Raw genomic sequence first — 115,343 nt, forward strand, 5'->3', positions numbered from 1 at the left:
ATACACTCTGCCAGCTTTCAAATATTTCATACGGCTGATAGTAAATTCCGTATGCATAGATGGGATTCTGAATTATGGTACTGATATCGTTTATGCTGAATATACCGGTATCCTTATAGCCAAATTGCTCTCCCGGATATGCGTCTTCGCCGGCATTTAAGCGCAGTTTCCTGCCCCCTTCCATTAACAGATAAAAATCATCCCCCTCAGGCTCAGGCAAGACTCCAATAATTCTTCTTCCTTTTAGTTCGTTCAGAAGAAAAGATTTTATCATCACCTGTTTGCCATACAGACAGGGCGCTTCACGGCTCAGCCATATCTGTACTGCCCTCTCCATCCAGGGCAATCTTGCATCTGCATATTCGATTCCCATCCCCAGACAGCAAACAGAAAGGCTCTGATTCCCTCTTTGAAATTCAAACTGCTGAGGCGAGTATAAATGCCCAAGACAAAATGTATGGTAAGCGATTAACCATGCCATATGAACAGCAATTGTTTGATTTTTCTTTTGCTCATCCAATTTGTATAAAATAGCCGATTGAAAGTCAAACTCAGGATTTTCAAGAATTTGTTGAAAAATATCCCTCTGTACTATCCTGATTTGTTCCATGATATCCCCGGTCTGCTGCTGCGTTCCCAGGATACAGTAAATTTCCAGCATATCTTCCAGGTCAAGATCACCGGCATCTTCTTTTAGCGCTGCGATACCCTCAGGAAAATCTTTCAAATAGTCTTTTAAACTATGAACGGCCCTGACACTAATCAGGCCCGTTTCTTCATCCTTCAATGCCATTAAGTAAACCAATAGAACTCCGGCATTTGCCAGCATAGCATGCTCCCCTCTTTTACCGTTGGCTGTACATCATGATCGCTTAAACCCCAGCGCTCGTTTCGCTTTATCAGGCAAACCATTTCCAAGTACAGCGACACCGTAATCTTTATCGCATAAAAAACTGTCGATTAATACCATATTAGACTATGAAATGCCATCCATGCAACATTCTTGCGTCATTTACTGCATAAGTTATTATAGAGAGGTCATTTCAATATATCCTCTCAAAGGAGGGATTTCAGTGTATTTTAATAATGATTGTGACAACTTTCCAGATAAATATGATATAAATTGCAGCTGTAATAATACTTGTCAGCCCCCTCAGCCGGACTGCTGTCCGCCGTGTTGCCCCGGAGTACCAGGACCTCAAGGTGTACCAGGCCCCGCGGGTCCCCAGGGTATACCAGGCGCTCCTGGGCCTCAGGGTGAACCTGGTCCCGCCGGTGCTCAGGGTGAAGCCGGCCCTGCTGGGCCTCAGGGTATGCAAGGTGTCGCAGGGCCTCAAGGGGAACCGGGCCCCGCGGGACCTCAAGGCGTTGCTGGCCCTGCTGGGCCGCAGGGGGATGCTGGTCCTACAGGGGCTCAAGGGGTTACCGGGCCCACAGGGCCTCAGGGCGTGACCGGTTCTACCGGGGCACAGGGAGATACTGGTCCTACAGGACCGCAGGGTGTGACCGGCCCTACAGGACTCCAAGGTGCGACTGGGCCTACCGGAGCACAGGGAGATACTGGCCCTACAGGACCTCAGGGCGTGACCGGCCCTACAGGACTCCAAGGTATTACTGGACCCACAGGGCCTCAGGGGCCAATCGCCGCCACTATACCATTCTCTTACTCCAACCAGAGTTCATCCGGTGTTTCGCTCAGTACTGACGATACAGGTGCTCCGTCCCTGATTGCCTACGCCGGCTTTGGGGGCGACAGCGGATATTATTCCGCTCTGGAGCCCGGTGAATGGGCATCAGGGGTCATAGTTATCAACACAAGTGAATCCTATCCCTCTTCCTTCGTCATGCCTTATGACGGTACTGTACGTAATTTTTATGGTGTATTTACCAACCGGCAAGAACTATCTTTGGCGGAAGGCGTGACCCTGCGGCCGTTTATGTGTCTGGGCATAGGAGAAACCGACAGACTTGCATTTCGGATACTGCCGGAAAGTTTTGTATACTTCCCACCTTATACAGGGGGAGAGTCAATTCCCAAATATACTATCCGCAGCGCCAGCCAAACCGGGCTGAATATTGCGCTGCCGGCCGGAACACTTGTCACGATTATCTTTGGAATAACTGCGACAGGCTCGGCTTCAGCACAATATATTACCGCTTCTATCAGCGGGGGTATTTATATCGAGTAACGATAGGTAAAAAGGCCCCGGGTTGGCTGCGGTCAATCCCGGGGATTACTTTTGTCCAATTTAAAGGAGCATCTGACATGTCGGTAAAAGAAACCATATTGCAGCTTATCAATCAGGAATCCTTAGTTTCTAACCCTATTACAGAAACAACGGATCTGTATAAAGACCTGTATTTTGACTCACTTTCCTTTGTATGCCTGCTGATAAATATAGAAGAACAGTGCCATGTTACGATTGAGCTGTCAGAAATGGCGGACTGCCGCATGGTTGGGCAGCTCATTAAGATAGTAGAAAATAAAAGAGTGGAGGAAAACAATGATTAGAGACGCATTACTGGCAAGATGGGGAGAAAATCGTCCGGCTATACTTGACAAGGGAAGTCCCGTTTCCTATGCACAGCTGGCGCAGAGGGCGCTTGCGCTTCAGGCCGCGCTGCCGCAGGTGAGCGATCATCCCATTGCAGCAATCCTTCTTCCCGATGGAAGTGACTTTCTTTCGGCTCTGTTCGCTATCCTGCAGGCTGGGTGGACGGCTTTTCCTCTGAGCTTACATCTGTCCGCAGCAGAGCTCACCAGCCTGCTGAACCGTGCGCCGGTTTGTGCGGTCATTACCTGCCCTTCCTTGCGGCCGCTATGCGAGGACGCAGTCAGAACGTGTTCCCCCGCACCCGATATCTTAAACGTTGACATGTTACAGGTCACTCACCAGCAGCCTGACATACCAAAAACAGATCCCGAAGCCCCCATGCTCCTGCTCCCATCCTCCGGCACCACGGGAAATCCAAAATTAGTTAAACTTTCAGAAAGCAATATGGCGTTTAGTGCCGCAGCCTACTTAAGGCACATAGGGTATGAACGATATCGCGATCCTTCTCCCAGGTATGCACTTGGCACACCCTTTTCAGGAATATACGGTTTACTCGTTATCTTCTCTTGTGTTTTGCGCGGCTTCCCAATACTGGCTATGGCAGAAGGATTTACGCTGGATGCCCTGTTTAAGGCCGCACAGGAACAAAAGATCAGTCATTATGACGGCGGAGCCGTCACCGCTGTCCTGCTGGAGCGCACACTCGGCCGTTTAATCCCCTATGATATCTCTTCTCTGCGCTATTTCGGTTTTGGTGGAAGCAAAGCTCCGGAAGGTACATTAAGGCGCTTGTCTGCCGCCTATCCACACATACGGTTCTGGTCAGGTTACGGCATGACCGAGGCTTCTCCCCTCATTGCGCAGCCATACAGGGAACTTCCCTCAGATAAGATGGATTCCGTGGGAGTACCGCTGCCAGGTGTAAAGGTCTGCCTGGAAACAGAGACCGGTATAACAAATAAGCCAAATAAACCCGGAGAAATCCTAGCCCAGGGGCCTAATGTTATGCTCGGTTATTATGAAGATGAGAATGCTACAAGGGAAATCCTTAGAAATGGCTGGCTCCACACAGGGGATATTGGATACTTTGACGGCGATGGATACCTCTATATCTGCGGTCGAAAGAAAAACATGCTTCTGGTGCGGGGTTTTAATGTATATCCGGAGGAAGTAGAAACGTGTCTGCAGAGCTGTCCTCTGGTGAAGGATTGTATCGTGTATGGCAAAACAGACGTGCCCGGTACCGAATGTGTCTGTGCCGATATCGTTCCTGCGGCAGACGATGTCTCACTTAGCTCCATCCAAAACTGGTGCGCCGAACACCTGGCAGATTACAAGTGCCCGCATCATATCCGCTTCGTCGGTCAGCTTCATAAAACAACGACAGGGAAAAACCGGCGCACACAGGAGGAAGCATCCAAGTGAAACTCATCCACTTTCAGGGCCTCAACTGCTATCACGACTGTCTCATTACCTTAGCAAATGATTTCGGCCTGGATTATTCCGCTGTTTTTTCCGGACTTTGGTCAGAAAGCCATCTGCGCTACGACCCAATCTGCAATGTATTTTTATCTTGCAGATTGGAAAAGGCAATGGAATCCATGGGTATGAAACTGGGTACACCCTGGGTTTCAAGGGAAGAGTGGGAAAAAGGGTGGGCTGACACTCCTGCCGGAAGCTATCTCATCGTTGGCATGGATGCCTGCCTCATTCCGTGGAATCCTCTTTATCAGCTCATGTCAGGGCCACACTATTTTATCGTCCAAAAGGGAAAATCAGACTCTCACGACTGTTTCGATCCAACATACAACTTAATTGGACAAAGACAAACTACAGAAAAACTAATTGCCGGCGCTTACGCCCTTATCGCCATCCAAATGAACCCTGCAGCCTCACCCCTTATAAAGGATACAGAAGATCCATTTCTAGCTCAGGCCCGGGAAGTGCTGAAAATCCATCCAGAAACATTACATCATTTTCTTGAGCAGTCCGATGTCTGGATGCAGGAATCTAAGGAAACTATTTTGCTCCCTGGAAAATATGTGGATGCACTGCTGACAGGACGTTATTTATACCGGTATTTTCTAGGCCAGCTGGGCATAGACGCAAATAGGGCACCCCTTTTTTTCTCACAACAATACTATAAAAGATGGATCAATGTGAAAAATGGCTTTTACAAAGCGGCACTCGCTAAACATAATTCCGCCGTATATTATGAAACATGCCGTCTTCTCACCGATCTGTTTGAACAGGAACTTCAGCTGGCCGGTCAGGTCAGCTCCGGAAAATGAAACTGCCGTTAGTCTGCCCCATAACGAAGTATCATGACATGGGTTCCTTCTCTTTTCGATATTTCATAATCCTTTAAGATAGAGAACCGTGTCCGGTATGTCAGCCGCAGGATAGCCTGCTGGTTATGCGTATACAAAATCAATACCGCACCGTCCTTTAATAGGCTTGGAATTCTTTTAAAAAACCTATTATAAATATCTAACACATCAGCTTCCGTGAACTGGCCGATTTGAAACGGCATATTAGTAATTACCTCATCAAAAAGATAATCGTGATTAAACTGGAAGAAATCCCGGTTGACAAAGTGAATCACCTGCTTGGCTGTCTCTGCGTTTTTCCGGGCCTTTATGATGGCAGCTTCCTGAATATCAATTCCATAGGAAGTATTCGCCCTCACCGCTTTATGCCGCTCGATCAGCATCGTTCCCACGCCGCAGAAAGGGTCCAGCACCTGCCCGTCTTCCTTCATGTATTCCTTTGCAAGCGCGGCGGTCAATGCTGCATTGACCGGTTTAATACTAGTTGGAATTACTTCTTTGCGGTAGGTAAACCTGGTGTCCTTCAAGGTAAACAGCTTGATCATAATATTACAGTTTCCCAGTTTATTCTCGATCAGCCGTAATTCAAATTCGTAATTGTCTGTTGTATTGATCAGTTTTCGGTCCGATAATGATTCAATCTCAGCGGACAATTTTTTCAGAAACACACTCTTTTGCCCCAGATCCCTTTTACTTTTCATCTCAAGCCGGAAATAATAAGGTGCCTTCCCCTCATGTCGTTCCGCCATAAAAGCCAGCAGCGGGGAATTAACAATCGTCTGGGCAATCTTATTTGGCTCCATCTCACAGGGTCCCATCTCCCGCACCACAAATAACAGTTCCTGGTATGTACGGATATCCCTGAGCCAGCGAAGATTCGTAACGCTCGCCATAACACCCGCACCTAACAGCTTTGTCTTAGCATTTGGCTCCAGGGCCAGCAGCTCATCTCTGGTCAGTTCCCGAAAATTCCGATTGGTAAGCAGAAAAATATCCGCCGGTTCATCCCAGCCGGTAAATGAATGGATAACGCTCCCTTCGGCCCGGGTAACCAAGGCAGATAATTCCCTCATTTCCTCCATGACATGTTTCTGATTTTCCTCTGTCATGGGTTCTTTTTTCAATGCAGTCAGCCGATCTTTTATAGCATCCAAATACTCTCCGTAGTCAAAATGACCCAGAGCTGCTAAATAGGAACTTTTAACAAATCTCTGCTGCTCCTCCTGGTATGCTTTCCAGACAGGCGCCAGGAACATCTGATTTCCCAAATCCCCCATCAGCAATGCCGCATTCTTTCTGGTCTTCGCATCCTCTGACTGCAGGAGACCGATCAGAATAGACTCGTCGCCTTCGATGAGCAGTGAAAGTTTTGCCCGCTCCCCATCATTTTTTATTTCCTGTCTGATCTTGCTGAGACTCTGTCTCACTTCCTGATCATTTTGAATTTGATTCCATAATTCTTTAATCATGATACGCTCCGATTTTGTTGTATTATTGTAGGAATGATTGTAGATAACGGTTGAATCTGTCACACTATTGTTATTCAAACGGATGATTGAGGCTTGTTCCGAAATTATATGTGACAGGCACAGTTAATACTTGTTAGTGTTTTCAGTCAATGTTATGTTCAGCTACACCAAATGTTTTCAATTCATGGGCCCGGGTGAGCACGACTCCTCACGAGTCCACAGGTATGTACAGCAGAAGTAATTTCAATCCACGGGCTCATACGAGCCCGACTCATCTGAAAGGTTATGCCATCATCAATTGGATCAGTTTAGCCACGTCTGCTACACTGACATTCTTACCTTTTATTGTCGCATCCAAATCCATCGTAGAACAGGCATCCACTCCAACCATTGTGGACACCAACATACCTCCCTTTAAAATAAAACTGTTCCGATGCTCAGAAAGAGAAATGCATTCCAGCAAGCGCTCCATCATATAGTTTCGCATTAGGATTTGTGCATCAGCGGATTTCTCTTTCGACAGATTTCGGATTAAATCTTCAATAGCTCTGCCGTTTTAATCATAGCAACACGTCCAAATATTGCCTCAAAATCTTTTCTACATGAAACACTCCCGCATAATTCATCAGTACACGCAGATTTTTGTCTTTCCGAAGCATATATTGCCTTAAAGCACCCTGCAAGGTCTGGTTTCTATACTGCTCCTGCAGCGAATTAGATCGGAAATTGTACGTTCCATGTCGTAGATAGGCACAGTATGTTCAAATGGTGTTTGTAAATTGTCAATACCAATTTCATACAGCTCTGATTTAATTGTATAGACTATAATTCCATCTGCCTTCAGCCGCGAAGGACTGTATCCGCATTTTACCGTAACGGAGTAGGGAGACGCCTCACGATCTGTCAAGTCATGAAAAAACAAAGCTGTTTCATGGGAAAAAATATTGTTTGACCACCTGTTCTAAATCAGACTGATACAATTATTGAGTCGTAGCGATTAGATTTTAATTCGAACAACCGTGTCTCTTTTTCCGACAAATCTTTCAAATAAATTTGCTGCCCGAAAGCTCAGTTCACAATTGAACATAAAACATATCTCCGCAATTTAAATTTTAGGCAAACAAAAAATGCCGTTGTTTTGTCAACGACACTTTTGTTATAAGCTTATATAAACTTCAACAATCAGATCTCCTCAACCGTTTCTATGAACAGAATAGCACGTCAACTTGCGATAGGTCAAAGCCTGTTCGTATGTAAGTTTTTTATAAAAGCCTAGGTAAGAGTGGAGTTGCTGGTCTAGCAGCTGCCTATGCCGCTGTTAATAAATATAATCAACTTCGCTTTTGTAAAATCATTATTGTTTCTTTATTTATAGTCTTAAAACCTTGAATGGATGTATCAACATAATTTTTATTTTTAATAATATTTCTCCTAAAGTCATATTTCATATCCATCCCATAATAATCGGCCAACTCTTTTAGAACTAAATGCAATGGAAATTCCATTTTATTTACATGACGATTGCCAACTGTAACAACAAGCAACTTCCCCGGTTTTATAATCGGTTCTAGATTTTTAACTACATCAGAAAAATCAGAAATAAAACTTGCAACTTTTCTCGCTTTATCAATCTTGCCTTCGACTAGTAAAGATTGGACAAATTTATTTAACTCAACTGATATATTCAAAATACCACTTTGGAGAATATCCTCTATAGGATAATTAATTCCCCCAAGACTATCACGGTCAATTCTAGTTAAACTTGACACAGTTTCTTTGCTAACTAATTCATGAATATCTACTAATGGTATCCACCTTAACGGAAGCACTGAATACTGTCCATAAGTTATTGTTGTTGCATTATCTCCATATGGGGGTGACGTAATAACTAAATCCACACTGTTTTCAGCAAAACGTCTTCTATCTCTGAGAAGTTCTTTTGAATCGCCCAAATAAAGCCTTGCTGATTCATGCTGTCTCAGACTTTTAAATTCCAGAACCGCCTTCACATTGGATTGCAACTTTTCCTTAAAGTTTTGCACACAATCATACTCTGTTTCTTTTATAGTTTCTGCACTTTTAATATGTAATTTAAAAGTACTGGTGCGGGCATTATCAGCTTGCTTTGCGATTTCCGCAAAGGTTATCCAAAACAATCTTCTATATTTTATATCAGGCTCTTGTATTATGCAAAGTCTAATTTTACTTAACATTTGTATTATTTCAGGTTTATACCACTTTTCAATTCCATTAAAAGAATAATTTTCGCTTTTTTGATTAACCAAAACTTGAATTCTTTGTAACAACTGATTGGTTTTTTTATACAAAGTATTTGTTACATAATTCTGCATTTTCGACAAAACCACTAAATATGATAGTGGATTAATGTCAATGCCAACAACATTTAACTTTCGAATCAAGCCTTCCACTAGAATAGTTCCTGATCCCATAAATGGGTCAAGTACATTATGAATATCAGGGTCATTTTTTAATACTAAATCAAAAATCTCCCCCTGCATATTTGGCACCATTACAGCAGGATATTTAATCATCGAATGAACATGCTCACGTCGGTCATTTTTTCTAAAATCCCAATACTCTTCGACAGCTTCTTTTGACTTTAAGTCTGTAATCAATTCTGCTATAGCCATCCATACTCCTCCTTTCCTCAAATGTGTATATGATTAGTTAGGCTGGAAAACAATTTTTAATAAACTCGCATTTTATGTCTTGGCAATATGCTTTCCCTTTTGACGAATCAGTCGTTATAATTTTGTCAAAAGTTGCATTACGAATAATGCTATGACAATTTTCTAGTTTCTTCTTAAAACTGTCTTTATCTGATTGTACAATGGGTATTCTTGTAGGATTATTATTATTAAAGTCATACGATTCAATAAAATCAACCCTATCACCTGTTAAATTTTCATAACCAAGAACATAAACCATAAGTTGGTTTTTTATCTGCTCTTTTGAGAGAACTTCTGAGCTCGACTTGAAATCCACTATTGTTATTGTATTATTTAAACTATCCTTTACTAAATCTATTCTACCATCTATAAAAAGATATTCACTAATACTATAATCTATAGTTTTTTCTGAAAACAAGATATTCGGAAAGTTTGATTCATTATTAATAATATAGCTGCGTAAATGCTGAAATGCTTTTTTTTGCATTGCATCTACAAGCAATTTTGAACCATACGGCAAATATAAATATCTTTCAACTATATTTTGTATAGCCGTATCATCAAATCTTTCTATTTCTTTGTAATGCTTATGTACGAAATCTAACATATTGTGTACTGAACGACCGTACCCCATTCTAATATTGAGTGGAGAATGAAAACCGAAAACATTTAACATTTCAAATTTAAATGGGCAATCAAATAAATCTTTCAACAAAGAAAAATTAAGTGTTATTACCTCATCTGATGAAAACTTTTTTTCACTCGACATCGAATACACTATATCAAAACACATATCTTGATACGCATATTGAGAATTTTTTGCCTCAATAAATGGTTGTGCAGACTTTTTGTATAGTTTCGTTCCATTTCCATACGATTGTGGAGATCTCGTCATAAAAAGAAATTTTTCACTTCTTGTTATTCCTACATAAAATAATCTTCGAAAACTCTCTTCATCATTCTCATATGAATTTTTGATTGAGGAATCATTAAATATCCCCCAGGCACTTGTTCCACCCGGCTTTCTTAGCGGAAATATACTATTTTGTGTGAGAAATGGTAAAAAAACCACCGGAAATTCTAATCCTTTTGATTGATGGTATGTCATTATTCGCAAACTTCTAATCGTTTTGAAATTAGGCGATAACCATCCTTCAGGATAAATAGTCGGTGCATCATCCCTGAGGAATGTTTGAAAGGCTTTAAGCTTATATAAAGGACTCATATCCAAATATATTTTTTCAAAATCATTTATAATCTCTGTAAATTTCCCCAAATTATAAAATGTCTTTTCATCTTGCACTTGATTTATGAGTTGAAGGTCTGCAAAAAGGTTCTTAAGATTTTCCTGAATCGTGTATTCATAATCATCTACTCTATGAAAGAAGAATACGAATTCTAAAAGAGCTTGTTTAATATCATAGTCACTTAAGTGGGAATATTTTACCCACTTTTTAATAAGTGCTGTATCTATTTGTATTGACGATTTGGTAAAAGTAGCCTTATTGTATGTCGCTATCAATTCAAAAAGGACATTAAACGTCTCACAAAGAGTTTTTACTTCATCTGTCTCAAAGAGCTTTTGAGTTCCTTCAACAATAAAATCAATTCCACTAATTTGTAAAGCTTGGATTAACTCTGGAATCTTTTTTACTGAGCTAACAAGGATTACCATATCATCATAATCTAGCCCATACGTTTTTCCATCTTTTGTATACTCAGCACCAATCAATTGCTTGATTTTTTTTACAATAAAGTTAATCTCCGAAGCACGTTCATCAAAATCATATGCAATAATATCTCCTTTCTCATAATGTTGAGTATTATTACTATTCATCTGTTTACTCAATCGATTTTTATTGTTAATTATAACTTGTCTTGCTACATCAGTAATTCCTTGACTACTACGGAAATTAATGTCTAAATCTTCCCTTTTTACATTATTATATCTTTTTTGAAAATCTCGTATATATGTTAAATTGCTTCCTCGCCAGTGATATATTGTTTGGTCGTCATCTCCAACAACACATACTAAAACATTTTTATTGTAAAAATAACTAATAATTCTTTCTTGTGCGTCATTTACGTCCTGATACTCATCCACTATCAGATGTTTGATCGTAGACGTAATATAATGATCAAAATAACCGTTCTCAAGCAAGGTTAGCGTCTTTACAATGATAGACGTATAATCGAATTTGCTTCTTGAATCTAAACATTCTTCATATTTTGCTATATGTGATTGTAATGAAGTATCAAGTTTTTCCACACCATATTCTCGGGCAATATCCAAAAATGTTTTATAAGCACTTATAGCTTCTTGAAATTTGCTATTAGTCATTCCTTGATAAGCTAGGGGATATGGTTCACCGTTTTTTTGATGATACAACACATCATAAATTCCAATTTCAGACCGGAATCGCTTCATAAAGAGTCTCGTTTGAACTTCTTCAAGAAGTTCATAATTTTTATAATCATCATTATAGTTTTGAAGCAAATAATAGCAATAACCGTGAATAGTTCCAACATACATATCTGCGAGCCCTTCAAGACTTCCATGTTCTTTTTCAAATTCTTTATAAATTTTTTGTTTGAGTGAAGCTGCTGCCTTTTTTGAATATGTAACTGCCACAATATTCTCTGGCTTAACATTTGGTTGTTTTAACAGATTTAAAATTCTCGCAACCATAGTAGTCGTTTTACCTGACCCCGCACAGGCAACCATCTGAAGATTTGAATCAACTGTATTAACAGCATTAATCTGACTGGTTGTTAAAGCCATATGAATACCTCCTATAAACGGATAATTAAAATATTTCCTTTAATTATAACATTTTTTGATATCGTTTTCAATCAAAGCATCTATACATAATTATCAGGTATTGTAGGATTACAATACAGGTGTTTTAATTAAATATTTTAAGAGCAGAGATACTTCCTTTTGAGTTATATTTTAAGTCTACCACAACTAAAAATACTAAAAGGAGCTCTCTGCTACGACTACTATAACACACGATATGAGGTATCGTCTATCTCTCGTTCACTACACCGAAAAATTTGGGGGTACTAAAGCTTCTATTCGCTATAAGACCAATCGTCAGTATATCTACCACTGGAAGCGCCTCTTTGTTGGCTCGATCGACTTCATTCGTGATCGTTCCAGACGCCCTTATTTTCATCCTGACCAGCATACTCTTCAGAAAATTAAACACAGTTCTAACATGCGCAGACGTACCCTGATGCCGGTCTGGTCGTTTTTTTGTGAAACTTATGTAGCACGGCTATTCTCGTTCCTTTCCCGGCTTCTACTGCATCCTATAAAAAACAGGGCATTATAGCTGTCCATCCGTCTAATCAAAAGTATGTCTCCATGACCTATGAGCAAATGTAGCCTCTTGACCATCGCATTCAGATTGATGTCAAGTTAGTCCCTTCTGTCTGATCGTCAATGAAGCTAAAGGGGGCAGGAATTTACCAAACGGTTCAGCCCTCATGGAGTTTAAGATAATCCACCCCTCTTTCAGGTCAGTCTCATTGATCATGGTATCGTGCATAAACTGATATGTCCAGCTACTCCAAGACACAATAGGAAAGTGGAAAGAATACACCGCAAGGATATGCCACACACAGCTTCTCCTTTGAGGATATCTGTGGACAACTCAAAGTCTATAACCAGGGGGGATTAAAACATTTTCCGATGCGTCCTTTAGGCTGGATATCTTCTAAACAGCTGTTGGACGATTATCTGCTGTCATTTATTAAATTTTGATAACCTTACATCTTTATTCAATCGTTTATAAATATACTTCATTTATCCAAACCCATCCATATAATAAGGAGAAATTTTCGATTCTGAAATGAGTACCTTACTGTATGTAATTTTGACACAAAGTATATCTTTTGCCAAATAGTAAGGATTTTGCCGTAGTGTGCCTTTTGTCCAGCAAGACCTTCATTTTGGTACTATACAACGTTATCCCTGTCCGCCTTATCGTCAGAAACTTATCCATTCTATCTTCCGTACCCCCCATTTCCTCCTAACAATCGCGCATGCCCACCTAAAATCATTATCACAATTCTAATGCTTGATACCCTCTGGAATACCTGCAACAACTCTTCTTCGCTCGTTCGATATAACTTAGTTCTGTGAAACTTTTATTCAAACTTAGTTAATATATTCTAATTAACAATACTACTCTGAAATATTACACCTTTTTCTATGCTCTTTTAAAGCCTCACGATCTGGTTCAACATAACCTTTGGTTATCGGTAAACCAATAAATCTAGAAATGTATTCTTTGAATATTTGACTATGGTCAATATTTCTTTCTACAATTACTCTAAAATTGTCATCCAGCGAAAAGTATCCTAATTCAAATGCTTTATCATGAATAGGGCAAAAGCATAGTCCATTTGAAGTATTTCCACGCTTCTCGCTGTTATCAGCCCACCTTGCAATATGAGAAGCAACCAAAAACTCTTTGTCAGCGATCTTACATCCCGGAAAACAGCACTGATTATTATAATTATTTTTCACATTTGTTGCAAAGCGCTCATGCCCTACCCGTACTTTAATTTGTTTTAAGGTTGTAGATGCCGAAACAGACACACCAATGGGCACAGACTCATTATTAAACTTTTCTGTACCATCTAATATTATTTCCAATAAAGCTTCATCAACTTCTGAAAGATATCCACCATTTAAGCATTGCAATCTACCCGATTGTATAGTAAAAAATAAATTCTTAGGTTTGCTTTTTTTCTCGTAGTAATCTTTCAACTCTAATTCTTTATCAAAAAACAACCTGTAAAGATTAATAGAGTTTTCAAATTTCAAATAATCAGTTAGAATTGCTCTATAAAAACTATTGCAATAAGCCCATTCACCAGCAATAGGCGGGCATTCTTCAGTCCTATAGCCATCTGTTTTGGCAATAGAATACCCGACAATTTTTGCCTCTTTTCCTTTACCTCTAAGATGAAGAATAAAGTCACCCGATTTCACCTTATTTACATTATCCCAAAATAGCCACGACTTATTTATGCTTTTACCCTTCTTGTACGTCGGCGCCCATATACATCGAGTAAATCCCCATGCATCGCCACCATGTTCTATATCCCGACTCATCTCAAGCCAGACTTTCATATATTTCTCCACTTTCTTCCTAAATTAAAATAAAGTACATATGTAGGAAATCACAATAATACTTAATTAATAATCTTGTTTTGCCAAAAAGTATGGGGTTTGCCATATAGTTCATTTTTACAAAACAAACCCCATCTTTTATACTCTCCGGCGATATCCCCATCCCCACTTAGATGGAAACTTATCCATATCTATTCCTTTAAAAACACAACTCCATTTCCCGCTAAAAACCCTGCACCCCCGCCTGGAATCAAGGTTTCCGCACCAGAAGCGTAACCGTCTCCACATGTCCCGTCCCCGGGAACATGTCCACGCAGCACACCTTCTCCACCCGATACCCCTGGTCCTGCAGCACCACCAGATCCCTTGCCAGGCTGGTCGGTTTGCAGGAAATATACACCAGCCGGTCCACGCCGTAGTCGATGATCTTGCCCAGCGCCTTGGGGTGGATACCATCCCTGGGCGGATCTAACACGATCATATCCGGCTTCTCTTCGATGGAATCAATCACCTTTAACACATCCCCGGCAATGAATTCACAGTTGGTAAGGCCATTTAAGGCCGCGTTTTCTCTGGCCGCCTCCACTGCTTCCTCCACGATCTCCACGCCGATCACTTTCTTTGCCACCGGCGCCAGCAGCTGTGCAATCGTGCCGGTCCCGCTGTACAGATCAAAGATCAGCTTGTCCTTTGTCTCCCCCACGTAGTCTCTGGCCTTCGAGTAAAGCACCTCGGCTCCCAGGGAATTAGTCTGGAAGAATGAGAAGGGGGAAATCTTGAATTTCAGGCCCAGCACTTCCTCATAGAAATAATCCTGCCCGTACAGAACTTCGATGCTGTCGCATTTTACCACATCGGCCGCGCTGTCATTGATGGTATGCAGAAAACCGGTGATCCGCCCTTCCAGAGGCAAGGCAAGCAGCTGATCCGTAAGATCACGCAGATCCATTTGCTCCTGGGAAGTGGTCACCAGATTCACCAGCAGTTCCCCGGTTCTGGCGCCCCGTCGGATGACCAGATGGCGCAGAAAACCGGTGTGGGATAATTTATGGTAGAAATCGGTACCTTTTTTCTGAAAATAGGAAAGGGTACTGGACAATATCTGGTTAAAATCCGGGTGGACCAGCTTACAGCAATCCGCTGTAATGATATCATGAAAACTGCCTTTTTTGTGCAGTCCGAGGGACAGCGGCCCGTCCTTTACCTCATCCCCGAAGGAAAACTCCATCTTATTCCGGTAACCATATTCCAGCGGGCTTCTCAGGATACCCTCAAATTCATAAGAATCACAAACCTGATTCAGCAGTTTGCGCACCTGCTCCACTTTCATAGAGAGCTGATAATCATAGGGCAGAGACTGATAGCTGCACCCGCCGCAGATGCCGAACTTCGGGCAGATGTCTTTTGTTTCCTCAAGCGGTGACTTCTCCAGAACCTCCAGCAGCCGTCCCTCATAACGGCGGTTTTTTACTTTATTAACCGCAAAACGGATCTTCTGGCCCGGGATGCAGTTTTTCACAGTTACCTTTTCATTTTCTATATAAATGATTCCCTTGTTGGGGAAATCCACATGGTCTACAATTCCTTCATAAACCTGGCCTTTTTTTACTTTCTTTTCTTCGTTCATGCTGTCCTCCATGTATGCTTTCAATGTCTTCTGATGAAATATAATACAATATTACGATAATTCACAAAACGGGCCGGAACAATGCAGATGGATTCTGTTCTCCGGCCCGTTACGTGATTTGTATTTATTTTATCATAGATTTCAGAAATAGCAAAAAAATGTTTCTATCCGACAGCATTTTTGATTTGCTTCGTTTCTATTCCCACCGGAAAAACCGGATGGCAAGCCCGATACAGAGGACAGACAGGAAACAAAGTATAACAATCGGTATCAGGACGCCTTCCATGGGAAGTCCCAGGGAAGAAGCCTTCAGCAGTTTTATTCCCTGGGTCAGGGGCAGTACATCCGCGGCCCGCTGCAGCGCCGCGGGCATTACTTCATAGGGCAGGGTTGCTCCGGAGAGCACCAGCATGGGAAAATACAGGATACTGGCTATCATACTGGCGGTTTTCTGATCCTTCGCCAGTCCTCCCACCACGGTTCCGATGCTGAACATGGACAGCATAACCAGCAGAAAACTGCCCAGGAATAAGGGTAAGTTTCCTTCAAACCGGCATTGAAATAGAAATCTTGCTGTGAAGTAGACCAGCACCAGGGAAACCACGGAATAAAGTCCGTAGATCACCAAGTGTACGCCCAGAATCATAGAAGGGCTCACCGGAGTGACTTTGAACCGTTTCAGAATCTTTTTATGCCGGTAATCGGATATAAGCAGGGGCAGCCCCATCGCTCCGCCGGCGCAGATCGCAATGGTAGAGATTGCTCCAAAGGATTGCTCCAGAAAAGAGTAGCCTGCTCCGTCGAAGGCCGGTTTACTGCCGTACAGACAGCCCAGAATCACAACCATGACTACCGGAAGACAGATAGCAAAGATCACCATATCCATCCCCCGCAGAGATAATTTTCCTTCTATTTTCAGCATTGTTTTAAATGTTTTCAATCGTGTTCTCTCCTTCCGTAAACCAAAGATACGCTTCCTCCAGGTTGTCGCATCCGCTCCTGCTGACTGCCTCCTGCGGGCGCCCCTCAAAGATCAGGACGCCTTCTTTCAGGATACCGATCCGGTCACACAGGATTGCCACCTCGTCCATGTAGTGGGACGTAAGGAACAGGGTAATCCCCTTTTTCTTAAGTTCCAGGAGATAGTTCCACACATCCCGCCTGGCTCTGGCGTCAAGCCCTGTGGTCAGTTCATCTAGGAATACCATCTCCGGTCCCGGAATCAGGGCAAGGAGGACAAACAGTCGCTGGCGTTCCCCGCCGGACAGCTCCGCTACCAGGCTTTTTTTCTTTTCCTCCAGCCCGAATTGCTTTATCAGGGGCTGATAATCCAGGGGCTTGCGGTACAGGGACGCCGTTTCCTCACACAGTTCACTGACCAATATTTTATCCGGATAGCGGGCCTCCTGAAACTGTACCCCGATCCGCTCGAATATTGTCTTTCTTCTCTTATCCGGGGATTCTCCCAAGAGCAGGGCCGCTCCCCGGTCCGCCTTTCTGGTGCCCAGCATACATTCAATCGCTGTACTTTTTCCCGCGCCATTGGCCCCCAGAAGCCCGTAGACCTCCCCCCGGCTGATCTTAAGATTCAGATCATGTAACACTTCTTTCTGTCCATAGGACTTGTACAAGTGACTTACTGAAATAACGGTTTCATTTTGCACTCTTTTTTATCCTCCTTTTTATGTCGCTGTATAGGACAAAGAACCCCGCTTGCGGGATTCTCCGCCTGCGTCGGGTTGCTCTGGCAACACGATTCCTTTCCGCCGCAGTGCGTTCCCCGAGGGTTTTATCCTATAGCATAAAAATAACACCAGGCCTAAGTCTGGTGTTAAAGTGGAGGGTTTATGTAATTACGATTCATTATTATTCCAGATATCATCAAGCGATTTTGCAGCTGCAATCGTATTATAAGAAGTATATCTGGGGGCCTGAGGGGCCTGTCCTTTCTTTGATCCAAGACCTATTTTATTAATCTTCTTCAAAGATCCATGTTTAAACAGTACCATATATTTATTCGTATCTTTATATTTCATGATCCGGTCGACCTCTGCAATATAAGTAATTCCAGATACAGGCGCTACCTGATAAGCAGCAATATATTTAATTTTGTCGATCATTGCACTGGAAATACGTATGGCAAACCATCTGTCATTCTTTAAAAATTCCTCATTAAATCCCTCTTCTCTGGCAGGAACAACGATTGTATCTAATTCGTCTGCATCTTCTGCAGCGGGCAGATCAGTCAGAATATCGTCCTTAAATGGAATAAACCGATGTAATTTTTTATCTCCGCAAATATAGGTCTGCGCCTCAATAATTTCAGTAGACATAGTCAGCTGACTCATGACATGGTGTAACTCATCAGTTGCCTCATCTATGACAATAATTGATGCCGGTTTCTTATCAAAAATGACGGTATCTAATAGTTCATTTATATTTTTTACTGTTGATTTCAGAAAATAAGCATGAAGAACGGACTGCTTATCTTTACTGCTATTGATTTCATTTAACAGCAGATTCTTCATCTTATACTTATCTGTCTCTGAGGAAATTCCAAAGCGCAGAATTTGCTCGCCGATATGCCCATAGACGTCATGGCTATTTAATTCAACTTCCACAAGATAAAGCCGCGGATCATTGTGGAAGGTTAAATCCAAATAATAGCCATCCGGAATGGCGGCTCCTTTTTTCGGTATTCCGATTAATTTCTTGATGTCAAAATAGATTCCGTCCTTCCCGAATATCGCCCCTGCATTTTCAACGATCATTCGTTCAAAATCTTTCTCGTATTCATACGTATAGCTTGTGTATATTCGGCCATCTTCGTCAATAATCTTATACATTGTTCCTGCCCCTTTATACAAATAGGATTCGGGTGTCCAAGCACCGTTGGTGCTAACTCATACCATCTATCGGCATCTTACCATAAATACTGGTTTAATACCATATGTTGGAGTATAAAATGCCAGTTCAGAAGGGCAAAACACTCATATTAACTTCTTCGGTCCAAATTCCCGTTTCATCTTTTTCAGCTGCTCTTCCATCTCCACAGCGTCCTCTGCCGCTGACTCCAGGGAAGTGATAAGCCGGTCGCAGACAGAGACAATATCTTCCTGCTGCCCAGGGGTATCCAGCGCCGTCTGTATTTCTTCCGGATCATTTCCGGTGCCCTCCCACCCGCGCAGCATGCGCAGGATTGCCATCAGGGAATAGTTGGCGCATCGCAGACACCGGATTACCCTCAGCCGGTCCAGGTCTTCTCCATTATAAACCCGGTAGCCGTTTGCCTTTCTCTTCACCTCGATCAGACCGTTTAATTCCCAGTTGCGCAGGGTATCAATCGTCACATCCAGGCAGTCCGCCGCCTCCTGTCTGGTCCATATGGCATCCTCCTGTTTTTCTTTTCCGCCGTCCATAATCGCAGCCGCGATCCGAATGGCTTCCCGGGCATAATTCTGTTCCGCACGGATGAGCTTCTGATACCTTCCCGTTTCTTCCAGGGCCTTTTCATAGTCTCCCCGGGCAGAAATTTTAATGATCTTTCTCGCCAATCTGCGCAGCCCGTTTTGAAGGACCTCAGCGCGCAGGGCAATTCTGACAAGCTTTATCTGCTCCAGGTGGACTGCTGTAAAGATCCGGTAGCCGTTTGCCTCCCGCTCTGCCCGAGGGATCATCCCCCATTCTTCATAGAGACGGACCGTATTAGGATGTATGCCAATCAGTGCCGCGATCTCGGATGTCCGGTATGTTTTCTTCTGCTTCTCTTCCAACAGGTCCGCCCCCTTTCTTTCCTAATGTTTGTTTAGTCTGTTTTATCCCGCACGTCCAGGTAGTAATGCTCCGTATTCAGATCCAGCGTTACTTTCTCAATTCCATTTTCCAGATCAAACCCAAAAGTCTGCGCTGTAATCTCCACATTTTCACTGTGTCGTATTTCTGCTGTCTGGTTGGTAAAATCAAGTCTGGAACCCAGAGTTGTTACCATATCAAAGCCCCGGACTCCTATCTTGTCGGAACCGCTGCCTCCGAAATCAAAGCTGGGCTCCTTCTTAAGCTCTGCCTTCACCTCAACACTTTCTCCGGCTGGTATGGTGATATCCAGCGTCAGATAGCAGATCCGCTTATGAATACTGGTTTCCGCTATAATATCCTCCAACATTCCTGTCTGGTACCGCTCAGCCTCCCGTTCTCCGCCGGTGCCGTACATGGCAAAGAAACGGCATACTTCTCCATAATACAGCTCAAAAGGCACCGAGCCGCCGCCTTCGTACTGTTCCAGGTATTCCCCGGTAAGATTCCGCAGCAATTCTCCCAGTGTGGTTTCATACCTGGCTACGTCGGCGGATACTCCTTCCATCTCTTCTCCCTTTTCACAGCCGCCGTCCTGATAACCCTGCAGCTTATAGTCTCCGATATCCTCCCCCAGGACGACCAGATAGCGGTCCCGGCCATAGTCGCTGCGTCCCGGCTCTGCTATAAAATAACTTCGTCTGGCAAACTGACTCTCTTCATCCCACTCTGCCCCGTTAAATCCATAGGTAAGAATCTTGGTTTTATCATAATCCATGGAAAATTCTATGGCAAGGGTAGGGGCCTCACCGGAATCCATGCCGGCAGACGTATCCGACAGCCGGTATACGATCACCTTCTGATCCAGTACCGGCGGATCTGAAAATGCAGTCCGCTCATACTCACCATTTTCCAGCAGGGCCTTATAATCCTCCCAGGAACCGGGCATCTCAAGATTCAGTGAACTGCCCTCATCCTCCGGCTCTCCCGTCCCGGTAAACCCTCCGCTGTAAGGACCTGCATATAGAACAGTATCCTGTACCTTCCCGTCAACAGAAATAACAGGCTTATTCATTTCTCTGAAATTTCCGGCAAAAGGATAGAGTAACGTTACCGTTTTATCTTCCTCCGTCTCATTTGTCAAACTATAATCGTCAGACACCGGTATCTTCCACAGCCGTTGTTCCTCCCCTGACTTTGACTGCGTGAAATCAAAAACCAGATTTCGTTCTGCTGTAATCCCATCTGTCTGCTTCGTAAGGGTTAATGGAAATACCGGCCCGGCATAGGACATAAATCCTGTATTGCCATTGCTCCCGCCTCCCTCGGCTCCGTCCTGGGCAGGCGGATTACCCGCTCCGTTTCGGCTGAGCAGATGCAGCCCTGTACCCGCCGCCGTAACCACTAGCGCAAATACAGCCGCAATCACGGCCCATTTCCTCCACATGGTTTGAAAGGGCTGCAGCTTTGTAGTCAATGCCTCTTCAATCAAATCCTCCCGAACGTCCGTTATCGCATCATATATTTTTTCCTGCTGCCTCATAGAGTTATCCCCTCCTGTTCCAGGGCTGTGCGAAGGCTGTTCCTGAGCCGGTATAACTTCTGCGCCATTTTACCCGGCGTCACGGAACACTCTGCCGCCAGATCTTTCACTGCGTCTCCATTCCAGTAACGTCTTAAAAACAATACTCTCTCCTGCACCGTAAGGCCGTCCAGCCAGCTGTTAATCAGCTTTGCCAGTTCTTTCACTTCAACCGCCTGCTCCACATTCTGCCCTGAGGGAATACAATCACCCAATTCAGACATCAGCTCCGTCATACCGTCAAAGCGTTTTTTCGCTCGGTTCATCCGAAAACGGCTGATAGAGAGATTGCGCACAATTCTTCCCAGATACGCTCTCAAGGAATCCGGTTTCTTCGGCGGCATGGTATTCCATGCCCTGTGCCAGGTATCGTTGATACATTCCTCACTGTCCTCATGGCTGGAAAGAATGTTGAATGCAAGCTTTCGTAAGAAGCCGCCGTATTTTAAGTTCGACTGTGCTATCGCTTCCTCGTTTCGTTCCCAATACAGCGCTATAATCAAGCCATCTTCCACATCTTCTCCCCCTTTCTCGCAAATTCATTTACTCCTTCATCTATATAGACGCAAATGGAACAGAGATATCTGCTCTAAGTAAAATATTTTTCCGAGAATCCATCCACAGCAGAAAAAAACAAGGCGGTACAGCAAAATCCGCTGCACCAGCCACATTTCATTCCAACAGTTAAGCTGCCTTTATTCTAAAATATAGTTAAGGAGAATGTCAAACCAGAAAAGGGAGGACTGATTACAGTCCTCCGATCAGATAGGAAAGCACTCTTGTATTCTGAAGAAGAAAAGCCGCTGCAGCCGCTGCGCCGGCCGTAATCCCCAGCCGCTTCCACCCTCTGCAGGTGACAGCAAGAACAGCAACGGCACAAATCAATTCCGTAGGATAGCTGGGATACAAATACCAGAAGCCAAAGGACAGCCCCTGCTGCAAAAGCAAACCGGCGGGAAGGGCCGCCGCCAAAACAGAAAACCACCCTTCTCCCCTTCCAAACCACGCAAACCAGGCAAGTGCCGGAGATGCAAGCGCAATCATTCCCCAGTGCAGGAAATAATATCTTGGGAAAAATCCGAATAACTTCGTAGTATAAAAATAGTAGGCAAGGAGCATCCCTGCAAAAAACAGAAACACATAGAGTGCCGCTCTCCCCGGCGATTTCGAATAAAGAGCAATCAGTTCTGCCAGCAATACCCAGACCCCAATCCGGGAAAACACATTGCCAAGCCAGGCCAGAGCATAATTCAAAATAGAACCATCATAAGAAACTGTGTCCAGGAACTTGGCGGCAAGGCCCAGCAGAACACCAATGACAAAAAACAAAACGCTCATCCCGATCAGCCCCGGGAAACCACCCCGGGCCGGCTCCCTCCGCCGGAACCCAGAAAGCCACTCAGCCATCCAAAACACCCCTTCATTTCTATTTTTCACCTGCGGCTTCACTGCAATTATCACTACCCATCCATTCTTCCTTTTCGTTCTTCATTATTCCCTCTTCACTTTTCATTGCCTCTCACAAACTCCATCGTCCCCATCCGTCCATAGTTCCCCTGGGACGTGCGGAATGTCCATTTCACGCCTCCAAGCGTTCCGCTCTTTTTTGTCATGGAGGTGTCAAGGTCCAATAGGAATTTCCCGGCATCTGCCTCATCCACGCCCCAGTCTTTCAGGAAATTAGCTATAGTGGGGATTTCTCTCTCCCGGAACAGCTTTCTGGGTTCAGTGTCGGCATAAGAATTCATGCTGAAGAAATTCAGGTTGATCTGTCTCATTTCCCCGTTCTGATAATATATTTTAGCCTGCTTCGCTATTTCATTGCTTAAATATCCGTTTGTCGGGCCCTGCAGTTCCAGGCAGTCATAGATTCCGCCCGCCTGACTGGTGTATACAAGCCAGCCATCCTCTATCTTTTCCGGAATGATGTGCGCGTATTCCGCTCTCATCCAGCAGTCCGGATTGTAAAATCGGATCGAAAATTCCTGTTCATTGTAGATAAACAACACCTCGTTGATCACAATGGCATCCGATAACCGGTAATAGTAGTTTTTATTTTCAGATGGATAGTCCCTGTATTCATCTGATTTTTCCACCTTCTGCATCCACTCTTTCAGTCCCTGAAAACCAGCCTTATCCAGGCGGTCAACCAGATCAGAATCCGCTATGGTCAGCTTCCGGTCATAATTTATGAACTGTCCGTGGATATCGCACGCAGCTACCTCCGCATATTCATTATACGGTTCAAAGGAAACATGCTCATAATCTCCCCAGTTGTAATGCTCACATAGTTCTTTGTTCTCAAAGGTACTCTCTTCTTCTCCATTGATAGCGCCTATAAAATTATCCACATAGCAGCTGAAATCAAGACCCGATACATAGTTTCCGACCATAGTCTCCGCCGTTGTGAGCCCGCCTTCCACTACAGTTGTCTCTGCTTCACTTTCCTCTGGTTCTCTTGGAAGTTCCTGAGCTTCCCCCTCCGGTACCGTGATTGCCGCGGCATCCCAGGTTGTGCCGGTTACATCTGTGGGCTCACCCGTCTGGATCGGATCATAATTAAAATTGGGTCTTGGCATAATCATTTCCAGTATAGTGCTGCCCTTACCGTTCTGGATTAACTGCTGTATTTCTTTTAAGATCTCATCCCTTTCGCCGGTGGACAGATCAATATATCCGGCCGGGTAATTCATATAGGGTGCTTCCTTAGAACCCAGCACGGCCTCATAGACCGCCGCCAGCTGTTCTGCCATCTTGTCGTTGAGCACCATGTTATCATAGATATCCTGGACTGGATTGCTGTACTCTTTCTCCCGTATCGAATCTATCTGGCTTTCATCGGCCAGAAATCCGCTGCCCTTTTTTTCATCGGAGGCAGAGGCAGAGAATACTTTGCTTCCATTGACCACGGAGCCGGAAAAATACCGTGCAAAGAAGATCAGTAAAATCACACCGGCGCCCAGCAGCCCAATCAGAAATTTCCTATATTTTTCCATTCTCTTTTCTCCTCCTTCCCATTCCGATAAAACGGTTCAAACAGGCGTATATACACAGAGAAACCAACACCACACCGCACATAAGCGGCCAAAATCCATATCTTCCGCTGTTATAAACCCGGGTTACAAACAGTCCGCAGGAGACGCTGAATATAAGCTGAAATGCCCGGTTCAGCCACTTCTTCCGGAAAATACCTTCGGAGGAAGCGTAGGTTTTTTCATAGAAGAGACGGCTCAGTGCCCAGCATACCACAATTAAAATAATCAGCATTAAAAATTTCGGGACCATATCCGTCAGGCTCCAGAATGCGATATACTTCTGGGAGGCAGAATCTGTTATATGGGTGCAGTCCCAGGCAAAGAATTTGGTGGGATTCATAAGCTTATTAATCACCTTTTCATACAAAGGGAAGACAAAACCGCCAAATCGTATACAGAGATTATTTATCGTATTGCCCAGAAACAGCGGGAACCAAAATACCAGAAAACTGACCGCTGCCGCCACAGGCATACTGTTGCTCATTGTCTGAAACAGCAGACAGATAAAATATACTGTTACGATAACCAGAAAGCACAGAAGCAGGGCGGCCGCCGTTGTCCGCATATTCTCATTTGCCGAGAATTCTTTAAAATACCCGGTCGTCAGGTTCAGCTTATTGATCCAGTTTGCATTCCGGTGCTGAACGAGCAGGACTCCCAGGGAATACAGGCCAAAGGCCGCTCCCAGCGTCAGAAGGCTGAACCGGATGCGGTTTTTAATCAGCATTTTCCTGGTCACTGGCAGTGAATATAGAAAGTCCTCCCCGCTGGGCAGTTTTTCCTCTGCGAATTCCACCGCCGCCAGCAGGAACGCCCCCAGCACAAAAAACATAGTGGTCATATAGAGGCTGCTGTAGAAGGCAATTCCGAAGATAGATCCACGTTCGCTGGTATTATAACTGTTGCTTAATAATCCATTAAAAGATATGAAATGATCGTTATACGGCCCGTAAGCATCCACCGGATTGAAGATTTCCTGAAAGTCGGACTCATAGTTGTTTCTCATCTGTTCCATTTTTACATCCAGTGCAAGCCAGGCAATCAGCCCGCAGCAGAGCAGCGCGAATGCCAGAATCTTCACTTTTTTCCACTCGTAGCGGACCAGACCTTTATTTTTTATCATCCTATTCCCCTCCTTCCATCTCCGCCATCTTTTTCCACAGGAGTAAACTTCCGGTACCCAGCGCGCCGGAAATAAGCAGTATCACGCAGGCCCTGACCGGGTGGCTTTTAACCGGCCCCAAGTCAGTTGTGGTATAGTACAGAGAAATCTCCTCCCGGTACATTCCGGTGCAGATCGTCCCCCGGTTTACAAAACGGCGGCTCGTGGATTTATCGCTGGAATAATTCATAGCATCTTTGTTATTTATTACAAAATCCAGGTATTCCTGGGATGTGACGTCCGCTTCCTTTCCGAAGCTTTCCCGGTACTCGGTGAGATAATCGTATTCATGGATCGAATAATACTCTTCAAACCGGTTTGAGATATAAGTGCTCTCATCGCTAATGAATATAACCAGGGCAAATAAAATACTAAGAACCGTGATGATAAACGGAACCGGCAGCCTGTGCTGCAAAATGCGTTTTTTTCCCGCTAGTTCATTCTTCCCGATGCTGCCTGCCCCGACCCTTTGGAAGAACCAAATCAGGAAAATACAGCAAACCGCTGTGACGAGATAGAACAGCCAGTAATGGCTGCTTAATATTCCCAGATCCGCATACCCAAAGGAGGCCGCATTGCCTCTGATGACAGAAGGAAAATTCCGAAGCAGGGCAATCATGTTGGATAACCCCGAATAAAATCCCTGATACCCGCGATAGCCAAAATAAGCATAGAGGACCCGGTCCGCCTCTTTTAGCAGCGGGTTTGCCACGAAAAGCAGAACAGCAAAAGCACCTGCTGCCGCAACAAAATGATTGATCAGCGCAAAGAGCATAAACATGAAGGAAAAGAGCACCATCTGCCAGAGCATTCTGCCAGCCATCGCAGCCAGGATTTCCGGAAATCCCACGGTTCCCCCAAGCAGCTGCAGGGATGCCAGCCCCGTATAGATGGCGTATACAGCCCCGAGCATTGTCAGTCCCGCTGTAAAGTAAGACCGGTATATCTCCTTCTTTGTTACAGGAAGGGAACACATAAATTCCCCCTCCGCTTTTCTACGGAACATCTGGAAAAAGAAAATTGTATAAAGCAGCATGGCAACTGTAACAATCCGGTCTGTCCGGTTTAAATTCGCTATAATCACATAACTTGATCCCTGCGCCAGATATTCTGGTTCCAGATGCATCCAAAATACTGCCACTGCCGCAACAAGGAGAATAAAATAGGAATACTGATGCAGCGCGGACCGTATCAACCCCTTTTTCATAGCTATTCCTCCTTATTGGTGTAGATAAACATTTCTTCCAGCGTGATCGGTATTTCTTCCACCAGCACAGCCCCGTCTTCCTTCATCCGCGCCACCGCCGCATCATTCACCGATGGCAGCACCACCTGATAGATGCTTCCGCTGTTGCTGCAGTCGATCACATTATAATTTTTCATAAAGCCCGCGGGCATCCCCTCCGGAAATACAACCTGCAGCTTTCGGATTTTCGTCTTTATTTCATCAATATCATCCTGATATTTTATTTTCCCGTTGTGTATAATCGAAACTGTGTCACAGATCTTTTCCAGCTCTGCCAGATGATGGGAGGAAATAAATACCGTCAGATTCCGCTCCTCTACTTCTGATACAATCAGATCCAGCACTTCCTTCTTGGCAATAGCGTCCAGGCCGGAGGTCGGTTCATCCAGGATCAGTATCTCCGGCCGCATGGCCAGATTCAGCATGATCGCCAGCCTCATCTTCTGTCCCTTGGACAGCTGGGCAATCCTCTTATCCACATCCAGATGGAATACCTTGTTGTAGTCATAAAACGCGTCTTCCTCAAATTTTGGATACATATCCTGATAAAAGCGGATCATCTGGTCTACCCGGTATGTGGGAAAATACTGATTGTAATCCGCCACATATCCGATCTTTTGCTTTACCTCCGGATTTTCAAAAACAGGCTCCCCTGCCATCCTTATTTCACCCTTATCCGCCTTATATATCCCTGTCATACACTTGATCAGTGTCGTTTTCCCTGAGCCATTCTCCCCGATTAATCCGTGCACAGTGCCTTTTTCCACTGTAATGCTCACATCATCCACCGCCAGAAAATCATCATAGCTTTTTGAAACATTTTCAATCTGTATCATAGATAAACCCCATCCTTTCTATTTCCCATACTTCGGTTTTATTCCAGGCTGTCGTACAGCTCCCTCACAATTTCCATCACATCTTCTCTGGATAAATCCATAAATTTCATAGCGATGACCTGTGCTTTCAGGATCTCCCTGACCGTATTCATCTTATCTTCATCTACCTTGCCCTGGGGCTTGCTGCTGATAAAGGTTCCCTTGCCCCGAATGGTCACAATGATCTTCTGACGTTCCAGTTCCTGATAGGCCTTTGCCACCGTTCCCGGCGTGATCGACAGTGACAGGGCCAGTTTGCGTACTGAGGGTATCGCATCACCCTCTTTCAAGTATCCTTTCAGCACATCTTCCTTGATATTGTCGATAATCTGTTCATAGATCGGCTTCCCTCCGGAAGCGTCAATGCGAATCACGGTCCTCACCATCCTTTCAGCTGGATTTTTGCAGCGATCATATTTTTTATAAGTGTACTATCTGTATCAACTGTATCACTCTATATAATACACTTTGACTATAACATTTGTGCGGGATTATGTCAACAGCATTGAGACTCAAATAAAAAAACGTTATACTGGAACTGATTCTTTTTCACAGTTTGAAAATAATGATGGGCAAGCTCTCATTTTATATAAAACTACGGCGAGGAAATTCTATTCGCTGCAACCTATAATCAAAGGAGACGAATGATGGAAGGGATAGAACGTATGAACCGGGCGGTCGCTTTTATTGAAGAACATTTGACAGAAAAAATAGACTATGAGCAGCTGTCGGAAATTGCCGGCTGTCCGGTCTATTATTTTCAAAAGATTTTCTATTATCTGGCAGGGCTCCCTCTCACGGAGTATATTCGCCGCAGGCGGATGTCCATGGCTGCGGTGGATTTAAAGAATCCGGATTCGAAGGTTCTGGATATCGCTCTGAAATATGGATACGAATCACCCACCGCATTTAACCGGGCCTTTCAGGGAATCCACGGGATTGCGCCCTCAGAGGTAAAAAAACCGGACGCAAGACTGACTGCTTACCCGGCCGTTTCCTTTGCCTCCTGTGCCCGCGGCACAAGAGAACTGAAGTTTACGATTGAAACGAAGGAACCCTTCCGCCTGCTGGGAGTATCCTGCCCTCTGCACAGGGATCTGGAAGTAAATTTCAGCAGGATACCTGGCGAATGGGATCAGGCTGCTGCCGACGGTACCCTGTCCAGGCTTCGGATGCTGAACGATCAGCATCCGAACGGACTCTTAGGGGTATGTATCCATCACGCGGACGACTGGCGCTATATGATTGCCGTCAGTTCCGGACAGGCTGGAAACAACTGGGAGGAATGTCGGATTCCCTCTGCTGTCTGGGCCGTTTTTTCCGGTACCGGCACCAACCGTACTCTCCAGGAGCTGGAACAGCGTGTGATTACGGAATGGCTCCCCTCATCCGGTTATCAGTATGCAGATATACCGGATATCGAGGTCTATCTCCAGGCCGACCCGTCCGAAACCGTCTATGAATACTGGCTTCCGGTTCAAAAAAAGTGATCCGGATTGGCACGGATGAAAGGATGTTAGAAGAAAAATGACAAAATCAACTGTTCACGCAGAATTTAAGAGTGACATCAGACAGGTATGGGATATTGTTACCTCTCTGGAACAATATGGCTGGCGCAGTGACTTGAGTAAAATCGAGGTTCTGGAGCCGGGGAAGACATTCGTGGAATATACGAAAGACCACTTTCCTACCAGATTTACCATAACGGCATTTGAACCCTGCAGCCGCTATGAATTTGACATGGAAAATGAAAACATGTCCGGCCATTGGTCCGGATTGTTTTCCCAGTCAAACGGCAGGACCTGTATCGAATTTACCGAAAATGTCACGGCGAAAAAAATGCTCATGAAACCGTTTGTAAAAGGGTTTCTGCAAAAACAGCAGGCCTGTTATATCGAGGATCTGAAACGGGTTTTAAAAGAATTATAATCCGGAAGGGAGAGAGTTTCATTGATCACTGCAATTGAAACCAGAAGAAGCATACGAAAGTATAGCAACAGACCTGTGGAAAAAGAAAAAATAGAAGAAATTCTGAGGGCCGGTACGCTTGCCCCTTCCTCCAAGAACCGCCAGCCATGGAAATTCATCGTGGTGACCGGGGACTCCAAGGAGGAACTGACAGGTGCGATGGAGCAGGGGCTTGAACGGGAACGCAGCGCGCCTCTCCTTCCGGAAAATGAGCCCTATCTGAGCGCCGCAAGACACACGGCGAATATTATGAAGCAGGCGCCGGTTATCATTCTCATCGTCAATTCCCTGGGGATTGATCTGCACGCGGATTTGATGCCGGAGGACCGTATCTACGAAATCTGCAATGTCCAGTCCATCGGGGCCGCCATTGAGAATATGACTCTTACCGCCGCTGATCTGGGTCTTGGCAGCCTGTGGATCTGTGACACCTATTTTGCCTATCAGGAATTAACAGACTGGCTGCATACGGACGGAGAACTGATGGCTGCTCTTGCTATAGGCTGGCCGGAGGAAACACCTTCAGCCAGGCCAAGGCATACGATAGAACAGGTTGCGGAATGGCGCGGTTAGCCCGCAACAAACGCCGGCACGTTTCGCGTACCGGCTTATCATAAAATAATGTAGGTCCTTTCCGCTTATTCCCGGAGAGGACCTGACTTTATTACAATGCTTTTTCATTTCCGATGATCTCATCGTACAAGGTATTTTTCCCGTTCAAAAATTCCATGACACGTTCCAGTTCTTTTTTGTTTCCGGCGCCGGTTCCCTGTTTGACCGCCCGAATCAGGATGTTTTTCGGCGTATGCTCCATGTCAATAAATTCCAGAATCTGGGTCCTGTACCCGGCATATTCCAGAACCTGCGCCCGAATGGCGTCCGTAAAGAGGGCCGCCGTCCGTTCCTGAATGAGACCATATTGAAACAGAGGCTCTAAAACTTCATTTTTCATCACCTGGTGAAGCTCATGCTGACAGCAGGGGACGGATAAGATCACCTCTGCCTGCCAGCGGATTGCTTTGATCAGAGCATAATCGGTGGCCGTATCACAGGCATGCAGGTTCACCACCATATCCGCTTTCGTTACTCCTTCATACTCCGCAATATCACCGTGAATAAACCGAAGCTTCTCAAATCCGTACCGCCTGGCCAAGCTGCCGCAGTTCTCTATCACTTCCTCTTTTAAATCCAGCCCTATAATCCGCAGATCGTACTTCCTCAACTCGTGCAGATAGTAATAAAGGGCAAAGGTCAGGTATGATTTTCCACAGCCAAAGTCGATGATCGTTATCTCCCGGTTTCTGGGAAGCTGGGGCAGGATATCTTCCACAAATTCCAGAAACCGGTTGATCTGACGGAATTTATCGTATCGTGAGGCCACTACCTTCCCCTCTGCCGTCATCACACCCAGATCCACTAAAAACGGCACCGCTCTGCCCTCTTCCAGAAGATAGCTTTTCTTTCTGTCATGCTGAATCATGACGGGCTTGCCGCTGTTATCCGCGGCCCTCCGTTTTATTGTTGCTTTTCCCTTTTTGCTGACCAGTATGGTCCCATTCCAGTTTCTGGACTGAAGCTCTCCCTGGCGAAAGGTATCTTCCAGCAAAGCCAGGATTCTGCTCTTTGCTTCCTCCGGAGTAAGATTGCTGTGAAAGATCTGCTTCCCCCGGTAGGCAGACTCCTGGATATAAAATATTCCCTTTAACCGCACGGGCCGGTATTTACATTTACTGAACACCCCTTTGTCCCTGGAATTACTTAAGATCCCCTCAATCAGCGAATCATTCATAAAATCTTCCAGAAATGCTGCCGCTGCCTCTCTATTTTCCAACATGCCCGCTCCTTATATCTGATTTCAAGTCTGTACAGGCCGCCTAAGGACAGCCTGGTTCCAGCTTTTTCTATCTTACTACAGCAGGCCCTAAGAATCAATCTGCTCTGTCCTATTCCCTACGGATTGTTCCGGTTAAGCTGCGCACAGTGATGCCTTCGCTCTGATTGCCCAGATAGATATAATAAACTCCGTCCTGCTTAATTAACAGTTCTTCATTCAAAAAGGTATCCGCTGTGCCCGAATGAATCAGGCTCTGATGGGTTTCCTGCTCCGAGGCCACACTCAGATATACATTGCCGCCCGTATTTTCCCAGGTGAAATCTCCTTTTATCCGTGTCCCCTGTTTTAAAGAGTACGGCCCGTAGCTCACATAATCTCCCGCCTCAAGTTCATCGAGTTCAATTGAAATTATCTTATCCATCGTATTCGTTTTATCAGCATCTCTATTCTTACAGGAAACCAGAATCAGACAGAACAAAAGAAATATGCAGATTATCTCCGTTCGTTTCATATTTCACCGTCCTTTCTAATAACGTGACTGAACAATTGGTATCCGCTACTACATTTATCACGGTATCTCCGGTCTTTTTTACATCATAGCCCTAATTTCTAAAGAAAGGCTTTAGATGGAACGAAATATTTACTAAATAAACGATGAAAGTTTTATGACTGCATTATGGGAACCATGACCTTCTGCAGCACATATAATAACGAGACAAGTTATATTTGAAGGAGGTATTAGAATGGAATTTTATGATTATGAGTCCGTTTATTCTGACAGCTGTCCATGCCCATCACCCTGCCAGCCGTCCTGTGCATGTCCGTGCCCGGGTCCCGCGGGACCAACTGGGCCGACCGGGCCGATGGGGCCTGCCGGACCGATGGGACCTGCCGGCGTTGCTGGTCCTACTGGAGCTGCCGGCGCTACAGGACCCACCGGGCCGGTTGGCATTCCTGGTGTTACCGGACCTGCCGGTCCTGCTGGCGTAACCGGGCCAACTGGGGCTGCCGGCGCTACCGGACCTGCTGGCGCCACTGGGGTTACCGGGCCTGCTGGCGCTACTGGCGCTACCGGACCTGCTGGCGCCACTGGTGCTTCCGGACCTGCTGGCGCTACCGGAGCTACTGGCGCTACCGGACCCACTGGCGCTACCGGACCTGCCACGAACAGCACAGAGTGTGCCTGCGTAGCACAAATGAGGAACATTCTCCAACAGATTATTCAGCTCTATCCAACCAGTAATGTAGTAGTAGCGATGGAGAGTGGGAATAATGCAAGCGGACGGCCTGGAAGTCTGCTTCCTGCTCCTAATACCAATCCCGATGCTGGGCTTTTCCAACTTGTCAATGCCCAGGGTGTGCCACAGGAAGCAGTCTCTGTCTGCAGAATCGCATCGGTCAGAATTACAAGTGCTACCTACAATAATGCAATCACCTATCTTCCGGCGCCATCACCGGCCCCCACTGGCTGCGGTGCAAATTGCGAGGCGGCTGTTCGTTCCTATCTTCCCGTTGGTACGACTGGCGTAGACATTAATGCAGGAGGGCAGACGGTTGGTCAGGGTACTGTATTAAGAAACGAATTCGGAATGTTGGTTTTGGTGGGCGCTAACAATAGTGACCCTACCTTTATTTCCTCTTGTGAGGCTGAGGTTCTTACAAAATAGCCTTCGGTATAGTTTAAGAACAAAAAGCCGGAATTGCCATCAGGCAATCCCGGCTTTCTTCATTCATAATGATCTCTTATTTCTGATTTTTGTGCAGCGCAATCTCTCCGGTAGGCATAGAGTTGATTCCCAGTCTGTCCATCTCGGAATCCAGCAGCGCCATCTCCTCTGCTGTCAGTTCCCAGTTAAATGCAGAGCAGTTCTCTTCCGCTTCTTGCGCATTGCGGACACCGCACAGAGCGGTTCCCACGAATTCCTTCTGGGTGCTCCAATTAATTGCCACCTGTGCAACCGGAACCTTGTGTGCTTCCGCAATTTTATCCATTACCTGCAATAATTCCATGATTTTGGAAAATTTCGGTTCTTTGTAGAAATCATAGAAAGTATATCTTAAATCATTCTCATCAAAATGAGGCAGCTCACGCACCGCACCGGTGAGGATTCCGGCGCCCAGAGAGCCATAGGTAAAGGAATCAATGCCCTTCTCATGTCCCCATTTCATCAGCTCCACAAACTCCTGGTTAACCATGGAGAACGGAGGCTGCTGAACATCAATCTGTCCGTACTGCTGTGCTTCCTCGATCTGCTCCTTCGAGAAATTGGAAACACCAATATAACGGATGTAACCTTCTTTTTTCAGCCAGTTTAACGCAGACATTGTCTCAGCGATAGGTGTCTTTATATCCGGCCAGTGGATAAAGTAGAAATCAATGTAATCGGTCCTCAGATTCATCAGAGAACTCTGGATTTCTCTCATCACATTTTTGTAGCTGGTATCCCTGCCGTATCTGCCGCAGTAGATATCCGTAACAAGGCCGAATTTTGTAGAAAGAATCACTTTATCCCGAATTCCTTCAATCGCCTCTCCTACTACCTTCTCTGACATGCCGTTGCCATAGCAGGGCGCGGTATCAATTAAGTTCACTCCGCAATCCACCATTTTGCGGATTGCCGCAACACTGTCGTCATGATTGACAGCACCGTAGCTATCCCCTCCGATCGCCCATGTACCCACAGCAAGTGCGGATACATCCACGTTTGCGTTTGTCAAATGTTTATATCTCATTCTTCTTCCCATGCATTTTGCAGGATATTTCCTGCAAACTACTGCCCTGCTTATTTTTTTGAAGATTGAAACGGGCAGTCTGCACCTATCTCCTTTTCCAGTTTTTTCAATCTTCAGCACTTTTATTACTGTTGTATCACTCTATTTCTTTTCCTGGAAAAGAAATAGTAAGCAACCGCTAATAGCAGAGTCAGAGTCAGCACACAACCGGAAATGGTTAAATATGCTGTTTTCAGACCCAGGTTGTCCACCACAAATCCACCCAGGATACTGCCCAGGATCGCGCCGGCTCCCATCTGGAGCATCGCCAGCATACTCTGGCCCTGGGATACTCTGCCCTCCAGCACATTGTCGTAAATCCATGCCACACAGCAGAAATGGACGGTCATATAAGTCAGTCCCTGCATCGCCTGAGCCAGCATAAAAGCCGGCAGCACGCCCAGCGTCACCAGAAAGATCCGCAGGGAAAGCATGATACAGGCAAAGATCAGAATCCGGATCGCCCCGAATTTCTTTGACATTTTATTGATACAGATTAAGATCGGAATTTCACTTAATGCGGATATACTGTTCAATATACCGATGGTACTTTGCGGCTGCCCGATGCTGACCACATACATGCCCAGATAGCCGGTATTAAACTGCAGTCCCACCTGATTAATAAAGGCCAGTGCCAGAACAAACATGCACTCCGGTGTCTTAAACACACCCAGGAACCCCTTTTCTTTCGGCTTGTCCGTGGCTCCGCCTGCGTCTTTTACAGCCGGTTCTGATTGGTAAACCGCCGGATGCTTCTGCTCATTTACTGCTGCCGGCAGCCATCTGGCCAGCAGAAACATAGCCAGATAACCCATACTTCCCATAATAAACAAGAAGGATGGCTGTACATTTAGAATCAGGCCGCCCAGATATACGGTAATAGACCAGCCAATCGTCCCTCCCATCCTGAGCTTGGCGTAATCCAGATGGTACTTGTGGGCCTGCTGGACGATAATGGCGTCGCTCAATGGAATAATAGCCATGGTAAAGGACGAAAACAGAAAGGTGGAAATAAAATAGACCCCAAAGGAATGCCCCAGATAAGGGGTAAGTATGGCAATCGCCGCTCCCAGAGCCACCAGGGAGAAGATATCCTTTCGTCTGCCCGTCCTGTCGCTGATCCTGGCCCATATCGGCTGGATCAGGATAGAGACAATCGGCCCGATTGCCAGAATGATGCCGATCTCCGATGCTGTCAGGCCTTCCGACGTGTAATATGCACTCAGATACGGCTGATAAACCGAGAGCGCCACATACACAAAAGCATTGATCATTAACAGGTTAATCCCGACGGATTTTACAGAACGCTGCTTTCCCTTATCCATTTTCCCTTAACTCCCACTCATTTTCTTTCGCAAGAAAAGGGCTCTCCGACATGCAACCAGCCGAAAATGCCGGAATCCGGCCTGCCCCAAGAAACCGGCAGAAGCTGCGTGCCCCTGCCGGAATTATTTTTTCAAGGGAAACGGCCAACCGAAAAACCAGAAGATGTCGTAGGGGATTAGCAGTTGTCTTTCGATTGACTCGTTCCAGGATCTAGCATAATACTTAAAGTAAACTTGAAGTCAATAGTTTTCTACTAAAAAAGTGAAAACTTTTCAGAAATTTCTTGCAAACATATCGCTTTTCTCCAGGAATTCTTCGACTGTATGAAATCCCAGCCTTTTGAGCAGTTCCAGTACATATGGATTGTCCAGCGGCGTGGGATATGCCGCTTCATCTCCATATCGGTCTACGTTTTCTTTTCCTTCTGCTCTGTTTAAAATTGCTTTTGGCCCGCCCACGCAGCCGCCGACACAGCCCATACCCTCAAAGAAATTGGCGTCTATATGCCCCTTGCTGATCCCGTCAATCATCTCTCTGCATGCAGCCACGCCGTCTGCCTTCTGCGTTCTGACCTGTATTTTACGGTCTGGATGCAGGCGCGCCACCGTTGTCTGCACCGCTTCGCTCACGCCGCCGGTGCGGGCATAAATCCTGCCGGCTCTGGAAGAATGATCTTTCTCACTCTCGTCCATCTCTTCCGGCCTGATCCCTGCCGCCTGAAAGATGTCCTGGACCTCCTGAAAGGTCAGTACATAATCAACCGCTCCCGCAATATCTTTCTCCCGGGCCTCCGCCTTCTTGGCTATACAGGGCCCGATAAAGATCGTCAGGGCATCCGGATGGAGATATTTCACGGTCCGGCCCGCCGCAATCATCGGAGACACCGCACCCGGCACGTGAGGCATCAATTCATGGTAGATCTTGCGGATCATGGCGATCCACATAGGACAGCAGCAGCTGGTCAGCTGGAAATCCTGGTCTGTGTTGATATTCTGGTCAAATTCCAGCGCTTCTTTCAATGTGAGGATATCTGCAAAAAGCGCTACTTCAATCATCCCGTCAAAGCCCAGAGCCTTAAAGGCGCTGCGCAGTTTGCCGGGCGTTACATCCACAGAAAACTGTCCGTGAAAAGCCGGCGCCACTAACACATAGGCCGGCCCCTTTGCATGCTTTAACGCATTCAGCGCGGGCAGAATATCCCGGCTGGCGGTCAGGTTTCCCGATTTGCATGCCTCAATGCAGGCTCCGCAGCCCGCACAGGCGTCAGGGTCAATCACCAGCTTCCCCGCCTCGTCCTTCACAATCGCCTGCAGAAGACAGGCGGCGCTGCAGGCCGGGTCATCTTCTTTACAGCTGCACTCCCCCGTCATCCATACCGGCGCGTGGCGATCCGGATGAAGCAGACAGTCCAGGTGATTCGGATCATAGGAAATTCCTCTTAAGTCCGGTGTCTCCCCTCTTGCCGCCTGCTCCGCCACCTTTTTATATAATTCTTCAAATGAAAGCATTGTCATCCTCCTTTACCGGCCGGCTTAATCTTATGCATAACAATATCCGGCCTCATAGTGTCCTATTGACATTTTACCCGATTCTTGATGTTAAAACCAACAAATTCACTTCATTTTACCACTTTTCTCCTGAAAGTAATCTCATAAATAAAACTCATACAAAAAAACAGAGGATACCGCACAGCCAAATATACTGCACAACATCCCCTGTTTTATAATGTATACTGAATTATTTATTTGTCCAGGCCAAGTCTTGCCATCTCGGAATCCAGAAGGGCCATTTCCTCAGCGGTCAGCTCCCAGTCAAAGGCAGCACAGTTTTCCTCTGCCTCTCTGGCATTCCGGACACCGCACAGAGCAGTACCCACGAAGTCTTTCTGGGTGCTCCAGTTAATTGCAACCTGCGGAACAGGCGCGTTATGTGCTTCCGCGATTTTATCCAGTGCGGTTAACAGTTCCATCGCTCTTGAGAACTTCGGCTCTCTGTAGAAATCATAGAACGTCAGACGGTAATCATTCTTCTCAAATTTCGGCATCTCACGCACAGCCCCGGTCAGGATACCTGCCCCCAGAGAACCGTAGGTAAAGGAATCAATTCCTTTAGAATAACCCCAGGTCATCAGATCTCTGTTCTCCTGGCTGATCATGGAAAAGGATGGCTGCTGCACATCAATATCACCATAATTCAAAGCTTCTTCCACTTCTTCTCTGGAGAAATTAGAAAATCCAATATAACTGATATAGCCTTCTTTTTTCAGCCAGTTCAGCGCTGCCATCGTCTCAGAAAGCGGAGTAATACCATCCGGTTTGTGATAATAATAGAAATCAATGTGATCCGTACCCAGATTCATCATAGAACTCTGAACTTCACGCATTACATTCTTGTAGCTTCCGTCTCTTTTATATCCTCTGCCGTAGATATCAGTAATCAAGCCAAATTTCGTAGAAAGCAGGACTTTGTCCCGAATGCCCTGAATAGCCTCTCCAACGATCTTCTCCGACATACCGTTGCCGTAGCAGGGAGCGGTATCAATCAGGTTAACACCACAGTCCACCATCTTACGGATAGCCTCAATACTGTCATTCCGGTTCACAGCGCCGTAACTTTCACCGCCGATCGCCCAAGTTCCTACCGCAAGAGCGGAAACATCAACATTTGCATTTTTGAGATGTTTATACCTCATTCTTTTCCTCCATTCCGAAGCGTCACAAATCCTTGTTTCGACCTCCGATTAATCAATTATTATCCCAACAGGAACTAACCCACATGCGCGGCAAAACAGAAAACGCCACTCATAAATTATAGTTTAATCCTTGAAGTTAACTTTAAGTCAATAGCCATTTCCATACATTTCCCGAAAAGATTTTCAACTGGCACAGGAGCACGTCCATTTTCACTCCATCTTCCGCTCTTCCTTATACCATCTTCACTCTTCATTACTCCTCTCCAGCGTCTTTATCGTCTTCTGGGGCAGCTTCGCAACCCGCTTGATCAGATTGATTAAAATAATCAGGAAAGGAAGAAACTCATATCGTATCGCGCCATAGTCCATGTTAATTGCCGCCAGAGGCGCCGCGCACGCAATACTCCACGGAAGAAGCCCGGCGATCAGAACAACAGAATTTTCCATGCACAGCGCGAAATCATATTTATCCACCTTCTGTGCTTCATTTGCCTTATGGCAGAGCTGATAGGTCATCATCGTGGAGAGCGTCTGATTGCAGGAAAAACAGGCAATAAAGAAACTGGACACCAGAGTCGTCACGTAGGCCCCCAGTTTACGGCTGAACCGGATAATAACATCCTCTATCCCGTGGAGCATACCGGTCGCATCAAAAATTCCCGAGTAGGTAGATGAAAGAAGCACTATTCCCAGCACGGTCACCATGCTGGACAATCCGCCTCCCGACATAATTTTTCCCAGTTCGCTGGCCTGAGCCGGCGTATATCCGCTCCATATGTATTTAAGCACCTGACCAAAAGACTGGTGCTGAACCGTCAGGCTAAGAATAAAACTGGTTAGAACACTGATCAGCAGCGTATATTTCACCTTAATCCTCAGGAAGGAAAGCACTAACACGAGGACGGCAGGCAAAAGTACAATCCAGTGCAGCCGGAACAATTCCGGCATATCGGAGAGCACTCCGGCTTCCTCCACCCGAAGAGGATTCTGCAGAGAAAAAACAATATAGATTCCCAGAGTAATCAGGATCGGCAATAAACCGTCCCTGAACATGTTTTTAATATTCACATATATATTCGTTTTCGTAACATTGGATATCAGATTCGCGGAATTAGAAAATGGAGAGTTCCGGTCTCCGAATACACCGCCGGACAGTACCGCCCCGGCTGTAAGGTACAGATCCACGCCGCCGGTTCTGGCCAGAACCATCATAACCACGCCGATCGTGCCGGCTGTGCCCAGCGTACTTCCTGTCAGATAGGAAAACAGACAGCACAGCAGGAACACACACACAATAAAGATCTGAGGCTGTATAAATCGCACACTGTGATAAACAATATACGGAATCGTGCCCGCGCTTCTCCACAGAGCAGTAATCACACCCAGCAGGAAAAGAATAAACACAACGCCCACCGAACTCTTCAGGCCCTTCCCCATCATACGGATCACCGCACCAACAGAGTTACCCCTCAACACAGCCGCCACGATAAAAGCCGCAAGACCGATCGCAAGCGGAATCAAAATAGAAAACTTCCAGATAATACTGGCAATTAAGGCCGCAAAAAAAATAAGAAATGAGATCACAACATCCATTTCTCAAACCCTCCGTTCACAATTAATATTATTATCATACCTCTTAAACTTCACTCTAAGTCAAGGAAAACTTTCCCCATTCGATCTGCCTCCCTATAAAACGACAAAAAAGAAGGAGGATAAAAGCACCCTCCTTCATACCTATACATTCTTTCACCGTTTTGCAGGAATGCTTCACTTGCAGCATCACCGCAGCTTTCACAATCCCTTCCATTCTTCACTATTCATTCTTGCCTATTCCTTCTTCCTTTTCGTTCTTCATTATTCACTATTCCTTCTTCATTATCCCTTATCCTTTTCCTTCATCACAACCTTCCCCTCTTTTATCGTCTCCAGAACCTTGATGTCCCGCAGATCTTCCGCCTTCATTTTCAGAGGGTTCTTGCTCAGTATAATCAGATCGGCCAGCTTTCCGGGGCGGATACTTCCCTTTCTATCCTCCTCAAAATACTGATACGCCGCGTTTATTGTCACTGCCTTTAACGCCTCGTAGACAGAAATTCTCTCCTGACCGCCCAGCAGATGCCCGCTTTTCGTCCTCCGGTTTACCGCACACCAGATTGTGTCGATCATATCAGGAGGCAGCACCGGAGAATCCTGATGCAGAGTGAAAGGGATGCCAAGCTCCTGGGCTGTTTTGGCCGGACTGATCCGGTCGGCTCTGACTTCTCCCAGATTTTTTCTGTGAACATCACCCCAGTAATAGGTATGTGCCGCAAAGAAAGAAGGAATCATCCCAATCGCTTTCATCCGTTCCAGCTGGTCTTTCCTGACTGTCTGGGCATGAATCATAACAGGACGAAGCCTGGACGGCTTTTCATAGACAGAGATCAGCTGTTCACTGGCGGCATCTCCATTGCAGTGAACCAGAATCTGCCGCTCTTCACGCTCTGCCTGTTTTATATATTCTTTGACCTTTCCGTCCTCGTATACCGGATAGCCGCAGTAATCGTCGTCACCGTTTTCATAAGGCTTTGAAAGCCAGGCTGTCCTGCCCTGAGGAGATCCATCCAGAATCAGTTTATATCCTCCGATCCGGAAACGGTTATGATAACCCTTCGTGTAAGCGGCAGCCTCCTTCATCAGCTCTGCGCCGCCGTTGATATCCACATAGCCTACCACATCCACGGTCAGCTTCTGCTCACCTGCCGCCTCGTTCAGCATCTCATACTCCCTCCGATGCATAAGACCATCCTGAACCGTGGTGATGCCATTCTTTAAATAAACTTCCTGTGCCCGGATCATGGCGTCCATCTGCTGTTCTTTCGTCTGGGGCAGCGCCACACCCGCGGTGGAACGGATAAACGCGGTTTCCTCCAGATAGCCGTTCGGCTCTCTGCTGCCGCTCACTCTGCCGATCTTCCCGCCTTTTGGGTCTTCCGTCTTATCATCAATGTGGAGCATGTCAAGAATCCGGCTGTTTGCCACTCCCATATGTCCCGACGTATGTGTGATCAAAACAGGGTTGGGACCGACCGCGTCCAGAACAGTTTTATCCGGATGGATACCCTCCGACAGATTATTGTGGTCATAGCCGAAGCCGATGACTACCTCATCACTACCCAGCTTATGTTCTGCAATATGTTGCCTTAACGCTTCCTGAATCTCCCTGAAATTACCGGCCGCTCCCAGCTGCACAAAATCCAGTGTGGAGGACAGAGCCGTGATATGGCTGTGGGGATCAATGAACGCCGGCATAAGAGTCCTGCCCTTTAAATCAACCTTAACAGCGTTCTCTGACGCCAGCCGCTCCATTTCCTGCAACGATCCCATCCCGGCAATTTTGTCCTCTTTTACCAGCACAGCCTGAACTGCGTCATTTTCCTCTTCCATCGTTATAATATCGCCGTTAAAATATATCTGTTCCATGAACATTTCCCCTTTCCTGCCGGCCTGGCAGCGCTCCTACATCAGATAGCGGAACAGCTGGGCCGGAAGAGATAATATTGTATATATTATTTTCTTAATCCCGGGTATGGAAAGCTCTTCCACACCGGTTCTTGGTATATAATCACCATCCGCATCAACAGCCAGCGACTCATTCTGCTTCTCTGTGACCGCATCCAGCAAAATCCGGTTAAATTCTTTCGAATCAATCACAAGCATGGATTCTGTATCCAGATAGACACTTCTGATATCCGAATTCAGAGAACCTATCACAGAAATATTATCGTCAACCAGAAGGGACTTGGCATGCATGGAGTGGTCGCCCTGGTACTCATAGAGTGATACTCCTGTTTTTATAATCTTCTTTCTGTTCAGATAATAATCCGAAGAGGCCATGATGTTTTCGCCGCCCGCAATGGAGTTCGTCACCACGGTGGCATTGCCGGTCTGATTCACGATATCCGTCATATCCTGGTACATCTGATCATTGAATACCATGTAGGGCATATGGATCAGGACTCTTAAGCGCGCCTGTTTCATCAGCTCGGTCAGCTCATACCACACCGTCGGCTCTTTCCCCATGATGGTAATCGGATTGGCTATAAATGTCACTTTCCTGGTTGCCACTGTACCGCCTTCGTAGTAAGCGAAACGCTGCGGATCGTACTCCTGCGAATACGTTCCCTCCTCCCGGTACAGTTCTCTCTTTTCCTCCCGCAAAGCCGCGTATACCTGATTCAGATTCTCTCCCGCGGCAGCCATATCCTTTCGTTTGCCCCGTCCGGGGTCTTCAAACACGGTCTCGCTGTCTTTGCAGTTCCAGATTTCATCGAAATAATTCAAAACCTGGGATATGACGCTTTCGTTAACATCCCCGGTATTATAAATCAGCACTTCTCTGTCGTAGCTCAGATGCTCCCTATCATAGTCTGCCAGAAATAAATCAGAAGTATTCCTTCCGCCCACCAGCAGTAATTTATCATCCACTATAATATACTTATCATGCATCCTGCCCTGAAATGTCCAGGGCTTTATCAGCGTCGGTACATTATAATATTTTATTTCCACATTCGGGTACGCAGCCAGCACAAAAAACATCGGATCGGACTTCATCGCCATCCCGCTGATCAGCCCGTCGGCAATAATTTTAATCCGCACTCCTCTGTCCGCCGCTGCCCGCAGAGTAGACATCACCTCCGTCGCACTCCGGTCCGTCTTGATTGAAAACGAAGAAATGATGATCTGCTCCCTGGCGTCCTCAATCATTCTCAGACGGATATGCAGCGCATCCATACTGTCTTCCACCAGAGCCGCCCGGTCAACAGAAGAAGTAGTTTCATCGCCGTAAAACTTCCCCACATCAAATTCGTTCTTGTATTCCTCGCTCACTTCTTTTTGGCTCATAAAAGGAACGGTAGCACCCACGATAATATAAATCAGGGCCAGAACCAGAATAACAAAGACGACTTTCCCTGTTTTTTTTCCTATTTTACCCACTTTAATTTCCTCCCCGGTACATCTAGCTCAAATCATAGGATGTTCCTGCATGGCTGTCAATTATTCCAGGTCCGATTTAAGAAAGATTTTATATCTGCCGTTCAGACATATTTCTTCTTTTTGAGACATTTCTTTTCCTTTTTCAGGGTTGTGAATCGACAGAATATAACATAAAATGAATCTATCAAATAAAGAAAGGCGCACTGGTATGAAAAAAGATTATAAAATACATCTGTTTGCTGTCACTACCGTGGTGCTCTGGGCCTCCACCTTCGCCTTTACTAAAATTGCCCTGGAACACTTCTCCCCCTCATCCCTGGGGCTGCTCCGCTATCTGGTGGCTTCCGTCACCCTTTTAGTGGTTATGCTGATTAAAAAAATACCTTTTCCGGATTTTAGGGATATCCCCCTGTTCTTCCTGACCGGCGCATTCGGTTTCGCCCTGTACACCCAGACATTTAACAGGGGCAACGCATTGTTAACCGGCGCTACAGCCAGCCTCGTTATGGCAAGTGTTCCGATCCTGACGGCTGTATTTGCCTCTGTTTTCTTCCGGGAAAAAATCAGGCCGCTTGGCTTTGCCGCTTTTGTCGTAGAAATTGCAGGTATCGCCGTCCTGACACTCTGGAACGGCGTTTTTGCCGTCAACAGCGGTTTGTTCTGGATCATTCTCGCCTCGGTATCCCTCACCAGCTATAATCTGCTGCAGCGGAAACTGACCAAAAAATATACCGCCCTGCAGTGCACGGCATACAGCATTCTGGCTGGAACGGTTCTGCTGCTTTTTGCTCTGCCGGGAGCCGTTAAGGAGTTAAAGACCGCGCCGGCCAAACCCATTCTCAGCTTTATCTATATGGGCATTTTTTCCAGCGCTCTGGCCTATGTTCTGTGGTCGCTGGCTCTTTCAAGAGCCAGAAAAACAACGGATGTAACAAATTATATGTTTCTGAGCCCGGTTCTGGCACCTGTGATCAGTTTTCTTTTTGCGGGAGAAATACCGGCCCTCTCCGATCTGGCGGGAGGAATCATAGTTCTCTTTGGCCTCTATCTGTTTTTCCGTTCCAATCAGGAGAAGGAAGCGGTCAAGTCCACCTAAGCTCCCTGACTCCTCAATCTTTGAGGGGCTTGCAAGCTTTGCGCGCCGTGAGTGATTAGCTTTGCTTCATTCACGCCAGCCGTTTTTCATTGCCACTCTGTCCTGAATATGGTAGAGTAAATGACAGGAATGATATAACCTGATTAGGAGCGGACATGATTAAATTAGTTGCTTTGGACTTGGACGGAACGCTGCTGAACAGCAGCGGAGAAATCGACACGGATACCTGTGAAACGATCCGCCGGTATGCGAGACAGGGAACCGAATTTGCGTTTTGTACCGGAAGGAGCAGCTGTGAGCTTGTTCCCTTTGCTGCTCTGCTGCCCGAAATACATTATGCGGTCACCTGTAACGGAGCCTACGCCGTAGATCTGACGGACGGCTATAACATCTATGAAAACTTGATCCCCATGGATGAGGTACGGTCGATTTATCAGTCTCTGTGTGATTTTGATATGCTGTTTGAGCTGTTCGCGGACGGCACCGTCTACTCCCCGGAGCCCGCACTGCGTGATCTGTCCCGCTATGAAGTTCCCCATCTGGAAAGCCTGATCCGGGAAACCAGGCAGGGAATTTCTGATTTTCCCGAATTTATTGCCTCCCGCACAGATCCGGTAGGTAAAATTAATATTTTCTTTCCCGGCGCCGCTTACCGGGATCAGGCAAGGATACATGCCTTATCTCTTCCCTATGATATTTCCTATCAGGAAAAGACAAATCTGGAGTTTAACAAGCAGGGCGTCAACAAGGGAGACGGTCTCGCCCAGCTCATCCGATATATCGGCATATCCCCTACTGATGTAATGGCCATCGGGGATAATAACAACGACCTGACCATGGGGCGTGCCGCCGATCTGTTCATAGCCATGGGAAATGCCTGTGAGGAGTTAAAGCATATCGCGGACTATATCACCGCCGATAACAACAGTTCCGGTGTGGCAAAGGCCATCCGGAAGTTTGTGGTGTAGAAGTTTATACTATGTCAATAATGACGGCACGCTTCCTGAATCATCTAAAGTGCAAATACAAAAGGCGCTGCAAATGAATTTTACTTCATTACAGCGCCTTGTTTATTACATAGGAAAGTTCTGTGGGCTTGCCCACTTTGTTCAAAATATCCCGATTTCTAATTTACAGCTCTTAAGTTTCTGGCAGCGAAAAGCGGCATATTCTTCCGCCAGGTTTTGCAGCGTTTTGCGCTCTCCCTCCGCAAGTGTTTCAAATAAAGTAATCCTTATCTCCAAGCTGTTTTTCTGCGCTCTGGATCTCCAAATTCCAGCAATCCGTCCGCCCTTTAAGACAACGCCCGGATTAGCCGTCGTCCTCCACACTATTTTCTGCAGGGACTTATCTTCAAGGATGATTTCCCTGTCCTTTATGTCCAGATAAGGATCATGCGCCCCCAGCAGAACCAGCTTCTCTCCTGCTGCCGGAGCATACACAAGTGCATCCCGGTCTCCGGATAAGATATAGCGCTCTTTCCCTCCGGCTTTCACCGGTTCCATCTCGTCCGACACCGTATTCCAGAGCCGTACCGCCTGCTGCCTGGAGCAGCCAAGCCAGCCCATAAAAGAAGTCTGTGTCGCAGGCCCGTAACAGTGCAGATATTTTCGCACCAGTTCTTTCTCTCTGTCCGGCACCGTCTCCGGCTCATGGCCTGTCCAGTTTCGAAAGGAAGTAAAGGTAGGGCTGGTGCCCTGCCGTTCACTAAATACGACCCGTGAGGAAAAGGAACAGGGTCTCAGCAGAAATGAGACGGCAGCATCCCCCACCGTCTGCCTGTCCGGACAGCCGTACATGGACGGTGCCCGCCAGTATTTCTTCTTCTCCTCCGGCAATTCTCTTTCTATGATATCCGCCAGCGTCCGGTCCAGCGCCTCCTTGCTCTTCACCGTATGGTGATTCAGATAAGCCGCGGCTTTCATCGTCCGGGACAGCAGGTCCTCAAACGACATCCGGACATAGTCCAGGGCGGCTGTGATACCCATAGTATAAATCCAGGGTTCTTCCCCTTTTTCAGCCAAAAGAGGAGTCAGGAAAATGTCACTCTGGCTTGTGGGAAAGACCACGGGGGCTCCCCGGAAACTCCAGGCCTGGAGCAGAATTTTATCCCGGTATATTGCATCTCTTAGCTGCTGCAGCGTGCATCCTTCCACCCGGTGAAACAGGGCGCTCTCCCAGGCTCCGGGAGGGGAATTTTGCAGTCCGCAGGCTCCGGCCGCATCAGTCAGTCCCGAAAACGAAACTTTCTGATCCAGGTGATGGGCCCGAAGGCGGTAGCTTCTTATGTTCTCAGTCTTCATCTATTCTCCTTATGTATAGTACTTTTCGCTTTTTGAGAAGTAGCGAATAGTCTCGCTTCGCTCTTTTTTTTATTTCGTTCGTCCCTCACTCCTTAAAAAGAAGGGGTCCCTTCTCAAACGCTTCGCTTTTTGAGAAGTAGCGAATAGTCTCACTTCGCTCTTTTTTTTATTTCGTTCGTCCCTCACTCTTTAAAAAGAAGGGGTCCCTTCTCAAACGCTTCGCTTTTTGAGAAGTAGCGAATAGTCTCGCTTCGCTCTTTTTTTTATTTCGTTCGTCCCTCACTCCTTAAAAAGAAGGGGTCCCTTCTCAAACGCTTCGCTTTTTGAGAAGTAGCGAATAGTCTCGCTTCGCTCGACTATTCTTCATTATATCCTACTTGCCGGAAAAGACATAGCTCCCCGGCCTGCAAAATTTTGGGCCGGGGAGCTTATCATGTAGTTTTATCTCTTTATTTTGCCGCTTCTTCCGCAAAAGTCGTGGTTACTAATTTATCGTAAGGAACTCTCTCTTCCAGTACGCCTGCCTCCTCCAGAATGTTCTGAAGCAGATCAAAGCTATCCTGGGAGAATACGGTATCTTCCTTCCATGTATCCTGTTCATAGTAGCGGGTTACAATAGCAATCAGATCTTCCTTCTCCGTCTCCGGGAACTGTGGTGCGATTACCTCTGCAATTTCTTCCGGAGTGTGGGAATTTACATAGTCCAGACCCTTCTGAATCGCATTGGTAAATTTCTGAATGATTTCCGGATTCTTGTCGATGAAGCTCTGTTTTGCCGAATAAGACGTATACGGTACTTTGCCGCTCTCTACACCCAGAGAGGCAACAACCGCTCCCGCCCCTTCCTTTTCCAGCGCATTGGCATATGGCTCAAACTCTACGGTATAATCGCCGGTGCCTGTGGAAAATGCCTCCGCTGTCAGGCCGAAATCAATATTCTGAACAATTGTCAGATCGTTTTGAGGATCGATACCATTCTTTTTCAGAATGTATTCAAAGACCATCTGAGGCATTCCGCCGGCTCTTCCGCCGACCACCGTCTTGCCAACCAGGTCCTGAATTTTAAAGTTTGGTTCTGCGCTTCGGGCTACAATAAAATTACCGGCTCTCTGCGTCAGCTGCGCAAAGTTCACAACGTAATCCTCAGCGCCTTCTGCATAGACATAAATGGAGCTCTCTGAACCCATAAAGCCGATATCGGCTTCCCCGGCCAGCACCGCCGTCATCGTTTTGTCGGCGCCCAGTCCATTGATCAGAGTCAGTTCAATTCCTTCTTCGGCGAAGTATCCCAGCTCAATCGCCGCATACTGGGGTGCATAGAAGATGGAATGTGCCACCTCATTCAGAGTGACCTGAGTCAGGTCAGATTTCTTGCTGCATCCGCAGGCCATTGTTGTAACAAGTACAAGGCAAAGAAGTAATGCCACACATTTTTTTGCCAAAATAAAAACCCTCCTTTCGAATACTATACTATATTCGGGAGGGCTTGTATTGTGACCGGCCTGGGGAAAATTCACCTGTCTGCCAAATAACTGAGTCTGGATGGCATTTCCTGCAAAGTTTGCAGATTATTCACTTTCTCCATTCAATAATACATTACAATCTGGAGTAATATCCTCCATTGGTTTCAGCAAATCAGTCAAGTCATGCTGACGCCCAATATTGGTAACGTCAATTTTATTTACACAACTTCCAAGCCATGGGAACTCCAGGCTAAGTTCATCCATTAAATCGTAAATATCCGCTGTTGTCATTCTAACATCTGATATGTAACCGGAGCCCTGCCTGTGGGTGAATCTATTCCGTTTAAAAAAACGACGCAAATCATCGCAGGCATGCCTGTAGTTTGCTCCCGGATAATGTTCTTTTAATTGATGAGTGCTCAAATCAAAATTGAGGGCCTTATAAAATCTTCTTTCCAAACGCTAAGCCCCCATAACCTGTTTTTGTCTGTAATGGTTTAATAAATCTTCTTCGTCATAATCATTCGGATTATCGGAATCATCGCTGTCACACAAAAGCCAGACAGTTACATTATCCATAAACCACTCCTGTTTTTTTAAGGTGTTAACTATTTGTCCAAACCGCCCATAATCTCTGTCATTTCCGCCATCACGGTATACCAGGCAGCCCGAAGTATCCTCCATCCGCGGCAGACCCATTTTGGCAAAGGCACTGTCTACGGTACTGTAAATACGTTCTAAATGATATTTTTTTTCTTTTTTTATCTTCTCATCATCCATCCGGATAATCATTTTTAACATAGACCGGCCTCCTATTTGCTATAGCTGTCAACACTTCTCTTACTTTCTTCAAGTACGCCTCGGCGTACTTGCTGCGAGCCGCACGTCATGCTTTGCATGACATAATACATCTGTGTGGCTCTGCAATCCGCCGGAGGCTTTATCTTGGAAGGAGACTGGGCTCCCACCATGACGAATTTGTTATTTACTCACCACCTATAAAGGTGGGAGTCTTATCTACTTCCATAATAAATAGTATACCACCGAGGACCTATTTCTACAATCTGTATCATGGTCCTCAAACAGTCACCCCTTTATAGTAGAACAAAGTGCGCATAGGATGTTTTTTTAATACATAAGAAAGTTTGGAGAACTTTCCTATGTATTAAAATTCAGGGATAGCGCTCTGCCGCGCTATCCCTGTACCATTGTTCCGATTCTTTATCTACTGATTTGCCTGCGCCTTGCTGCCGAAGGTAACGTTGATTTCTTTTTCCACATATTGGCCGTTCTGCATCCGCTGTATCGTCACAGCTGCGCTCTCACCGGAGCGATGGGACGACAGATAGGAACTCAGATCATCCGTGGTCACAATTTCCGTTCCATTAATTTTGACAATGATATCACCATTTAAGATGCCGGCCTTCTCGGCAGGGGATTTCTCCGCTACTTCGCTGACATAGATCCCCTCCGGCATGTTGAACTGCTCTGCATACACCTTATTGACTTCATAAGGTACGATGCCCAGATAAGCCTGCTCGGACTCATCCACCTGCTCCGAATTCATCAGCTCGGTAATGATCGGAATCGCGTCCGTAATCGGAATAGCAAATCCAATACCCTCAATCTGGGTATCCGCATATTTGACAGAGTTGATGCCGATTACCTCGCCTCTGGCATTTAACAGGGCTCCGCCGCTGTTTCCAGGATTGATAGCGGCATCCGTCTGGATCAGTTCCATGGAATAATCTTCATAGGCAACTTCTCTGTTCAGCGCACTGATATAGCCCACAGTCACAGTCTGGCCATAGCCCAGCGCATTCCCGATGGCAATCGCCATCTCGCCGACCTTCAGATCATCTGAATTGCCCAGAGTCGCAACCTTAATCGTATTCATCGTGTCGTCGGATAAATCGGCAATCTTAACTGCTACCACAGCCAGATCGGCATTGGAACTGGTTCCCTTGATCGCAGCGCTTGCCGTGGTGCCGTCCACAAATTCAATATTTACCTGGGCAGCGCCGGATACGACATGGTTATTGGTTACAATCAGCACTTCCTTGCTGTTCTGCCCGATGATGATACCGGAGCCGCTGGACTGTGCCTGCTGCTGATACTGTCTGCCCCAGATATCCGCTATATTCTGATTCACCACACAGTTGATCGCCACAACCGCGGGTTCAAAATTTGCTACAACCTGGGAGACATCGTTGGAACTGGATTCTCCTGAATAACTGGAAGCAACGGTAGTCAGCTCTGCTTTGTCTTCATTCTCCTGATTCCTGCCGGCCTCAGCCACTCTCTCCTGCACCTTCTTATTTACCAGGCTTTCCAGAGAAAGATACCCGGCAAATCCGCCGCCCAACACCAACGCTGCGGCTAGAAGGGCCGCACAGGTTCTTTTCAGCCATCTTCTGCTCTTTTTCGGCTTTTTGCCTCCGCCCGTGCCGGAGGGCTCCACTGTCACATTTTCCATATTATAAAGGTCATCCTGATCATAATTGTTATAATTCATTTTATTATTCTCTTCGTTATACATAACCTTTTCTCCTTTCCATCTTTTTTATCAAGGTAATACAGCATCCGGATTGCTCTTTCTGCCGTCTGACTTATTATGATACGGAATCGCGTGCCTGACACGCTTTTCCTTTATCTTGATTGAAAGTTTAAATGGAAAATATGTTTATTTTGTGATTAGACTTTGATAAAACAATGAAAAATTAGTCTGTCAGGATTCCTTATAATTGCCCAGAATCCGAAAATCCACCGCTTCCTCCGCCATCCCGCGGATCGCGTTGCGCACGCCCGGTTCCTTTAGGTTCCCCTGAAAGTCAATAAAAAACCGATATTCGAACGGCTTTCCGCTGAGCGGCCTGGACTCGATTTTCGTCATGTTCAGTCCGTTAAACCGGATGTGGGAGAGAATGTTGTAGAGAGAGCCCGCGGTGTGAGGCAGCTCCAGGCTCAGGCTGATCAGATTCCCATCCTCCAGGTATTTCTTCTCTCTTGTGATAATAATAAAACGGGTAGAATTCGTATCCTCATCATTGATCTGTTCGCATATCACGGACAGACCGTAATACTCCGCCGCCCGTATGCTGCCGATGGCCGCCTGGGAAGAATCCTGATCCTCTTTCACCTTCGCAGCCCCTGCTGCCGTGCTGGCAAATTCAACCGCCTTCATGGACGGATACTTCTCCAGAAATCTGCTGCACTGCAAAATCCCCTGGGGATGGGAGTAAACCGTTTTAATATCCTCCGGTTTCGCTCCCGCAAGTCCAAGAAGGGACTGTCGGATCTTGATAATATGCTGTCCCACAATGACATTTTCATAGTCCACCAGGAGATCATAGATATCGTCAATCCCGCCGGTGGACGAATTTTCGATCGGCAGAATCCCGTAGTCCGCTTCCCCGGCCTGCACCGCCTCCATAATATCTTTAAAAGCGGTTCGGTTAAATCCCTGAACCTTGTCTCCAAACACTTCCAGCATGGCCTGCTCAGTGTAGCTGCCCGGAACGCCGAAATAGACTACTCTGGTCGCTTCGGTAATATCCAGGCCTTCCACAGGAGTAAACTGCTGCACGGCCGTCTCCCCCGGAATCAGCGTATATTGAAGCTTGCGGCTCATGGACATCAGCTGGGAATAGAGTTCCCGCACGGCATGCCGGTTAAACTGGCTGTCGGTCATCTCCTCCACCATCCGTATCTTGGCGTCTTCCCGCTCCTTATCATATATCTTTTTTCCCACAGACAGTTTATATTCCGCCACATCTCTGGATATTTTCATCCGCTCTTCAAATAAGCTCACCATCTGACGGTCGATCTCGTCAATCTGTTTTCTGCATTCCAATAAATCCATACCGCTACCTGCCCTCTTCCTGTCTTTTTAACTGTTCTCTCAGCTGGAACACTGTCTGCCCAAAGACGGGGTGTCTCATCCCCGGTGCGATCTGCGCCAGAGGTTCCAGCACAAACATCCGCTCCTGCATATAGGGATGGGGAAGCGTCAGTTCCTCCGTTCCGGTGATCTCATCTTCATAGAAGATCATGTCCAGATCAATCGTCCTGGGCCCCCAGTGTACCTCTCTGGTCCGTTTCAGGTTCTGTTCCACCTGCTGCATCCTGTGAAGCAGCTGCAGGGGTGAATAGAGGGTTTCCAGAATAAGGGCTCCATTTACAAATTCATCCTGATCCTCATTCCCCCAGGGCTCCGTCACGATATAATCGGAAACCTTGAGAACCCGGATCTTCTCATCCTCTGAAAGCTGTTTTATGGCCTCGTCTATCTGACCCTTTTTATCTCCCAGGTTGCTGCCGAAGGAAAGGGCTGCCCGCTTCCATCCCCGCTCGATTTCCACCGAAATCATGCCAAAGGGCAGTCCCACCGGCGCCTGAGGCTTCTTAACTTCCAGCCGCAGGGCGCGCACCAGCGGAAAATGGATCAGAATACCTTCCGCAAGTTCTTCGGCCGCCCGCTCAATTAACTGGTATGTATGTTCCGTCATCATACCCTTGATCCAGTGGCACACGTCCCCATAGTGAACGGATTTGCTCAGATCGTCTGATTCTCCAGCCGCTCTGGTATCCACCATAAGATCGGCGCAGATCAGAAACCGCTGGCCCACCACATTTTCCTCAGGCATAACACCGTGAAATCCATAAATATCCAGATCCCTTATCTTAATCTTGTCCATAAAGTCCTCCTATAAAAGGAGGTGCCGCACAAAAAGCCTGCGGCATCTCCTCCGATCTTACTCTCTTACTCTTTGTTCCAGAATCGCTTCCGTCATGCGCAGAGCCCGCTTGTTCCCGGCCACATTGTGCACCCTCACAAACTGATATCCGGCCTGAACAGCCAGAACCGAGGTCACAATCGTCCCTTCTTCCCGTTCCTCCACCGGCAGATCCAAAGTCATCCCGATCACCGATTTTCTGGATGATCCCAGCAGAAGGGGCATGTTAAGCCGTTTAAAATATTCCAGATTAGCCAGCACAATCAGATTCTGTTCATAATTCTTGCCAAACCCAAGGCCCGGGTCCAGTATAATCTTATCCTGCTTGATTCCAGCCCGCTCCGCAATCCGAAGCGTCTCCTTTAGGTCGTCTTCCACTTCCTCCAGGAAGTTTTTATAATCTGCCTTCTCCCTGTTGTGCATCAGACAGGCCGGCACATCATACTCGGCAATGACCTCCGCCATTCTGGGATCATATCTTAAACCCCAGATATCGTTGATCATATCCACGCCCTCCAGAATACCCGCTTCCGCCACCGCGGGCTTATAGGTATCCAGAGATACGGGGATATCAAATCGTTCCTTAATCGCATGGATAACGGGAAGCACCCGCTTCTTTTCCTCTTCATCGGAAATCTGCGGGCCGTGTCCGGGCCGTGTGGACTCTCCGCCGATATCAATGATATCGGCGCCTGCGTCAATCATATCCTTCACATGGATCAGAGCTGTCTCCACCCGGTCAAATTTTCCGCCGTCGGAAAAAGAATCCGGCGTAACATTTAAAATACCCATAATATAGGTTTTTTCATCTTTGAACTTTCTGCTGCCAATCTTCATTAATAGATCACCTCGTTGTTTTTCCTCTCTTCCGGCCAGTAGCACATCTGCCTGGCCTCACACGCAAAACAGTTTCTGGAAAGCTTGTCTGCCCGGTATAACAGCCAGGCCAGATCCGAACCGCCGCCGCTGTCTCTGTGGGCGGCAATCGCCTCCAATATTTCCCTCTGCTCCTCACCGGAAAATCCCACGTCTTTAAGAATCGGCTCCGCCAGCTTCACACTGCACTGTTCGTGATCCAATCCTGAAACTGCTCTTCCTATATCATGAAGCAGCGCCGCTGCATAAAGCTGCGGCCTGGAAATATGTATCTTTTGCTCAAAGGCAATCAGCATGCCGATCCTTGCCACATCCAGCTGATGTGCAATCCCGTGTTTACAGAAAATCCGGTCTCTTTCCTGCTCCGTAATCTGTGCCATGAGCCTCTGATAGGTTTCATGGCACAATATTGCATTCACTCTCTCCATTGCGCCCTCCGGACAGGAGACTCCTGCACGGTTCCCCTGCCGTCTTTATCTGAAAGATGTACCGCCTGTCAGGCGGAAAAAAGTATCCGTTAAATCCCTGTTGTGCTCAAACTCTCCCCGGCAGACAAACGTAACTGTCCTGGTTCCCGGCTTCTTGATCCCCCGCATGGACATACACAAATGCTCCGCCTCCACCATAACCATCACGCCCTTTGGCTTTAAATACTCCATAACGGCATCGGCAATCTGCGCTGTCATCTGTTCCTGAATCTGTGCCCTCCTGGCATAAACCTCCACCGTGCGGGCCAGTTTGCTGATACCCACAACCTGTTCATCCGGTATATAGGCGATATGAACCTTCCCGAAGAAGGGCAGCAGATGATGCTCACAGACCGAATAAAAAGTAATATCCCGCTCCAGCACCATCTCATTATTCTCAGCAGGAAAGGTTTTAGACAGATGCACCCGGCTGTCATCCTCCATGCCGGCAAACAGTTCCTCGCACATGGTACTGATTCTCTTTGGTGTTTCCTGCAGGCCGGGCCGCTCTATATCCTCCCCGATTCCTTCCAGAAATAACCTCACTGCTGTCTCGATTTTATTCTTGTCAATCATATCCATACCATCCTTTTATCTCAAAACCAATCCCGAATAGCCGGACCGGCACCTTGCATCTACGCGAATTACGTCGTTAATTGTAACATTTTATAAAATCCTTTGCAATCCTCATTCCTTATAGTAGCACATCCCGGCAGTCTCCGTCATTTCTTTAATAAATGAGAGCGAACCGAATGTGAGTATCGCATCCTTCTTTCCGGCTTTCTGGATTGCCAGCTTAAGCCCTGCTGCCGGATCTTTCGCATCCGTCACGCAGCTGCAATAGCGGCGTGCTGCCCCTGCCAGCTCAGACGAGGGAAGCGCCCGCTTATTGTCCGGCTGTATCGTTATAATCTCTGAGGCAAATTCCGCTGTGTTTTTCAGAATAACCTCATAGTCCTTATCCGCAAAAACTCCCATCACGTAGATCAGCCGCCTGTCTGCAAGATAGGTCTTTATATTTTCTCTCATTGCAAGGGAGGCCCCCTCATTGTGGGCACCGTCCACGATGATGTAAGGATCTTTGTGAATCACCTGAAACCTTCCCTGCCAGAAGGTGCTATTTAATCCTTCCCTGATCTGGGCGGGCGTAATCTCCGGAAGAAATTTTTTTACTGCCTCCACGGCCAGCACCGCATTTTCAACCTGATTCTTCCCCAGAAGATGAATCGACAGATTCTCCATGCCATCTAGTGAAAATACGGTTTCCTCCATATCCATCGCCTTCACTTCCGCCTGTGCCCGGTCGGCAAAATAAAGGCTTACTTCCTGCTTTTTTGCTTCCTCTTCCAAAACTGCCCGGACCTCTCCCTTCTGGTTGATGGACACGGCCAGCCCTCCCGGCTTCATAATACCCGCCTTCTCCCAGGCAATCTCTGCCAGGGTGTTCCCCAGAAACTGCATATGGTCCCGGCTGATCGAGGAAAATACGCTGCACACACTTGTGCTGATCACATTGGTGGCGTCCTCTCTTCCGCCCAGTCCGACCTCCAGCACCACATAGTCACAGTCCTGATCCAGAAAAAACAGAAATCCCATTGCAGTCTCAATCTCAAAAACAGTCGGCTGAGGGTCCATTTTCTCTGCTGCCTCCTTCACCCGCTCCACATACCGGGCCGTCTCCGCCTCTGTGATATAGCGGGTGTTTATCCGGCCGCCCATCTGCTCCGTAATCTGAAGCCGCTCGCGGTATTCAAAAATAGTAGGCGAGATGTACCGTCCCGCCTTCCTGCCTGCTGCTGCCAGCATAAAACTCATAAACGCGGCGCTGGAGCCCTTGCCGTTGGTACCGGCCACGTGTACAAAGTTCAGTTTATTCTGGGGATTTCCCAAACGTTCCATTAATTCTCTCATCGTATCCAGTCCCAGCACGCTGCCGGACCTGGATGCAGCCTCGATATACTCCATCGCTTCCTGGTATGTCATGATATGCCTCCAACAGACAGTAGTCTTTTTTATTTTTTTAAACAGCCGCGGCTTAAGCAGCAATCAAATATAATTGTTTGCATACCTGCCCGTGAAACTATTTTTTAATCAATTTTACATATTCTTTTTCTCAGTGCAGATACTATGAAAAAGGTTACTGTCTCTAATACAGAAACAGAATAAAGCCACCGAAATCAACGCTCAGAAAGGAACAATACCTATGAAAAAATGCTTTGCAACCGACTTTCTCCGCTGCGGCTTATCCGGCTGGTGTTTCGAATGTTTTTTCACCGGTCTGCACTCTGTCATCCACAAGGAAGATCCAAAGCTTCTTTGCCGCACATCCGTCTGGATGTTTCCCATTTACGGTATGGCAGCCGTTCTTTCCCCGGTCTGCAAGGGCCTGAAAAACAAACACTGCAGCAAAATGCTTCGGGGAACAATTTATACCCTCTGCATTTTTACCGGTGAGTTTGTCACCGGCAAGCTTTTAAAACGCCATGAAGCCTGTCCCTGGGATTACAGCCAGGCAAAGTTAAATCTGCAGGGTGTTGTACGCCTGGACTATGCCCCTCTGTGGTTTCTGGTCGGACTCTACTATGAGAATCTGCTCTCTGCAGAAAGCTGATTAAGCACAGTCCTTCACAGGTTCTTACCCTCAAACGTCCTTCCTTTAAACTTCATATGAAATGAACCGGCTTTATTCTAGCATATTTTTTACTGATTAGCATCAGGGAAAAATCCAGGATAAAGCCGGTTTTCATGATATATCTGAAGAATTTGTAAAATAACACAATAAAAAATCTTTTTTCTATTAAAACTTTAGTAAATCTGCTATACTATACACGTGAGTAAAAAAGTAAAGATACAGAGAGAAGGATTTGCTTTTATGGATTACGTATTTAAAGCTGTTTTATTTGATATGGATGGTGTGCTGGTTGACAGTGAGCCCCTTCATACACAGGCTCATGTGGAAACTATGGCATCCCTTGGATATAAACTGGACCCGTCGTTCGTCTATGAGCATTTTATCGGCGCTACCCCAAGGGCCGTTTTCGAGAGTTTGATTGAAACGTTTCATATTCCTATGGACTGGAGGGATCTGGAGTTAAAGGCTCATGGCACCATGGAGCGTTTATATAAAGAGCAGGGAGTTCCTCCTATCCCCCACGTCGTGGATCTGATACGGGATCTGCATAAACACGGCATTAAGATAGCGATTGCGTCTTCCTCTCCGGCAGAACAAATAGAACATACCATAGAAGATCTGCACCTTCAGCCCTACATAGATGCTTATGTAAGCGGTACGATGGTTGCGCGCAGCAAACCGGAACCGGATATTTTTCTGGAGGCTGCCAGATGTGTGGGCGCAGAGCCTGAGGAATGTATGGTGATTGAAGATTCCTGCAACGGTGTGACGGCTGCCTACCGGGCAAACTGTAAATGCATCGGTTTCATTAACCCCCATTCCGGCCCTCAGGACCTTTCCAAAGCGTCTCTTCTTATTGAAAGTTTCTGTGACATTGACTTTGAGTTTATGGAACGGGAATACAGGCGTGCCTGGGGACTTCCCATTGAAATAGGCAGAACCAGGCGGCTGATTATACGGGAGCTTGGAATTGAGGATATTCCCGCACTCCATGATCTTTATGACGATCCCGGTATTGAGCCGTTTCTGGATGAAGCCACAGTCTCCTCAGCCGAGGAAGATACAGAAGTCAGAACCGCCTATATTCAGGAAGCCTACGGCTTCTATGGCTTCGGGCTCTGGGGGATCTTTCTCAAAGACTCCGGTACACTGGTCGGCTACTGCGGCTTTCAAAACACCTCCATCCAGGGTGTTCCTGAAATAGAAGTTTCCTACCTGATACACCGGAACTACAGACGGCAGGGCTACGCCAGGGAATGTATGGAGTATATCCTCTGGTACGGTCATGAAAAGCTGGAGATCGAGCATTTTGCCGCTCTGATTACGCCGGAGAACCTGCCATCTATCCAATTGATTGAGCAGCTGGGCTTTCATCCTGACAGTACCATACCCTATCAGGATCACTGCCAGTATCTGTATCGGCTGGATTATGAAGAAAAACGAAGACTGGAAGCTGCAAAAAAGGCAAAACAGAACCTGTGGAACCAGTCGCCCGTGTACAGAAATATATATTAAAAAAATCCGGGAAATTGTTTCCCGGATTTTTTCATGTTATTAATCAACTCTGGTATTCGTATCTTTATCGAGACGCTCTTCGATTTCATCGCCGGCATCATCAATTGCATTTACAACACCATCTCCGTCATCATCCGCCATAGGCGCATTACTCTTTTTTCCGGTAGTCCCATTTGTTGTGCCATTGACACCGTTTGTACCATTTGTCGTACTATTGGTTCTGCCGTTGGTGCCGTTTGTGGTACCATTTGTGGTTCCGTTCGTACCATTCGTAGTTCCATTTGTGGTTCCGTTTGTTCCATTCGTAGTTCCGTTGGTGGTTCCATTTGTGCCATTTGTTCCATTTGTAGTTCCGTTTGTGGTTCCGTTTGTTCCATTTACACCATTGGTATTGCCGTTAGTATTGTTCTCGGTATTCGGGTCATTTGTTCCAGTACCATTTTCTGTTGTATCCTTATTGGGGTCCATATTTGCATTATCCTCTTTCTTGGAACATGCTGTTAAAACCAGTATACTCAGACAGAAAAGGGCGCATAATACAACTATTCTTTTCTTCATGGAATCGTTTCCTCCTAAAATGAAATTTATTTTACCTGGTTAGTATTCCACGAAAGGTATGAAATATTCTGGTTTTGCCTTTTCCCAGCTACTGCATCCGGCACTGCTTTTTCATTTCCCGGATCATCACTTTTGTATCATCTGATACCTGGTAAGATTCCAGTATTTTCTGCAGGGTTTTATGATAGGTAAATGCATCCAGCTCGTTCTGATGCAGATAGCACAGTGTTTCGTCCGGATATTTTATAAAACACATGCTGAGCAGCCAGGCTGCTGCCATCTGAACATAATACCGCTCCCGGCCTATCTCATCACAGCATTTAAAAATAAAAGGCAGGTAAGCATCCTCTATGTAATAATTGAGCAGCAGAATCAAACCTGCCCGGACTGTAAATTCTCCTTTTGCCGATGTCAGCTCTTGTATATAGTCAAACATATCTTTTTTAAAATATTTTGTCACCTTCATGCCGGCGCAGAAGGAATCACAGACGGCCCAGTTATTGATTTTGGGAAGAAACTCATCTACACAGGTCCGAATGACATCAAATCCCTCTTCCTTTTTCAACAGCCCGATCACCAGTCCCTGAACCATAACCTCCTCGTAGTACGTACTGCCGGCCAGTTTCAGGAACTCCTTCGGCTCCCCTTTGACAATCTCTTTCGCAAGCTTACGCAATATCGGTATCCGTACCCCGATCATATTATCAACACCAGGCACGAGCCTGCTCTGAAAGGCCAGGTATCCTTCATCCTTTAACGCGAAAAGAGACTCAATAAAGAGAGGGTATGTCTCCCTGCTCCAACTCTTTGGTACTGCTGCTTTCTCCATTTCCTCTCATCCTTATGTTTCTTATTTTTCAATTTCAAATTCCAGTAACCCAAATGCTGCCTCAGCTTCCTCACGGGATGCAAGACTGCCGATTATCATACCGGTTTCAGCACCTTCAATTTTGAATAAAAATGTTGTCTCCGTCCCGGCCTCACCCTCAAATTGATAGAGATAATAGGTTGGCGCATCCTCAGGAGCCGCCTCTAAAATATCCACCTCGCTTGATGATGTAATAGCCGTCTCATAGCTGCTATATCCGTCAGGCAGTAAAAAGACGCCGTTTAATATATCTTCGCCGTCCTTTTGAACTGTTATTGTTCCGCTTTCCTGCAGAAGATCATAGCCGTCTGTGGTATCCAATTTTACCTGGATCTTCTCTCCGTTCTCAATCTGAAACGTAAAGGATTTGCTGGAATGACAGGCCGTAAGTGACAGCATTAAAATTAGGCACAGAGATGCCATAAGAATTACTCGTTTTCCTCTCATAAATCGTTCTCCTTCTCCTCAATTTCTATAATTAAACAAAGCATAGCTGGCTTTGTCCTTTTGCGCGAGTGCGCGCCCTGCCGAATGGTTTTGTAAGTACAAAATGGCCTCCGGATTGTCCGGAGGCCAGATCTATTGTTCTAAACCCGCAGCATTATAACGGTGTTACCATATCCCCGTATTTTTCAATTGCTTCTTTTTCAAATGCCTGAAGCTTATCAATAGTCGGCATATCATTGGCGCAGCTCTCGGAAGCCACCAGCATAGCTGCACATGCACTTCCCAGGCTCAGGCAGTTTTTATAAGGAAGCCCCTCAAACATACCCCACAGGAATGCACTGGCATAACCGTCGCCGCCGCCGAAGGACTTAACCAACTCTACCGGGAACGGTTTTGCCCGATAAGATTCTCCGTTGGAGAAGTAAGCATCGGAGCCCTCTTTGCCATGCTTGATAATAACAGCTTTCGCGCCCTGATTAAACCAGTATTCAGCGCTCACCTTATCATCCTCGTTGCCCGGAAGCAGGAACTTCTCAGTCAGAGAAAACTCTTCCCTGGAGCCGATAATAATATCCGCATCTTTTGCAACGATAGAATAATAAACAGCAATCTCATCCTCATTCTTCCAGATATGCGGTCTGTAGTCAATATCAAAGATAACAACTGTGTTGGTTCTCTTTGCAATCGCCAGCGCTTTTAAAATAGCCTCTCTGGACGGGCTCTGGCACAGCGCAGTTCCGGAAAGCAGGATCGCCTTCGCAGATTTAATATATTCTTCGTCAATGTCATCCGTGCTCAGCTGCAGGTCAGCTACATGCTCACGGTACATCATAATGCTGCTCTCCGTCTTACTTAATATCTCTGTAAAAGTAAGTCCGGTATTGTAACCCTTCGGAGCCCTGGTAAGACAGGTCCTGTCAATACCTTCTTCTTTAAAATAACCGTCGATGTAATCACCGAACTGATCCGGGCTGAGTTTGCCGATAAAACCGACTTTTCTGCCAAGACGCTTTGTGCCAACTGCAATATTTCCCGGGGAACCGCCCAAATATTTCATGAAGTAAGTTACATCTGCCGTAGATTTGTAATAGTTCTCTCTGGATGGGTTTAAATCAACTGTGATTCTTCCGACCGGAATAATATCAAGCGGTCTGGTTTCGTCAAATACGATATGGTTACCCATAGTGCACTTCCTTTCTTTTGTTCCGAAATTTTATGTACTGTATTTTAACCCTGCCTCACAGCCGGGTAAAATTCAGATTTTTCCAGAATCCCTGCGGCTCTTATATGCGCAGAGGTTCGTTCCAATTATATACTATTCTAATTTTCAAAGTCAATAAAAACGGGCGAAATTCTTTTGTTACACCATCCTGACGGACATCTTCAGTGTTATCTGGTGATGCTGTTCCAACATTTTTCCAAAAAGGTACTCTATGAGATCATTTTATATATTGATCTTTTACTTTTTATATGGTAGAATGACCAATGCATAAATGAATTAAATGTGTACAATTTGTGCTGGAATAGCTCAGATGGTAGAGCGACGCACTCGTAATGCGTAGGTCGAGGGTTCAAGTCCCTTTTCCAGCTTTCATTAACCCCTGTCTTTTGTATGGCAAAAGACAGGGGTTTCTTTTTACACAGGAACGTTCTCCACACTTTCCTGTGTAAGAACAGAACTCTCCGGTTTATCTTCTCAGCTTATAAATTGCCAGTGTGAGGGTTCCCTCGGTTGTCGGCACAGGACTGTTAAATGTCAGATTAAAGACAGTCTGGCTGGGTACCTCAATAATAAAAGAGACAGAACCGACGGCACTTGCCCTTCCATCTGCATTCTTCATGAAATAAATCCCATACTCGATATGAGCGCTGTTATTATAATAAGGGGTTACCTGCATAAACCCATTTTCCAAATACAGTGCTGTTACTTCATAAAAAATGGCATAGATTCCGGGAGCCAGCGTAATACGGGTTGGATCTGTCAATACAATATTACCGGTAGGGTCTGCAACCGCAGTTCTCATGGGCATTAACTCGGCGTTCGTAAATTGCGCCCCGTAATTGATAAACGAGGCGAAGATATCATTTGGTACTGTTCCCTCCGGACCGGTGGCTCCTGTTGGGCCCGTGGCTCCAGTAGGGCCGGTGGCACCTGTATTTCCCGTAGCTCCGGCAGGGCCCGTTGGGCCGGTTACTCCATTTGCACCAGCAGGACCGGTAGCTCCAGTAGGGCCGCGGTCTCCCGGAAAACCAATCGGGCCGGTAGGGCCTGGTACTCCCCGCTCTCCGGCAGGACCAGTGGCTCCCACAGAACCAGTTGGGCCAGTCGGACCGGTGGCTCCTGTATTTCCCGTAGCTCCGGTAGGGCCCGTTGGGCCCGCAGGACCTGCTGAACCTCTTCCCCCGGGATAACCAACTGGGCCGGTGGGGCCTGGTACTCCCCTCTCCCCAGCAGGACCAGTGGCTCCCGTAGGGCCGGTAAAGCCTCTCGGTCCGGTTGCCCCTGTATTTCCCGCGGGTCCGGTAGGGCCTGTCGCACCAACCGGTCCAGGCATTCCTCTCTCACCTGTACTTCCGGCAGGACCGGTAGGGCCTGGTACTCCCTGCTCTCCGGCAGGACCAGTGGTTCCCGTAGGGCCAGTAAAGCCTCTTGGACCGGTCGCTCCCGTATTTCCCATGGCTCCAGTTGGACCAGCCGCTCCGGTAGGGCCAGGCATTCCTGCCGGGCCTCTCTCTCCTGCCGGGCCGGTTGCACCCGTCATCCCAGCTGCCCCGGCGGGGCCCGTCGGACCACGGTCTCCCGGGAAGCCAATCGGACCGGTTGCTCCTGTATTACCATTCGCACCTGCCGGACCGGCAGGCCCTCGCTCACCTGTTGCCCCAGTCGGCCCTATAGGTCCGGCAGGGCCGGTTGCTCCTGTCGGTCCCTGACAAACCGGACAGCAGTTATCAGCTTGAGTACATCCCGCCATCTCCTCAGAGTATGGTCTGTTCCTATTCCATAACATTTATAATCACCTTATGATACCTTTTGTGATTACACTATGCCCGGAACCGTCCTATAAACACTTATCTGCCGAAAAAACCGGCAAATAACTCGTCCATATCCGCGTCATGGACGATATAACCGACAGCTACTTTATGCTCTGTTAATTCCGCCAGCTCTTTGGCCTTTTCCTGTCCGAAAGCACCGCAAAGCTCAACAGCGCCGAACCCACTCTCTTTCAATTCCACAACCAGTTTCTTCGCTTCCTCATAGTCATTTACCGTACAGATTCTTGTGATCTGTTTCCATGTCTCAAAATCAGCATGATGCTTCTCCGGTTCATAGTGAGCGCCCATCAGGATGAAGGCAAATTTCTTCTTATTTTCCATTTTTCTGTACTCTGCGGAATATCTTACACCGTCTTCTTTTCCTCATACAAATACCAGGCGGCACGGATGTAGCAAACAGATGGCCCGCAACTCTCCTTTTTCATATTTTTTATCTTAGAACCAGCAGTCATAAACAAGCTGCCTTTGCCTTAGTGTATCATGAGGCAATATGTATTTCAATATATCCAGGAACTCCTAATGGAAGAAGCGCTTATCGTTGTTCGGATTGGTACACCAGTTGTTCTTTACTCTGGTAAAATCCGAGCTTTTACATCGGGGACAGACCTCTCTCACAAGCGAAACCTTATCATATGTATACTGTAACTTCTCTGCATCTCTAAAATCAAACCGGTAGCCGCAGTGCCTGCAGCGGCAGGCATACCCTTCCGGTACGCGTTCAATCATCATAATATTTACTCTAATTCCTTCCCTGCTGCCGAATGTGACTTCGCTTTCCCGGCAGTTTATACCATTCTGTACCAAATCAGTTCTTTCTTTTCTTTCTCCCGTTGTTCGAACATCTGTTCTGATATCAGTATATCATGCTCACCTATTTTGTCAATAGCTAAAATTTAATTGGTAAATATTGACATTATGTTTGGATCGTGATATGCTCATTTTACCAAATCAGAACATTTGTTTCATTTCTTGCTTTTCTTGTCCCATGTAAAGGGAAAGGATGAGTTTTATGTTTGCACCTCCATTATATTCTGTGCGGAAATTTCCGCTTTCCTATTTGATTGATCACAACCTTGCCGATACCGGCACCGATTCTGTTTCACCGCTCCGGCTGCGGCTGGAGCCGGAAGAAGAATCTCGTTTTTATGTACAGCAGCAGGATAATCTCCTCTTTCGGCAGATCCGGCTGATTACAGAAGAAACCAGCCGTCACAACCGACATATTATCTTTGTTGACTGTGACGGACAGGGACATAGGCTCGACACGCTCCGGCGCTTGATTTTATATGGATTGAATTTAAACGGAACTCATTTCACGAATGGGGAACGATCCGCCTCCATGGTCCGCACCTCCATCCTCAGCTTTGTGTCGGAAGATATCGCGGATAAGCTTCAGGAAGCCGTCACTCTGGGTGCAGCTCCCAGCAAAAGTGTCCTGTCCAAATGGTACGCCTACCGGGGTCTTATGCTCAGTTCCTGCCACTGTCTGGAACAGTGGTACCCGAAGATCATCATCGTGCCGGACTACTACCGCACGATTCCCGGCCAGCATATCCGCTATGCACAGGACTGTGAATCCACCTTTACAGACAAAGACGGTCGGGAACGCACCTGGGTTCAGAAGGAAATTGCAGAGACAGTCCGCGATATCCGAATCAATGTATTTGACGGCTGCGGCATCCACCATCCTGAGATAACCAGGCAGGTGAAAGAGCTGCTTTCCTGTGATACGGACCCCACGAGTATTCTCTGGAGAGCTCCCTTTATAAAGGGAATGACCCATGAGGCCGACTATGTTGCCTTTCTCACAGAGAGGGGCGTCACCCATATCCGTGATATCTGGGGGACCGCCCATGATATCCGCAAGGAGCCCATGCTGATTCTGTGCGAGTCCATGTATAAAGGAAAGCCCTATTTTCATCGGGACGGCACTGCCGCCGACTGGGATAATTATCTGACGCTCTTCCGGCAGTACCGGCATTCTATCGGTGTCGCCAAATGGAACTTTTCTTCTGAGGAAGAACCCGTATATACCCGGGCCAATTACCAGATTCTGCAGGATCTGGAACTTTCCTATGAGGATTTTGCTTCTCTGGCCGCCGAGAGTATAGAGTGGCTGGAACGGATTATACAGGGAGACGAACTGTATGCCTGCTGCTTTCTGGGGTTGTTCGCAGACCGGAGAAAAGCATTGAATCAGTATACACAGGCCATACTGAAAGATCCCCGAATGTTAAAAGAAGCCGGCGTCCGAAATTACTTTATCTCTCTGGTTGACAAGTACAAGAACGAGTTAAAATGCGGCAAGCTCTGGATAAAGGCGACCTTTAAGTTTCTGGTTCCGGATCTGATCATGCTCATGGAACACATTGGGAATCTGCCTGTAAACGGCTGTCTGGAGGCAGATGAATGTTATGTATCCGCCCACGGCACACCCTGCCGGGGAGACTATCTCATCGAACGCAATCCCCACATCTGCCGTTCTGAGCACACCGTGCTCAGGGCGGAGGATAGTGAAGTCATATCCCGCTACTGCAAAAACCTTGCTAATGTATGTATGATCAACGGTAAAAGTATCACACCGCAGCGGCTGAATGGCGCGGATTTTGACGGGGATCTGGTTTTGGTCGTGGATAATGAAACCATGCTCAAAGGCGTAGACCGGAATGCACCTATTGTCATGGACATTGAGGATAAAATCACTGTATTGGAGGAAGAAGACACGCCTGAAAACCGTCTGCAGGTAATCCTCCGGGGAATGAACTCACTGATCGGCGAGACCAGCAACTGTGCTACCGGTTATCACAATAAATCGCCCCGATCCCCGGAACAGAAGCAAAAATATGATTCTTATGTAGACCTGCTGTCCATTATCAACGGGAAAGCTATCGACTCTGCGAAAACCGGTGTTGTATTTCCCATCCCCAGGCACATTGCGAAATATGGCAAACCGCTGCCCTATTTTATGAAATACGCCGGTCCTTATTATGCCGGTATATCAAAGTTTTCCCGGTCCAAAAGCAACCTGAACCGACTGTGCATGGAAATTGAAAAATGGGAAAAGCCGCTTCGCTGGAAACGAACCTACGAGGATTTTGACTACCATATTATGATGGACTTATCGATTCCGCCCGATCCTCTGCTCTTTTGCCGTATTGAGGCTCTTTATCTGGAATACCAGAGGGAGATGTCTCAGCTGGCAAAAGACAGTAAATCAATCCGGGAGGAAAAGAAGGGCTGGGAAATCAACTGGGGCTATTACTACGACTATTACCGGAATAAATGTATGGCTCTCTGTCCGGACGAAAAGAAACTTGCCAATATTGCCGTTGTTCTCTGCTATGAAAAATATCCGAAGCAAAGCAAAAGCTTTCTGTGGCGGATCGCCGGCCGCGGTATCCTGGAAAACATAAAACAGGTCCCGGCTATGAGACTGCCGTTGGAAGACCCGGAAGGGGACCGCTGTTATCTGGGCCGCCGTTACCGCATGGAGCTGATACAGACAGAAACCGCGCCAGAAGAAAGGGAGGAGATCGAATCATGATCAATGAAGTATTAGAAGTAAAGGATTATCTGGAAGGAAATAATATAAGCGAAAAATGTATGTACCGGATCTGCTATCTGATTGCTAAATGGTTTCACTCCCAGGGGCTGTCCCCTCTGGAGAACAGGGAAGCGATCTTTGACTGGGGTAAGCAAAATCATGTCTATATCAAATACAATGTAAATGCCCTGATCTATCAGGCGATGGAAGATAAAACGCCGCTCAGGGACCATATAAAGATCTACATCAGTGAACGCGATATAAATGAAATTCTGAGACGGTTTGACAGCAAAAACTGCCGTCTGCTGAGTCTGGCCTTTCTCACCTATGCCAAGGCAATCGGCGCAGGCAAGGACTCTTTTCCGGTGCTGATGACCTCTATGGCGAACTGGCTCCATCTGGATAACGGAAATATCAGCCGTCTTTATCTGCCGGAGCTGATTGACTTCGGCTATCTGACCAAAACGGAAGCTCAGAAAACCTTTACCTGGAATAAGCAGGTCAAGTCAAGGGCGCTGACCGTCCGGATGAATGTGGATACGAAAAACGAAGGAGAGTATCTGTTGAAAGACAATGATATCTTCGGCCTTTATGACGAGATTTTCTGCCAGAGTGCTGTACGGGGATGTGTATAGTGTATTTAATAATGCAGCAAACGTTTACCAATGGCTTTACGTAATTTTACGTATCTTTTATTGACTTACGTAATTTTATGTAATATGGTAATAATAGATAAGGAGGAGAAACTACAATATGCCGATGACGCCAAAAGAAATGATTAGACATTTAAGGCGAAATGGTTTTGACATTGTCAGCCAAAATGGTTCACATATTAAGCTAAAAAATCCTACAACCGGCAAGCAAACTATAGTTCCTTATCATTCCAGTCCATTAAAAAAAGGATTGGAGCAGGCCATACTTAAACAGGCCGGTCTACAATGAAAGCAACGGAAAAGGAGGATTGTTATGGATAAATTATTCTATCCTGCTGTTTTTCACAAGGCGGAGGAAGGAGGATTCTGGGTTTCATTCCCTGACTTTCCAGAATGCCTTACTGAGGGTGATGATGTAGGTAAATCTTACGCTATGGCTGTTGATGCGCTTGGACTATCGATTACGACAATAATTGCTGCTGGTGATTCTCTTCCTGATCCATCTGATCCTGACGATATTACAGCAGTCGATGGCTTTATCGTATTGGTAGAATTTGACTTGCAGGCTTATAAACGACGCACCTCTTCTGTCGCAGTGAAACGGACTGTCTCTCTTCCTGCATGGCTTGCGACAGAGTCTGAAAGCCGCGGATATAGTTACTCACAAGTGTTGCAAGAAGCACTTCTGCAGAAAATCGGCGGATAAAATGAATATCGCTTTGGATGCTGCCAAAGCGGTTGAGGGAAAATATATCCGAATGTCTCCAGGACATTTACACATCTTTCAGTTGTTATATAAGAAAGCTCAATCTGTTGTATATGAATACTAGTTATATTTGTAAACTTGATTTGTACATAGAAATTGTACCGTCGGTTTTTAATTTTCGAACATATGATCGGTATTCATCAAATCCCGGATGTCCGCTGCAGGCATCCGGGATTTCTGTTTTGTACAATAAGGCGACTCGCGGAGTATCGGCGTTTGTTAGGAACCGAAACCATCCGGACTTCTCCTTTTTCCAAACCGGACTAATTCGTGCAGCGGAAAGGAATGAATCACAATTCAGCAGATAACAAAACGCGAATGGCAATATGCCATGGACCAGTACGGGCAGCTTCCCTGTGTCCGTACGCGGCACGGCCGTATCTATGTAAAAGATGGGGATGCGCTTCGGATCTGGAAGGAGCTGGGGCTCAATAAGAACAAGTTCTCTCAGCTTGAGAAGGACTTTCAGGAACAGAATGAAATGGCCAGAACGTATTGCGCCGCTTCCCGTTCTTTCCAAAGAGAAAGGACGGCAGAGATATCATAATGAAACTTACTTATTTTGACAAGATCTCCTGTGAGCCGCTGGTTCTTACCGGTATTGGCTCCATCTGTTCTCCCCGTCTGCGGGATATCAGCCGGCTTGGACTTGATACTTACAATCTCTATCTCTCCTGTCTTCTTATGTCGCCGCGCAACTATTACGATATGAAAAACCTTTCTTCCTTCTATGAGTCAATGACAGAAGAAGAACAGGCAGAGCAGAATCTGTTTGATCTGGTCACGGCTGATCCAGAACTGTGCCCGCTCTATGAACGGGTGCTGAACTTTTTCTTTCTGGAAGAGATTCGCTATCATGCCGAATACAACGTGTTTCTTTCCTTCCGTGCTGCACAAAAGGGAGAAGAAGAGCCGGAAGCGGCAGGCATCATCCGGCGGGAAAATTTTGATGAGATCGCTGATCTGATTCTCCAGCTGAACTATATCGCCGGAAAAGCAGAACAGCCTGCAAAGGTAAAGAATAAGAAAGCCTCGGAAATATTGAAAAAACTCCAGAAAGGCCGGGCTCTTAAGCCACAAAGCAAAGAAGATGCGGAAAAAATGGATCTGGGCAACATTATTTCCTCTCTGGCTTCTTATCATAAATCCCTTAATCTCATCAATATCTGGGATCTGACCGTCTATCAATTGTACGATCAATTCTACCGCCAGAATAATAACAACGTTTATGACATCCAGGCCATGAGTGTCTCAGCCTGGGGCGATAAAGAAAATCACTTTGCCGTGGACGGCTGGTTCCAGCCTCTGCGCTGACAGGTGGTTCGTATCGTGTCAGAAGCTTCTTCGGCTTATTATCACAGATACCCTGGGGCTGTTGCTGCAGTCTGCAGGGGCCATTATGCAGCAATACTGCGCACTTCGCAGTAAAAAACAAAAGCCATCGGCTTATCATCAAAAACTTGAAACAAACAAGGAGGATCTACCATGACAAACACTAATATTGCTTCCAGAGAAGTATGTGACTTAATCTTTGAAGATTTTTTCACAAAAAAACCGGTGTTAAATGTTGACTACGCCAACGTGGTAACAACCGAAGTAACCGGTGAAACCGTATTTGCTTACGGCGGCAAAGGCCATGCAAAACGTATCGCGTTCTACGGCGAGAAGGGCGGTACCATCAGCTTTGAATGTCAGATTCAGCCATTCAAACTGTATGCTCTGTTAAGCGGCGCTGATATCCAGAATACAGCCAGCTTCTTAAAGAGAGAGGTTCTGACTGCTGCGGAAGGCAAGCTGACACTGACTGATACACCTGCAGCATCTGACCGCGTAAATGTCTTCCCGGCAGACGATGACTGCGGCGCTGCTGTTGCTGTTACCGTATCCGGCAAGGAAGTTACTCTTCCGGAAAGCAGCACTGGAAACTTTGTCGCATATTACATGGTGACAAAAACTTCCGGCGTACAGAGAATCAATCTGAATGCCAATACATTCCCGAAGACTTTTGCTGCCTATGCATCAACTGTTGAAAAGAGTGAGGCAGATGAGCTGCTTCCTTACAAAATGGTTGTTTATAAATGCGCTCCGCAGACAAACTTCACACTCTCCTTCTCCAACAGCGGCGATCCGGCTACCCTTACCTTTACCGCTGATCTTCTGACCGACGATCAGGGCAATATGCTGGATATGATTCTGCTGGAGGCTGAAAACGGAGCTTCTGCTGAGGCCTAAGCCATTTGGCACTAACTTTCTTCTCTGATTTTTTCTTCCTTTCTTATCTGTTCTGAGATAAGATTCTCTGATTAACGGACGATCCCACTTCTTCCTGGATCGTCCGGCGCTGATGCGTATGAGCGGCGGCGCATGTATTGTGGATTGTTTTTGAACGCTTTGTACCGTCTGCACGATACAGACGGTACAAAGAACGCTGATTACAGTTCTGTCCGGCCGGCAGAACTGTTTCACATAGATTTCCGGGAAGCTTAAAAATCAGCTTCCCGGCCTCCGATTCATAACAAGCAGACCGGTTTTCCGGGCTGTCTTGTACTGGGGAACAGACTTTCACAATCCATGAAAGACTGTTCCCTTTTTTTATAACACAGGAAAGTCCTCCAAACTTCTCTGTGTTATAAAAAAACCTCCGGGGATCGCACTGCGGCGGAAAGGAATCGTGTTGCCAGAGCAACCCGCCGCAGGCGGAGAATCCCGCAAGCGGGATTCTTTGATTTCATATAGTGATTACTGCCTCCTCCCGATGAAAGGACTGATATTGATTAAATTTACAACGCTTGAGGAAGCTGAACAGTGCTACGGCAAAGAAAACCTGGTCCGTATCACCAATATCCGGCAGCTCCTCTTCTACTGTTCCAATGGGGTCCAGCCCAAACTGATTATCGAGGGCTACGACCATAAAATTGTCGGCGTCTATTTAAAGCCGGAAACCGACTATGTCTGGAAGCGCTGGCTTGCCGGACGCCCGGACAAATCCAATCAAAAAGGATAACTGCAAGAAAATAGACCTGTTTGTGCAGAAGCGTCATAAACAGTATTTATCGCAATCTCAGCAAAAACGCTTCGGAATGGAGATTATAATGACTCAGATTATTTCCTATACGGACAACGGCAGATCCTGTACCTGCCAGCTGACTCTGCCGACGCTGTCCGTCATGAACTCTTTTGCGGAAACCGTTGCCGCACACATTATGCAGAATGATTATTCTCCTGTCCTGGAGGATTTCTTCTTTGATTATAAATTGCTGGAACTATTAACTGACGTCTCACTTCCGGAAGATCCCGATGAGGCCTATGCCTATCTCGCCCGCACCAATCTGGTGGCTGCGGTAAAAGAAGGAATCCCCGACCCGTCCCTCATTCACAGCCTGAAAAATAATGTACAAAAGAAGGTCTCCTACCTGAAACAGAAAGCCATCCATGCTTCTGCTATGGACGACCTGTTGATTTCTATCAATGACTATATCCGCGATCTGACCTCCAAGCTTTCCGAACGCACGCCCGATGAAATCCGCCAGTCCCTTGCTTCTGCCCAGGCAGAAAAAGAATAAACCCTAAGTTCGTACCGTTTTATAGGACAGCAGATGTTGTACACTCATTCTAAACAGTCGGAAATGCCTGTTCTCAGGCTTTCAGGGAAAAACCGGGAGGGTATAAGTATGAAACCTTATAAAAAAGTCATTGTACTGGAAATCGACGGATTTGAATCAAAGATTATTGACGAAAGAAATATGGCGGAGGACGCGGATGTGGAAATCTTCCGCAGAAAGTATCCGGCGGACAATCAGGTCATTCTCATTGTCTATATGTAAAAAGCCGGTCTCCTCTTTCAGAAATGTCCGGCACTTTATGTCAGGCATAGCAAACGACAGCACGCTTCGCGAGCCGTCTTGTTGCAATGGTACCGGAGGCCATTTAAAAGAGCGGCCTCCGGTAAAACATAACAATTCATCACTTGTACTTATGTACAATCATACATATTAACCGTTATCTCACAATAAAGGACGGTGATTTTATTTTATGGCTACAATCGACGATAAAATCGTTCTACGGCTGGATGTCCCGGCCACCACAAAAGCCATTAATGCAGATTTAAAACTGGTTCAGGGAAAGTTGAATCCGATCCAGATTTCTACGAAAGTGGATACCAAGGGTTCAAAACACTTTTCCAACATGATCAGCCAGTTAAAGGAAATAAATACACTCATTGCCATCGTAGAAGACAGTATGGATGGCAGGAACGTTGGTAGACTCGCGATTCAGCAGAGTTTCTTGGATTTTAAATATGCCTGACCTATCATGTCATACAGGAATCGTTGTATGACACAAATGGGAACACCCTTGCGTTCTAAAATAAGTAGGGATGGGTTATATGGCCTGCCAAGCAGGCACTGCGTTCGCAATCCGCAGTCTGGGACGTGCATAGAGAAGGATAGGGCTACGGTAGATTGGCCGAAAGGCAAGGCTACAAGATGCAGCGATAAAAGTCGGTAAAAACATATTCTTCGGTTTCTGGGCGTAAAGTCAAAGAGCCACATTCCACTCATTCTAGCTTTGGAAAAGGCACTATCAGCAGATAAATCACCTAAGTCAATCTGATATGGTGAAATCTCAACGACTACCATCCATCCGGAAATTGTTACGATAAACAACTCCGGAACGTATAGTCTAAGCTGGCAGCGGAAATGAGCCGCTGTTTTGATTGCAGCAAACGTTGGTTCACATTGTGTACCAACGTTTGCAAAAAAATCTGCCTGTGAGGAGTACACAGGCAGTAGGGAGATGTATGTATTGTCAATCAACTTTTTTACCACAGTTGTTACAGATAAGATCTATTTTATTAGTGTAAAATCCGGTTAGAATGTTCCATTTTCGACGGACAGGGGTAAATTGATCACAGCCACAATAGGGACAGGTACGATGTTTAATTCTGTTTAATTTTCGAAGATCTTCTTCAATTTTAACCTTATCTCGTTTCCTTCGATCCTCCAAATACTGTAAGCGTTTTTCCCAGGCATCTGGATCATATTTCTCAAGCGGTTGAAAATCTGAGACAAACCTTGCCGCCTGTTCATCATTCATCGAATAATATTCCCCGGCTGTTAAATTTGTTCTTATTGCTGTTTCACCACAAATCAAACATTTGTTATTTTTTTTATCTATTTCTCTTGATCCAAAATAACCACACTTCGGACAAATACAAAATATTGTTGGCATTTATTTCACCTCCGCAATTATATCACAATTATTATATGACGATAACGTTATTATAACTTATACAATTACTTCGATCAATAGCTAGATATTTAATCCAAGTTCACTAGGGCCATTAAAGAAATATACTAAAAGTATTACTTCTTTAATTCCAGATGATATAGATTTAACATTAGATAAATTTAATCGTAATCTATTAAGTATTGATTCTACACAATTTCAGGATCTCAATGGAGACCTCCAGTCTTATCTATTAAGTGCTAAAACAGGCACAGCCTCCATTGAAGAGTTTAGAAGCCACATCGAAGGACTCAACCCACCTACCAAAGCTGCCACCATCGCTTCCGGTCTTCTCTCCTCCGCTCTCACCACCGGAGCCTTCATGCTGGCCTCCAAGGGTATCGAGTTTCTCTCCGAACAGCTCTACAACTATATTCATCGTAATGAAATCGCGATCGCCAAGGCTGACGAACTGAATAACGCCTTCCACGAACAGTATCAATCTACCACTTCCAACTTGCAGACGGTGCAGAGTTTATCAGAAGAATATGCTCTTCTCTCCCAGCAGGTGGATGCAAATGGCAACAGCCTGACACTTTCTGCGGACGAGCTGCAGCGCTACCATGACATTACCAACCAGATCTGCGATATGTTTCCTTCTCTGCGAAAAGGATTTGACGAAGAAGGTAACGCCATTGCCGATAAAAACACTCTGATTCAGGAGTCGATTAATCTGCTGAAAGAACAGCAGAAGTTACAGCTTTTAGATCAGACCTCCAATGAGAGCAATAGAACGGTTATTAAAGGCGTTCTGGCAAAACAGGAGGAAGCTAAAAAAGAAGCTGGTTCTTATGCCACTAAGACAGCCTCTGCTTTTTATGATGCTGTTGTAGAAAAAGAATATGGTGGTGAAATTCCATTTCCTTCAATAGAGGAAATAGCAGAATTTGCTAAGCGTTTTGACCTTTCTACAGAGAATCTTCAAGGCGATATGTATACGTTAGGATCTGCAGGTGCCTTTCGGGAATTAATAGAATCGGAAGAAAACGCTTTAAAGATTACGGAACAGCTATCCGATACAACATCAGATGCCTATCAGATGATAAACGGTACGGCTGCTATGGACGACGCCACTCGTTCTCTTTATCAATATACGGCAGCTATGCGTTCTTCAGAACGATCCGCATCTGAATTTAACCAGCAGGCTCTGATAAATGTTCAAGCGACCGAAGCCTGGGAACAGATGGGGGACTCTCAGAAAACTTTCCTCACCAATTATATTGATTCGATTAAGTTACAAGGCGGGGAAACTCAGTCCGAAATGCAGAAAATTCTTGATTCTGTCGTAGACTTTTCGAATCTGACAATGACTTCTACTGATTTCCAGGACTATTTCCGTCTACAGGAAAATATGGATCAGATTCCCGTAGAGGAATTACGGGAACAGCTTCACACTATCATTGAGAAAATTCTGTCTGATCCTGCCCTATCAGATGAACAGAAAATCACACTGCAGGTTGCTTTGGGAGATTCTCTTTCCGACACCGACGAAAATCTTGCATCTATCCGCACCAAACTTTCCAAAAAGGGGTTTTTCTATGATGATATCATGGAATGGACCAGGGGAATGGATGCCGATGACATTGAAATTGCCTATTCCATTATTACCGATCCCCATAGCAGCTTCTCCGGTTTTGATGAACTTCGAAACGAATTCAATAAAACAAAGAAAATCCTCGATGATCCCTTACACATCGATATGGATCAATTGAATGAAGTGACTCAAGAAGTATCCCGGAATCTGGATATTGCGAGAAATTCTTCAGATGACATAGGTGCAGTAACCGATGCCGTAAATCAGAAATTTGCTCTGAATGCCAGTCAGATAGATGAGCTTTCCAAACGTTATCCTGGCCTGGAGTCAATGACAATAGCAACGGCAAATGGTTTCTATTTAGAGAAAGGTGCAATAAATTTAGTAAATGGCGCCGTTACAAATCTGAAGACTGCCTATGCTGCTGCACAGGCTGCCATGTCAAAGATTTTAACAAATGAAGTCTTACAGCGGCTTAAAAACATGCGTATAGAATTGTCTGGAATCAAGACGCTTGCACAGGCTCATGATGTCATTGCGCAGCAGGAAGCTGATTTTGTCGATGAAAATGGTATCAATCCAGGTCATATAGATCCTACAGATAGTTTTATAGGCAAAGATACTAAAAGTACGATCTTACTTGCTGGACTACTTGGAGAGTATGAAACCGAACTAGATAACCAAATCAAATCAATTGATACAGGTAAAGTTCCCGGCGGTGGTTCCGGTTCTTCTTTTTCCGCCGAAATCAACTGGATTGATATAAAACTAAAACGTCTTCAGGAAACAGCCAAAGAAACCAAACAGGCGCTGGAAGACGCTTTTACGATCCAAGGCCAAAAGACAGCCTTCTCTTCTTATCTCTCAGCTTTGAATGATCAGATCAAAAGCTATGAGGATATTGTTTCTAAGTACGACAAAGAATTGAAAAAGATCGGTCTGGACAAAAAGACGATCAAAAAGATTGAGGAAGGCTCCATTGATATCACAAAATACTCTTCCGGAGATAAAAAGCAGTACGAAAAGATCCAGAAGTATATGGATCTGTATGATAAACAGAAATCCGCGCTGGAGCAACTGGCTGAACTGGAAAAAAGCATACAGGCAGCATACAAAGAATATTTTGATGGTATTCAGGAACTCTACTCCCGCAAATCCGACTTAAACTCCGCCAAGCAGGACCGTATCCAGGCAGAGATCGATCTGGCAGAATCCAAAGGGATGCTGGTCAGCGCTTCCTACTATAAGACCCTAAGCAGTCAGACAAAAGCAGAGAGAGACCGCCTGGTCAAGGAAAAAGAGGATCTGGAAGCAGCCCTGATGCGGGGCGTGGCGGACGGTTCGATTAAGAAAAATTCCGAAGCCTGGTATGAGATGCGCACGGAGATCATCAATGTCGGCACAGAAATCACCAACTGTGATATCTCTCTGGCCGAATTCCAGAAGAGCATCCGGGACTTTGATTTCAAGATGTTTGACCGCTTCCGCAGTACGCTGGGACAGATTACGGATGAATCCTCCCTCCTCCAGAACCTGCTGGGCAGTAAGGACAGCTTCGATGAAAATGGAAACTGGACCGATGCCGGTAAGACAAAGGCAGGCCTCTATGTACAGGACTATGATACCTTTATGGCATCGGCCAGATCCTATGAAAAGCAACTGGAAGATCTGGAGAAGAAGCGGAAAGAAGGGATGGGGGAAGAGGAGTATTTTGAACAGCACAGTGAGCTGATTCAGGGATACCAGGAATCCATCCAGGCGGCCAATGACGCCAAGCAGTCCATGCTGGATCTGGCAAGAGAAGGAATTCAGGCCCAGATCGACGCCATGAATGAGCTGATCTCCAAACAGAAAGAAGCACTCCGCCAGGAGAAGGACAATTACGAATATCATAAGTCTGTCACCGACAAGCGGAAGAACATTGCCAAGCTGGAGAAACAGCTCAACGCGATCTCCGGGGATGACAGCCTGGAAGCCAGAAAGCGCAGGAAACAGCTGGAACAGCAGCTGGCGGACGCCAACGAAGATTATTCGGATTTCCAGTACGATCACAGTATAGAAACCCAGGAACTGGGACTGGATGCCACCCTGGAAGCTTACCGGGAACAGATGGAGAACTATTCCAAGGATACCGGTAAGCTTTGGGCCGATTCGGTAGGTATGATCCAGTCCAATTCCTCTGTCATCGCTTCTACGATTCAGTCCACTGCCCAGGAGGCCGGCTATAAGGTCAGCCAATACATTACGGATGCCTGGAAGGGTGGAACTGCCGCGGTCAATGGTTTTGCCAGCAATCTGACCGATAAATCCGGAGGTATTCTGGGTGTCATCGCTGCCATAGGCCAGGGCATCAAGGATATGGTAAAAGAACTGGAGAAAGTCCAAAGTACAACCGGTATCACCTCTGATTACAACATGCCCGATACAGTACAACGTATTATGGGCGAGAAATCGGAGAAAAACAAAAAGGCATCCAAAACCGGCATGAGCTCGCTCAATAAAGAAATCATCGATGCCGGATATAAGTCACTCTCCCACAAAGATATGGTGGAACTGGCAAATGCCTTCGGTATCTTGAATAATGAAGGCAAGACGATCACCCTGAAGGATTTTGACGACAATGAGATAAGCCGTGCTTATAAAAATCTTATTGCTAAAGAACTTGCAAACCTTGGTTATATAACCCACTACGGCATCACCGGCTTCCCGGGCGGCGGCATTCTCACCGGTTTAAAGAGCATTCCTGCTGCCAACGGCGACGACGCGCTTATCACGGCCAAAAAGGGAGAAACAGTCCTCACTGATGAATTTACCCGCCTGCTGCCGCAGACGGTAGAGATGATGCGGGCATTTACCTATCGGGATACGGTTGCAGCCTTTTCTCCTGATTCCCTTCCGGTTCAGAGCAGTTCTGTCACATTCCAGCAGCCGCTGGTTGTTGTGGAAGGCAACGTGACGGAGGATGTGATGCCGGATCTGAAACAGGCGGTCAATGACAGCATCAATCAGACATTTGCAAGAATCAATAACTCAGCCTACCGAATGGGCCGCCGTCTGCAGAACTAGATTACCCTCAAAGCCCATACGGCTTACGCTGTATGGGCTTTGCCGACTGCGATACAGTTTCGGTTTCACACGGATTTTCCCGCTGCCGGTATTGATCCGTCTGGCGGCATCCATAACAATCGAAAGGAGTTCATGCCCTTCTGCATGAAAATGATATATGACCAGAAAACAAAAACTGCTCCTGCTGATGCAGGAAAATGATATGTTAAAGCGCCGGATCGCGGAAAATACCGGTCCCGACGCAGAAGATTTAAAAGCCTCCCTTCAGACCATGATGAACGAATATGATGAACTGATCGGGGAGGTAAAACGAATCAAAAAGGAACTGGAGGATGAACAGAGGGAAACCCTGCTGGTAATGAACGAGTGCAGGGAGATCCGCAGACATCTTGACCAGGCACAATAGGAGGTGACCGCTTTTGATTCAGGCAATGGATTTTACATATGACGGGATTTCTTCGGAAAGCTATCACATCCTGCTCTGTAAGATAAACGAACACAATCTGGTGGAGACACTCTCCGCGGGCTCCGCTGTGGAACTTACCACGGCGAAACCTGCCAGAGCCAGGAGCTGGTCCTATTTGGGCCAGCAGTATACCTCTCCCATCGAATTTGATATCACCATCGCAAAGAAGGATTTCTCCCCTATCTCCGAGGCGGAACAGGGGCTTTTAAACCGGTGGCTGATCCGCACCGACGGCTACAAGATGTTTCAGTTTCAGTCCGATGAATATGCGGACATCGCATTTTTCGCCACAGCCACAGAATCCACCAACGTATCCATCAACGGTCACTACGGCATGACGTTCCACATGGTGTGCAACGCCCCCTTTGCTTTTAAATCTAAGGAGACCGAGTACGTCATTCCCTTTGACGGGAACGATACGTTTCTGCTTTACAACACCTCCGACGAGGTGGGGGATCTGGACCCATGGATGGAAGTTAAAGTGGAACAGGACGGGGACCTGGAATTTACCAACGCTCTGACCGGGGAAAAGACGCTGATCCGCGACTGTGTCCGGGGTGAAATATTGTCGATCGACAGCCAGAACCGCAAGCTTTCCTCCTCCACCGGCCGGATCGTGCTGAATGACTTCAATTTTATCTGGCCGAAGCTTGCAAAGACCTATCAGAGTGAAGAGAATCTTCTCTCCTGCTCTCTCCCCTGCACGGTCACACTCCGTTACCGTGAGATCCGAAAGGTAGGTGTCTGCTGATGGCAACTGCCCCTGTAAATCCCGGCGGACGGGCAAATCTGCTTGATCCTGCCGGGCAGCTCAAACTGCCGGATCTGTATCTGGCCGCGCCGGATAAATCCTTTCTCTATGACGGAGCCCTAAGCGGCGTCACCGATCTGACTATCACCCGGAAGTTCAATGATATGGACGAGATTTCTTTTACCATTCCCAAGTATCTTAATAACCAGCCGAATGCCCCTTATGACGATATCGAAGAGCTGATGCTCATTCTCGCCCCGGGTTACGGCTGGTATAAGCTGAAATCTCCCATTACCAATGACGGCATCAATGAGGTAAAGACGGTATCCGGCTATTCCCTGGAATGTGAGCTGGCGGAGGTCTATCTGGTCAATCTGGAAGTCAATTCCGGGGATATCGACTACGACGAATATAAGACAATCAAATTCTATAATCCCCTGGACACAGAAGCCAGCCTGATGAATCTGGTTCTGGACAATGTCCCGCAGTGGTCCATCGGACACATCGACCTGGCACTCCAGGACAAACAGCGTACCTTCGATGTGGATGAGCAGGACATTTACAGCTTTCTGACCGGGGATGTCTCGGAGGCGTTCGGCTGTATTTTCCAGTTTGATTCCTTCAGCCGAACCGTAAATGCCTATGAAAAAGACAACTACGGCCGTGATACCAACATCTATGTGGATCACAAAAATCTGGCGAAGGAAATCACCGTTAACGTGGACGAAAGCCAGATCAAGACGGTCTGCCGGGTCCGCGGTGCGGAAGGAGTGGACATCGGGGAAATCAATCCGGTGGGAAACAACCGGATCGTCAACTATAACTACTATCTGCCCCGCATGTCAGAAGGCCTCCAGGAGGCCATGCAAAGCTATCAGGCGGTCTATGAAGCGCTCCAGACTCCCCATCAGGAAGTCATGACCCGCATCCAGGCACTGGTAGACGAACTGGAAGAACTGAGAAAGCGCGTCCCGGAAAAACCGAATTCAACCAACTGGGAAGAATACGGCCTGGATGCACTGCAAATACAGGTGGACACCTGCCAGGGCAAGGAAAATACCCTTACTATGGTGGGCTACGGGGATGTCAACGACCCGAAATATAATCTTTATCTGGAAAATCACAATCTGCTGCTGACACTCCAGGCCCAGCTGAAAATCCGTCAGGCTCAGGCAGACGACGTGTACACCCGCTATGAGAGCGCCAGGGCCGACCGTCAGAAGATCATCGACCAGCTGAAGCTGGATCATTTTCTGACTGAGGAGGAATGGAAGGAGCTGTGTACCTACAACCGGGAATTTACCTACACCAATGAGAATTTCACCCTGAATGATCTGGACGGGGATTCCGACCGATTTGAAATCGAACAAGAATTGCTTCAGGCCGCAAATGAAGAGCTTGAAAAAGCGTCCAGGCCCCAGTACACCATTTCCACCACTCTTCTCAACCTGTTTTCCATCCCGGCGTTCCGGGATGTGGCGCCCGACTTTGAACCCGGCAATTTTATTTATCTGGAAGCAAGCAAAGATTTTGTCAGCAAACTGCGCCTGCTGGAATATAGTATTTCGTTTGATAGTCCGGAGGACATTTCTGTCACCTTCTCCGATGCGATCCGCTGCCATGACCTCTACTCCGATTTTGCCAGTATTCAGGCTCAGGCCTCTTCCACCGCCACCAGCTTAAACTACAGCAAGTCTTCCTGGAATAAAGCCGACAAGGTCAGCAACCTGGTCTACGATACCATCAAGAACGGCCTGGATACAGCCAAAACCAATATCCTGGCCGGTGAAAATGAAGAGCAGGTCTTTGACCGGCACGGGCTCACCCTGCGATCCTGGAACGAGGAACGGCAGGATTACGACCCGGATCAGATCAAGATGATCAAAAACCTGATCTGCTTTACCGATGATGACTGGGAGTCGGTCAAAATGGCACTGGGCAAGGTTACCATCGACAATGAACCGGTCTACGGCGTCATCGCCGACGCTCTGATCGGACGTATTTTCCTGACTAACACCCTTCGGGTGGAAAATGAAAACAGCTCTGTCGCCATCGACAAGGACGGGGCTATGTTCAAGAACTGCGATATCACCATCCGACGCGGGGAACACACCATCAAGCTGAATCCGGAGGAAGGAATCACAATCGCCAGAAATAACGAAGTGGTTTTCCATATCAATTCCAACGGCGATCTGGTCATGAAGGGAACCATCCATGCAGATGCCGGATACATAGGGGATACCACTCTGGTGGACCGGAGGCTGATCGGCGGCTACATCAATGCCGAGACCTTCTACTCCTCCGCCTACGGCTACAATGACGACTCCCACAAATACGAAACCAACTATACCCAGATCCAGGGCGGCAACGTGATCATCCACGGAGCCGACAACTATTTGCTGAATTCCGGCACCTTTTACAGTGATACCGAAGAAGGCGAGACCGTTCCCTACGATGCAAATGTACGGATTCTGAACGGAACCATTCTTCTGAAAGGGCGAAACGGCTATATCCGGGGAATGGTGAATGGAAGCGGGTACTACAAGATCATCGGCATCTCGGAGAAGTCCAATATCGTCATCGGGCATAACAAAGATATCAAACATGGCTACTATATGGGAGAAACTGCCAATACAACTGGTTTTCTTGGGCCGCTGAATATCAACATGTATGCCAGGGATTTAGATATAGATGCAAATAATTCTGTAAAGATCTCTGCTGCACGGGGAGATTCAAAGCTGACAATTAACAGTAATATAGATATCACTTCCGGGAATGTAAGCCTGAAAGGCAATACCCTAAAAATCGGCAATCAGGAAATGGCTACAAAGGATGATATTTCAGGTCTGCAGAGTGAAATCGCATCCCTCCGCGCTCTGATCGGCAGCATGTCCCGTCCCACCGAATAACAACTAATCCATTTCACAACTGTAACCCAATCATTATTTTCTAAGAAAGGAGGTAAATCATGCTGGAATCATCTCAAAATATCCGTCTGGATATCAGTGTAAGCCCTCAGCCGGCTTTTATCACCCTGCATCAGTACGACATCCATTCCAGGTTTGTTTACGTGACGGTCACGGACCACGGCAGAGCGGTACATCTGCCCTCCACGGTCCATGCATTTTTAAAATACGGCAGAAAAGACGGTACCTTCGCTCTCACTGACTGCGACATTATAGATAACGTGGTCATCGTGGAAATGACAGAGCAGATGCTCTTTGTGGACGGCGCCGCCGAATGTGAAGTGGTCCTGTATGAAGGTGCCCACGACGACGAAGGAATCGTCGATGGGACAGCATACGCGTCCCAGCATTTTACCGTAATTATAGATGACTCGGTCCATGACGGCACCCATATTACATCTACCGATGAATACTCGGCGCTGATCCACGCCTTAATCAAGGCGGAGGCGCTGGCCAAACTGACAGGGGAGGCCAGAGAAGCCGTCGACCGTGCCAATATAACCATAGATTCCGTAATCGAACGCTTTACTGTTATCGTTTCGGAGCATGAAACCATGCTGGCCCGGGGCGAGGAAGTCATCGAGCGGTGCGAAGCCGCGATCCTGCGCTGTGATCAGGCAGTTTCCGATGTCACCGCCGCCGGGGAAAGCTTTGCAGAGGCAGAGCAGAAGCGCGTGGAGGCAGAGGAAGCCCGCACCGCCAGCGAATCAGAGCGGAATCTCCGCGTGGATCTGGCGCTGGAACGGGTTAATCAGGCAGCCGCCGATGCAGAAAGTATCGTAAATAAAACCGGTATCCTGCTGACCAGCGACAAGGGAATCCCGGGCGGCGTAGCCGAACTGGACGCGGCCGGCCGTGTTCCCTTAAGCCAGATGCCGGAAGCTCTTGATCCCGATGCTCTCGACTCAGTTCCCAGAATCATCCGTTCGGAATCCGAACCGGAAGTGATCCGTCTGGGCGACTTCTGGCAGCAGCTATTAATGGAGGTGTAACGTGAGTTATCCCATAGAAAAAATACGAAATCACATCAAGACAGAATCCGGCTATCTGACCGAACATGCGGAAACCTCCGCGGACATTACCTTATATACCCCCGGAGGGGAAAGCACCTTAACTGACACTACGGTGAAGGCCGCGCTGGATAGCCTTGGGAAACGTACCGACAGGATTTTACTCTATGAGGAACCTGCCGGGGAACCATCCTCTCAGGTCCGCACGGTGCGGAACCGGGAGGATCAGGCCATCTACCCGGAGACCTTACTTTCCGCGGTGAAAAAGGACGATACACAGACCGCCCAGGAATATATCGACGGACTGGCGGCAAAGACGGTTGCCGGTTCCCAGGGCGTACATGGAATCCGCTATTTTGCGGACAGTCTGGAAGTCTATCAGAATCAGACATGGATGCCGGTAACGGTATCCGGCGGAGAAAATCCAGGAGGAGACAGCGGAAACTCCGGCGGCAATTCTGGCAGCGGCTCCGGCCTTCTGCTGGGCGGCAGCCGGCTGTCTGAATCAGCTGTCTATACGGATGTTTCTGCCAATTATCCGACTATTCATCACACCTATTCCGATCAGGCAGCAGAACTTTTCTCTGTTTCCCTGCCCTCTCTTCTCTTCGGCCGGTATGCCGTTCTGCTTCGATTGAAGCTGTCAGGAAATACCTTGGCGCAAACGGCATTTACCGTACAGACCTCAGCAGGCAGTACACCCTTAAGTCAGGCAGCGGTATCATTTTCCGACATCCCCGCTGCCGGCGACTATGTAACCATCGGGTTTGTATCCGATTATAAGGGGAGCTCTCAATCGGAGAATCCTTTTGGCATCAAACTGACCGCGGCAGGCGGCAGCGCCCTTTCCGATATCACACTGGACATCGACTATCTGCTGGTGAATTACGCCTATACGGCTGTCACTGCATTTCCCATGACCGCGGTGCCCGCTGACAGCAGTGAGGAGGGCTGACGCTATGGATTTAAGTGTATTAAGCAGCGAAGACCTGAACCGTATCAAAGAAAAAGTAAAGAATGAGATGAACCGGCGTTCCGGCTATGGAAATCTCTCTTCGTACGGAAGTTCCGCTTATGACTTTGAGCACAGGCCGGGAAATGGCACACCCCTTTATACAGAATATAATACCAAGGTGGACAAGCCCCTTTTACAGGTAGCTGATTTTAGAAAAGGGGATAATTCCTTTCCGGTCAACGGCAGCCCGGTCAGGGATCTGAAAGAAGCGGAGGAATTTGCAGACCGGCTTCAGACAGAAACGATGGACGGGGCCTCTTCTTCCTGCCGCGGCGCCTGCAGCGGGCTCTGCGCCGGTATGTGCACCGGAACCTGTGCAGGAGGCAGCAGTGCAGCATTCTCGTCCGGTTCATCCAGCGGCGGCGGAAGCGGAAGCGCTGGCTGCGGAGGTTGCTCCGGATCATGCGGTACCGGATGTGCAAGCGGATGTTCTGGCTGTTCCGGATCATGCGGAAGCAGTTGTTCCAGTACGTGCAGCGGCAGCTGTTCCAATGTATGTGAGGGCTGTTCTTCTGGCTGCGGAGGCTGTACCGGATCGTGCAGCAGTTGTTCCGGTTGCGACGGAGGATGTTCCGGCGGGTGTTCTGGCGGATGCTCCGGTGGAGCCAATAAAACCTGCTCTGGCTGTACCAATAGCTGCGGCGGCTATTGCGCTAGCAGTTGTTCCGGTTGTTCCGGATGTTCCGGATGTGGAGGCTGCTCTGGTTGTTCCAACAGCTGTGGTGGCTGTACACAGTCCTGTTCTACCTCCTGTGGATATGACTGTTCCCAGAACTGCGCCAGCAATTGTTCCGGTTGTTCTTCCTGCGGCGGATGCAATGGTTGCTCCGGATGTTCCGGCAGCTGCTCGGGTGGGTGTTCCAGCTGTTCCGGCTGCTCCGGGTGTTCGGGAGACTGTTACGGAGGATGCTCCGGCAACTGTTATACCGGATGTTCCGGCAATTGTAAGGCGGACTGTACAACAACCTGCTCCGCCACTTGTACAGCTACCTGCTATACCAGCTGTTCCGCTACCTGTTTCGGACAGGCAGCTTCGGTTCAGGGTTAAAAAGGAAGAATTGTATCAAATCCACAATATATTAAAGGAGAAAAATCAGAGATATGAAGAAATTTAAGATAGACATTAATCAGGAAACCGTCAACTATATGCAGAAACTGGCCTACGAAGTAGGGGCCAGACAGGATGTCATCGGCAACCTGCTGGAATTACATAAGTTTGATACCGATACCAGCCTGTTTGACTCCGTGCCGTTTCGGGCCTATACGACTCAGCTGGCGGAGGTGAAAGCAGAATATGAACTCGCCAAACAGGAACTGCAGACCCGCTTTATCCCGGAAGAAGTACAGGCGCTGCCCCATAACTGGGAACTGAATTTTGCCACAAATGATCTTGTCATTACTCTCATGCAGGATGCAGAAATCACACTGGCAGAAGGGATGAGCGTTCTTGAGTAAACGAAGGAAACTAGAGCAATACCAGGACATGCTTTCCCGCCTCTATCCGGACTACAACGCAAATACTTCGGAACGGTGCTTAAGCCGTACGGTTACCTTCCAGACCTCCGACGCCTGCAATCTGGCCTGCAGCTATTGCTACCAGATCAACAAAGGCCATCGCCGGATGTCCTTTGACACGGCAAAGAAATTTGTGGATCTGCTGTTGAGCGGGGAAAAGGGAATGTCAGACTACATCCGTCCCGATTTTTCACCCGGTATCGTACTGGAATTTATCGGCGGGGAGCCGCTTCTGGAAATCGAATTGACCGACCGGATCATGGATTATTTTCTGGAACAGGCCATCGAGAAAATGCATCCCTGGGCGACCAACTATATGATCAGCATCTGCTCTAACGGAGTGCTGTATTTTGACGAAAAGGTACAGCGTTTTCTCCAGAAACACAAAAACCATATGTCCTTTTCCATTACCATCGACGGGAACCGGGAGCTCCATGACAGCTGCCGCCTGTTTCCCGATGGCAGGCCCTCCTATGACCTGGCGGTGGCCGGAGCCAATGACTGGATTGCCCGGGGCAATTATATGGGCAGCAAGATCACCGTTGCACCGGAAAATCTGGCCTACCTGTATGACGCAATTGTCCATATGGTCGATCTGGGCTATGACGAAATCAACGCCAACTGTGTCTATGAAAAGGGCTGGGAGTCCCATCATGCCACCGAATTTTACTGGCAGCTTAAGAAAATAGCCGACTACTGGAATGAGCATGATCTAGTAAACAGCCATTACTGCTCTCTCTTTGTGGAGAATTTCTTTCAGCCCAAGGCGGAAACCGATCTGGATAACTGGTGCGGCGGGACCGGCTTTATGCTCTCCTGCGACCCGGACGGCTACCTCTATCCCTGCATCCGCTATATGGAAAGCTCTCTGGGGGCAGATCAGCCCGCCATGCGGATCGGGCACGTGGATACCGGAATCGGGACTAGCGTCCATGAGGCGGAACGCATCCAGTGCCTGAAATGTATCGACAGGAGAAGCCAGAGCAGTGACGAATGTTTCTCCTGTCCCATCGCGGAGGGCTGTTCCTGGTGTTCCGCCTACAACTACCAGGAATTTGGCACCCCGGACCATCGGGCCACCTACATCTGCGATATGCACAAGGCCAGAGCTCTGGCCAATTATTATTTCTGGACCACCTATTATAAAAAACACGGTCTTCCCTGTACGATGAAACTTTATGTGCCGGAAGAATGGGCCCTTGCTATACTTCCAAGAGAGGAATGGGACATGCTGTGCGCTATGTCTCCGGAAGCCGTGGTCACTGTTTAACCGAAAGGAGAATTTTAATGAAAGTAATTTTAGCAGACAATACCGACATTACCGTAAGCAGCGTTGACCGCCAGTTAAATCCTGCGGTCAGCAACGATTTTCGTCTGGAACTGATCATCCGGGACGCAAGTATTTCCCCGGAATATCTAAAACAGATTTTGACACCGGCCAACTGTGCCCGGATTACCGTGGAGAGCAATACGGCCCGGGAGGTCATTGAAGGATACAGCAATGTGGAAATCATCACCCAGCGCATCACAGACTATGATTATCAGATCAGCGTCAGACTAATGGCCTCAGAGCCCCAGGCTCCCACTGACATCTAATGATCCGGGACGAGCGGCCGCACTCCTGCGGCCCTCTGCTCCCGACAGAAAGGAGGTATTTCCTTGTTACAATCCTTTGATCGTATGCATCTGGACTTAAGTACCCGTCCGAAATACGAATATCTCAATGTCCATCAGTATGATAAGAATTCCCGCCTGCTCTACATCCAGGTGACGGATGACGGCAAGCCCGTCACCCTCTCTCCCATCGCCAAAGCCATGATCAAATGCCGCAAGGCGGATGGAAAACAGATCTTAAACGACTGCCAGATCAACGACAACATCATCACGGTGGAGCTGACCGAGCAGATGCTGGTGGCGGACGGCCCGGCGGAATGTGAGGTAGTCCTCTATGAAGGATGGATGGACGACAACGGCAAGGTGATGGGCTCCGCGATCGCCAGCCAGCACTTTAAGCTGAATGTGGAGAAATCCGTCCACGACAGCTCCCAGATCGAGTCCCTTCCGGAATACACCACCCTCACCAATGCGCTTGTAAAATCAGAGGTGCTCTTCACTCTGGCCGAGCACACCGAGGACATGGTAAATCAGGCCACGGAGGTCTTCGAACAGCTGGACGAGAAGGTAACTGTCTTCATCACCGAAACAGAAACCATCATCGCGGACGGCCATGCCATCATTGACCGCTGCACTACAGCCGCGGAGGCCACAGAAGCCACCAACGAGGCCGTGCAGACAGCTGAAGCTCTCCGAATCACCGCTGAAACCGGTCGGGTAACTGCTGAAAATCAGCGCGTGGAATCTGAAAATGCCCGTGCCGCAGAAGAAGAAGCCCGCGCACTGGCCGAAACAAGCCGTGTGGATGCGGAGACATCCCGCGTTGCTGCAGAAGTCAGCAGAGTGCAGGCCGAAGCCGACCGTGTAAAAGCAGAAAAAGCCCGGGAGGCAGCCGAAGCAGCCAGAGAACTCTCCGAGGAAGCCCGCAAAACAACCGAATCCCTCCGGGTCAGCGCTGAGATCTACCGTGCCCAGGAGGAAATCACACGTTCGGAAAATGAAGCTCTGCGCCAGGAGCAGGAGGCCAAACGCCAGACAGACACTGCCGCAGCCGTGGAGGCTGCAAATACGGCGGCAGACAACGCCGACCAGGCAGCGGAGCGGGCCAATACCGCCGCTAAGGTGGCGGAGGACATGGTGGACGGCTTCGGCTTCATCCCCCTGACCCAGAAAGGGGAACCGGAAGGCGTCGCCACCCTGGATGATACCGGAAAAGTCCCAAAAGATCAGCTGCCGAAAACCGGCACCGGCATTTACCTGTCTCCCACCGTCCCCGAAGGTATGGAGCTTAACGAACACTGGTATGAAGTGATTTAGGAGGTGATGAATTGTTAATAGAAAAATACAGAGACAAAATAAAGGTCGCAAATACCGGCGTCGATGATGAAGATTATAAGATTCTTCACCCGGAAACCTCAGCCGACGTAGTACAGACAGAGACCGGCGAAGACGCAGAAACACGCCTCCCCGTCAAAGTGACCCTGGATGAGTGGAAAGCACTGGCTGAGCAGAGAGATCTGGATGAGGCCGCCGGGAATATGGAGGCCGTGGAGAAGTTTGACCAGACGACGTTTATCGTCACGGATGACTATGGGGATGGAACGGCGCAGAGTTCAGAATTCATAAAGCTTTCCTCCTATGCCGAGTGGGAGGAAAAGAAAGCGGCGGGAGAACTGAAACCTGGCAAATACTATGTCACACCGGACAGCGAGTCCTCCTCTCTCATTGACGATGGAGCGGCAAGAAGTGATAAGACCTACTCCAGTAAGAGGATTGAGGAAATAATCTCAGCCACCAGGCAGTATGACAATATTTCATTTACGCTCGATGCTGCAACACCCTCTTATCGTCTGGAAGATCCCTGGATCACCCCACAGACATTTGCATTTATCACGTTATCGGATTCCAGTATATCAATAGCAAAGGAATCGGGTCTGACCGCCGAAACAGTTCAGGGCGCCCTTTTATTCTCCGCTCAAAAATTGCCCCAACAGGAGATACTTTGTTCCGTCCTATTAGTGAAAGGAGCTAATGAATGAAAGCAATGTTAAATATCAATACAACGGATACGTCTGGTTCTTTCACACAGATCATGAGCAAAACCAGCAAGGTGAAAGAAAACTATGTAAAATTAACGGATCTTATCGATGATTTTTATTGGGGAGGTATGGTTCTCTATCATAATCAAATTCATTTATTTGGTGGTGGTAGTGAATATAAAAGACATGATGTATGGGATGGAACTTCTTGGACAAGGGTTGATAACCTACCATATGATATTTATGAAAATAAAGCCATAGTTTATAATGATGAAATTCACTTGTTAGGTAATTTTTCTATGCAAAATCCAGTAAATCACTATAAATGGAATGGAGAATCTTGGATTTCGGTCGGTACATTACCCTATGCCTTTATCGATGCGCCAGCTATTATATATAATAATGAGATTCACATTTTAGGGAGCAGTCACGATAGTGCAACAAGTTCAAAGCACTATAAATATGATGGTTCTGCATGGACTTCTGCAAGCACGCTACCCTATCCACTTTATGGTGGTGCTGCTGTCGTTTATAATGATGAGATTCACGTCTTGGGTTGTACAAGTAATGAACACGGTACAAAACATTATAAATTTAATGGCTCAAACTGGACATCGGTAAGTACACTACCTTATAACTTCAACTATGGTTCCGCAGTAGTATATAATGATGAAATTCATATCTTTGCTGGCGAAAAAGACAAAAGAAAGCATTTTGTTTTCAATCCAGAAAATAATACATGGGTAAATAAGCCTCCTATTCCATACGCATTTTCCTATGGATCTTTAGTTTCAGATGGAGAAAAATTATATCTTGCAGGGGCTATCTCAGATGTAAGACAAGATTCTAAGAACTTTTATACCTTCTATGAATCACAGGATATCTCATTCTGTCTCCCGAAAGATACAGAATTAATAGCAGTTAAATCCTCTTATTTAGAAGCAAGTAATTTATCAGAAACCGAATCTGGATACAAAGTAACAGAAACAGGAAAGGTTACAATGACTGGAAATATTGTTTCACCTGATTTTGGACTGCTGACCATAATTGGGTCCTGATGGCAGAAAGGTAGGTGGAACGATGATACTTGATGATCAAGGCGCAGTTGCCGGATTGGTCAAAAATGCGGAGCTGGTTGATTATGATAATGCCAGCTCTGGACTAACCGCTGATACCGTGCAGGGAGCGATTGATGAATTAAAAGTGAAATCTCATATGCACGAAAATGTTGATGTATTATCGGGTATAACAAACACTAAAATTAATCATTGGGATACCGGATACATAAACAGTATAGAATTAAATAATAAGGTCTCTGAATTAAGTGCAAAAGTGCACACCACTGATGTCGAGCTAGAAGAAATGAAAAATGATATCTCTGGTAAATCAAACAGACCTGAAGTTATCTCGTATACTTTGACTTCTTCGGGATGGACTGGCTCTGCTCCTCCCTATATATACCAGATTACTGGATATGATGGCAAACTCCTAACTGCATTTATCGATAGCTCTGCTATTACAACAGCCCAGTTAGACACTATAATGTCTGCCAACATACAGGGAACTGCTGCGACAAACGCTCTATACTGTTGGGGAGATAAACCAACAATTGATCTTCCAATTGCACTGGAAGTCCAATAGTAGCTTAGTAAAAATATATTGCATATCATTAATACACACTCTCACCAAGGGATGCCGAAATACTATGCGTAACAGACCATTAAATTCGAATGTTAATCACCATCTCTAAACAAAGACAAACAGGAGGAACACAATGCCGATTCTAAGTAATCTGCCCGTGGAAGGAATAAAATATGCTACCGGAACTTATAGTCTGAATGTCGATTCTTCACAGCAAAAAACCTATACTATTCCCTCAAACATAGGTTTTGTGCCAGACGAGTTGTATGTTCGATTAAGCTCTTTTTATTGCGGAAATGCTGTAGGAAGCGCATACGGAAGCAATTTCTGGACTCGATCAGATCGTACTATGAAGTTTTCAAATGAAGAATCTAGTAATTATGCTGGGGTCAACTTAAGCGGTATAACAGATAAGCAATTTAAGATAACACTCTACACTTATCAAAGTGGTAATATTTCTAAAGGAACTGTTACAGTTACCTGGGTAGCTTTGAAGTTTTAGCAACGCGTATGGACTATGAAGGGTATTGGGGTTAAACAAATACACCTGTGTTTCTGCGAGCTTATGGCTCATAAAATAAGAATTTACAATAAATAAAATTTGTAAAAATCTAATTAGAGTTCTATACCCAGTATATTTTTGACTAAACTAAAAAGATATTTATTTACTAGCAATCAGACACCTTTCCTCAGGATGTCTTCTTTATAATAGAGGGATATATATGTCAATAAAAATAGGTAAAAATACCGTCTCTGGCTCTTCTTCACCCACTGCCAGATCAGAAATAATAAAGCTCAACTCTTATCAGGAATGGGAAGATATGAAAATAGCCGGAACCTTAGCAGATGATAAATACTACGCAACTCCCGAATCCGATGCCACTGTCCTAATTGATGACGCAGCGGTAAGAACTGATAAAACATATTCCAGTAAAAAGATAGATGAGATCAAGGGTGATTTAGACACAGCTATTCAGGCCGGAAAGACTAACATAACTACTCTTGCCTCTCGTGTTGATTCAGCAGAGACTTCTATTGCCGGACTTATCGGAACTGTCAATGCTGTTAATGAGAAAGTAACCACTCTACAGACAAAAGTTTCACAGGTAACGACTCTACAAAAGCTCTATTACAATCAAGCTATTCCAATTGACGCCTCTACCCTCTTCTATCGTTTATCTGACGAGTGGATTACAGATAAAACATTTGCCAATATTGTATTGACCAGTGAGAGTATTCCAATAGCTCAGGTTGCCGGATTAAAAGCACACACAGAAAATGGAGCTATTGTATTTAGGGCAGAAAAAGTTCCTGCTGGGAGTATAGTTTGTAATATTACATTGACGAAAGGGGTGGCGTGATGGACGCAGTAATGAATTTCAGTACAGGTGGAGGTACTGGTGGGATTGCAAAGATTGAGGGACGTATAACCAAAGAGTATATTTCTGCTATAAATGTAGGAGATTTACCATATTGTTTCTATAGTGGTTCTGTTATAGTTTGGAACAACGAGATTCATGTTTTAGGTGGTTCTGCGAGCACTATCAAACACTACAAATATAATGGTTCTTCTTGGTCTTCAGTAAGTACATTACCTTTTAAATTTGTTAGTGGCTCTGCTATTATATATAATAATGAGATTCATATTTTAGGTGGTGGTGGTGATTCTTCAAGCTACACAAAACATTACAAATTTGATGGAACTTCATGGACTTCTGTGAGTACATTACCCTACAATTTTTATCAAGGTTCTGCCGTAGTATATAATGGTGAAATTCGTATTTTGGGTAGCGGGATTAAAGTCTTCGATCAATACCACTATAAATTTGATGGTACTTCATGGTCTTCTGTGGATACATTACCTTATGAGTTTACAGGTGGATGTTCCATATTATTTAATGATAATATACATATTTTGAGCAGTTCCCGTTCAAATGCAGAAACCCTTCATTATTCTTATAATGGTTCTTCTTGGATCGTTGAACCAGATTTGCCTAATAGCCTTAACAATATCTCTGTTGTAGTATGGAATAACGAAATACATTTATTTGTAAGCGATAGAGATTTTACAGATCATTTTAAATATAACGAATCATGGGTAAAATTAGCTCACTTTCCATTCAAAAGTGGAGATAATTCTGTAGTTGTATATAATAATATGATTTATGCATTGGACACTTCATCCACAAGTAATGCATTCTATAGCATTGTCTATGTAAGTGATTATCTATATTATCTTCCCAAATCCACCAAATTCATTATGGATAAAGCCGCATGTGCTCAAACAGAAAACCTTACGGAGACAGATACTGGTTATGAAGTAACCGAGACAGGGCGAGTTGTCTTGACACTTATTCCTGACCATGAAAATTATGGACTTATTACTATTACTAACTAATGGCACGTGATGTGTCTTTTTTATTGTAGAAAGGATGGTGAAGCAATGATTTTAGATGATCAAGGCACAGTTGCTGGATTGGTCAAAAATGCTGAACTGGTTGATTACAACAATACTGACTCAGGACTGACATCCAATAACGTGCAGGGAGCCATAGATGAATTAAAAGCAGATTCTGGGACAGCCAATGATAATTTACTTGGACAGATAAACGGTTTAAAAACAGATTCACATGTTCACGAAAACAAAGAAACACTGGACAGTATTCTTCAGACCGATGTTGAAAAGATCAGAAATCTTGAAACACAACTCAGTGCTCTAAAACAGGAGTTAGAAACCAGTATTGACACAGGAATAGCTTCTACAAACGAGGGGTTCCAGGCAGAAATAAAGAAATCGGTCAACAGGGATACGGCAAATCCAACTAAGTTTTTCGCAGAAGGTATGACTGGGACACTGAATGTAAAGAGTTTACGGAGTCTTCCTTATGAATTCTATGATGGTTCTGCTGTTGTATGGAATGATGAGATTCATATTTTAGGTGGTAATGGTGGTAGCACAAAACACTATAAATTAAACAGAACTTCTTGGTACTCAACAAGTACATTACCTTATGGTTTTTATTATGGTTCTGCCGTAGTGTGGAATAACGAAATTCATATTTTAGGGGGGAGCGGCGGTCATACAAAACACTATAAATTTGATGGCACTTCATGGACTTCCGTGAGTACACTACCATATGAATTTTATCAAGGTTCTGCTGTAGTATGGAATGACGAGATCCATATTTTAGGGAGTAATGCATCAGGTTGTTATACAAAGCACTACAAATTCGATGGAACTTTATGGACTTCAGTAAGTACATTACCATATAGTTTCTGTCGAGGTTCTGCTGTTGTATGGAATGATATGATTTATATTTTAGGAGGGGATGGTGGTAACACAAACAATTACAGATTTAATGGTTCATGGACTTTGGTAAGTGGTTTATCTAAAAATTTGTGTTATGGTTCAGCCGTTGTATATAATAATTATATTCATATTATGGGGAGCTATGTTAATAGTGCATATCTTAAATACCATATTATGTTGAGTGGAGCTACTACTATTACTACTACATCTTTTTTGAAAGACTTAAATTATAATTTTGGACGTGGAAATGCTGTGGTATGGGAAAATAAGATTTATATTTTGGGTGGTGGCGATTCTAGGACAAAAATATCTAATTTTGAAAAAACAGGTATTGGATGGATTTCCAGTGACAACGAAGCCTTCTTATATTATCTCCCCAAAAACACAGAAGTCGTATATGATAACACAATAACAGAAGTTCTGGGCGATGAAATCTCTAGAACTCAAGAAGGAATTTTAACCAACAGCAATCAAACTGTTTATGTTGTCGGTGCTGGCACTGTGTGCTTTAGAAATTAAGAGGTAATAATTTATGATTGATAATAGACCAATAGAGAAACTAGAGGAAATGAAAGCACGAATACTGGATCAGGAACGCGTTCAGGCAGAAATCCAGGTCAAACAGCAGGAGCAGGATGTCGTTCTTGCTTCTGTTCAGCTGAACACGGAATATCTTGCCTGTATGTCGGAAATTAATGCATAAGGAGGACTACATATGACCTATAAAAACGCCAAGAAAGTAATACAGTCCGGCAACTATGATCCTATAGTGATGCGGGACATGCTGGATACCTTTTTACTCCGAAATAGAATTACAAAGGAGCAGTATGATGAACTGATGACACTTATAGATCAGTCCATAATGACAACGGAGGCATAAATGTCAGAACTGAATCAAACAATTACATTTATTTTGTCAATATTAGGTGCTGTCTCTGTGATAGGAGGCGGCACTGCTGTTATAAGTAGGTGGTTGTCACCGTATCGAAATCTTAAAGAAAAAGTCCCGTCTCACGACAAGATGCTTGACAACGACAATAAACGGTTAAAAGATAATGAAGAGGCAGATAAGATTATCTGTCGGAGTTTATTAGCATTGTTAGATCATGAAATCACGGGAAATTCTGTTGAAAAACTTAAAAAGACAAAGGTTGATTTGCAAAATTTCTTGATTGATAAGTAAATATTTGTAGAAATAACTAATATAGATCAGGCTACTATGTCCTGATCTTTTAATATATCACTTTAAAGAAAGTAGGTGATTACAATAATTTTAGATAAAAATGGCCCTGTATCGGGCTTGGTAAAAAAAGCAGATCTGGTTGACTATGATAATACTGCTTCCGGAATGGCGGCTACAAATGTACAGGATGCTGTTGACGAGTTAAAAGCCGATTCGCATTCACATGAAAACATAAATGTTCTTTCTGGTATAACAAGTGAAAAGGTTAAGCAATGGGATGAGAAAAATGATAATAGTATAGAACTCACTAGTAAAGTCACAGAGCTAAGCACAGAAATATCTTCTATCAATACAGAGGTAACAGTATTGAAAAATACGATTTCTGTAAAAGAAAACAAACCAGAGTATATCGAATACACTCTGTTGTCTTCTGGGTGGTCAGGTTCCAGCACCCCTTATGCGTATAATCTAAGCACGACATATCCCTCTGCATCCAACGATATCGAAATCATATTAAATGGGGCTTCTACAACAGCGGAACAATATAAGGTCGTAGCTGATGCAAAAATTGTTGGAAGTTCAGACAACAATCTATATGCATTTGGTAGCAAACCAGCAATTAATATCCCAATTGTCATCAGGAGGTATTCAAAATGAGTTCAATTAGCAGACTTCCAAGTGGCGGTGGCATACTTGGAAGTATAGACCCAGTATTAGATAACAATACATGGACGCAGATCAAAGTCGTGGCAGCGGCAGGACAAGGACCAAACTACTGGGCAGTGGGTGACTGCAAAGGGGTAGAGATCAATGGCTGGGTAAGTGACGGACTTACCTTAAGCGGAACTTACTACTGCTTTATCCTTGGATTCGACCACAACAGCGAAAAAGAAGGCACTGGTATCCACTTCCAGTTCGGCAAGACCGCACTGACCGGCGGCACGGACATTGCATTTACCGACAGCGAATACGGAAAATCCGGCGGAACCGTTACATACCTGCGCATGAACTGGCAAAACAGCAATAGCGGCGGTTGGGGCGGTAGTGAGATGCGGAAAAACATATGTTCTCCGTTCCTATCCAAGCTTCCGACAGATATGCAGTCAGCAATCGCATTTTGCCAGAAGTACAGTGACAACACCGGCGGCGGTTCCAATACGGCAAGCTATGTAACCGCTACCTCCGACAAAATCTGGCTACTGTCCGAGTTCGAGGTGCATGGCACCCGGAGCTATGCCAATAGCGCAGAGCAGAACTACCAGAAACAGTATGACTACTACAAGAACGGCAACAGCAAGGTCAAGTATCGGCATAACTCAACGAGTTCGGCCTGCGCTTGGTGGCTTCGCTCCGTTTGGTCGAACAGCGGCATCGGCTTCTGCGCGATGAAAACCGACGGTAGTGCGGGCTCGTCCGGCGCCTCAAACTCGGTTGGGTTCGCGCCCGGCTTTAAAATCGGTTAGATCGGAAGGTGAATCACATGGAATATATAGCACATCGAAGATACAAGGAAGTGGGTGTCTGTGGGGAACAGCTGAATATCCCGTATGGAACACGCCTTGAAACAGACGGTGATTTCATCAAGACAAAGGACGGAAAATGCGTCTGCTTTACCACAAGCGAAAATGCGCACATCTATTTTGCAAGGAATGACGACGGGAAAGGATTGGAGCGCGGGGCGATCACCCATGCAATTGCATACGGTAAACGAGTTCCGAGGCGTTTTTCGGAAGAAGATATAGAAATACTAGAAAAATACTGGGGGAAATATCTGCGGCAGGATGCCGATACAATTCTTTTTAATCACGACTTCTTCAATGCAGACATAGAAGAACTAGGCAGGATGGTAGATTCCCTTGCAAAGACAAAGAGGTGCTTAAAGTGTTAAAAAGTATATGTAGGTGTTGATGGAGTGGCGAAATATTCATTCGATAAAAGTAAACTATAAACAAACGTACTCCGATACAGGAGTACCATTTTCATTTAGAGGAGTAAATTATGTCAATAAAAATAGGTAAAAACACAGTATCTGGATCAACCTCCTCTCCTATCGACAAGCAGCACTGGAATGAAGCTTATGAAAAATCACATGAACATGCAAACAAAGATGTCATAGATCTCATTACGCAGGAAAAAATAGATTCCTGGGATGAAGAAAAAACAGCGATTGTAAAACTTAACTCTTACCAAGAATGGGAAGATATGCAAGCAGCCGGAACATTGCAGGATGGTATCTATTACGCTACCCCTGAGTCGGAATCTACATCTTTGATTGATGACTCTGTTGAGAGTAATATAACGGCATATTCCAGCAGGAAAACAAAGGAACTGATTGATACGGCAAAGAGTTCTACTGACAGTAGTATTGCAGAAATTAATCAGAAATTGGGATATCTTGGCAGCACAACGAAATTCATAAAGAATTGTACCGTTGCTATAGATGCTACAACACTATCCTATCAGATATCAGACGATTGGATCACAGCGGATACGTGTGCTTTAATCACATATTCTAGCAATTCTACTAAACCTGCATCTGCTTCCGGTTTAAGTGCTGCTACAGCGATTGGTTTTTTAATATTTACTGCGAAGAAAGTGCCAGAAGGTACTATTACGTGCGATATTGTTTTGATAAAGGAGGTGGAAAATGCAAGCGTTTGATAATTTAACTACTGGGAATTCCGGTGGTAGACTGGTTCATTTGGATAGAATAATCGGAAGTGAGAAAATAAACACAAAAATCTTGGGGCACATGGGGATACCTTATAAATTCATTCGTGGTTCTGCTATTGTATATAATAATGAGATTCATATATTGGGTGGTGGTAGTTTAGGTTATGATACAAAACACTACAAACTCAACGACTCATCGTGGACTTCAGTAAGTACATTACCTTATGATTTCGAGTCTGGTTCTGCTGTTGTATATAATAATGAGATTCATATTTTGGGGAGTGTTATTTCTGGTAACCGCACAAACCACTACAAATTCAACGGTACTTCTTGGACTTCTGTGAGTACATTGCCATACGAATTTTATTGGGGTTCTGCTGTTATATGGAATAATGAGATTCATATTTTAGGAGGGGGTGGTGATTCTTCTGGGAATAGAACAAACCACTACAAATTCAACGGTACTTCTTGGAATTCTGTTAGCACATTGCCCTATGAATTTTATTTTGGTTCTGCTGTGGTATATAATAATGAGATTCATATTTTAGGGGGTGATGATTCTTCAAGTTATACAAGCCACTATAAATTTGATGGTATTTCTTGGCTTTCTGTAAGTACATTACCTTTTAAGTCTAGTTCAGCTGTAGTATGGAATAATGAGATTCATATTTTAGGCAGTGGTAATTCTTCTAATGATACAAAACACTACAAATTCGACAGTATTTCTTGGACTTCGGTAAGTACATTACCTTATGGTTTCAATTCTGGCGCTGCTGTTATTTATAATGATGAAATTCATATTTTGGGCGGGAGTGGTGGTTATACAAGTCGTTACAAATATGATGGTACTTCTTGGACTTCTGCGAACACGTTACCTTATGATTTTTATAATGGTTCTGCTGTTGTATGGAATAATGAGATTCATATTTTGGGGAGTAGTTATAATAGCACAAAACACTACAAATTCAATGGTACTTCTTGGAATTTTGTTAGCACATTGCCCTATGAGTTTCATGATGGTTCTGCTGTTGTATGGAATAATGAGATTCATATTTTAGGGAGTTATGTTGCTTGGGATAGAACAAAACACTACAAATTTGATGGCTCTTCTTGGACTTCTGTAAGTACACTACCATATAAATTTACTCAAGGTTCTGCTGTGGTATATAATAATGAGATTCATATTTTAGGGGGTGATGATTCTTCAAGTTATACAAGCCACTATAAATTTGATGGTATTTCTTGGACATCTGTTAGTACACTACCCTATGAGTTTCATCAAGGTTCTGCTGTAGTTTATAATAATGAGATACATATTCACGGGAGTGTTGCTGGAACAAACAGCAAGTCTCATTTTAAATTTAATGGCATTGTATGGACTAATATTGGAAACACTGAATTTGAAAATGGCTATATGAATGTGCATAATAATTTAATTCATGTCGTAAAAAATACTGTTCACTACTGTTGGGATGGGGTTAGCTGGAGAATAGATAATACTCTAATTGGATACGGGTCATTTAATATTATCATAACAAATAATGAAAAGGTTTTTCTTTTTAGTTATGAAGATAATTTAGCAGCTCTTTTCATCGAACCCCAGCTCACCAAAGACATTTCATATTATCTGCCCAAAGGCTATCATCTGCTTACAACCCCCAACATCACCACAGATACTCAAAACCTAACCAAAACTGACTCAGACTATGTAGTAACCGAAACCGGAAAAGTAGTTCTTACTCAGAGCAGCATTTCCGAAGATTTCGGTCTGATCAGCGTCATATCAGAATAAAATTATACGTTAACCAGCCAGCTAATCCCAGCTGGCTTTTATCTTGTTCAAATTTAAGGAGGAAAATTCATGAAAACAACTAATTACGTCATTGACAACAAACCGGTAACCTATGAAATCGTATCCAACGGCTACAACATCTATCTGGATGGAAAGCTCTGGATCACCCAGCACGAACCGTACATTCCGTTCAAGGATGTTACATATGAGGAATCCTGTCTGAAACAGATGGACGACCTGTGGGGAAAGAAGGAAGATACCGCTGCTGCAGAAAATGCATAACTGGATCTGACCGGCGCCTGTAACCGAAAACGCATCCTTCCTGACAGGAATACAACATGAATAATCTAATCGAACTTTTAAACCAGGTCTCCGCAGGGACCGTACTGAAATGGGTGCTGGTGATCCTGACCATCCTAAGCGGCCTCATCGCCTTTTCCATCCGCTGCTACAAGTGGATCGAGTCCTACCGGCTGAGGAAAAATCAGCTGGAAGAAAATGACCGGCTTCTGGACCAGCACAACAGCACCATTTCCGAGATCAAGAAACAGATCGGCGAGCTGGTGGACTACAACGCAGATATGACCAAGATCAACCGGATACAGACCCGGCACAGCATTGTCCGGGCCTGTATGGAGGCCCTGAACCGGGACTGCATTGACAAATATGAGCTCCAGTCCCTGGAGGACATGTTCACCCTGTACACCGACGTGCTGCAGGGCAACTCCTACGTGCTGACCCTGATGAAGAAGGTCCGGCACCTGCGGGTCATCTCCCATGAGGATGATACAGATGAATAAAAAGAACCATCCGCGGATGGAATTCAGTAAAAAGATCTTTTATATGGTCACCGGCTTTACCGTGCTGGTAACCATGTATAGTATGGCGCTGATGTGGATCACGAGAGATTCCTCGGCGCTGTCCGTTCTGATACCGGCTGTCTTTGCAGAATTTGCAACGGCAACCGGTTTTTATTATTCCAAGGCAAAAAAGGAGAATGAAATTAAGCTAAAGAAACTATATGGGACCGGTGAGGATGACTCGTCCGGTACCCTGCAGGAAGAAAGGGAAAATTAAATGGAATTAAATGATTTGCTGCAAAGCATCCTGTATGCTGTCCTGACGGTAACCCTGCCTCTGCTGGCTAAATACGCCGCAGGCCTGATCCGGGCAAAGACCGAGGACACAAAACTTGCAGAGATTTCCGATATCATCGCCTCGGTTGTCACCTGTGTTACACAGACCTATGTGGAGTCGCTGAAGAAATCCGGCAAATTTGACAAGGCCGCCCAGCAGACTGCCTTTGAGACAGCGAAACATACAGCTCTGGCAATGCTCTCCCGGGAGGCCAGAGAACTGATTGCAAAAACATACGGCGATATCGACGCCTATCTGGAAACGAAAATCGAAGAATATGTAAATCTGATCAAGTAAGGAGGCATCTATGGGAAGAGATATCACGAAATGTCATCCACGTCTGCAGAAGCTTGCAGATAAATTAGTCCAGGAATGTAAGAAGCAGGGGCTGAAAATAGGAATCAGCGAATGTCTTCGCACCGCCGCCGAACAGGACGCCCTCTATGCCAAGGGGCGCACAAAGCCTGGCAGCATTGTGACCAACGCCAGAGGCAGCTCCTATTCCTCCATGCACCAGTGGGGCGTGGCATTTGACTTTTACCGGAATGATGGAAAAGGGGCCTATAATGAGAGCGGGAACTTCTTTACGAAGGTTGGAAAGATCGGTCAGAAGCTGGGCCTGGAATGGGGCGGCGCCTGGTCGTCTATTGTAGACAAGCCCCACTTCCAGCTCCCGGACTGGGGGAGCACCCCTTCTAAATTAAAAGCCAAGTATGGGACGCCGGCCAAATTCATGGCGGCCTGGGAAGACCCGGATTATGTACCGGCTAAGACTGTAACATCCAAATCTTCCAAAAAAGATATCCTCTGGCTGCAGAGAAAGCTGAATACTTGTATCACCGGGAAAAGCTTTTCAAAATTGTCAGAGGACGGCTGTTTCGGCAGTAAAACCGATGCGGCCATTGTGCTATACTGGAAGCAGCTGGACTGGACTATCGCTGCGCCGGACAGGAATGGTTATCACAGGGCGGGCAGCAAGACAATTACTGCCCTGTCAAAAGGCCGGAAGAAATAGACTTAGTTTCCACAAAACAGGGCAGCTGCTTTACGGCGGCTGCCCTGTTTTTTTGCAGATTTTGAAATTATTAATTACCGTACTACTATCGTACCACCCGTCAATCTGACAAACCTGCTCAGGAGATGATACGTTCGTACAGATGTCGGACGGCTTACTACCGTCCGGCTGATTTTTTTGGCTTGCATCTTTTTAATTATGTTCCTGTACCCAGTTAGAAATTGACTATATTTTGCCTCTTAAGATAAGAGGACAATATATCAATGAACTCACCGGTGGATGGCTTTGAAGTCAGAGTATATCCTGCCATCTGATCCAGGAACTGACGGTTACCCCTTTTCCAACAGACATCAATGACTGTTCTTAAATTACGTTCTACACTATACAACGTTGTATTATGCCGCTTCGCTACTTCCGGATATAAACATTTTATAATCAATAATAAGCGGTCTTCATCCTCTATAGCAAGGGCAATTGCAGATGCAAGAAAATGGTATCCCATGTATGTTGCAGGGATACCCAAACTACGAATCAATCCATATATTTCTGGCAACAGAACCACTCTTCCTAATCTTCTTTTATGTTGATGGTACAGCATAAAATTTAAATATGGAAAATTTTGGATATAAAAAGACATATTTCGACATAATTTGCATATTTTTAATTATATTTGTACTCTAAGTTTATTTAATATGCATTTTAAGAATTTAGTATAACAGAAAAAAGTGTAGAATCAAAATATTCGCGGTAAAAAGACAAATTTGCAAATTATAGTCATTTGAGGTAAACTATGCCTGTGCTTACGGTAACAGCCCAATACGCATGAATACGAAATGAACTGTCCCATTGCTTTCATCAGGTACATACATAAACGGTGCAGGGGATGGAGTGAAAGAAAGGGAATTTTATATGAAGACTTATCAGATAGTAACAGATGCCACGGCTGATCTCACCCAGGATGTTGTCCAGGCACTGGGAATTGACGTCATACCGATGGAATATGATATTGACGGCGAGGTTCATACGTTTGCTCCCGGAGGGAGCGATATTTCTCTGGAGACCTTTTATTCCCAGCTTCGGGATGGAAGGCAGGCTCATACGTCCCAGATTAATCCGCTGGTATATAAGGAACATTTTGAACGTTATCTGGCCCAGGGGATGGATGTTCTCTACATCTGTTTTTCCTCCGGATTAAGTGCTACGATCCAGGGAGCTCATACCTGTATCCAGAAACTTCAGGAGAAATATCCGGACCGCAGGATTTACTGTGTGGACTCTCTGTGCGCTTCTTCCGGAGAAGGCTTTTTTGTATACAGCGCGAAGAAGAAGCAGGATGAGGGCATGGAAATCGAAGAATTAAATCAGTGGCTGAATGACCATCGGCTGAACGTTTGCCACTGGTTTACCGTGGACGATCTTGGGCATCTTCGCCGCGGCGGACGTATTTCCTCTGCCACTGCTATTATGGGAACCGCTCTCCAGATTAAACCGATACTCCATGTGGATGAGGAGGGCCATCTGATTAATATGTTTAAGGTACGGGGTAGGAAGAAATCTCTCTCAGGCCTGATGGAACATATGTCACAGACCTGGACGCCTGAGCTGGGTACAGAAGTATTTATCGGCCATGGAGACTGTCCTGCCGATGCGGACTATCTGGCCTCTCTGATCCGGGATAAACATCCCCAGGCACAGGTATCCATTTTCCCGATCGGGCCGATTATCGGCGCTCATGCCGGTCCGGGTGTGGTCGCGCTCTTCTTCTGGGGCAGCAGCCGATAGACGGAATAAGAAATCCGGTTGATGTTACAGTAAATAACAAAGGCAGCATAAACAGGTATGATATATCTCCTGTATGCTGCCTTTTTCTGATATAGAATTGTATCATTTTTTCTTCTTCGGCTTCACCAGATCGTAACTCTCGCCGATCATGCGCCTGATTTCTTCCTCCGGCACGGTCCCGTCAAGAATGACGGTATTCCAGTGATCCTTGTTCATATGATAGGCCGGAATAACGGACGTATACGTCTCTCTCCAGAGCCCGGCCCACTGTGGAGAACATTTCAGGTTCAGCCAGAATATACCTTCCCGCTCATAGACAATAGCAAAGCTTTTCTTGTTATCCCTGCAGCGCATCAGGGTCCAGTTCTGATCTTTGAACGGATGATCCTCATACACTCCCTGAAACGCAAGACAATAGCCGATCACATCTTCTCTCGTTTTCATCCTGCTCTCCCCTTCTGGATACGTTGATCTTCTTCCTCTACTATATAACAAAAGCAGGAATTATTACATAGGAAAGTTTGGAGAACTTTCCTATGCAACAAAGAAAAGACCGGGCATCCGCCCGGTCCTGTTCATTTCTCTTAATCCACATCCATCGCCGGCACATTGTTTTCCTGCACTGAAGATTCTGCCTGCTTTTTCACCATATCTTTAATGTCGTCCACCGACATCCCGTTTTTCTGCAGCAGAGTAAGTACTTCGCTGACATCCTCTTCTTTTTTCTTTGCCAGCAGGCTTGCCCGTTCTTTCTTCAATGCATCCATCTTTACCTGCAGCTTCTGAATGGATGCATCAAGCACTGCAAGCTGCTCATTGATCGGTTTTCTCTGACCTCTTGCCATTTGCACTTCTTCCTTTCCTTTGATTGTTGCCACCATCTGTCTCGCACTGGCTTGCCGGTTTCCATCTCTGCCCGGACATTTGTCCGAAAAGAAACCCATTACGGTAAAGTATATGAAAGGAAGATGCAATTTATTCCATTTTTATCGAATTGGATCACAGTAGAGTGACTCGTAGTAACGGCACAGCGCCTTGTACTCTTCCGTCTCTCCCTGGTGAATTTTATTTAACTGCTCATGGGTATCCAGCTCTTCCTTGCTGATTCTCTGGATCAGGTGGATCGCTATGTTGGAGCAGTGGTCGGAGATTCGCTCTACATTAGTAAGCACTTCGATAAAGGAGATACCTCTCTGGGTCTCACACTCTCCGGTCTGCAGACGCTGTACGTGCCTGGAACGCAGAGTTTCATTTAAGATATCTATGGTTTCCTCCAGGGGCTCCACACGCTGAGCCGTCAGCTTATCCTCGGTCTCATAGGCATCCATGGTCATCTTGAGGATATTGTCAACCGCACCCACCACATAGTGGAGTTCCTCCCGCGCCACATCTGAGAACACTAGATTCTGACTGCTGTTAAACTCGCCTACCTCCGCCACATTGACGCAGTAGTCTCCGATTCGTTCCAGATCGCCTACCGTATGCATGATCTCTGTGGCCTGCTTACTGTCCTCAGGCCGGATATCCTGCGCCGTAATCTTGACCAGATATTCACCCAGCACCGTCTCCGACTTATCCAGGAACTTTTCATTTTCCTGGAGCAGCTCCATCTGCTTCTCATCATACTTTTCCAAGAGCCCGGATGCAATTTCGAAATTCTCCCTGGCAGCCTGTCCCATGGATAAAATAACTTTTTTACACTGCTCCAGCGCCACGGCCGGTGTGGGAATAAAACGGCTGTCCAGAAGCGCCAGCTCCTCGTCGATCTTTGACACCTCGTGATCCCGGATAATCAGGCCGGACATGTGAATCAAAAGGTTGCAGAACGGCAGCAGGACGAAGGTAGTTACCAGGTTAAAGAGGGTATGGAAATTTGCGATACCGCCCCTGTTGATTACGCTGTCCCAGAAGGAAAAGCCGAACAGGGCCTGGTACCCGTATATGACAACCATCATCAGGATAACGCCGATAATATTATTCAGCACATTGATTGCAACAACTCTCTTCGCCTTTTTATTGGTTCCGATACTGGCAATCAAAACTGTAATACATTTTCCGATGTTCTGTCCCATGATAATAGGAGCCGCCATGGAAAATGTCACCGAACCGGTGGAAGAAACTGCCTGCAAAACACCGACGGAAGCGGAAGAGCTCTGCAGAATCGCCGTCACTACCGCACCTAAAAGCACGCCCAGCAGGGGGTTTTTAAAGATAAAAAAGATCTGATGAAACGCTTCGGAGTCCCGCAGGGGAGCCAGTGCGGTCTCCATCGTGGACATTCCCACAAACAAAATACCAAATCCAATGACAATCGACGCAATGTTTTTCGTCTTCGCTTTCTTTGCCACCAGAAGTATAAATGCGCCGATGCACACACAGACCGGCGCAAAAGAGGCGGGTTTTAACAGCATCATAAAAATATTATCACTACTGATATCGCCCAGACGCAGAATCTGCGCGGTAATTGTAGTGCCGATATTGGCACCCATGACCACCGGCACTGCCTGTACCAGCTTCATAATACCGGCATTGACAAAACCAACTACCATAACCGAAGTAGCCGCGGAGCTCTGTATCACAGCCGTCACAACAGCTCCCAGTGCCACCCCCTTCAGCCGGTTGCTGGTCAGCCGTTCCAAAATACGTTCCAGACTGGCACCGGCCAGCTTTTCCAGAGAGCTTCCCAGTACTTTCATGCCGTAAAGGAAAAGTCCGATGCCCCCCATTAATGTTAGAATCGAAGTTAAACTCAAATCAGTTCCCCCCACTGCCATCAGGCATTTTATCTTTTGCTGCTTTACCCTGATCTTACACAGGGTATACATTACACATAAATACATTTTACAGAAAACATACAGAAAACACAACAACAATTGATCCCTTCCGGCAGATAATTAACAAAGGCGGGAGCCCTTCCGGACTCCCGCCTTATGCTGGAAAACTATGTACTATTTATTTTTTACCTGAATGGTGTACACACCGGTTGTCTTTTTCGTATCTTTCGTGATCTTGATATAGTAGGTTCCCTTTGCAAGGGTCTTACCTGAATACCCGCTGCCGATGGTATACAGATTCACATATCCGTTATTTCTGTAGCTGTTTACCGTCTGGGTTCCCATACTCTTTCCATTGGATGAGAAGAACTCCATCTCGATGGTTCCGGATGTAATATCGCCGGTAATATACACATTGATCTTCTGGTTCTTCGGGTTTGTAAATTTAACCCAGTCTGCTTTGCTGGTCTTATCGCTGGTGGTAACCAGACCGGTCACCTTGCTGCCGTTCACCTTCAGGGCCTTTGCCTTGCTCTTTGAAGTTCCGGTCTTATCGCTGAGCGCCGTCACAGTTGCGCGAAGACGAAGCAGATCGTCTGTAGATTTGACTTTGACATAATAGGTTCCCTTCGGTACCACAAATGTCATCTTGCCGTCTGTAGAGGTATAACACTCTTCCGTAACTGCCTTTTTGTTTTTGTCGCAGATCGTGATGTAACGGCTGTACTCTCCCTGTGTCTCCACAACGATCTTGGACTGTTTGGACACGCTCAGTTTATAATACTGTGCGGTTGAGCTGTCTGCAAATGCAGAAATATACCAGGTTTTGCTCTTGATGGTCTTATTGCCGGAAGAGAATGCTCCAAGACCTACCGCTACGATACAGCCAGTCGTACTATAAGTAGAAACTTTCAGATAGTATGTACCCTTCTCCACCACATCGGTAAATCCGTCATACGTACTGTAGTTAATGGTCTGTGTGCAGGCCGCATCCGAATAGAAGTCTACACTTGCGCTCACATCCGACTGATACACAGCCGCCAGGATACCCTTAATACTCATTTCAACCGGAATAACCGCTTCCGTCATACCAGCCGGCAGAATGATTCCAAACTTATTCACCTTTGCCAGATCCGTATCTGAACCGGTTGTATACACAAACGGTTTCAGAGTCGTAACCGCATTCTCGTTTTCATCAACCACCTGCACACCAGCCGTCGGATTTGGTGCGATCGGAGCTGTGTCTTCTGCTGCACTAGCGGGTGCAATTGGCATAATCACACAAACCAATGCTAAAACAAGCGCCATCAAACGTTTCCAATTCTTCATTTTGTTGCCCTCCCTAAATGTTATTGCCGCAGATGTCATTCTCCCACCGTAATAGAACAAAGTGGGCAAACCCACCTCAGCTCCCCTAACCCCTCAATCTTTGAGGGGCTTGCACGCTTTGCGCGCCGAGCGTAGTCAGTTTCGCTGACGTTCTCCTCTTACGCGAGTGCGCATAAAATATTTGTTATTACATAGAAAAGTTTGGAGAACATTCCTATGTAATAACAATGCAAACTACGTACTGTCGTCTGACACTGTCGGCATGTTTCAATACACAATAAGTGTATCACTACTGATTTTTATTCACAACGGTTTTTCAGAAAATAAACATATTTCATCATATTTGATCATTACAGCACAATTACGGATACTCCGTCAGGAATCACCGTTATCTTGCCCTCCGGATTTCCAAGCATGGAATCTGCAATTTCCAGTGCTTCCTCCATGGAATGCGCCGGTGTCATACCAAATTCCTTCACCACTTCATCCGGGGCGTCGGAGATATATACTACCCGGGCATGCTGCAATACACGCACAAAGATCTGGGACTGCCACTGATCCGGCACTGTCCTCTCGCTGGGCGTATCCAGGAATGTCTGCCGCAGAACTTCCAGATCCTTTTCTTCTTGAAACGTGTGATAAAAATACTCTGCGCCATGTCCGTCGTTGGACTTCGCCAGCATGATAATCACGCCGTCCTTCCGGATCGTAGCTTCGGCAGCGGTCAGGCCCTTGACTGCCTGATAAATATTCTGATCCAGAGGATACCCTCCGTTGGTTGTAATAACAATATCAGCAGGTCTTGCATCCACTTTACAGTAGCGGCACAGGAAATCCACCCCGGCCAGGTGGGCTTCGTTGCAGTCGCCGGCCACCGCATGAACAATCTTTTTATCGGAGTCAATAATCACATTTACGATGAAGGCGAGATTTGCCTTCCGGGCGGCAAAAATCATATCCTCATGAATCCGGTTTCCTTCCAGTATGCCCGTCCTGGAATGGATATCATCAATAAATTCAGAGCAGTGATTCTCCAGCACGGTCCTTCGTCCCGCAATTCCAGGGAGCACGCTCTTTCTGCCTCCTGAAAAGCCCGCGAAGAAGTGAGGTTCAATAAACCCTTCCGCAACGAGAAGATCCGCTTCCATCGCCAGCCGGTTAAGGATCAGCTCGGCGCCGGACGGAAGTTTCCCCAGGTCAATCATAGCTTCCTCATCGCAGTTATGTACCACAATATGTTCCTTCTCTGCAATCTCTTCCCCAAACTTATTGATAAGTTCTTCTTTCGTGGATTCACGATGACAGCCAGTTGAGATTAAAATCGTAATCTCCGCCTCAGGATTTCCCTTCCGGATTTCCTGAAGCATAAGCGGCATAATAATCCTGCTGGGCACCGGTCTGGTATGGTCACTGGCAATGATCACTACCTTTTGTTTTCCTTCTGCCAATTCTGAAAGCGCCCGGCTGCCGATTGGATGCGCCAAAGCTTCCGCAACCAGCTCTTCCTGAGTATGTTCCGGCTTATAATCATGCAGGTGTGAAACCAGCACTCCCGCAATCCGCTTTTCCGGCAGCTCTACTGTCTTGTAGCCCTTACCATAGGGCAATTGAAACTCTCTCATCCTTTTCTCCAATCCGGGACCCGGCCCTCCCGCCTTTTATACCAGTCCCTTTTTTATCGTATGCATATAGCTCTCGGCTTCATTCCATTGTACCACAAAAGAAGTCCCCTTGGCACAGAAAACAGAGGAAGACGGATTATTCAGATCCCCATCGCAGTCATATCCCCGCCGCTCAATTATTTCTTCCGGATTATGGCAGAAATCATAACCATCGTGTTGAAACGAAATGGTACCTCTGCCCTTTGTGGCACCGGCCAGCTCCCTGCTGTAATTCATCAGGCATGCCACAGGTCCTCGCCCGGCTATGAGTGTCATACGCTCCGTACGCCCCTCTTCATCCGGTATCGGCGCCTCCATCTCGCAGAACAGCATGGACAGATCAGACATAATACGGCCGGTCTGTTCCTCCGGTATCCGTATATGAAACCGGTAGAACGGCTCCAGCAGACAGCAGTCCGCTTTTTTCAGCCCCTGGCGGATGGCACGGTATACGGCTTCCCGGAAGTCGCCGCCCTCCGTGTGTTTGATATGAGAGATACCGGCTGCCAGCGTTATCTTTACATCCGTCAGGGGCGCACCGATCAGAACACCCCGGTGTTCCTTCTCCATGACATGAGTGCGGATCAGGTTTTGAAAATTTATGCCCAGGCTGTCCACATGACATTCACTCTGAAAGGTAATTCCCGAGCCCCGAGCCCCCGGCTCCAGCCGCAGTGCGGCTTCCGCATAGTGTCTGAGCGGCTCAAAATGTCCGAAGCCCATCACCGTGCTGCGGATCGTCTCCCGGTAGAGCACCTCCGGTTCCCCGAAGCCTATGGAAAGCCCGAACCGTTCGGAAACCAGTTCCTTTACAATCTCCATGTGCACAGTTCCCATCAGACTGATCTTTAACTGCCCTGTTTCTTCTTCCCAGCGGACGGACAGGGCCGGGTCCTCTGCTTCCAGTATCTTAAAAATGCGCAGTATCTCCCGAAGCGGAATCTTCTCATCATAATTGACTGCCGCACTGAGCGCCGGAACTGTCTCATACTTCTCCCGCCCCGCGGCTTCTCCGATGATATCCCCTGCCAGCGCTTCTGTCAGGCCCGTGACCGCACACAGGTCTCCGGCTGACACCTGCGCGGCAGTCTCATACCGCTCTCCGCTGTACAGGCGGATCTGATTTATCTTCTGCTCCCCGACCACATCTTTCACGCGGAGAGTGCCCCCAGTTACTTTTATAAAGGTCAGCCTCTCACCTGCTTCCTCCTGCCGGATACGAAATACCCGGGCCGAGAAAGATTCTTTCTCCTGTTTCTCATAATCGGTCAAGCTGAACCGGCTGAACACCCGGAGAAAGGATTCGATTCCCTGGTCATATAAAGCACTTCCCCAAAGGCAGGGAAACAGTTTTTCTTCCCGGATCAGCCTCCTGGTCTCCCGTTCCCAGTCCTCCAGACGATATCGTTCCTCCAAAAAGGCTTCCAGCAGCGTTTCCTCCTGCTCCGCGGCAAATTCCAACACTTCCCCGGTCAGTCCTTCCCCGCATCCGGTCATATCTATGATCCCGGCAGAAAATGTCTGCCGGAGCTTCTGTAACAATACTGCTTTATCCACTCCCTCCCTGTCCATCTTATTGATAAACAAAAAAGTGGGAACATGGTTACTCCTCAGCAGATTCCATACAGTCTCCGTATGGCTTTGTATCCCATCCGGCCCGCTGATCACCAGCACCGCATAATCCAACACTTTCAGTGCCCGCTCCATCTCACCGGCAAAATCCACGTGACCTGGTGTATCCAGCAGGTAATAACGATCTTCCCCGTAAGAAAAAGAAGCAAGGCCGGAGAAAACAGTAATCCCCCGTGCCCTTTCAATCTGATGGCTGTCCAGAAAAGTATCCTGATGATCTACCCTCCCCGGCTTCTTCAATGCACCTGCATGACAGAGCAGCTGCTCAGAAAAGGTAGTTTTTCCGGCATCTACATGTGCCAGAATTCCAAATGTCTTACGCATCCTTTTATTCCCCTATATGTTCATACCTCGGATCGAATTCCGTCATATTAGGCCGGTACCGCTTGGGCAGCATATTGTTCTGACATCGTTCATTCTTCCGCTCCATAATAGCAATGTGCTTGACAAAATGCTTCCACAGCCCAATAAAATCCGTCTCCTCCTCCGCAAGCTCATCAGCCGCCGCCTCGTCAAACTCCGAGGCATCTGTGAGAATCCATGGAAAATCAGCCCGGTGCAGAACCGCCTTTTTTCTATTACTATCATAAATCATAAAATTCTCCAGGGCAAGCCGGTCTGCAAAATGGGGTGCAACCAGTGTCAGCACATCGCTCTTTGGCGTTATCTTTGAAAAAAGAATACCGTTTTTCAGCTGGGAAAACCGGATAAACTCCACATGGTAGTGGGCCTCATTCCCCACTCTCCGGTTCATCTCCATCACCCGGCGCACACAGTCAAACCCCAGCTGCTGTATGATAGAAGGCCCCACGGCAAAACCCCGGATAAGGAAACGGTACACCGTATCCGCCTTGTCCGGATCATCCGACAGCAGGGCGCGGATCACCTGATTGTACCCCTCCGTCCCAATCTTTCGGCGGATCGTGGCACCCACCTTCTGCGACTTCTCCTCATCCGCTGCGACAGTAACATATTCAGAAAACAATTCCAACGTTTCCTGCTGGTTCACTTTTATTTTGACATAGTCGTGGCCGTAACGGCTCATCCAGCCTTCGTAGATGCCGGTCAGAATCCCGTCCACGCTGTCCTCACATAAATATATCCTGGTCGGTTTCATCATCAGCCTGCCGCACCCCCAAACCTTGCATCATCAAACAAAGAGAGCTGCTCATAAATATCCTTGTGCTCCAGTCCAGCCGGCAGACGCTCACCGGCCGCCAGCAGATTGTTCAGAATAAATTCCTGCTTCATAGGGATGGAATACATCATCCTCCCCTTGCAGGTAATAAAATAAACCGCCCGCTTTAAAACAACACCAATCTTTTTCAAATCCGGGAAATCCAGCACCGCGCTCTTTCTCGCCATCACAATCCGTTTAGCACTCTTCACGCCAATCCCCGGTATCCGAAGCAGGGTATGATAGTCGGCCCGGTTAATCTCCACCGGGAATTCTTCCAGATGATTCACGGCCCAGTTGCACTTGGGATCGAGAAAGACATTAAAATTCGGCACCTTCTCCGACAGCAGTTCCTCCGCCTTAAATTCATAGAAACGCAGCAGCCAGTCACCCTGATAGATACGGTGTTCCCGCAGAAGCGGCGGCCCCTGTTCCTGGACCGGCAGCAGGCTGTCGTCATTCACCCGCACAAAAGCAGAGTAAAAAACCCTTTTTAAGTCAAATTTCTGATATAAAGACTGGGCTACCGACAGGATCTGATAATCACTCTCCCCGGTTGCCCCGATAATCATCTGGGTACTCTGGCCCGCAGGGACAAAGGATGGCTTATCCTCCCGAAGGATCAGATCCGCTCCCGGCCTTCCCACCGGCAGAGTATTGGGGCCGGACAGCATGGCCTGGTTCTCCCTGCCCAGCTGAATCTGACGGATCGGCTTTAAAATATTCTTCCGGTTCTTGTGAGGGGCAAGAGTGCGCAGTCCTTCCGCCGTCGGAAGCTCCAGATTCACGCTCACCCGGTCAGCCAGCCATCCGATCATCTCCACAAGGGCAGGATCGGCACCCGGGATTACTTTGATATGAATATAACCGCCGAAGCGGTACTTCTTCCTCAGAAGAAATACGGTTTCATACATTAATTCCATGGTAAGCGTGGGATTCTGGTAAACCCCGGAGCTTAAAAACAGTCCCTCAATATAATTTCTTCTGTAAAACTCCATGGTAAGCATACAGATTTCTTCCGGGGTGAACCGTTCCCTGGGCACATCATTGGACACCCGGTTGACACAGTAACGGCAGTCAAAGATACACTCATTCGTCATCAGTATCTTCAGCAGGGAAATACAGCGCCCATCCGCCGCGAAGGAATGGCAGATACCTCCCGCAACCGTGTTGCCCATCGAATAATTGCCCCTCTGCCGCTCAACCCCGCTGGAAGTACAGGCCACATCGTATTTGGCCGCATCTGTTAAAACACCCAGCTTCCGGAACAGTCCCCTGGGATGGGCCGCCGCCCTCTCCTCCTGTTCCATCCGGATGCTCTGCTGCAATGTCTCCATATAAAAACCTCCGCACACCGCTACTCGAATATATGTTCTGTATCGAGTATAACACAGTGCGCAGAGGTTTGCAATTCTTTTTTTCGAACAATTGTTCCGGTCTGTTACATGGCCGCCCGGAATCTTGCCGCCGCCTGGAACCAGCATTATTTTTTTAGAAATAATTGTAATGCACCCTGATGGTTGACAATGTCCGCTTCCATATGATCCCCTCCGAATTCACCGTCGAGGGCCCAGGGAATTGGTGCTTCCGAACGGAATACAATGTGTTCCGCTTTCAGAAGCTGTACAAATTCTGACGAAAAGTCTCCCCGCAGCAGGGCACTGACAATCGTCTGCAGTTCCATGGGATTCTTCGGGGTCTTCACCAGCAGCACTTCAAAGACTCCGTCATCCAGCACCGCCACCTTGCGGACCACACTCTTAAAGCCGCCCACTGACAGGGAATTTGTCACCATGCCATATATATAATCCCCCTCCAGTTCCTCCCCATCACAGCTGATATTCATGTGATAGGACTGAAGATTGGGAAGGCTCATCATTCCATCTACAATATAGGCGAAATGACCCAGGGCATTTTTCTTATTCTGGGACGTGCTGTAGGAGACGTCGGTAAAAGCTCCGAACGCAGCTACATAGACGAAGAATTTATCATCAAAAGCGCCCAGGTCCAGGCCTCCCACATGACCATTTACAATAACCTGAGCCGCCTTCATGGGGTCTCTTGGCAGTCCCACACTCCGGGCATAGTCATTGGTCGTCCCGCAGGGAATGTAGCCTACCGGCCGTTCCACCTGGCCAAGCTGCATTCCGGCTGCCACCTCATCCAGGGTACCGTCGCCGCCGGAACATACAATCACATCGTATTTCTTACCCTGTTTCATCACGATTTTTTTCGCATCCAGAGGTGCTCCTGTCGGATACAGGGTCACCAGATAGCCCGCCTGGGTAAATTGTTCCGCAATGGGAAGGATCTTATTTTTAATCATTCCCTTGCCCGCCCGGGGGTTCACAATAAACAGCATCTTTTTCATTTATGCATCCCACCTTTGGGTGCATTTTACAATAGTTTACTGCACTTTTCAAGCAGTTTGTACATGAGCGTGGCAAGTATACATAAAATGACAATACTCAGTAATACATAGTCCAGTTTAAATACCTGGCTTCCATAGATAATCAGATATCCAAGACCCGCCTTTGCGGCCAGGAATTCACCGATGATAACCCCGACCAGTGACAGGCCGATATTAACCTTCATCAGGCTGATGATGGAAGGGATATTAGCCGGCAGAATCACCTTCCAAAGGACATCTTTTTTCTTGCCGCCCAGCGTATAGATCAGCTTAATTTTCTCTTCCTCCACCGATCTGAAATCTTTGTACAGGGTGATAATGCTGCCGAATACCGAAACAGAAATAGCCGCGATAATAATCGTCTTCATGTTGGCGCCCAGCCACACAATAAAAACAGGAGCCAGCGCTGATTTCGGGAGACTGTTTAAAATAACCAGATACGGGTCCAGGATCGCCGCCAGCCCATCCTTCCACCACAGGCAGACCGCCACCGCAATACTGATCACCAG

General features: G+C 46.3%; 113 protein-coding genes, 1 tRNA gene and 2 pseudogenes (2 of these 116 cut by a window edge). 56 read left to right on the plus strand and 60 right to left on the minus strand.

From position 1 onward, the window contains the following. A protein-coding gene (locus ABCW47_RS08295; RefSeq protein WP_343209386.1) for a hypothetical protein crosses the window boundary here: on the minus strand, positions 1-829 show its beginning. 836 nt of this gene lie to the left of the window's left edge; 829 of the gene's 1,665 nt are visible here — the first part of the coding sequence; its start codon is at positions 827-829; its stop codon lies off the left edge, out of view. A 619-nt stretch (positions 830-1,448) separates the two neighbouring features. On the opposite strand from ABCW47_RS08295, the gene ABCW47_RS08300 reads away from it, so the two are divergent. The 4 genes from ABCW47_RS08300 (at position 1,449) to ABCW47_RS08315 (ending at position 4,846) form a co-directional block, all read left to right on the plus strand. Then, positions 1,449-2,189: a collagen-like domain-containing protein gene (locus tag ABCW47_RS08300; protein WP_343209387.1), complete on the plus strand. Its 741-nt coding sequence runs from the start codon at positions 1,449-1,451 to the stop codon at positions 2,187-2,189. Between the two features lie 77 nt (positions 2,190-2,266). Continuing rightward, positions 2,267-2,512, plus strand: a complete 246-nt coding sequence (locus ABCW47_RS08305) for an acyl carrier protein (protein ID WP_343209388.1) — start codon at positions 2,267-2,269, stop codon at positions 2,510-2,512. Beyond that, entirely contained in the window at positions 2,505-3,980 is a 1,476-nt protein-coding gene (locus ABCW47_RS08310) for a class I adenylate-forming enzyme family protein (protein WP_343209389.1), read from the plus strand. Before ABCW47_RS08305 ends, ABCW47_RS08310 begins: the two co-directional genes overlap by 8 nt. 182 nt (positions 3,981-4,162) lie before the next feature. Next, positions 4,163-4,846 carry a hypothetical protein gene (locus ABCW47_RS08315; protein ID WP_343209390.1) on the plus strand — a complete coding sequence of 228 codons (684 nt, stop codon included), beginning with the start codon at positions 4,163-4,165 and terminating at the stop codon, positions 4,844-4,846. A gap of 8 nt (positions 4,847-4,854) precedes the next feature. Here ABCW47_RS08315 and ABCW47_RS08320 read toward each other — a convergent pair whose 3' ends face one another. The 19 genes and pseudogenes from ABCW47_RS08320 to ABCW47_RS08410 all read right to left on the minus strand — a co-directional run bounded on the left by ABCW47_RS08320 (position 4,855) and on the right by ABCW47_RS08410 (position 27,883). Then, complete coding sequence (locus ABCW47_RS08320) at positions 4,855-6,354, minus strand: TRM11 family SAM-dependent methyltransferase (RefSeq protein WP_343209391.1); 1,500 nt, start codon at positions 6,352-6,354, stop codon at positions 4,855-4,857. A 286-nt stretch (positions 6,355-6,640) separates the two neighbouring features. Next, positions 6,641-6,918 (minus strand): annotated as a pseudogene (locus ABCW47_RS08325) (nucleotidyl transferase AbiEii/AbiGii toxin family protein); the annotation flags it as partial. Further along, a pseudogene (locus ABCW47_RS08330) lies at positions 6,915-7,297 on the minus strand (type IV toxin-antitoxin system AbiEi family antitoxin domain-containing protein); the annotation flags it as partial. The pseudogenes ABCW47_RS08330 and ABCW47_RS08325, both read right to left, overlap by 4 nt. A 388-nt stretch (positions 7,298-7,685) precedes the next feature. Beyond that, entirely contained in the window at positions 7,686-9,005 is a 1,320-nt protein-coding gene (locus ABCW47_RS08335; RefSeq protein ID WP_343209392.1) for a hypothetical protein, read from the minus strand. Positions 9,006-9,042: 37 nt separating this feature from the next. After that, positions 9,043-11,826: an ATP-dependent DNA helicase gene (locus ABCW47_RS08340; RefSeq protein ID WP_343209393.1), complete on the minus strand. Its 2,784-nt coding sequence runs from the start codon at positions 11,824-11,826 to the stop codon at positions 9,043-9,045. 1,410 nt (positions 11,827-13,236) lie between these two features. Then, complete coding sequence (locus ABCW47_RS08345; protein ID WP_343209394.1) at positions 13,237-14,190, minus strand: HNH endonuclease signature motif containing protein; 954 nt, start codon at positions 14,188-14,190, stop codon at positions 13,237-13,239. A gap of 250 nt (positions 14,191-14,440) precedes the next feature. Beyond that, positions 14,441-15,817 carry a 23S rRNA (uracil(1939)-C(5))-methyltransferase RlmD gene (gene rlmD, locus ABCW47_RS08350; RefSeq protein ID WP_343209395.1) on the minus strand — a complete coding sequence of 459 codons (1,377 nt, stop codon included), beginning with the start codon at positions 15,815-15,817 and terminating at the stop codon, positions 14,441-14,443. Between the two features lie 196 nt (positions 15,818-16,013). Further along, on the minus strand, positions 16,014-16,757 hold the full coding sequence (locus ABCW47_RS08355; protein WP_343209396.1) for an ABC transporter permease: 744 nt from the start codon (positions 16,755-16,757) through the stop codon (positions 16,014-16,016). Then, positions 16,744-17,481 (minus strand): ABC transporter ATP-binding protein, encoded by a 738-nt coding sequence (locus ABCW47_RS08360; protein WP_343209397.1) that lies wholly within the window; start codon positions 17,479-17,481, stop codon positions 16,744-16,746. Before ABCW47_RS08360 ends, ABCW47_RS08355 begins: the two co-directional genes overlap by 14 nt. A 189-nt stretch (positions 17,482-17,670) precedes the next feature. Further along, positions 17,671-18,663 carry a hypothetical protein gene (locus ABCW47_RS08365; protein WP_343209398.1) on the minus strand — a complete coding sequence of 331 codons (993 nt, stop codon included), beginning with the start codon at positions 18,661-18,663 and terminating at the stop codon, positions 17,671-17,673. A gap of 144 nt (positions 18,664-18,807) precedes the next feature. Further along, positions 18,808-19,590: a MerR family transcriptional regulator gene (locus tag ABCW47_RS08370; RefSeq protein ID WP_343209399.1), complete on the minus strand. Its 783-nt coding sequence runs from the start codon at positions 19,588-19,590 to the stop codon at positions 18,808-18,810. A gap of 32 nt (positions 19,591-19,622) precedes the next feature. Then, positions 19,623-21,152, minus strand: a complete 1,530-nt coding sequence (locus ABCW47_RS08375) for a hypothetical protein (protein WP_343209400.1) — start codon at positions 21,150-21,152, stop codon at positions 19,623-19,625. Further along, positions 21,149-21,706 (minus strand): RNA polymerase sigma factor, encoded by a 558-nt coding sequence (locus tag ABCW47_RS08380; RefSeq protein ID WP_343209401.1) that lies wholly within the window; start codon positions 21,704-21,706, stop codon positions 21,149-21,151. The genes ABCW47_RS08375 and ABCW47_RS08380 overlap by 4 nt, the downstream gene beginning before the upstream one ends. A 232-nt stretch (positions 21,707-21,938) precedes the next feature. Continuing rightward, positions 21,939-22,598 (minus strand): hypothetical protein, encoded by a 660-nt coding sequence (locus ABCW47_RS08385; RefSeq protein WP_343209402.1) that lies wholly within the window; start codon positions 22,596-22,598, stop codon positions 21,939-21,941. Positions 22,599-22,693: 95 nt separating this feature from the next. Further along, positions 22,694-24,187 (minus strand): hypothetical protein, encoded by a 1,494-nt coding sequence (locus ABCW47_RS08390; protein ID WP_343209403.1) that lies wholly within the window; start codon positions 24,185-24,187, stop codon positions 22,694-22,696. After that, positions 24,174-25,349, minus strand: a complete 1,176-nt coding sequence (locus tag ABCW47_RS08395) for a hypothetical protein (RefSeq protein WP_343209404.1) — start codon at positions 25,347-25,349, stop codon at positions 24,174-24,176. The genes ABCW47_RS08390 and ABCW47_RS08395 overlap by 14 nt, the downstream gene beginning before the upstream one ends. A gap of 1 nt (position 25,350) precedes the next feature. Continuing rightward, positions 25,351-26,595 (minus strand): hypothetical protein, encoded by a 1,245-nt coding sequence (locus ABCW47_RS08400; RefSeq protein ID WP_343209405.1) that lies wholly within the window; start codon positions 26,593-26,595, stop codon positions 25,351-25,353. A 2-nt stretch (positions 26,596-26,597) separates the two neighbouring features. Further along, complete coding sequence (locus ABCW47_RS08405) at positions 26,598-27,470, minus strand: ABC transporter ATP-binding protein (protein WP_343209406.1); 873 nt, start codon at positions 27,468-27,470, stop codon at positions 26,598-26,600. A gap of 38 nt (positions 27,471-27,508) precedes the next feature. Beyond that, a complete protein-coding gene (locus tag ABCW47_RS08410) occupies positions 27,509-27,883 on the minus strand; it encodes a GntR family transcriptional regulator (protein WP_343209407.1) in 375 nt (124 codons plus the stop codon). A 273-nt stretch (positions 27,884-28,156) separates the two neighbouring features. On the opposite strand from ABCW47_RS08410, the gene ABCW47_RS08415 reads away from it, so the two are divergent. From ABCW47_RS08415 to ABCW47_RS08425, 3 genes are read left to right on the plus strand one after another with little or no spacing between them, the layout of a single operon-like run. Beyond that, entirely contained in the window at positions 28,157-28,999 is an 843-nt protein-coding gene (locus ABCW47_RS08415) for an AraC family transcriptional regulator (protein WP_343209408.1), read from the plus strand. A gap of 37 nt (positions 29,000-29,036) precedes the next feature. After that, a complete protein-coding gene (locus tag ABCW47_RS08420) occupies positions 29,037-29,438 on the plus strand; it encodes an SRPBCC family protein (protein ID WP_343209409.1) in 402 nt (133 codons plus the stop codon). A gap of 24 nt (positions 29,439-29,462) precedes the next feature. Beyond that, positions 29,463-30,050, plus strand: coding sequence for a nitroreductase family protein (locus tag ABCW47_RS08425; RefSeq protein WP_343209619.1), 588 nt, complete (start codon positions 29,463-29,465; stop codon positions 30,048-30,050). A gap of 91 nt (positions 30,051-30,141) precedes the next feature. Here the strand turns inward: ABCW47_RS08425 and ABCW47_RS08430 are convergent, their stop codons facing one another. Continuing rightward, positions 30,142-31,311: a class I SAM-dependent methyltransferase gene (locus tag ABCW47_RS08430; protein ID WP_343209410.1), complete on the minus strand. Its 1,170-nt coding sequence runs from the start codon at positions 31,309-31,311 to the stop codon at positions 30,142-30,144. 109 nt (positions 31,312-31,420) lie between these two features. Then, the gene (locus tag ABCW47_RS08435) at positions 31,421-31,822 is read right to left on the minus strand and encodes a TNF domain-containing protein (RefSeq protein ID WP_343209411.1); all 402 of its coding nucleotides are present in this window, start codon (positions 31,820-31,822) and stop codon (positions 31,421-31,423) included. A 232-nt stretch (positions 31,823-32,054) separates the two neighbouring features. Here ABCW47_RS08435 and ABCW47_RS08440 point away from each other — a divergent pair, with 232 nt between their 5' ends. Next, positions 32,055-32,978, plus strand: coding sequence for a collagen-like domain-containing protein (locus ABCW47_RS08440; protein WP_343209412.1), 924 nt, complete (start codon positions 32,055-32,057; stop codon positions 32,976-32,978). Positions 32,979-33,054: 76 nt separating this feature from the next. Here the strand turns inward: ABCW47_RS08440 and ABCW47_RS08445 are convergent, their stop codons facing one another. The 8 genes from ABCW47_RS08445 to ABCW47_RS08480 all read right to left on the minus strand — a co-directional run bounded on the left by ABCW47_RS08445 (position 33,055) and on the right by ABCW47_RS08480 (position 43,078). Next, positions 33,055-34,044: an aldo/keto reductase gene (locus tag ABCW47_RS08445; RefSeq protein ID WP_343209413.1), complete on the minus strand. Its 990-nt coding sequence runs from the start codon at positions 34,042-34,044 to the stop codon at positions 33,055-33,057. Positions 34,045-34,169: 125 nt separating this feature from the next. Further along, on the minus strand, positions 34,170-35,408 hold the full coding sequence (locus tag ABCW47_RS08450; protein WP_343209414.1) for an MFS transporter: 1,239 nt from the start codon (positions 35,406-35,408) through the stop codon (positions 34,170-34,172). A 273-nt stretch (positions 35,409-35,681) separates the two neighbouring features. Continuing rightward, complete coding sequence (locus ABCW47_RS08455) at positions 35,682-36,917, minus strand: [Fe-Fe] hydrogenase large subunit C-terminal domain-containing protein (RefSeq protein ID WP_343209415.1); 1,236 nt, start codon at positions 36,915-36,917, stop codon at positions 35,682-35,684. Positions 36,918-37,150: 233 nt separating this feature from the next. Then, on the minus strand, positions 37,151-38,101 hold the full coding sequence (locus ABCW47_RS08460; RefSeq protein ID WP_343209416.1) for an aldo/keto reductase: 951 nt from the start codon (positions 38,099-38,101) through the stop codon (positions 37,151-37,153). Between the two features lie 116 nt (positions 38,102-38,217). Next, positions 38,218-38,355, minus strand: coding sequence for a hypothetical protein (locus ABCW47_RS08465; RefSeq protein ID WP_343209417.1), 138 nt, complete (start codon positions 38,353-38,355; stop codon positions 38,218-38,220). Then, the gene (locus ABCW47_RS08470; protein WP_343209418.1) at positions 38,345-39,694 is read right to left on the minus strand and encodes a Na+/H+ antiporter NhaC family protein; all 1,350 of its coding nucleotides are present in this window, start codon (positions 39,692-39,694) and stop codon (positions 38,345-38,347) included. The genes ABCW47_RS08465 and ABCW47_RS08470 overlap by 11 nt, the downstream gene beginning before the upstream one ends. A 282-nt stretch (positions 39,695-39,976) precedes the next feature. Beyond that, complete coding sequence (locus ABCW47_RS08475) at positions 39,977-41,563, minus strand: amidohydrolase (RefSeq protein ID WP_343209419.1); 1,587 nt, start codon at positions 41,561-41,563, stop codon at positions 39,977-39,979. Between the two features lie 36 nt (positions 41,564-41,599). After that, positions 41,600-43,078 (minus strand): phospholipase D family protein, encoded by a 1,479-nt coding sequence (locus ABCW47_RS08480; RefSeq protein WP_343209420.1) that lies wholly within the window; start codon positions 43,076-43,078, stop codon positions 41,600-41,602. 208 nt (positions 43,079-43,286) lie between these two features. Between ABCW47_RS08480 and ABCW47_RS08485 the strand changes: the two genes are divergently transcribed. Together ABCW47_RS08485 and ABCW47_RS08490 are read left to right on the plus strand one after the other, a co-directional pair. Beyond that, positions 43,287-44,174 (plus strand): DMT family transporter, encoded by an 888-nt coding sequence (locus tag ABCW47_RS08485; protein ID WP_343209421.1) that lies wholly within the window; start codon positions 43,287-43,289, stop codon positions 44,172-44,174. Positions 44,175-44,329: 155 nt separating this feature from the next. After that, positions 44,330-45,142 (plus strand): Cof-type HAD-IIB family hydrolase, encoded by an 813-nt coding sequence (locus ABCW47_RS08490; protein ID WP_343209422.1) that lies wholly within the window; start codon positions 44,330-44,332, stop codon positions 45,140-45,142. A gap of 141 nt (positions 45,143-45,283) precedes the next feature. On the opposite strand, the gene ABCW47_RS08495 is transcribed toward ABCW47_RS08490, so the two are convergent. The 11 genes from ABCW47_RS08495 to ABCW47_RS08545 form a co-directional block, all read right to left on the minus strand. Continuing rightward, positions 45,284-46,477 (minus strand): winged helix DNA-binding domain-containing protein, encoded by a 1,194-nt coding sequence (locus ABCW47_RS08495; RefSeq protein ID WP_343209423.1) that lies wholly within the window; start codon positions 46,475-46,477, stop codon positions 45,284-45,286. A 449-nt stretch (positions 46,478-46,926) separates the two neighbouring features. After that, positions 46,927-47,868 carry an ABC transporter substrate-binding protein gene (locus tag ABCW47_RS08500; RefSeq protein ID WP_343209620.1) on the minus strand — a complete coding sequence of 314 codons (942 nt, stop codon included), beginning with the start codon at positions 47,866-47,868 and terminating at the stop codon, positions 46,927-46,929. A 177-nt stretch (positions 47,869-48,045) separates the two neighbouring features. Further along, the gene (gene vapD, locus ABCW47_RS08505; protein WP_343209424.1) at positions 48,046-48,399 is read right to left on the minus strand and encodes a VapD family protein; all 354 of its coding nucleotides are present in this window, start codon (positions 48,397-48,399) and stop codon (positions 48,046-48,048) included. Between the two features lie 3 nt (positions 48,400-48,402). Beyond that, positions 48,403-48,741: a hypothetical protein gene (locus tag ABCW47_RS08510; RefSeq protein ID WP_343209425.1), complete on the minus strand. Its 339-nt coding sequence runs from the start codon at positions 48,739-48,741 to the stop codon at positions 48,403-48,405. Positions 48,742-49,165: 424 nt separating this feature from the next. After that, positions 49,166-50,479 carry a S1C family serine protease gene (locus ABCW47_RS08515; protein WP_343209426.1) on the minus strand — a complete coding sequence of 438 codons (1,314 nt, stop codon included), beginning with the start codon at positions 50,477-50,479 and terminating at the stop codon, positions 49,166-49,168. Positions 50,480-50,668: 189 nt separating this feature from the next. Continuing rightward, on the minus strand, positions 50,669-51,802 hold the full coding sequence (gene pheA, locus ABCW47_RS08520; protein WP_343209427.1) for a prephenate dehydratase: 1,134 nt from the start codon (positions 51,800-51,802) through the stop codon (positions 50,669-50,671). A 4-nt stretch (positions 51,803-51,806) separates the two neighbouring features. After that, complete coding sequence (gene folK, locus ABCW47_RS08525; RefSeq protein ID WP_343209428.1) at positions 51,807-52,637, minus strand: 2-amino-4-hydroxy-6-hydroxymethyldihydropteridine diphosphokinase; 831 nt, start codon at positions 52,635-52,637, stop codon at positions 51,807-51,809. Between the two features lie 57 nt (positions 52,638-52,694). After that, entirely contained in the window at positions 52,695-53,513 is an 819-nt protein-coding gene (gene folP, locus ABCW47_RS08530; protein ID WP_343209429.1) for a dihydropteroate synthase, read from the minus strand. Beyond that, positions 53,513-53,980, minus strand: a complete 468-nt coding sequence (locus ABCW47_RS08535) for an HD domain-containing protein (protein WP_343209430.1) — start codon at positions 53,978-53,980, stop codon at positions 53,513-53,515. The genes folP and ABCW47_RS08535 overlap by 1 nt, the downstream gene beginning before the upstream one ends. Before the next feature lie 45 nt (positions 53,981-54,025). Beyond that, positions 54,026-54,595, minus strand: a complete 570-nt coding sequence (gene folE, locus ABCW47_RS08540) for a GTP cyclohydrolase I FolE (protein WP_343209431.1) — start codon at positions 54,593-54,595, stop codon at positions 54,026-54,028. 111 nt (positions 54,596-54,706) lie between these two features. Next, positions 54,707-56,002, minus strand: coding sequence for a bifunctional folylpolyglutamate synthase/dihydrofolate synthase (locus ABCW47_RS08545; protein WP_343209432.1), 1,296 nt, complete (start codon positions 56,000-56,002; stop codon positions 54,707-54,709). 220 nt (positions 56,003-56,222) lie between these two features. Between ABCW47_RS08545 and ABCW47_RS08550 the strand changes: the two genes are divergently transcribed. Then, positions 56,223-56,630 (plus strand): putative ABC transporter permease, encoded by a 408-nt coding sequence (locus tag ABCW47_RS08550; RefSeq protein ID WP_343209433.1) that lies wholly within the window; start codon positions 56,223-56,225, stop codon positions 56,628-56,630. Positions 56,631-56,891: 261 nt separating this feature from the next. Further along, the gene (locus tag ABCW47_RS08555) at positions 56,892-58,166 is read left to right on the plus strand and encodes a GNAT family N-acetyltransferase (protein ID WP_343209434.1); all 1,275 of its coding nucleotides are present in this window, start codon (positions 56,892-56,894) and stop codon (positions 58,164-58,166) included. 39 nt (positions 58,167-58,205) lie between these two features. On the opposite strand, the gene ABCW47_RS08560 is transcribed toward ABCW47_RS08555, so the two are convergent. The 4 genes from ABCW47_RS08560 to iolC all read right to left on the minus strand — a co-directional run bounded on the left by ABCW47_RS08560 (position 58,206) and on the right by iolC (position 61,222). Then, the gene (locus ABCW47_RS08560) at positions 58,206-58,724 is read right to left on the minus strand and encodes a hypothetical protein (protein ID WP_343209435.1); all 519 of its coding nucleotides are present in this window, start codon (positions 58,722-58,724) and stop codon (positions 58,206-58,208) included. A gap of 88 nt (positions 58,725-58,812) precedes the next feature. Beyond that, positions 58,813-59,553, minus strand: a complete 741-nt coding sequence (locus ABCW47_RS08565) for a DNA alkylation repair protein (RefSeq protein ID WP_343209436.1) — start codon at positions 59,551-59,553, stop codon at positions 58,813-58,815. 21 nt (positions 59,554-59,574) lie between these two features. Continuing rightward, the gene (locus ABCW47_RS08570; RefSeq protein ID WP_343209437.1) at positions 59,575-60,039 is read right to left on the minus strand and encodes a hypothetical protein; all 465 of its coding nucleotides are present in this window, start codon (positions 60,037-60,039) and stop codon (positions 59,575-59,577) included. Positions 60,040-60,193: 154 nt separating this feature from the next. Further along, positions 60,194-61,222 (minus strand): 5-dehydro-2-deoxygluconokinase, encoded by a 1,029-nt coding sequence (iolC, locus tag ABCW47_RS08575; protein WP_343209438.1) that lies wholly within the window; start codon positions 61,220-61,222, stop codon positions 60,194-60,196. A 334-nt stretch (positions 61,223-61,556) separates the two neighbouring features. On the opposite strand from iolC, the gene ABCW47_RS08580 reads away from it, so the two are divergent. Beyond that, positions 61,557-61,629 (plus strand) — tRNA-Thr (locus tag ABCW47_RS08580). Between the two features lie 98 nt (positions 61,630-61,727). Here ABCW47_RS08580 and ABCW47_RS08585 read toward each other — a convergent pair. The 3 genes from ABCW47_RS08585 to ABCW47_RS08595 form a co-directional block, all read right to left on the minus strand. Next, the gene (locus ABCW47_RS08585; RefSeq protein ID WP_343209439.1) at positions 61,728-63,047 is read right to left on the minus strand and encodes a collagen-like protein; all 1,320 of its coding nucleotides are present in this window, start codon (positions 63,045-63,047) and stop codon (positions 61,728-61,730) included. Between the two features lie 61 nt (positions 63,048-63,108). Beyond that, positions 63,109-63,414, minus strand: a complete 306-nt coding sequence (locus tag ABCW47_RS08590) for a DUF6506 family protein (RefSeq protein ID WP_343209440.1) — start codon at positions 63,412-63,414, stop codon at positions 63,109-63,111. A 195-nt stretch (positions 63,415-63,609) separates the two neighbouring features. Further along, on the minus strand, positions 63,610-63,897 hold the full coding sequence (locus ABCW47_RS08595; protein ID WP_343209441.1) for a hypothetical protein: 288 nt from the start codon (positions 63,895-63,897) through the stop codon (positions 63,610-63,612). Between the two features lie 205 nt (positions 63,898-64,102). Between ABCW47_RS08595 and ABCW47_RS08600 the strand changes: the two genes are divergently transcribed. From ABCW47_RS08600 to ABCW47_RS08650, 11 genes are all read left to right on the plus strand, one after another. Next, positions 64,103-66,637 carry an RNA dependent RNA polymerase gene (locus ABCW47_RS08600; RefSeq protein ID WP_343209442.1) on the plus strand — a complete coding sequence of 845 codons (2,535 nt, stop codon included), beginning with the start codon at positions 64,103-64,105 and terminating at the stop codon, positions 66,635-66,637. Continuing rightward, on the plus strand, positions 66,634-67,272 hold the full coding sequence (locus ABCW47_RS08605; RefSeq protein WP_343209443.1) for a hypothetical protein: 639 nt from the start codon (positions 66,634-66,636) through the stop codon (positions 67,270-67,272). The genes ABCW47_RS08600 and ABCW47_RS08605 overlap by 4 nt, the downstream gene beginning before the upstream one ends. Positions 67,273-67,390: 118 nt before the next feature. Next, positions 67,391-67,579 (plus strand): type II toxin-antitoxin system HicA family toxin, encoded by a 189-nt coding sequence (locus ABCW47_RS08610; RefSeq protein ID WP_343209444.1) that lies wholly within the window; start codon positions 67,391-67,393, stop codon positions 67,577-67,579. Positions 67,580-67,603: 24 nt separating this feature from the next. After that, entirely contained in the window at positions 67,604-67,996 is a 393-nt protein-coding gene (locus ABCW47_RS08615) for a type II toxin-antitoxin system HicB family antitoxin (protein ID WP_343209445.1), read from the plus strand. A gap of 391 nt (positions 67,997-68,387) precedes the next feature. Further along, positions 68,388-68,603 carry a hypothetical protein gene (locus tag ABCW47_RS08620; RefSeq protein ID WP_343209446.1) on the plus strand — a complete coding sequence of 72 codons (216 nt, stop codon included), beginning with the start codon at positions 68,388-68,390 and terminating at the stop codon, positions 68,601-68,603. Next, positions 68,603-69,370, plus strand: coding sequence for a hypothetical protein (locus ABCW47_RS08625; RefSeq protein WP_343209447.1), 768 nt, complete (start codon positions 68,603-68,605; stop codon positions 69,368-69,370). Before ABCW47_RS08620 ends, ABCW47_RS08625 begins: the two co-directional genes overlap by 1 nt. A gap of 171 nt (positions 69,371-69,541) precedes the next feature. Then, positions 69,542-70,288, plus strand: a complete 747-nt coding sequence (locus ABCW47_RS08630; protein WP_343209448.1) for a hypothetical protein — start codon at positions 69,542-69,544, stop codon at positions 70,286-70,288. A 490-nt stretch (positions 70,289-70,778) separates the two neighbouring features. Beyond that, complete coding sequence (locus ABCW47_RS08635) at positions 70,779-71,060, plus strand: hypothetical protein (RefSeq protein ID WP_343209449.1); 282 nt, start codon at positions 70,779-70,781, stop codon at positions 71,058-71,060. An 88-nt stretch (positions 71,061-71,148) separates the two neighbouring features. Next, the gene (locus ABCW47_RS08640) at positions 71,149-71,619 is read left to right on the plus strand and encodes a hypothetical protein (protein WP_343209450.1); all 471 of its coding nucleotides are present in this window, start codon (positions 71,149-71,151) and stop codon (positions 71,617-71,619) included. Positions 71,620-71,727: 108 nt separating this feature from the next. Next, on the plus strand, positions 71,728-71,880 hold the full coding sequence (locus tag ABCW47_RS08645) for a hypothetical protein (protein WP_343209451.1): 153 nt from the start codon (positions 71,728-71,730) through the stop codon (positions 71,878-71,880). A gap of 208 nt (positions 71,881-72,088) precedes the next feature. Next, positions 72,089-72,361: a hypothetical protein gene (locus ABCW47_RS08650; protein WP_343209452.1), complete on the plus strand. Its 273-nt coding sequence runs from the start codon at positions 72,089-72,091 to the stop codon at positions 72,359-72,361. 501 nt (positions 72,362-72,862) lie between these two features. On the opposite strand, the gene ABCW47_RS08655 is transcribed toward ABCW47_RS08650, so the two are convergent. Further along, the gene (locus ABCW47_RS08655; protein ID WP_343209453.1) at positions 72,863-73,285 is read right to left on the minus strand and encodes a hypothetical protein; all 423 of its coding nucleotides are present in this window, start codon (positions 73,283-73,285) and stop codon (positions 72,863-72,865) included. A 379-nt stretch (positions 73,286-73,664) separates the two neighbouring features. Here ABCW47_RS08655 and ABCW47_RS08660 point away from each other — a divergent pair, with 379 nt between their 5' ends. The 31 genes from ABCW47_RS08660 to ABCW47_RS08810 all read left to right on the plus strand — a co-directional run bounded on the left by ABCW47_RS08660 (position 73,665) and on the right by ABCW47_RS08810 (position 102,069). Continuing rightward, positions 73,665-77,942: an ATP-binding protein gene (locus ABCW47_RS08660; protein ID WP_343209454.1), complete on the plus strand. Its 4,278-nt coding sequence runs from the start codon at positions 73,665-73,667 to the stop codon at positions 77,940-77,942. Positions 77,943-78,099: 157 nt separating this feature from the next. After that, complete coding sequence (locus ABCW47_RS08665; protein ID WP_343209455.1) at positions 78,100-78,348, plus strand: hypothetical protein; 249 nt, start codon at positions 78,100-78,102, stop codon at positions 78,346-78,348. A gap of 13 nt (positions 78,349-78,361) precedes the next feature. Beyond that, positions 78,362-79,159 carry a phage tail domain-containing protein gene (locus ABCW47_RS08670; RefSeq protein WP_343209456.1) on the plus strand — a complete coding sequence of 266 codons (798 nt, stop codon included), beginning with the start codon at positions 78,362-78,364 and terminating at the stop codon, positions 79,157-79,159. Continuing rightward, the gene (locus ABCW47_RS08675; protein ID WP_343209457.1) at positions 79,159-82,068 is read left to right on the plus strand and encodes a phage tail protein; all 2,910 of its coding nucleotides are present in this window, start codon (positions 79,159-79,161) and stop codon (positions 82,066-82,068) included. Before ABCW47_RS08670 ends, ABCW47_RS08675 begins: the two co-directional genes overlap by 1 nt. Before the next feature lie 59 nt (positions 82,069-82,127). Continuing rightward, positions 82,128-83,117, plus strand: a complete 990-nt coding sequence (locus tag ABCW47_RS08680; protein WP_343209458.1) for a BppU family phage baseplate upper protein — start codon at positions 82,128-82,130, stop codon at positions 83,115-83,117. A gap of 1 nt (position 83,118) precedes the next feature. Next, positions 83,119-84,090, plus strand: a complete 972-nt coding sequence (locus ABCW47_RS08685; protein WP_343209459.1) for a hypothetical protein — start codon at positions 83,119-83,121, stop codon at positions 84,088-84,090. A gap of 389 nt (positions 84,091-84,479) precedes the next feature. Further along, on the plus strand, positions 84,480-85,265 hold the full coding sequence (locus ABCW47_RS08690; RefSeq protein WP_343209460.1) for a hypothetical protein: 786 nt from the start codon (positions 84,480-84,482) through the stop codon (positions 85,263-85,265). Further along, positions 85,252-85,605, plus strand: coding sequence for a hypothetical protein (locus ABCW47_RS08695; RefSeq protein WP_343209461.1), 354 nt, complete (start codon positions 85,252-85,254; stop codon positions 85,603-85,605). The genes ABCW47_RS08690 and ABCW47_RS08695 overlap by 14 nt, the downstream gene beginning before the upstream one ends. Beyond that, positions 85,598-86,935, plus strand: coding sequence for a radical SAM peptide maturase, CXXX-repeat target family (locus ABCW47_RS08700; RefSeq protein ID WP_343209462.1), 1,338 nt, complete (start codon positions 85,598-85,600; stop codon positions 86,933-86,935). The genes ABCW47_RS08695 and ABCW47_RS08700 overlap by 8 nt, the downstream gene beginning before the upstream one ends. Before the next feature lie 17 nt (positions 86,936-86,952). After that, positions 86,953-87,261, plus strand: coding sequence for a hypothetical protein (locus ABCW47_RS08705; protein WP_343209463.1), 309 nt, complete (start codon positions 86,953-86,955; stop codon positions 87,259-87,261). A 63-nt stretch (positions 87,262-87,324) separates the two neighbouring features. Next, complete coding sequence (locus ABCW47_RS08710; protein ID WP_343209464.1) at positions 87,325-88,596, plus strand: BppU family phage baseplate upper protein; 1,272 nt, start codon at positions 87,325-87,327, stop codon at positions 88,594-88,596. Between the two features lie 11 nt (positions 88,597-88,607). Next, on the plus strand, positions 88,608-89,318 hold the full coding sequence (locus ABCW47_RS08715; RefSeq protein ID WP_343209465.1) for a hypothetical protein: 711 nt from the start codon (positions 88,608-88,610) through the stop codon (positions 89,316-89,318). Continuing rightward, on the plus strand, positions 89,315-90,376 hold the full coding sequence (locus tag ABCW47_RS08720; protein ID WP_343209466.1) for a Kelch repeat-containing protein: 1,062 nt from the start codon (positions 89,315-89,317) through the stop codon (positions 90,374-90,376). Before ABCW47_RS08715 ends, ABCW47_RS08720 begins: the two co-directional genes overlap by 4 nt. 22 nt (positions 90,377-90,398) lie before the next feature. Further along, positions 90,399-90,959, plus strand: a complete 561-nt coding sequence (locus tag ABCW47_RS08725) for a hypothetical protein (protein WP_343209467.1) — start codon at positions 90,399-90,401, stop codon at positions 90,957-90,959. 133 nt (positions 90,960-91,092) lie between these two features. Then, complete coding sequence (locus tag ABCW47_RS08730; protein WP_343209468.1) at positions 91,093-91,461, plus strand: hypothetical protein; 369 nt, start codon at positions 91,093-91,095, stop codon at positions 91,459-91,461. A gap of 220 nt (positions 91,462-91,681) precedes the next feature. Next, positions 91,682-92,320 (plus strand): hypothetical protein, encoded by a 639-nt coding sequence (locus ABCW47_RS08735; protein ID WP_343209469.1) that lies wholly within the window; start codon positions 91,682-91,684, stop codon positions 92,318-92,320. Further along, positions 92,320-93,357, plus strand: coding sequence for a Kelch repeat-containing protein (locus ABCW47_RS08740; protein ID WP_343209470.1), 1,038 nt, complete (start codon positions 92,320-92,322; stop codon positions 93,355-93,357). The genes ABCW47_RS08735 and ABCW47_RS08740 overlap by 1 nt, the downstream gene beginning before the upstream one ends. A 45-nt stretch (positions 93,358-93,402) precedes the next feature. After that, a complete protein-coding gene (locus tag ABCW47_RS08745) occupies positions 93,403-94,788 on the plus strand; it encodes a Kelch repeat-containing protein (RefSeq protein WP_343209471.1) in 1,386 nt (461 codons plus the stop codon). A 13-nt stretch (positions 94,789-94,801) separates the two neighbouring features. Next, positions 94,802-94,972 carry a hypothetical protein gene (locus ABCW47_RS08750; RefSeq protein ID WP_343209472.1) on the plus strand — a complete coding sequence of 57 codons (171 nt, stop codon included), beginning with the start codon at positions 94,802-94,804 and terminating at the stop codon, positions 94,970-94,972. Positions 94,973-94,984: 12 nt separating this feature from the next. Then, positions 94,985-95,149: a hypothetical protein gene (locus tag ABCW47_RS08755; protein WP_343209474.1), complete on the plus strand. Its 165-nt coding sequence runs from the start codon at positions 94,985-94,987 to the stop codon at positions 95,147-95,149. Then, positions 95,150-95,452 (plus strand): CTP synthase, encoded by a 303-nt coding sequence (locus ABCW47_RS08760; protein ID WP_343209475.1) that lies wholly within the window; start codon positions 95,150-95,152, stop codon positions 95,450-95,452. It abuts the gene before it with no gap. A gap of 75 nt (positions 95,453-95,527) precedes the next feature. Beyond that, positions 95,528-96,109 carry a hypothetical protein gene (locus ABCW47_RS08765; RefSeq protein ID WP_343209476.1) on the plus strand — a complete coding sequence of 194 codons (582 nt, stop codon included), beginning with the start codon at positions 95,528-95,530 and terminating at the stop codon, positions 96,107-96,109. Then, positions 96,106-96,915 (plus strand): DUF6273 domain-containing protein, encoded by an 810-nt coding sequence (locus ABCW47_RS08770; protein ID WP_343209477.1) that lies wholly within the window; start codon positions 96,106-96,108, stop codon positions 96,913-96,915. The genes ABCW47_RS08765 and ABCW47_RS08770 overlap by 4 nt, the downstream gene beginning before the upstream one ends. Positions 96,916-96,932: 17 nt before the next feature. After that, the gene (locus ABCW47_RS08775; protein ID WP_343209478.1) at positions 96,933-97,340 is read left to right on the plus strand and encodes a hypothetical protein; all 408 of its coding nucleotides are present in this window, start codon (positions 96,933-96,935) and stop codon (positions 97,338-97,340) included. Positions 97,341-97,450: 110 nt separating this feature from the next. Beyond that, positions 97,451-98,113, plus strand: coding sequence for a hypothetical protein (locus ABCW47_RS08780; protein WP_343209479.1), 663 nt, complete (start codon positions 97,451-97,453; stop codon positions 98,111-98,113). After that, on the plus strand, positions 98,100-99,917 hold the full coding sequence (locus tag ABCW47_RS08785; protein ID WP_343209480.1) for a Kelch repeat-containing protein: 1,818 nt from the start codon (positions 98,100-98,102) through the stop codon (positions 99,915-99,917). Before ABCW47_RS08780 ends, ABCW47_RS08785 begins: the two co-directional genes overlap by 14 nt. A gap of 69 nt (positions 99,918-99,986) precedes the next feature. Beyond that, a complete protein-coding gene (locus ABCW47_RS08790) occupies positions 99,987-100,199 on the plus strand; it encodes a hypothetical protein (protein ID WP_343209481.1) in 213 nt (70 codons plus the stop codon). Positions 100,200-100,255: 56 nt separating this feature from the next. Next, positions 100,256-100,717, plus strand: a complete 462-nt coding sequence (locus ABCW47_RS08795; RefSeq protein WP_343209482.1) for a hypothetical protein — start codon at positions 100,256-100,258, stop codon at positions 100,715-100,717. Beyond that, entirely contained in the window at positions 100,710-100,994 is a 285-nt protein-coding gene (locus tag ABCW47_RS08800) for a hypothetical protein (RefSeq protein WP_343209483.1), read from the plus strand. The genes ABCW47_RS08795 and ABCW47_RS08800 overlap by 8 nt, the downstream gene beginning before the upstream one ends. Further along, positions 100,995-101,351 carry a phage holin, LLH family gene (locus ABCW47_RS08805; protein WP_343209484.1) on the plus strand — a complete coding sequence of 119 codons (357 nt, stop codon included), beginning with the start codon at positions 100,995-100,997 and terminating at the stop codon, positions 101,349-101,351. Positions 101,352-101,361: 10 nt separating this feature from the next. Beyond that, positions 101,362-102,069 carry a M15 family metallopeptidase gene (locus tag ABCW47_RS08810; RefSeq protein ID WP_343209485.1) on the plus strand — a complete coding sequence of 236 codons (708 nt, stop codon included), beginning with the start codon at positions 101,362-101,364 and terminating at the stop codon, positions 102,067-102,069. Between the two features lie 214 nt (positions 102,070-102,283). Here the strand turns inward: ABCW47_RS08810 and ABCW47_RS08815 are convergent, their stop codons facing one another. Further along, complete coding sequence (locus ABCW47_RS08815) at positions 102,284-102,706, minus strand: sporulation initiation factor Spo0A C-terminal domain-containing protein (RefSeq protein WP_343209486.1); 423 nt, start codon at positions 102,704-102,706, stop codon at positions 102,284-102,286. A gap of 272 nt (positions 102,707-102,978) precedes the next feature. Between ABCW47_RS08815 and ABCW47_RS08820 the strand changes: the two genes are divergently transcribed. Then, positions 102,979-103,851 carry a DegV family protein gene (locus ABCW47_RS08820; protein ID WP_343209487.1) on the plus strand — a complete coding sequence of 291 codons (873 nt, stop codon included), beginning with the start codon at positions 102,979-102,981 and terminating at the stop codon, positions 103,849-103,851. A 102-nt stretch (positions 103,852-103,953) separates the two neighbouring features. On the opposite strand, the gene ABCW47_RS08825 is transcribed toward ABCW47_RS08820, so the two are convergent. The 10 genes from ABCW47_RS08825 to ABCW47_RS08870 all read right to left on the minus strand — a co-directional run. Then, positions 103,954-104,295 (minus strand): MmcQ/YjbR family DNA-binding protein, encoded by a 342-nt coding sequence (locus ABCW47_RS08825; RefSeq protein WP_343209488.1) that lies wholly within the window; start codon positions 104,293-104,295, stop codon positions 103,954-103,956. A gap of 140 nt (positions 104,296-104,435) precedes the next feature. Beyond that, positions 104,436-104,696: a hypothetical protein gene (locus ABCW47_RS08830; protein ID WP_343209489.1), complete on the minus strand. Its 261-nt coding sequence runs from the start codon at positions 104,694-104,696 to the stop codon at positions 104,436-104,438. Between the two features lie 141 nt (positions 104,697-104,837). Continuing rightward, the gene (locus tag ABCW47_RS08835) at positions 104,838-106,604 is read right to left on the minus strand and encodes a Na/Pi cotransporter family protein (protein WP_343209490.1); all 1,767 of its coding nucleotides are present in this window, start codon (positions 106,602-106,604) and stop codon (positions 104,838-104,840) included. 195 nt (positions 106,605-106,799) lie between these two features. Further along, entirely contained in the window at positions 106,800-107,954 is a 1,155-nt protein-coding gene (locus ABCW47_RS08840) for a hypothetical protein (RefSeq protein ID WP_343209491.1), read from the minus strand. 350 nt (positions 107,955-108,304) lie between these two features. After that, complete coding sequence (larA, locus tag ABCW47_RS08845) at positions 108,305-109,576, minus strand: nickel-dependent lactate racemase (protein ID WP_343209492.1); 1,272 nt, start codon at positions 109,574-109,576, stop codon at positions 108,305-108,307. A gap of 36 nt (positions 109,577-109,612) precedes the next feature. Beyond that, on the minus strand, positions 109,613-111,571 hold the full coding sequence (locus tag ABCW47_RS08850; protein ID WP_343209493.1) for a GTP-binding protein: 1,959 nt from the start codon (positions 111,569-111,571) through the stop codon (positions 109,613-109,615). A 4-nt stretch (positions 111,572-111,575) separates the two neighbouring features. Continuing rightward, positions 111,576-112,367: a TIGR03915 family putative DNA repair protein gene (locus tag ABCW47_RS08855; RefSeq protein ID WP_343209494.1), complete on the minus strand. Its 792-nt coding sequence runs from the start codon at positions 112,365-112,367 to the stop codon at positions 111,576-111,578. After that, positions 112,367-113,734, minus strand: a complete 1,368-nt coding sequence (locus ABCW47_RS08860) for a putative DNA modification/repair radical SAM protein (protein WP_343209621.1) — start codon at positions 113,732-113,734, stop codon at positions 112,367-112,369. The genes ABCW47_RS08855 and ABCW47_RS08860 overlap by 1 nt, the downstream gene beginning before the upstream one ends. A 173-nt stretch (positions 113,735-113,907) precedes the next feature. Next, complete coding sequence (locus ABCW47_RS08865) at positions 113,908-114,795, minus strand: diacylglycerol/lipid kinase family protein (RefSeq protein WP_343209495.1); 888 nt, start codon at positions 114,793-114,795, stop codon at positions 113,908-113,910. A 26-nt stretch (positions 114,796-114,821) separates the two neighbouring features. Beyond that, a protein-coding gene (locus ABCW47_RS08870) for an ABC transporter permease (RefSeq protein WP_343209622.1) crosses the window boundary here: on the minus strand, positions 114,822-115,343 show its 3' portion. It continues 261 nt past the right edge of the window; 522 of the gene's 783 nt are visible here — the last part of the coding sequence; its start codon lies beyond the right edge, outside the window; its stop codon occupies positions 114,822-114,824.

Origin of the sequence: Anaerolentibacter hominis, assembly GCF_032380675.1 — a bacterium.
Taxonomy (GTDB): domain Bacteria; phylum Bacillota; class Clostridia; order Lachnospirales; family Lachnospiraceae; genus Anaerolentibacter; species Anaerolentibacter hominis.

Coding starts and splice junctions, on each gene's coding strand:
- ABCW47_RS08750 (WP_343209472.1), top strand. CDS start 94,802: ATGATTGATAATAGACCAATAGAGAAACTAGAGGAAATGAAAGCACGA.
- ABCW47_RS08775 (WP_343209478.1), top strand. CDS start 96,933: ATGGAATATATAGCACATCGAAGATACAAGGAAGTGGGTGTCTGTGGG.
- ABCW47_RS08515 (WP_343209426.1), bottom strand. CDS start 50,479: ATGTATAACGAAGAGAATAATAAAATGAATTATAACAATTATGATCAG.
- ABCW47_RS08745 (WP_343209471.1), top strand. CDS start 93,403: ATGATTTTAGATGATCAAGGCACAGTTGCTGGATTGGTCAAAAATGCT.
- ABCW47_RS08555 (WP_343209434.1), top strand. CDS start 56,892: ATGGATTACGTATTTAAAGCTGTTTTATTTGATATGGATGGTGTGCTG.
- ABCW47_RS08345 (WP_343209394.1), bottom strand. CDS start 14,190: ATGAAAGTCTGGCTTGAGATGAGTCGGGATATAGAACATGGTGGCGAT.
- ABCW47_RS08510 (WP_343209425.1), bottom strand. CDS start 48,741: ATGTTAAAAATGATTATCCGGATGGATGATGAGAAGATAAAAAAAGAA.
- ABCW47_RS08320 (WP_343209391.1), bottom strand. CDS start 6,354: ATGATTAAAGAATTATGGAATCAAATTCAAAATGATCAGGAAGTGAGA.
- ABCW47_RS08420 (WP_343209409.1), top strand. CDS start 29,037: ATGACAAAATCAACTGTTCACGCAGAATTTAAGAGTGACATCAGACAG.
- ABCW47_RS08800 (WP_343209483.1), top strand. CDS start 100,710: ATGAATAAAAAGAACCATCCGCGGATGGAATTCAGTAAAAAGATCTTT.
- ABCW47_RS08815 (WP_343209486.1), bottom strand. CDS start 102,706: ATGTCTTTTTATATCCAAAATTTTCCATATTTAAATTTTATGCTGTAC.
- ABCW47_RS08655 (WP_343209453.1), bottom strand. CDS start 73,285: ATGCCAACAATATTTTGTATTTGTCCGAAGTGTGGTTATTTTGGATCA.
- ABCW47_RS08660 (WP_343209454.1), top strand. CDS start 73,665: ATGCTGGCCTCCAAGGGTATCGAGTTTCTCTCCGAACAGCTCTACAAC.
- ABCW47_RS08645 (WP_343209451.1), top strand. CDS start 71,728: ATGAAACCTTATAAAAAAGTCATTGTACTGGAAATCGACGGATTTGAA.
- ABCW47_RS08650 (WP_343209452.1), top strand. CDS start 72,089: ATGGCTACAATCGACGATAAAATCGTTCTACGGCTGGATGTCCCGGCC.
- ABCW47_RS08640 (WP_343209450.1), top strand. CDS start 71,149: ATGACTCAGATTATTTCCTATACGGACAACGGCAGATCCTGTACCTGC.
- ABCW47_RS08620 (WP_343209446.1), top strand. CDS start 68,388: ATGGACCAGTACGGGCAGCTTCCCTGTGTCCGTACGCGGCACGGCCGT.
- ABCW47_RS08385 (WP_343209402.1), bottom strand. CDS start 22,598: ATGGCTGAGTGGCTTTCTGGGTTCCGGCGGAGGGAGCCGGCCCGGGGT.
- ABCW47_RS08390 (WP_343209403.1), bottom strand. CDS start 24,187: ATGGAAAAATATAGGAAATTTCTGATTGGGCTGCTGGGCGCCGGTGTG.
- ABCW47_RS08675 (WP_343209457.1), top strand. CDS start 79,159: ATGGCAACTGCCCCTGTAAATCCCGGCGGACGGGCAAATCTGCTTGAT.
- ABCW47_RS08780 (WP_343209479.1), top strand. CDS start 97,451: ATGTCAATAAAAATAGGTAAAAACACAGTATCTGGATCAACCTCCTCT.
- ABCW47_RS08395 (WP_343209404.1), bottom strand. CDS start 25,349: ATGATAAAAAATAAAGGTCTGGTCCGCTACGAGTGGAAAAAAGTGAAG.
- ABCW47_RS08760 (WP_343209475.1), top strand. CDS start 95,150: ATGTCAGAACTGAATCAAACAATTACATTTATTTTGTCAATATTAGGT.
- ABCW47_RS08570 (WP_343209437.1), bottom strand. CDS start 60,039: ATGAGAGGAAAACGAGTAATTCTTATGGCATCTCTGTGCCTAATTTTA.
- ABCW47_RS08680 (WP_343209458.1), top strand. CDS start 82,128: ATGCTGGAATCATCTCAAAATATCCGTCTGGATATCAGTGTAAGCCCT.
- ABCW47_RS08490 (WP_343209422.1), top strand. CDS start 44,330: ATGATTAAATTAGTTGCTTTGGACTTGGACGGAACGCTGCTGAACAGC.
- ABCW47_RS08375 (WP_343209400.1), bottom strand. CDS start 21,152: ATGAGGCAGCAGGAAAAAATATATGATGCGATAACGGACGTTCGGGAG.
- rlmD (WP_343209395.1), bottom strand. CDS start 15,817: ATGAACGAAGAAAAGAAAGTAAAAAAAGGCCAGGTTTATGAAGGAATT.
- ABCW47_RS08565 (WP_343209436.1), bottom strand. CDS start 59,553: ATGGAGAAAGCAGCAGTACCAAAGAGTTGGAGCAGGGAGACATACCCT.
- ABCW47_RS08340 (WP_343209393.1), bottom strand. CDS start 11,826: ATGGCTTTAACAACCAGTCAGATTAATGCTGTTAATACAGTTGATTCA.
- ABCW47_RS08825 (WP_343209488.1), bottom strand. CDS start 104,295: ATGAAAACGAGAGAAGATGTGATCGGCTATTGTCTTGCGTTTCAGGGA.
- ABCW47_RS08500 (WP_343209620.1), bottom strand. CDS start 47,868: ATGGCCTGCGGATGCAGCAAGAAATCTGACCTGACTCAGGTCACTCTG.
- ABCW47_RS08440 (WP_343209412.1), top strand. CDS start 32,055: ATGGAATTTTATGATTATGAGTCCGTTTATTCTGACAGCTGTCCATGC.
- ABCW47_RS08430 (WP_343209410.1), bottom strand. CDS start 31,311: ATGTTGGAAAATAGAGAGGCAGCGGCAGCATTTCTGGAAGATTTTATG.
- ABCW47_RS08315 (WP_343209390.1), top strand. CDS start 4,163: ATGAAACTGGGTACACCCTGGGTTTCAAGGGAAGAGTGGGAAAAAGGG.
- ABCW47_RS08435 (WP_343209411.1), bottom strand. CDS start 31,822: ATGAAACGAACGGAGATAATCTGCATATTTCTTTTGTTCTGTCTGATT.
- ABCW47_RS08545 (WP_343209432.1), bottom strand. CDS start 56,002: ATGACATACCAGGAAGCGATGGAGTATATCGAGGCTGCATCCAGGTCC.
- ABCW47_RS08790 (WP_343209481.1), top strand. CDS start 99,987: ATGAAAACAACTAATTACGTCATTGACAACAAACCGGTAACCTATGAA.
- ABCW47_RS08830 (WP_343209489.1), bottom strand. CDS start 104,696: ATGGCAAGAGGTCAGAGAAAACCGATCAATGAGCAGCTTGCAGTGCTT.
- ABCW47_RS08495 (WP_343209423.1), bottom strand. CDS start 46,477: ATGAAGACTGAGAACATAAGAAGCTACCGCCTTCGGGCCCATCACCTG.
- ABCW47_RS08705 (WP_343209463.1), top strand. CDS start 86,953: ATGAAAGTAATTTTAGCAGACAATACCGACATTACCGTAAGCAGCGTT.
- folP (WP_343209429.1), bottom strand. CDS start 53,513: ATGAAGATTGGCAGCAGAAAGTTCAAAGATGAAAAAACCTATATTATG.
- iolC (WP_343209438.1), bottom strand. CDS start 61,222: ATGGGTAACCATATCGTATTTGACGAAACCAGACCGCTTGATATTATT.
- ABCW47_RS08855 (WP_343209494.1), bottom strand. CDS start 112,367: ATGATGAAACCGACCAGGATATATTTATGTGAGGACAGCGTGGACGGG.
- ABCW47_RS08335 (WP_343209392.1), bottom strand. CDS start 9,005: ATGGCTATAGCAGAATTGATTACAGACTTAAAGTCAAAAGAAGCTGTC.
- ABCW47_RS08615 (WP_343209445.1), top strand. CDS start 67,604: ATGGATAAATTATTCTATCCTGCTGTTTTTCACAAGGCGGAGGAAGGA.
- ABCW47_RS08605 (WP_343209443.1), top strand. CDS start 66,634: ATGATCAATGAAGTATTAGAAGTAAAGGATTATCTGGAAGGAAATAAT.
- folK (WP_343209428.1), bottom strand. CDS start 52,637: ATGGACAAGATTAAGATAAGGGATCTGGATATTTATGGATTTCACGGT.
- ABCW47_RS08770 (WP_343209477.1), top strand. CDS start 96,106: ATGAGTTCAATTAGCAGACTTCCAAGTGGCGGTGGCATACTTGGAAGT.
- ABCW47_RS08840 (WP_343209491.1), bottom strand. CDS start 107,954: ATGAAGAATTGGAAACGTTTGATGGCGCTTGTTTTAGCATTGGTTTGT.
- ABCW47_RS08455 (WP_343209415.1), bottom strand. CDS start 36,917: ATGCTTTCATTTGAAGAATTATATAAAAAGGTGGCGGAGCAGGCGGCA.
- ABCW47_RS08460 (WP_343209416.1), bottom strand. CDS start 38,101: ATGAGGTATAAACATCTCAAAAATGCAAATGTTGATGTTTCCGCTCTT.
- ABCW47_RS08630 (WP_343209448.1), top strand. CDS start 69,542: ATGACAAACACTAATATTGCTTCCAGAGAAGTATGTGACTTAATCTTT.
- ABCW47_RS08805 (WP_343209484.1), top strand. CDS start 100,995: ATGGAATTAAATGATTTGCTGCAAAGCATCCTGTATGCTGTCCTGACG.
- ABCW47_RS08535 (WP_343209430.1), bottom strand. CDS start 53,980: ATGGAGAGAGTGAATGCAATATTGTGCCATGAAACCTATCAGAGGCTC.
- ABCW47_RS08695 (WP_343209461.1), top strand. CDS start 85,252: ATGAAGAAATTTAAGATAGACATTAATCAGGAAACCGTCAACTATATG.
- ABCW47_RS08665 (WP_343209455.1), top strand. CDS start 78,100: ATGACCAGAAAACAAAAACTGCTCCTGCTGATGCAGGAAAATGATATG.
- ABCW47_RS08590 (WP_343209440.1), bottom strand. CDS start 63,414: ATGGAAAATAAGAAGAAATTTGCCTTCATCCTGATGGGCGCTCACTAT.
- ABCW47_RS08625 (WP_343209447.1), top strand. CDS start 68,603: ATGAAACTTACTTATTTTGACAAGATCTCCTGTGAGCCGCTGGTTCTT.
- ABCW47_RS08785 (WP_343209480.1), top strand. CDS start 98,100: ATGCAAGCGTTTGATAATTTAACTACTGGGAATTCCGGTGGTAGACTG.
- ABCW47_RS08720 (WP_343209466.1), top strand. CDS start 89,315: ATGAAAGCAATGTTAAATATCAATACAACGGATACGTCTGGTTCTTTC.
- ABCW47_RS08560 (WP_343209435.1), bottom strand. CDS start 58,724: ATGAAGAAAAGAATAGTTGTATTATGCGCCCTTTTCTGTCTGAGTATA.
- ABCW47_RS08365 (WP_343209398.1), bottom strand. CDS start 18,663: ATGTATAAGATTATTGACGAAGATGGCCGAATATACACAAGCTATACG.
- ABCW47_RS08810 (WP_343209485.1), top strand. CDS start 101,362: ATGGGAAGAGATATCACGAAATGTCATCCACGTCTGCAGAAGCTTGCA.
- ABCW47_RS08585 (WP_343209439.1), bottom strand. CDS start 63,047: ATGTTATGGAATAGGAACAGACCATACTCTGAGGAGATGGCGGGATGT.
- ABCW47_RS08860 (WP_343209621.1), bottom strand. CDS start 113,734: ATGGAACAGGAGGAGAGGGCGGCGGCCCATCCCAGGGGACTGTTCCGG.
- ABCW47_RS08465 (WP_343209417.1), bottom strand. CDS start 38,355: ATGAAGAGTGAAGATGGTATAAGGAAGAGCGGAAGATGGAGTGAAAAT.
- larA (WP_343209492.1), bottom strand. CDS start 109,576: ATGAGAGAGTTTCAATTGCCCTATGGTAAGGGCTACAAGACAGTAGAG.
- ABCW47_RS08445 (WP_343209413.1), bottom strand. CDS start 34,044: ATGAGATATAAACATTTGACAAACGCAAACGTGGATGTATCCGCACTT.
- ABCW47_RS08865 (WP_343209495.1), bottom strand. CDS start 114,795: ATGAAAAAGATGCTGTTTATTGTGAACCCCCGGGCGGGCAAGGGAATG.
- ABCW47_RS08470 (WP_343209418.1), bottom strand. CDS start 39,694: ATGGATGTTGTGATCTCATTTCTTATTTTTTTTGCGGCCTTAATTGCC.
- ABCW47_RS08550 (WP_343209433.1), top strand. CDS start 56,223: ATGAAAAAATGCTTTGCAACCGACTTTCTCCGCTGCGGCTTATCCGGC.
- folE (WP_343209431.1), bottom strand. CDS start 54,595: ATGATTGACAAGAATAAAATCGAGACAGCAGTGAGGTTATTTCTGGAA.
- pheA (WP_343209427.1), bottom strand. CDS start 51,802: ATGGATTTATTGGAATGCAGAAAACAGATTGACGAGATCGACCGTCAG.
- ABCW47_RS08730 (WP_343209468.1), top strand. CDS start 91,093: ATGCCGATTCTAAGTAATCTGCCCGTGGAAGGAATAAAATATGCTACC.
- ABCW47_RS08755 (WP_343209474.1), top strand. CDS start 94,985: ATGACCTATAAAAACGCCAAGAAAGTAATACAGTCCGGCAACTATGAT.
- ABCW47_RS08405 (WP_343209406.1), bottom strand. CDS start 27,470: ATGATACAGATTGAAAATGTTTCAAAAAGCTATGATGATTTTCTGGCG.
- ABCW47_RS08475 (WP_343209419.1), bottom strand. CDS start 41,563: ATGGAACAGATATATTTTAACGGCGATATTATAACGATGGAAGAGGAA.
- ABCW47_RS08795 (WP_343209482.1), top strand. CDS start 100,256: ATGAATAATCTAATCGAACTTTTAAACCAGGTCTCCGCAGGGACCGTA.
- ABCW47_RS08450 (WP_343209414.1), bottom strand. CDS start 35,408: ATGGATAAGGGAAAGCAGCGTTCTGTAAAATCCGTCGGGATTAACCTG.
- ABCW47_RS08735 (WP_343209469.1), top strand. CDS start 91,682: ATGTCAATAAAAATAGGTAAAAATACCGTCTCTGGCTCTTCTTCACCC.
- ABCW47_RS08600 (WP_343209442.1), top strand. CDS start 64,103: ATGTTTGCACCTCCATTATATTCTGTGCGGAAATTTCCGCTTTCCTAT.
- ABCW47_RS08820 (WP_343209487.1), top strand. CDS start 102,979: ATGAAGACTTATCAGATAGTAACAGATGCCACGGCTGATCTCACCCAG.
- ABCW47_RS08610 (WP_343209444.1), top strand. CDS start 67,391: ATGCCGATGACGCCAAAAGAAATGATTAGACATTTAAGGCGAAATGGT.
- ABCW47_RS08310 (WP_343209389.1), top strand. CDS start 2,505: ATGATTAGAGACGCATTACTGGCAAGATGGGGAGAAAATCGTCCGGCT.
- ABCW47_RS08305 (WP_343209388.1), top strand. CDS start 2,267: ATGTCGGTAAAAGAAACCATATTGCAGCTTATCAATCAGGAATCCTTA.
- ABCW47_RS08485 (WP_343209421.1), top strand. CDS start 43,287: ATGAAAAAAGATTATAAAATACATCTGTTTGCTGTCACTACCGTGGTG.
- ABCW47_RS08850 (WP_343209493.1), bottom strand. CDS start 111,571: ATGCGTAAGACATTTGGAATTCTGGCACATGTAGATGCCGGAAAAACT.
- ABCW47_RS08740 (WP_343209470.1), top strand. CDS start 92,320: ATGGACGCAGTAATGAATTTCAGTACAGGTGGAGGTACTGGTGGGATT.
- ABCW47_RS08725 (WP_343209467.1), top strand. CDS start 90,399: ATGATACTTGATGATCAAGGCGCAGTTGCCGGATTGGTCAAAAATGCG.
- ABCW47_RS08400 (WP_343209405.1), bottom strand. CDS start 26,595: ATGAAAAAGGGGTTGATACGGTCCGCGCTGCATCAGTATTCCTATTTT.
- ABCW47_RS08415 (WP_343209408.1), top strand. CDS start 28,157: ATGGAAGGGATAGAACGTATGAACCGGGCGGTCGCTTTTATTGAAGAA.